This is a genomic window from Amycolatopsis viridis (assembly GCF_011758765.1).
GTDB lineage: Bacteria > Actinomycetota > Actinomycetes > Mycobacteriales > Pseudonocardiaceae > Amycolatopsis_E > Amycolatopsis_E viridis.
Window position 1 is genome coordinate 2,135,022 of the sequence record NZ_JAANOU010000001.1, and the last position, 111,692, is coordinate 2,246,713.

Sequence of the window (111,692 nt, forward strand, 5' to 3'; positions counted from 1 at the left end):
GCGGCGAAGGCGCACCCGTTCTCATCACCGAGGCTTCCCCCTCGTACGACGACGAGCACGCGGCCCGCAAGCGCAAGTACATGATCATGATGGGCATGCGCTTCCCGTGCCTGGTGCTGGCCGGCATCTTCTACCACACCTGGTGGCTGGCGCTGCTGTTCATCGTCATCTCGATCCCGCTGCCCTGGGTCGCGGTCCTGATCGCCAACGACCGGCCGCCGCGCAAGTCGGAGAAGGTCAGTCGCTTCCACCGCACCGCCAAGGCGATCGAAAACCGCGAACACCGCATCATCGACGGCTGACCCCCGCGCACCCCCGGCAACCTCACCGCCATCACCGGCAAACACGCCCGCCCGCACAGCCAACCCACCGCTGCAGGCGGCCAACACGCGGCGGCGCGCGGCCAACACGCGGCCGCGCGCCGCCAACACAACGCCGCGGGCGGCAAAGACGCGAGCCGGAGCGGCCAACGCCGCCGCAGCGGTCAACTCACCGCCGCCGGCGGCAAACACGTCACCGTGGGCGGCAAACACGCGCGCCGCGGGGGCAAACACGTCACCTCGAGCAGCCAACACGCCCGGCCGGAGCGGCCAACTCACCGCCGCGGGCGGCAAACACGCCGCGGCGGACGGCAAACACGCCCGCCACACGCCACCGGGTGCCAATCGCCGCCAACGCCGACCGGAGCGGCCAACACGCCGCCGTAGGCGCCAAACACCGCGCCGTCGGCGGCGAACACGTCACCGCGAGCCGCCAACACGCCCGACCGGAGCGGCCAACTCGCTGCCGCGGGCGGCCAACACGCCGCGGTGGGCGGCCAACTCGCCGCGGTGGGCGGCGAACACGTCACCGCGAGCCGCCAACACGACCGGCCGGAGCGGCCAACTCGCCGCCGCGGGCGGCCAACTCGCCGTCACGGGCGGCAAACACGACGGCGGGGCCTGTTGGCCCGTCCGGGCGGCGTGTTTGCCGCTCCGGGCGGTGAGTTGGCTGTCGGGGGCGGTGAGTTGGCCGTTCGCAGTGGGGAGTTGGCGGTTCCCGGACGGTCAGGGTTGCGCGCCGACCTTCGTGACAGCCCGCGCGCCCAGCCGGACCCCCGCCCGCAGGACGTCCACAGTGGACTGACCCGCGAGCCAGGCCGCCAGCACGCCCGCGTCGAAGGCGTCGCCTGCTCCGGTGGAGTCCACGCACTCGGCCTCCTCGGCGGGCACGCTGACCGCGCCCTCCGCGGACACCCACGTCGCGCCGTCCAGGCCGGACGTCACCACCACCGCGCCGACCGTGTCCAGCAGTGCCTTCGCCGCGGCCGGATCGGCTGACCCGGTCAGCGCCAGCAGCTCGGCGGTGTTGGGCATCAGCAGGTCGGTCCCGCGCACGTCCGCCAGGAACGCCTGCGCATCGGTGATCAGGGCCGCCGCCTGCGGGTCGACCGACGTGGTCAGCCCGGCCTCCTTCGCCGCCGCCAGCGCGGCCAGCCCGGCCGGCCGCGACGACGGGTCGAGCAGCACGTACCCGGACAGGTGCAGGTGGTCGGCACCGGCCAGCGCCGCCGGCGAGACGTCGGCGGGGGAGAAGCGCGCGTTCGCGCCCCGGTCGGGGAGCATGCTCCGCTGGCCGGAGCCGTCGACGAGCACCACGACGCAGCACGTCGGCGCCACCTCGTCCACCGCGAACGCGCAGACCACGCCGGCGGACTCCAGTTCGGCGCGCACCAGCCGCCCGCCGGCGTCGTCCCCGATCCGGGCGATCAGCGTCGTGTCGACACCGCTCGCCGCGAGCCACGCCGCGGTGTTGGCGCCGGCGCCGCCACTGGCCAGCCGCACCCGGGACCGCGAGTCGCCGCCGTGGACGATCGGCCCCTCGTGCCGGGCGACGACGTCCAGCCCGGCGTCGCCCACCACGACGACCTTCACGACAGCTCCACCGCGACCTCGGCCGCGACCCGCGCGTTGGACACCACCAGCTCCTCGTTGGCGTCCAGGCTCGCCCCGCCGCTGGCGGTGTGGAAGTGCTCCAGCAGCACCGGGGTCACGTCCTTGCCGTGCACCCCGCGTGAAGACAGCAGCTCCAGGCCCTCGGCGAGCAGCCGGTCGTGCAGCCCGGCGTCCATCTCCGCGTCGGCCGGGATCGGATTGGCCAGCAGCACCCCCGAGCTCGCGTACCGCCGGTGCGCGGCGACCACGGCCGCGGCTGCGGCGGGGTCGTCGACCCGCCACGGCACCGGAAAGCCGGAGGTGCGCCGGTAGAAGGCGGGGAACTCGCCGGTCCGGTACCCGAGCACCGGCACCGAGCTGGTCTCCAGCACCTCCAGGGTCGCGGCGATGTCCAGCACCGACTTCACCCCCGAGCACACCACGAGCACCGGCACCCGCGCGAGCACACCCAGATCCGCGGAGACGTCCCAGGACTCGGTCGCCCCGAGGTGCACACCGCCGAGGCCGCCGGTCGCGAACACGCCGATGCCGGCCGCGTGCGCGAGCGCCGAGGTGCTCGCCACGGTGGTCGCGCCCGAGCGGCCGAGTCCGATCGCGGGGCCCAGGTCACGCAGGGACAGCTTGTCCAGCCCGGCGTCGGCCGCGCACACCCGCTCCAGCTGGGCTCGGGACAGGCCGGCGTGGGCGACCCCGTCCAGCACCGCGATCGTGGCCGGCACCGCGCCGGCCTTGCGCACGGTCTCTTCCAGGCGGTTCGCGACGGCGAGGTTGCGGCCGGGCGGCAGGCCGTGGGACAGGATGGTGCTTTCGAGCGCGACGACCGCCCGGCCGCTGTGCACGGCGTCGGCGATCTCGTCGGAGAGGGTTATCGGCGGTGTTCCGGTCACGAGGGACCATCTTCACCGACGTGGCCCGGTGAAGTCCCAGCGGGTGGGCGACCCGCCGAAGTCGCGCCCGTCGAGGCCGAACACCCACCGGGGCCGCACCCGGACGGTCGCGTTGACCTCCGGATCGAGGAAGTCGGGGCCGTAGCCGGTCCGGTACTTCGCGTTCACCGCGTCCAGGAACGCCTGCCTGGACACGCTGTCCCGCACGACCCGAGCGGTCCCTTCGGCGACGACCGGGTTGAGCGGGTCGTCCGTCGAGATCGTCACCGCGGGGTTGGCCAGCAGGTTGCGCACCTTGCGCGCGGAGCGTGCGGAGGAGAACCACAGCGCCTCGTCGAGCCACACCGCCCACACCGGCATCAGGTGCGGGCGGCCGTCCGGCCACACCGTGGCCACCCAGTAGTCGCGGGAGTCGCGGAGCCGCTTCTCCGCCCACGACCAGGGCAGCAGGCCGGTGCCCTGGTCCGCGGGCAGGGTCCCGTACCCCGGCATGTGCGGGCGGGTGGTGCGGGGAAAGGTCATCGGCGGGCCCTCCCTTCACTCCAGATACTGCGCCACACCCTCGCCGAAAGACCAGTCCACCGGCTGGTTCTCGGTCACCGTGATCAGCACGTTGCGCGGTTCGATCCCGGCCCGTTCAGCGGCCAGCTCCGCGATGGCGGCGTAGAGCGCCTTTTTCTCCGCGTACGTGCGGCCGGCGCGCATGGTGAACACCACGCCGTCGTCCCGCGGGATGCCGGGGTAGGTGCTGTACCGCACCTGCCCCGCCGACGAGATGACCTGGAAGAGGTCGTCGTCGGGGAACCCGAGCGTCTCGGTCAGTGCCTGGTGGACGGCGTCGCCGAGGGCGGCCAGGGTCGCGTCGTCGTGGGTGGGCAGGGCGTCGATTCGTACCAGGGGCATGACCGCACTGTACATACCAGTAGGTACAGAAGGCCGCGGTGTCGTCGCACCGGGGTGCTGCGGCAAAATGGGGGCATGAGCACATCGACGCTGCCCGAGGTCGACACCCGTCCGGAGTCCACCGAGGAGACCGACAGCGATCAGCCGAAGGTCTTCCACTACGTGCGCAAGGACAAGATCGCCGAAAGCGCGGTCATGGGCACGCACGTGGTGGCGCTGTGCGGCGAGGTCTTCCCCGTCACCCGCTCGCCCAAGCCCGGGTCGCCCGTGTGCCCGGCCTGCAAGGAGATCTACGAGGGGTTGCGGCCCGGTCCCGAGGGCGACGACTGAGACGGTTGATCGGCGAGGGGGTCGCGCGCCGGGGCCTCCTCGTGCTTGCGCGGCCTGCGCAGCGGCTGGGCGGTGCGCTCCCACAGTGACGGCGAGTCGCCGCGCAGGCGGTCCTGGGCGCGTTCCATCTCCAGCCGCCGCCACTTGCGCCGCTGGCGGCGCGTCATCTTCGCCGGCCACAGCTCCTGGATCGCGGCGTTGAAGTACGCGCCGCTGACGATCGCCATGCCGATGAAGTAGGTGAACAGCAGGAACGCGATCGGCGTGGCCAGCGCGCCGTAGGTGTAGCCGGTGCTGGTGATCCAGGACAGGTAGATCCGCAGCCCGATACTGGCGAGCAGGAAGATCACCATCGCCAGCACCGCGCCGGGCAGGCCGCGGTGCCAGGGCAGGCGCCGCGGCAGGGCGAGCTTGTACAGCGTTGCCACGGCCAGGACCAGCAGCAGCCCGATCACCGGGTAGTACAGCCAGCTGATCCACGTGGTGATCGTCGGCGCCCAGCTGTCCGGCAGGAAGTCGATCAGGACGTCCGGTCCGATCGCGATGATCGGCAGTCCGACCACCAGCAGGACGAGGCTCGCCAGGTAGAGCAGCAGCGCGTAGATCCGCTGCCAGACCTCGTTGCGCACGCCGTACTGGTCGTGCGCCACCGTGATCGCGTCGACGAACGACGACATCGCCGACGAGCCCGCCCACAGCGAGATCAGGAATCCGACCGAGACGATCTCGCCCTTGCCGATGGTGAGGATGTCATCGACCGTGGGCGAGATGATCTGGTTGACCACGTTGCCGCTGAAGATCTTGTCCGCGAACGTGATGATCCGGTCGTGCACCGTCCGCACGAAGCCCGGGCCGAACCAGTCGCCCATGAAACCGAGACTGCCCAGCAGGCCCAGCAGCAGCGGTGGCAGGGACAGCGTCTGCCAGAACGCGGCCTCCGCCGACTCGGAGAAGATGTTGCTGTCCCACGCCTTGTTCAGCGTGCGGCTGAGCAGGCGCACCGGCCCCTTGCGGCGGGCGGTGCCTCCGGGCGTCTCGTCGGACGGTGCACTCATGTCAGCCCCAAGCATGGCGGACGTGGCTGGATTTGGCTTGTCAAGACCTGTGGTGTGTTCAACTCCGCCGTGCCGTTCGCCGCGACTGTCGGTGGGGGCGGGTAATCTCCGGTGAGCCGCCCTCACCCCCGTCCGGCGTCGCGGCCGGGCAGTTCCGTGGGGGCATTCGCATGTCGCGTTCCATCGTCGGCGAGAGGAGGGGGAGGAATCCCTTGTCGGACACGGCCCAGGGTAATCGGACCGATCAGGGCTTCGCCGCACCCGAGCCCCAGCACGACTCCACCGCCCGCCCGCTGCGGGCCTGGCAGCGCCGGGCGCTGACGAAGTACCTGAGCACCAAGCCGCAGGACTTCCTCGCCGTCGCGACGCCGGGCGCGGGTAAAACGGTGTTCGGCCTGCGCATCGCGGCGGAGCTGCTGTCCGACCGGACGGTCGAGGCGGTCACGATCGTGACCCCGACCGAGCACCTCAAGCACCAGTGGGCCGCCTCCGCGGCGATGGCCGGCATCCCGATCGACTCGAACTACCGCAACGGCCAGGGCGCGGTCGCGGCCGACTACCGCGGTGTGGCGCTGACGTACGCGCAGGTGGCGGCCCACCCGACGCTGCACCGGGTGCGCACCGAAGGCCGCAAGACGCTGGTCATCCTCGACGAGATCCACCACGGCGGTGACGCGAAGTCCTGGGGCGACGCGATCCGGGAGGCGTTCACGCCGGCGGTGCGGCGAGTGGCGCTGACCGGGACACCGTTCCGCAGCGATGATTCGCCCATCCCGTTCGTCACCTACGAGCCGGACGCCGACGGCTCGCTGCGCAGCAAGGCCGACCACTCCTACGGCTACGCCGACGCGCTCGCCGACGGCGTCGTCCGGCCGGTCGTGTTCCTCGCCTACAGCGGCGAGGCGTCCTGGCGCACCAGCGCGGGGGAGGAGTTCACCGCACGCCTGGGCGAGCCGCTGACGGCTGAGCAGACGGCCCGCGCGTGGCGCACGGCGCTGGATCCCGGGGGCGAGTGGATCCCGTCGGTCCTGCAGGCCGCCGACACGCGGCTGCAGCAGCTGCGCAGCGGTGGGATCCCGGACGCGGGCGGCCTGGTCATCGCCACCGACCAGGAGTCCGCGCGCGCCTACGCCAAGATCCTCGCCCGCATCACCGGCGAGGCACCCACCGTGGTGCTCTCCGACGACCCGAAGGCGACCGCCCGGATCAGCGAGTTCTCCGAGTCCACGGACCGGTGGCTGGTCGCGGTCCGGATGGTGTCCGAAGGTGTCGACGTGCCGCGCCTGGCGGTCGGCGTGTACGCGACGAGCGCGTCCACCCCGCTGTTCTTCGCGCAGGCCATCGGGCGGTTCGTGCGGGCGCGGCGCAAGGGCGAGACGGCGAGCGTGTTCCTGCCCAGCGTGCCGGTGCTGCTGGAGCTGGCCAGCGAGCTGGAGGCCCAGCGCGACCACGTGCTCGGCAAGCCGCACCGGGAGAAGGACGGCTGGGACGACGAGCTGCTGGCGCAGGCCAACCGCACCGAGGACGAGCCCGGCGAGGAGGAGAAGGCGTTCACCTCGCTCGGCGCGTCCGCGGAGCTGGATCAGGTGATCTACGACGGCAACTCGTTCGGCACGGCGGTGTTCTCCGGCAGCGAGGAGGAGCAGGAGTACCTCGGACTGCCCGGGTTGCTGGAGCCGGACCAGGTGCGGGCGCTGCTGCGCAAGCGGCAGGAGGAGCAGCTGGCCGACGCCGCCCGGCGGAAGCCGGCGACCGAGCAGGTTCCCGCGCCGGGGCCGAAGCCGCAGTCGGTCAACGAGCGCATCGCCGCCCTGCGCAAGGAGCTGAACACGCTGGTCGGCATGTACCACCACCGCACGCGCAAGCCGCACGGCGCGATCCACAGCGAGCTGCGCCGGGCCTGTGGCGGCCCGCCGACCGCGATGGCGACCATGGAGCAGCTCGAGGAGCGGATCGCGACCCTGCGTTCCTGGTGAGGCCCCGCACCGGCCGGGTTGCGAGCCTCACCGGACGGTCCCGGAAACCAGAACGGGCGCCCGGGAAGTCCCGGGCGCCCGCTGGTCGTCTGTGGTGCCTCAGCCGCGCTGGATCTCCGCAGCGATCTCCTTGAGCTTCGACTCGTACTCGCGGGCGTGGTGGCCGCAGAAGAGCAGCTCGCCACCGCTGGAGAGGATGGCTCGTACCTGTGCTGCGGCGCCGCACCGGTCACAACGGTCGGCTGCGGTCAACTCGGGGCGGGTGAGCGTCGGTGATGTCATTGGAGTCTCCCTCCGTCCCGGCATCGGTCGCCCGATGCCATCGATCCAGCGGCGACCACTTCGGCCCCTGCGGTTGCCCGTCGGCTCCGCGGTGTTCGCTGGCCTCCACTCTTGCAGACGCTGAGCGCCTGGCAAGTGTTCCCGGCTGTGTGGGATGTGTGTCACGCAGAATTACCCCGGATGCCGTAGATCAATCCCGCAGTCCGGGCAGTGCCGCACGCCGGGCACTCGTTTTCCGTGGTCAGCACCGTGCGGTGCAGCAGGGACCGGCGGGCCGGAACCGGTGTCAAGTGGCCACGCGGGCGGGCTTGTTCGTTCTCAGCAGAATTTTTCGCGCCGGTCCGAGGCGGGATCGTGATCAGTCCGTGCGCGAGACCATCCCCCGCCCGGGGCAGTGGTGGGACACTGCGGGCATGACGACAGTGGCGGCCGGGGCCGGCGGCGGCAGCCCGCGGCGGTTCCGGGCGGTGTCCCATCTGCGGCACGTCGGTGCGCCTCTCTTTGGCAGTGACGTGCGTCTCACCTTGACCTCCGGCCGGATCCCGTCCGCGCCGGACGGCGCGGTGGGCGCACCCGGCCGGCTCCCCGCCGCCCGCCGGTGGCGGTGCTAGTGGCACTGCTGGACGAGGTGCGCTGGCTCCCGGGCGCCGCACGCCTGATCGACCTCGCGCGCGCCGGGACGGCGCAGTGGAAGAGCGAATCGACCGCTCTCGTGACGCTGGTGTCGGTGCGTGCGCACGGCGTCACGGCGCCCGCCCAGGACGACGCCGCGGTGGCGGCGAGGTCGCCGGAGACGGTCGCGGACGCGGTCGCCAGGCTGTCCGAGGGGCGGCTGACGGCGGTGGCCGCCGACGGCGCGTGGACGGCCGCCGCACTCGAGGCGATCCTGTCCGGGGTGCCCGAGCTGGACGCGGCGGTGGTGGCCGTCGTGGACACCGCGGACCTGGGCGCGCCCGACACCCCGGACCGCGCCCTGCGCGACTACCTCGACGGCGGCCTGCCCCCGTTCTGGAGTTTCCCTTGCCGGGCCCGGAAATTCGTGTTCCTCGCCGGAACGATCACCGGTCCCGGTGGGACACTTCTGGCCATTGTGGACACCGAGCGCGGGGTTGGCCGCGACGGCGTGCACCTGCAACTCCTGGACCGGGTCGTGGCCGCGTTGCGCGGGCTGCTGCTGGTGGTCCCGGCCGGGGACGCGGCCGCGGCCCGGGCGCTGGTGGCCAGGGCCGGGTTCAGCGCCTGACCGCGAGCCGGGAATGCCGGCGGCCATAGGCGAAGTAGATGACCAGGCCGATCACAAGCCAGACGGCGAACCGGATCCAGGTCATGACGCTGAGGTTCAGCATCAGGTAAAGGCACGCCAGCGCGGCGACGACCGGCAGCACCGGGGACAGCGGAACCGTGAACGGCCGGGTGAGGTCCGGTCGCTTGCGGCGCAGCACGGGCACCGCGATCGCGACGATCACCATCGCGGACAGCGCGCCGATGCTGACCATGTCGGACAGCTCGGTGATCGGCACGAACGCCGCGAGCACGGCGATCAGCACCGCGCCGCCGATCGTCATCCGGTGCGGGGTGCCCCAGCGCGGATGCGTGGTGCCGATCGGCTTCGGCAGCAGCCCGTCCCGGCCCATCGCGAAGCCGATGCGGCCGATGGTGACCAGCTCGACCATCATCACCGAGGTCAGGCCGGTGATCGCGCCGAGCGAGATGAGGGCGCTGATCCAGTGCTGGCCGACCGAGTCGAACGCGGCGGCGAGCGGGGCGCCGGTGTCGATGTCGGTGAACGGCACCATCCCCGTCAGCACCAGCGAAACACCGATGTAGAGCAGCGCGCACAAGCCGAGCGCGCCCAGGATGCCGACGCGCAGGTCCTTGCGCGGGTTGCGGGTCTCCTCGCCGAGGTTGGCCAGCGCCTCGAACCCGGTGTAGGCGAAGAACACGATCGCCGCGGCGGACAGCACACCGCCGATGCCGTAGATGGACTGTTCGAGCCCGAGCCCGGCCTGCACCACCGGCTGGTGCAGCACGTTCGACTCGCCACCGCTGGACTGGACCGGCGGGACGAACGGGGTCAGGTTGGCCCCCTTGATGAAGAACACCCCGACGGCGACGATCAGGACGCACACCGCGACCTTGACCAGCACCAGCAGGTTCGTCACCCGGGCCGACTCGCGGATGCCGAGGACGGCGACGACGGTGAGGACCGCGATGATCACCACGGCACCGACGTTCACGGTCGCTTTTTCGCCGAACCAGTCCTGTGGCAGGCCGAGCAGGTTCGCCAGGTATCCCGACCAGCTGCGGGACACCACGGCCGCGCCCAGGGCGAACTCGAGGAGCAGGTCCCAGCCGATGATCCAGGCGAACACCTCGCCCAGGGTCGCGAAGGCGTAGGTGTAAGCGCTGCCCGCGGTCGGCACGCAGGACGCCAGCTCCGCGTAGCAGAGGGCGGCGAGCCCGGCGACCACGGCGCCGATCACGAACGACAGGGTCACGGCCGGGTCCGGCGTGCGTCTTGGCCTCCACCCCGGCGAGCGTGAAGATCCCGGTGCCGATGATGATGCCGACTCCGAAGCCCACCAGATCACGGGCGCGCAGACGGCGCTTCAGTTCACCGGACTCCTGCCGGGCGAGGATGTCGTTGACGTCGAGCGTTCGGGTGATGCCCATGCGGGAACGTTAGAAGATCACCGCGCGGGCCGCAGCACTGCGTTCCGCAGCTGTGCGGTGCGTGCCCTGGGGATCGCCGCGCCCACGTGCACGAGAAAGAGCCCGGGCCGCCGTGGTGGCGGCCCGGGCTCTGCCGGCTCGTCTCAGTCCAGGTAGTCCCGCAGGACCTGCGACCGCGAGGGGTGGCGCAGCTTGGACATGGTCTTCGATTCGATCTGACGGATGCGCTCGCGCGTCACGCCGTAGACCTGGCCGATTTCATCTAAAGTCCGCGGCTGGCCGTCGGTCAGACCGAAGCGCAGCCGGACCACGCCGGCTTCCCGCTCGGACAGCGTCTGCAGCACCGACTGGAGCTGGTCCTGCAGCAGCGTGAACGACACCGCGTCGACGGCGACGACCGCCTCGGAGTCCTCGATGAAGTCACCGAGCTGCGAGTCGCCCTCGTCGCCGATCGTCTGGTCCAGCGAGATCGGCTCGCGGGCGTACTGCTGGATCTCCAGGACCTTCTCCGGAGAGATGTCCATCTCCTTCGCGAGCTCCTCGGGGGTGGGCTCGCGGCCGAGGTCCTGCAGCAGCTCACGCTGGATGCGGCCGAGCTTGTTGATCACCTCGACCATGTGCACCGGGATGCGGATGGTGCGGGCCTGGTCGGCCATGGCGCGGGTGATCGCCTGCCGGATCCACCAGGTGGCGTAGGTGGAGAACTTGTAGCCCTTGGTGTAGTCGAACTTCTCGACGGCACGGATCAGGCCCAGGTTCCCCTCCTGGATCAGGTCCAGGAACGCCATGCCGCGGCCGGTGTAGCGCTTGGCCAGCGAGACGACCAGCCGGAGGTTCGCCTCCAGCAGGTGGTTCTTGGCGCGCTCCCCGTCCCGGATGATCCAGCGCAGGTCACGCCGCATCTGGGTGGCGAGCTTCTCGCCCTCCTCCTCGGCGATGCGCAACCGCTCCGCCGCGTACAGGCCGGCCTCGATCCGCTTGGCGAGCTCGACCTCCTCCTCGGCGTTGAGCAGCGCGACCTTGCCGATCTGCTTCAGGTAGGCGCGCACCGAGTCCGCGGAGGCGGTGAGCTCGGCGTCCTTGCGGGCCTGCCGCAGCGCCTCCGACTCCTCCTCGTCCCAGACGAAGTCGCGGTCGGTGGACTTGCCACCGGACTTGCTCGGCGCCTTCCCGTCGGGCTCTTCCTCGTCGAGGTCCTCGGCCTCGTCGGTGACGGTCGCGTCGACGACGTCGACCTCCACCTCGCTCTCCAGCTCGGCGAGATCGGCGTCGAGGTCGACGTCCTCCATGTCCTCGCCGCCAGGGCCGTCGGGCTCCCCGTCCTCGGTCTTGCCGGCCTTGCGCGCCGTGCGGCCCTTGGCCGGGGCCTTCTTCGGGCCCTTGCCCGCGGCCGGCTTGCGGCCGGTCGCCTTCTTCGTGGCGCCGGAGCCCTGAGCCTCGGCCTCGGTCACGTTCTCACGGCCCGCGTCGGGTTCCGCGCTCACGTCGGCGGCGCTCGTTGTCTTCGTGCCGCTTCGGGTAGCGGTTTTTGCGGCTGCCACGTACGCCCTTTCGCAGCGGTCGATCACGGCGAGCCGGGGGTGGTGCGTCCCGGCTGCCTCAGATTCGGGGAACGTCCCGCGGCCTGCGGTTTTGTCCTCCGCGACCGTGGGCCGTGTTCCATTGTAACGACGATACGCCGGTGCGTTGCGGCCGATCACCGTTCAATCCCGCGGCGGGTGCGCCGCTCAGTGCTCCAGGCCCTCGGCCGCCGCCAGCGCCGCGCCCACGATCCCGGCGTTGTTCTGCAGCGATGCCGCCAGGACCGGCGTCCTGATGTCCAGCAGCGGCACCCACTTCTCGGCCTTCTTGCTGACGCCGCCGCCCACGATGAACAGATCGGGCCAGATGAGGTTCTCCAGCACGGACAGGTAACGGTTCACGCGCTTGGCCCACTGCGGGTAGGACAGGCCCTCGTTGTCCTTGACCGAGGCGGCCGCCTTCTTCTCGGCGTCGTGCCCGTCGACCTCGACGTGACCGAACTCGGTGTTCGGCATCAGTGCGCCGTGCTGGAACAGGGCGCTGCCGATGCCGGTGCCGAACGTCAGCAGCGTGGTGACACCCCGGCGGGCCACCGGGTCGCCGTAGCGGATCTCGGCCATGCCGGCCGCATCGGCGTCGTTGAGCATCGCGATGTCGTCCTCGCGGCGGTCCAGCCGCTTGGCGAACAGCGCGTCCGCGTCGGTGCCGATCCAGCTGGGGTCGATGTTCGCCGCGGTGTGCGCGACACCCTTCTTGACCACCGCCGGCAGCGTGATGCCGACCGGGCCGTCCCAGCCGAAGTGGGCGACGATCCGGGTCACCACGTCGGCGACCGCGTCCGGGGTCGCCGGACGCGGCGTGTCGATCCGGAACCGGTCGCCGATCAGCGCGCCCTTCTCCAGGTCGACAAGGGCGCCCTTGATACCGCTGCCGCCGATGTCGATGCCGAAACCGCGGGTCGCCGTCATTGGCGCCGTCCCTTCTCGCTCGATTCAGAAACCTGTGCCGGAGACTTTAACCGGGTGTGGTCCCATGGTGGACGTGGGAGTTGCCGAAACGGAGTTGAAGGACGTCGCCGTCCAGGTCGCGGCCGAGGCCGCGGAGCTGGTCCGCCGGGCCCGTGAGGCCATGGTCGCAGGTGAGGCGGTCCGGGTCGAGACCAAGACGACGGACACGGACGTGGTCACCGCGGTCGACCACGCGGCCGAACGGCTGGTGCGGGACCGGCTGGCCGAGCTGCGGCCGGGGGACCACGTGCTGGGTGAGGAGGCCGGTGGCTCGCCCGGCGACGGCGTCACGTGGGTGGTCGACCCGATCGACGGCACCGTCAACTTCCTCTACGGCGCGCCCCTGTTCGCCGTGTCGCTGGCCGCGCAGGTGGACGGGGTATCCGTGGCCGGGGCGGTCGTGGAACCGGTCAGCGGGCGCCACTGGACGGCCGTGCGGGGCCAGGGCGCGTGGCTCGACGGGCGGCGGCTGGCGGTCTCGTCGCCGTCGCGGCTGGAGCTGAGCCTGGTCGGCACCGGGTTCGCCTACCGGGCCGACCGGCGTGCCCGGCAGGCCCGGTTCGTGTCCGGGCTGCTGACCCGGGTGCGGGACGTGCGGCGGGCGGGGGTGGCGTCGCTGGACCTGTGCGCCGTGGCGGCCGGCTGGCTGGACGCCTACGTCGAGCACGGTCTGCACCGGTGGGACTGGGCCGCGGGCGCGCTGGTCGCGGAAGAGGCGGGTGCGGTGGTGCACCTGCCCGGTGCGGACCCGGCCCTCGGCGCGGACGCCACCTTCGCGGCCGCCCCCTCGATCGCCGGGGCGCTCTACGACGCCGTGCTGGAGTGCGGCATCGGGGAGGTGTAGCGCGGGCGGCTCGCGGTCAGCAGGTGCCGGGACGGGCGGCGTGCAGCAAGGCGTCGTCGAGGAGCGGCGGGCTCGCGGTGGACTGTTCGCCACCGCTGTCGTCGTGCTGCGCCGACCACGTCTGCAGCTGGGTGAGGATCTGGCGCGCCGCCTGGGTCGGCACGACGTCGCCGAAGGCGCTGCCGATCGCCAGGTCCACGCTGGCGTCGTCCCGGTTGTCCCGCACCAGTTCGACGCACGGCACGACCAGACTGAGCGTGCGCGCCGCCGAGCTGCCGTTGTCGCCGAAGCGCAACTGGCCGCGGCAGCGCGCCTCACCGTCCGCGTAGGCGGGGTCGTTCTCCGGGGACGCGATCTGCGTGAAACCCAGCTGCCGCAGGCTTTCCGTGCTGATCGCCGCCTGCCCGCGCTTCCCGCTGGCGTTGAGCACCTTCACGGCGATGCGGTCGGGCGGGATCGGAGCGGTGCCGTCCAGCGCGGTGTAGCTCAGGTTCGTGTACGTCACCCCGGGCGGGGCCGTGGGCGGCGGATCGCACCGCAGTACCTGGTCGATGTCCTGTTTGCTGGTGATCGCGCGCACCCAGATGAACATCGCGACCAGGCCCAGCACCCCGATCACGATCAACGCGGGCAGCGGACGATGCTTGCGGTACGCCCGCGATCTCCGCGTGCCGTGACCGATCCCCGACGACACCTGCCCCACCCCTTCGATCGAAGACCCCGCTTGCCCGGACCGTCGTTCCTGATCAGCGTAGGCGTTACAGTGCACCAGCCTGATCACCCGGTCGAAGGCGGGGTCCGTGTCGCACGGTCCCACGAACCCTCCCCGGCCGCGTTCCCCCTGCTGGGTGACGTGCGTCCTGCTTCGAATGACACTCTGCGCGCCCGGGTAAGGCGTGAGCTACCCTCTGCGGGCTCCGCCCGTGGATCAGGTACCGACAACACGTTGCTGAAGAGAGACCTGGCTCACTACGGCGGCGGGCACAAACAGGGGCGCTGGAGCGTTGTCCAGCGGCACGACGGCATGCGAACAGCGTGCTTGAACAGTGATGACGAAGCTGATCGCAGGGGTGAGGGACAATGGCGACCGACTACGACGCTCCGCGCCGCAGCGAAGCCGACGAGCTCGCCGAGGACTCGTTGGAGGAGCTGAAGGCTCGCCGGAACGAGAACCAGTCCGGCGTGGTGGACGTGGACGAGGACGCGAGCGCGGAGAACTTCGAGCTTCCGGGCGCGGACCTGTCCGGACTGTCGGGTGAGGACCTGACGGTGAAGGTGGTGCCGAAGCAGGCGGACGAGTTCACCTGCTCCGTGTGCTTCCTCGTGCACCACCGCAGCAGGCTGGCGGAGGAGCACAACGGGCAGATGATCTGCCGCGATTGCGCGTGACACCGCGGACGGCCGGGCTACTTCGCTGAACGGAGCAGCTCGGCCAGCGCCTCCGGCCTGCGGGTGCTGAACACCCAGTAGGGGGTGGGATCCGCAGGATCGGCCAGGTGCACGCGCAGCAGCGAACCGACCCAGCCGCGATGCAACACGTGTGCGGCGGGGTCGAGTTCCGGCCCCATCGCCTTCCGCTTCCGATCCTTGCCGATGACCTCGACCGCACCGACGAACCGCAACGGCAGATGCGCGTCCCCGACCCACAGCTCGTCGCCGGTCACCCGGATCCGGGCCCGGCCCATCGCCACCAGCCACGCCGCCATCAGGGGGATCAGCACCGCGAACGGCAGCCACAACGGCACCACCGGGTAGCCGAGGTGGATCTCGTACGCCAGCAGCCCCGCGCCCACCAGGGGCGCCGGCCAGCCCCACCACGACACGTAGAGCCGTTCGGAATACCGCGTCCCGCCGGCGTCGGCAGCCGTCTCGCTCACCGCACCGGCCGTGCTCGCGTGGTCACCCATGCCCTAAGGGTAGTCTCGCCGCCCGTGTCCCCCGTACAGGTCCTGCTCTCCCGGCTCGATCCGGGCATCCCGTTACCCTCCTACGCCCGGGCCGGCGACGCCGGCGCCGACCTCGTGACGACCACCGACGTCGTCCTCGAGCCCGGTCGGCGCGTGCTGGTGGGGACCGGGATCGCGATCGCGCTGCCGCCGGGGTACGCCGGGTTCGTGCACCCGCGGTCCGGGCTGGCCGCGCGCACCGGGCTGTCCGTGGTGAACGCGCCGGGCACCATCGACGCGGGCTACCGCGGGGAGATCAAGGTGTGCCTGGTCAACCACGACCCGGACGAGCCGATCCGGCTCTCCCGCGGTGACCGGATCGCGCAGCTGGTGATCCAGCGCGTGGAGACGGCCGCGTTCGTGGAGGTCGCGGAGCTGCCGGCGAGCGAACGCGGGGCGGGTGGCTACGGCTCGACCGGCGGGCATGCGACGCTGAGCGGAAACACCGGGCAAGGAACGAGGAAGTAGTGGGCATCTTCGGACGCAAGAAGCGGGGCCGGCACGCGATGGCCGGGCCCGACGACTCCTGGGAAGAGGATGTCGCCGAGGAGCCGGAGGACGAGCCGGAGCCGGAGCCGGCCGCCACGGACGGACCGTTCGACATCGCGGACGCGCCCGAGGACGACCGGCCGCGGATCGACCTGGGCTCGGTGCGCGTCCCGGTGCCCGACGGCACCCAGGTGCAGGTCGAAATGGACCCGCAGGCCGGCGGTGTCCGGGCGGTGCACGTGGTGACCGCGCACGGGCAGGTCACCGTGAGCGCCTACGCCGCGCCGCGGTCCGGCGGCTTGTGGCGCGAGGTGGTCGCGGAGCTGACCGAGCAGCTGCGCAACGACGGCGCCCGGGTGGCGCCCGGCCAGGGTGAGTGGGGCCCCGAGCTGTCCGCCTTGATCGGGGACGTCGCGCTGCGGTTCGTCGGCATCGACGGCCCGCGCTGGATGCTGCGGGGCGTGATCGCGGGGCCGCAGTCGATGGCCGCGGAGGCGCCCGCGGTGCTGCGGGACATCGTGCGCGGCACGATCGTCGACCGCGGCGACGCGCCGATGCCGGTGCGCACCCCGCTGCCCATCACGCTGCCCGACGCCGTCGTCGAGCACATCGCGCAACAGCAGGCCCAGCAGTAGGTGGGGCCAGCCCCACGGTGAGCGCGGCGGCGCGCACCAGTGTGCGCGGTCCGGCGGTGCCGGAAGCTCTTGATCATGTTGCTGATCGAGCGCCCGGTGCGGCTGCACCGCCCCCTGATGGTCGTCACCGTCGCGATGACGGTTCTCGCCGCGGTCGCCGTGGTGGGCCTGTTCACCGATCCCCGCGAACTCGTCGGCGGTCCGATCTGGAGCAAGGCGGCGAAGTTCGCGGTCTCGATCGCCGTGTACACGGCCACGCTGGCCGGGATGCTGTCCCTGTTGCCGAAAGCCCGCCGCTGGGGCTGGTGGATGGGCACCGTGGTGGCGGCCTGCCTGGTGGTCGAGATGGCGCTGATCATCGGGCAGACGATCGTCCGCGGCAGGCGGCTGCACTTCAACTTCGCCACCGCGTCCGACCGGTTCATCCACAACCAGATGGCGACGGCGATCTACCTGCTGTGGGCGGCGACCCTCGTGGTGGCGGTGCTGCTGTCGTGCCAGCGCCTGCCGGACCGGCCGCAGGCGACGGCGGTGCGTGCCGGGCTCTTCCTGGCGCTGACCGGAATGGCGCTGGGCATGCTGATGTTCGCCCCGACTCCGGAGCAGCGGGCCGTGCTGGACGCCGGTGGCAAGCCCGCGGTCGTGGGTTCGCACAGCATCGGCGCGCCCGAGGACGGTCCGGGGCTGCCGCTGACCGGATGGAGCACGGCCGGCGGTGACCTGCGGATCGCGCATTTCGCCGGCCTGCACGCGCTGCAATTGCTGCCCTTGCTGGCCTTCGGTCTCGCAGCGCTGTCCCGGCGGGTGCCGGTGCTGCGCCCGCCGCTCGTGCGCCGGCGGCTGATCCGGATCGCGGCGCTCGAGTACCTCGGCCTGATCGCCGTGCTGACCTGGCAAGCCCTCCGGGGTCAGCCGCTGCTGCGGCCGGACGGTGCGACGCTGCTGGCGGTGGGCGCGCTGGTCGTCACCGCGGTGGGTGCCGGCGCCCTGGCGCTGCGCCGGTCACCCGGCCGCCCGCAGCCAAGCCAGTAGCGCGGCCCGGCCCAGGGACTCGCGGTCGGCGCCCAGGGCGGCGAGCGTCGTCTCGACCACCGCGGCGCGCGGCAGCGCGGCCGCCCACGCGTGCGCGACCCCGGCCGGGTGCACCGGATCGTCGGTGCAGGCCGCGATGCCGACCGGCACCTCGATCGAGGCCAGCTCGTCCGGCGTCGGCGCCGGGTGGGCGGCCGCGGCGCGCAGGCCGGCCGCCAGGCCGTCCCCGTGCCGCTGCCACGCCCGCGTCAGCTCGCCGGCGAGCCAGGGCGCGACCCCGGCCGTGGCGAGCCGCAGCGCGCCCGCCACACCGTGCCGGGTCACCAGATCGGCAGAGGCCCGCGCGGCGAGCGACGCCGGTGCGTCATCCGGATCCCCGCACCAGGCCGGCATCGCGAGCAGCAGCCCGGCGCACCGGCCGGGGTGGCGCACCGCCCACTCGGCCGCCAGGTGCGCACCCAGCGAGATGCCCCCGGCGAGCACCGGGCCACCGCTGGCCGCCGCGTCCAGCGCCGTGAGCAGACCCACGGTGACGGCCGCGCCGCGCGGCGGTGCGAGAGCATGTGTGCGTATGCCGAACGCATCCAGTGGACCTGCGAAAACACTCCGCACGAAGACCTCGTCCGACCCGGTTCCCGGTAGCAGGACGGCGGCCGGTTGCGGCATTGCGGACGTCACGTTGCGATCTTGCCGCAAAGCCGCTGTGCTGGCCCCCGCGAGGTTACGCTGGACGACGTACGGGCCGATCGAGTCGGGGGCCCCGGAACAGGAGCAGACGCCTATGTCCGCCAAAGACGGCGGCTATTTCAGCCGGCTGGTACGCAAGCTGACCAGCGATGTCGAAGAGCTCGACGCTGATGATCTGTCCGAGAAGTCCGAGGCGGGCGGGGCGCGCCGGGCCTGCGACTGCCGGTCGGGCGAAGAGGTGACCGTCCTGGGCCGGTTGCGCAGCGTGGAGCTGTGTCCCACGAAAGAGGCGGCGACACTGCGGGCCGAGTTGTTCGACGGCACGGAGGGCGTCACGCTAGTGTGGCTGGGACGGCGCCGCATCCCCGGTATCGAGCCGGGCCGGACCATCAAGGTCCGGGGCCGCCTGGCCGAGCGAGACGGCCAGAAGGTGCTGTACAACCCGTTCTACGAGCTGCAGACGACTTCCTGAATTGGTAACCGCGTGACTGAACCTGTCCGTCCAGGCGAGAAGACCGACGTGCGCCCCGGCGAGGCCGGCGCCGAGCCCGGGCGGGCGGGTGATCAACCCCAGCCCACGATGCTGGAGCAGATGGGCGGCGTCGCCGGGCTGGTCTACTCGTCGGTGCCGATCGTCGTGTTCGTGCTCGCGAACTCGGTCTTCGGGCTCACCGCCGGGATCTGGAGCGCGGTCGGCAGCGCCGCGCTGATCACCGTCGTGCGCCTGGTGCGCCGCGAGTCGCTGCAACCGGCGATCTCCGGCCTGTTCGGCGTCGCGATCGGGGCGTTCATCGCCTACCGCACCGGGTCGGCGAAGGGTTTCTTCCTGTTCGGGATCTGGGCGAGCCTGGTCTACTGCGGCGTGTTCGTGCTGTCGGTGGTGGTGCGCTGGCCGCTGTCCGGCGTCATCTGGAGCTTCCTCAACGGCACCGGCACCGCCTGGCGCCGGGACAAGCCGTCCCGCTTCGGCTACGACATCGCCACGCTCGCGCTGGCGGCGGTGTTCGGTGCGCGGTTCGTCGTGCAGCGGTGGCTCTACGACGCCAATCACACCGGCTGGCTCGCGTTCGCCAAGATCGCGATGGGCTGGCCGCTGTACGGACTGGCGCTGCTGGTCGTCGTGTGGGCCGTTCGCCGCTCCGACAAGCGCCTCAAGGCCCTCGAAGACGCCCGCGCCGCGGCGGAGGCGGACACCGAGGCCCGCCTCCGGATGAAGTACGACAGCCCGCCGCAGGAAGCCTAGGGGCGCTCCCCGGCCGTCTGCCGGATGCCGCTCACCAGCCAGTCCAGGCCCTGGCGGAAGTTGTCCCGCATCTGTGCGGTGCCCGGCCGTCGCTCGGTGCCGGTGCCCTCCGGCAGGTGGCTGGCGAACGCGGCGAAGCCGATCGTGTAGACGATCAGCACCCGCAACGCCTCGGGCACGGCCGGTTCCGCGACGTGCGCCCGGCGCAGCAGCGCTGCGGTGACCTCCCCGAGACGGTGTGCGTGGGGGCCGTGCGCGCCCTGCCGGCTGAGGTAGAGCGGCACGAGCCCGGGGTGGGCCAGGAGCACGGTGTAGGTCGAGGCCAGCAGTGCGTGCAGGCCGGCGGCCGGATCGGCGACGTCGTCCGGGGGTACCGCGACCTCGGCGAGCACGTCGTCGAGCAGTTCGTCGAGCAGGGCCGTCTTGTTCGCCACATGGCTGTAGAGAGCGTTCGGTGCCACGTCCAGCCGGGCGGCCAGCGCGCGCATCGACAGGCCGGGCAGGCCTCGCTCGGCGAGCAGATCCCGAGCGGCCCGCAGCACCGTCGCTCGGGTGAGGCCGGCCCGCTGGCCGGGAGCACGTCCACGTTCCACGCGCTTACTGTACGCTGTCCAGTATTGAACTGGACGGTGTACAGCTGAGGGGCGGACGATGGGCGGCATCCCTGGACTGGACGAGCGGACCGTGTCGGCCGCCGGAGTGGATGTGCACGTGGCAGAAGGCGGTGCCGGTCATCCGGTGCTGCTGCTCCACGGCTTCCCCCAGACCCACCTGGCGTGGCGGCACGTGGCCCCGTCACTGGCCGAGGACTTCCGGGTGGTGTGCGCGGATCTGCCCGGCTACGGCGCCAGCTCCCCGCCGGCGGGGGAGGACAGTCCCGCCGCCTACGCCAAGCGGGAGACGGCCGCGACGATGGTCGCACTGATGCGTGAACTCGGGCACGAACGCTTCAGCGTCGTCGGCCACGACCGGGGAGCCCTCGTCGCCTTCCGCGCCGCGCTCGACCACCCCGGGGTCGTCGAGAACCTCGCGGTGCTCGACGTGATCCCCACGGTCGACAACTGGGCCGCGCTGCACGGCGCCGGTGGCGTGTTCGCGTTCCACCTGTACCTGCTGGCCCAGCCCACCGACCTGCCGGAACGGATGGTCGGCGCGGACCCGGACGCGTTCTTCGGGCATTTCCTGGACGGCTGGACGTCCGAGCCGGACGCGATCCCCGCCGACGTCCGGTCCGCCTACCTGAGCGCCTCACGCGCACCCGGGAGCATCCACGCGATCTGCCAGGACTACCGCGCCAGCGCGTTCGTCGACGCCGCGCACGACGAGGCGGACCGCGACGCCGGACGACGGCTGACGATGCCCGTCCTGGCGATGTGGCAGGACCCCGGGGACTTCGTCCTGCCGTTCGATCCGCGGCAGGTGTGGGCGAGCTGGGCGCCGGATCTGCGCACCCGGGTGCTGCCCTCTGGCCACTTCCTGCCCGAGGAGCGCCCGGCCGAGGTCACCGCCGCGATCCGGGAACTCCTCGCCCGGTCCTAGTAGCCCAGGGCCTTGCGGATGTCGTTCTCCACCTCGGCGTTGGCCACGAACAGCAGCTCGTCACCCGGCTCCAGCGGGTCCTCCGGCTGCGGCACGATCACGCGGTCACCGCGCAGGATCGTCACCAGCGCGGCATCCCGCGGCAACGCCAGATCGCTCACCGGGCGGCCGGCCAGCGGCGTCTGCTCCGGGAGGGTCAGCTCGACCAGGTTGGCCTGCCCCTGCCGGAACGTCAGCAGCCGCACCAGGTCGCCGACGCTGACCGCCTCCTCGACCATCGCCGCGAGGATCCGCGGGGTGGACACCGCGACATCCACGCCCCACGCGTCGGTGTAGAGCCACTCGTTGGCCGGGTTGTTCACCCGCGCCACCACGCGGCGCACCGCGAACTCGGTCTTCGCCAGCAGCGACACGACCAGGTTCACCTTGTCGTCGCCCGTCGCGGCGATCACCACGTCGCAGCGCTCGATGCCGGATTCCTCCAGCGTGGAGACCTCGCACGCGTCGCCCAGCACCCAGTCGGCCTGCTCGACGCTGTCCGGCTCGAACTGCCCGGCCTGCCGCTCGATCAGCATGACCTGGTGGCCGCCGTCGATCAGCTCCTTGGCGATCGACCGGCCCACCGCGCCGGCCCCCGCGATCGCGACCCGCATCAGCTCTCCTCCTCCGGCGCGCGCGCCGCAATGCTCGTCACGTCGCCGACCGTGCCGGACTTCGCCGCCACGTACACCAGATCATCCGCCTGCAGCACCGTCTTGGAATCGGGCAGCACGGGCGTGCCGAAGCGCATCACGAACGCCACCCGCGCCCCGGTCGCCTCCTGCAGCTCGCTGACGCTGCGGCCGACCCAGTCCTCGTGCAACGGAAGTTGCAGCACCGCGACGTTGCCGCTGGGGTCCCGCCACGCCGACGCCACCCCGTCGGGCAGCAGCGTGCGCAGGAACCGGTCCGTCGTCCACGGCACGGTCGCCACGGTGGGGATGCCCAGCCGCTCGTAGACCGCCGCCCGCTTCGGGTCGTAGATGCGGGCCACGACGTGCTCGACGCCGAAGTTCTCCCGGGCCACCCGGGCGGAGATGATGTTCGAGTTGTCGCCGCTGGACACCGCGGCGAAGGCGCCGGCCCGCTCGATGCCCGCGTCGATCAGCACCTGCCGGTCGAAGCCCATACCCAGCACCTGCCGGCCCTGGAAATCGCTGCCGAGGCGCCGGAACGCCTCCTGCGCCTTGTCGATCACCGCGACCTCGTGACCGAGGCGCTCCAGGGCCGCGGCCAGGGACGCGCCCACCCGGCCGCACCCCATGATCACCACGTGCACGTCCTGCCTCCTGTGTGTCACCCGAACGGCGGCTACCCGGTAGATGCCGTCGCAGAACCTACCTTGTCCGGCCGCCTCGCGGACCCGCCCGTACCCTTCTGACGTGTCGAAGATTGCGACCGCCACCAAACGGCTGCTCGTTGGCCGTCCGTTCCGGAGCGACCGGCTGTCCCACACCCTGCTCCCGAAGCGGATCGCGCTGCCGATCTTCGCGTCGGATGCCCTCTCCAGCGTGGCGTACGCGCCCGAGGAGATCTTCCTGACGCTGAGCGTCGCGGGGTTGTCGGCCTACGCGTACTCGCCGTGGATCGGCATCGCCGTCGCGGTGGTCATGCTGGTCGTGGTGGCCTCCTACCGCCAGAACGTGCACGCCTACCCCAGCGGCGGCGGGGACTACGAGGTCGCCAGCACCAACCTCGGCGGCAGATTCGGCCTGACCGTGGCCAGCGCGCTGCTGGTCGACTACGTGCTGACCGTGGCCGTGTCCACCTCCTCCGGCGTGGCCAACATCGGCTCGGCCGTCCCGTTCGTCGCCGAGCACAAGGTGTTCAGCGCGATCCTGATCGTCATCGTGCTGACCTCGATCAACCTGCGCGGGGTGCGGGAGTCCGGCAAGGCGTTCGCGATCCCGACCTACGGGTTCATCATCGGCATCCTCGGCATGGTGCTGTGGGGCCTGTTCGAGGCGGTCCGCGGCACCCCGATGCGGGCGGAGAGCGCGGGGTTCCAGCTGCACGCCGAGGCGTCCTTCGCCGGGTTCGCGTTCGTGTTCCTCATCCTGCGCTCGTTCTCCTCCGGCGCCGCGGCGCTGACCGGGGTCGAGGCGATCAGCAACGGCGTGCCCGCGTTCCGCAAGCCGAAGTCGAAGAACGCGGCCACCACGCTGCTGATGATGGGGGTGCTCGCGGTGACGATGCTGCTCGGCATCATCACGCTGGCGATCCTCACCGACGTCAAGTTCGCGGAGGACCCGGCGACGCAGCTGAGCGGCACGCCGGCGGGTTACCAGCAGAAGACGATCGTCACCCAGATCGCGAAGGCCGTGTTCCCGCACTTCTCGCCGGCCTTCTACTACATCTCGTTCAGCACCGGCATCATCCTGCTGCTCGCCGCGAACACCGCGTTCAACGGCTTCCCGGTGCTCGCCTCGATCCTCGCGCAGGACCGGTACCTGCCGCGCCAGCTGCACACCCGCGGCGACCGGCTGACCTTCTCCAACGGCATCCTGTTCCTCGCCGCGTTCGCACTGGTCCTGATCATCGCGTTCGACGCCGAGGTCACCAAGCTGATCCAGCTCTACATCGTGGGCGTGTTCGTGTCGTTCACGGTGAGCCAGACCGGCATGCTGCGGCACTGGCACCGGCTGCTGTCCCGGGAGACCGACCCGGCTGCCCGGCGGCGCATGCGGCGGTCCCAGACGGTCAACGCGATCGGCCTGACCATGACCGGCGCCGTGCTGATCATCGTCCTGATCACCAAGTTCCTGCTCGGCGCGTGGATCGCCATCGCCGCCATGGTGGCGATCTACCTGCTGATGACCGCGATCCGCAAGCACTACGACCGGGTCTCGGAGGAACTGGCCACGCTCGACGACAGCAATCCCACCGTGCTGCCCTCGCGCAACCACGCGATCGTGCTGATCTCCAAACTGCACCTGCCGACCCTGCGCGCCCTCGCCTACGCGAAGGCGATGCGGCCGGACGTGCTGGAGGCGGTGACGGTGAACGTGGACGACGCCGAGACGCGCCAGCTCACCGCCGACTGGGAGGCCAAGGGGTTCAAGGTCCCGCTGAAGGTCGTCGAGTCGCCCTACCGCGAGATCACCCGGCCGGTGCTGGACTACGTCAAGCGCGTGCGCGGCGACAACCCGCGGGACGTGGTCACCGTGCTGATCCCGGAGTACGTGGTCGGGCGCTGGTGGGAGCAGCTGCTGCACAACCAGAGCGCCCTGCGCCTGAAGGGGCGGCTGCTGTTCCAGCCGGGTGTGATGGTCACCAGCGTGCCGTGGCAGCTGCGGTCCTCGGCCAAGGCGCTGCGGCGCGCGGCACGGGCGCGGCCGGTGGCCGGGGACGTCCGCCGCGGCTACTTCGGGGACGGTGCCCGCGCCGGTGCCGGCAAGGACGGCGGACGGTGAGCGGTCCCGACTGGACCGGCCGGGTTCTGGAGCTCGAGGTGGGACCCGTGGCCCACGGCGGGCACTGCGTGGCCCGCGCCGAGGGCCGGGTGGTGTTCGTCCGGCACGCGCTGCCCGGCGAGCGGGTGCGTGCCGCGGTGACCGAGGACAAGGGCGGCTCGTTCTGCCGGGCGGACGCCGTGGAGGTGCTGCTGGCCGCGCCGGAACGGGTGGAGCCACCGTGCCCGCTGGCGGTCCCGGGGCAGTGCGGCGGCTGCGACTGGCAGCACGCGGCGCCGGCGTTCCAGCGTGAGCTCAAGGCCCGGGTGGTGGCCGAGCAGCTGCAGCGGCTCGCTGGATTGGACTGGGCGGTCGAGGTCGAGGCGCTGCCCGGCGGCGTGCTCGGCTGGCGGTCCCGCGTCCGGCTGGTGGCCGGGCCGGACGGCCGGGCCGGGTTGCGCGCGCACCGCAGCCACCGCGTCGTCGCGGTCGGGAAGTGCCCGATCGCGGTGCCGGGAGCGGTGGAACAGGCGGTGGAGCGGCGGTGGCGGCCGGGCACCGAGATCGAGGTGACCAGCGACGGCGACGGACGGGTGCACACGCGTGAGCTGGCGACCGTGCGCGGCAAGCGGAGGGCGCGGCAGCTGACCGGCGGGGAGGCGGTGCAGCACGCCGCCGGGCGCGACTGGCGGTTGCAGGCGCACGGGTTCTGGCAGGTGCACCCGGCGGCGGCGGACACGTTCGCGGCGGTGGTGCGGGAGTGGGCGGCCGCGTCGCCCGGCGCGCTGGCGTGGGACCTGTATGCCGGGGTCGGGCTGTTCGCGTCCGTGCTCGCCGGACAGGTCGGCGCGACGGGGCACGTGGTCGCGGTGGAGTCCGGGCGGCGCGCGGTGCGCGACGGCGAGCGGAACCTCGCCGACCTGCCGCAGGTGAGCTGGCGCGCGGACCGCACCGAACGGGTGCTCCAGTCGCTGTCCGGGCAGCCGGAAGTCGTGGTGCTGGACCCGCCCCGGTCGGGTGCCGGGCGGGAGGTGGTCGAGGCGGTGGCCGCGGCGTCACCGGCGCGTGTCGTCTACGTGGCGTGCGACCCCGCGGCGCTGGCCCGGGACGTGGCCTTCTTCGGAGCCGCCGGTTACCGGCTGGAGCGGCTGCGCGCGTTCGACGCGTTCCCGATGACCCACCACGTGGAGTGCGTGGCGCTGCTCGAACCGGCCGGGAAGGGTGCCTGACCTGCGGTTTTGTCTGTTCGCTTGATGTGCGGTTGGGCGTTACGGGCAATATCTTGCGCTGAAATGACGCTCCTTCTGAGTGCGGCGTCTTGGCGTAAGAGCAGCTACAGCAACCAGGACGGCGGCGCGTGCATCGAGGTCTCCGACGACTTCGCCGCTGTCGCGCCGGTGTGCGACGGCAAGATCCCGTACGGGTCGGTGCTCGTCTTCCCGGCCGGTGGCTGGTCCCGGCCGGGGCGGATGAGCGGAACCTTCGGACAGGTACGCGGGGAGTGGAAAAGCCCATACCTGAGGTCACACCGAGCGGTCCCGCCCCAAGCGGTGCTCGGTGTAGTGGCGTGCGGCGCGGACGCGGTTGCCGCAGCGGTCCGAGCACCAGCGGCGGGCGCCGTGGTTGCGGATGAAGAGACGGGTGCAGCCGGGCGCTCCGCACGTGGACAGACGCGTGCTCGGCGGGCCTGTCAGCAGCTCCATGCCGTCCTCGGCCAGCACGGTGAGGGCCGCGCCGACGGGATCGCCGGCCGGGCGGCACGCCGCCGCCACCGGACCGGCCTCCGCCCAGCGGATCTCGCGGACGGCGGGGGCCGCCGCGAGCGTGCCGTTCAGTGTGGCCAGGGCCGCCGGCGCGGGAGAGCCGCCGTTGAGGTGTGCGTTGAGCAACTCCCGGAGAGAGCCGCGCAGTTCGCGCAGATGATCCAGTTCCCTTGAGCCGACCGGGACCCCTGCGGGGATCAGCCCCCGGTGGTGCAGCCAGGTGGTCGCGCTCTCGGTGTCGCGCAGTCCGTCGTACGGGCCGCTCGGCCGGCTGAACTCGGTGTTGACCAGTGCCAGAGCGCCGTGGCGGTCCTCCCCGGGAGCCTCCAGCAGGGTCGTCGCGGTGGAGGATTCGGCAGCGTCCATGACCTAACGCTAGCACTTGAGCTTTGCCGTGAGGCTGGGATAAGGTCGGTGAGTCCAACGGTGAATTACAAACTCTACCGTTAGACCAAGTGCTCCAGCTTCCGTTGTCGACGAGGGGGATCCCTGTGGGAAAGACAGACAAAGGCCTGACTCTGCGGTTCATCACGCTGGCCATCGGCATGTTCGCCATCGGTACGGACAGCTTTGTGGTGGCCGGCATCCTGCCCAGCGTGGCCAAGGACCTTGACGTCGACGTGCCCACCAGCGCGGAGCTCATCACGGCCTATGCGCTGTCCTACGCCATCCTCTCGCCCGTGGTCGCGGCGGTGGCCGCCCGTGTGCCCCGCCGGCTGCTGCTGATCATCGGCCTGGTGGTGTTCATCGTGGGCAACATCGGCACCGGGCTCGCGCCCGGGTTCGAGGCGGCCCTTGGTTTCCGGGTGGTGGCCGCGCTCGGCGGTGCCATGTTCACGCCGACCGCGGCCGGGGTCGTCGTCGCGCTCGCCGGGCCGGAGCGGCGGGGTACCGCCCTGAGCATCCTGTTCGGCGGATTGAGCGCGGCCACCGCCCTCGGTTCCCCCATCGGCACCGCGATCAGCGGATTCACCGACTGGCGCGGCACCATGGTGTTCGTCGCCGCGGTCGGTCTCCTGGCCGCGGTCGCCATCTCCGTGGCCCTGCCCTCGGTGCCCAGCCCGCCGGCGGTGACGCTGAAGCAGCGCCTGTCGCCTGTCACCGACCCGAGGATCGCCCTGGCGCTGCTGCTGGTCCTGGTCGCGTACAGCGGCTTGTTCATCCTGTACACCTACGTCAGCCAGATTTTCGCTCCGGCCACGGACGGCAGTGGCCGCGCCCTGGCCTGGCTGCTGTTCGCCTGGGGCATCGCGGCCGTCGTCGGCAACATGACCGCGGGGCGCCTGACCGACAAGCTGGGCAACCGCGTCGTGATCAACACGGCCGGCGTCATCGCGGTCGTCGTGTTCGCCACCACCCCGTGGACCAGCCCGCACCTGGCGACCGCCGTTGTCGCCGTGATGCTCTGGGGCGCCTGCGGATGGGCGATGCTCGTCCCGATCCAGCACCGGCTCGCCGGAGTGAACCCCGAGGTCGCGCAGATGTCCATCTCCCTGAGCTCCTCGGCGAACTACGTCGGTGTCTCCCTCGCCCCGGTGATCGGCCGCTTCTTCCTCGACCACGGCGTGGACATGCGCTACCTGGGCATGCCGTCCGCGGCGATCGTCGTTGCGGGCCTGCTGATCGGCGAGGCGGGTTACCTGCTGATCAAGCGGGGGATGCGCCGGGCGCAGGCGGGCGACGGCGACGCTCCGGCCGATGTCCGGGCCGTCACGGCGCGCTGACCGCGCGAACGCGCGGGGGCCCGCACGGACCGTGGCGGCGGTGCCGTGCGGAGCCCCGCGGGGAGCCTGCGGGCGGGAGGTCAGGTGATCCGGCCGCGCGGCGGGGTTCCAGCACTCCCATCAGCCGGCTCACCTCGGCCGTCGCGGACTTGACGGCCAGGACGCAACGGTCACGGGAGGTGAGCCGGTTTGAGCAGGGCGAGCGAGCCCAGCACGGTGCCGTCCCACAGCACGGGCGCGGCGACGGAGTCCCAGCCGCGTGCGCGTTCCTGGAAGCCGATCGCGTATCCCGTGGCCCGAATCTCCGCGGACTGACACCTTCCCGGTGCCGCACCACGTGGAGTGCGTGGCGCTGCTGACGCGGTGAGCGCCCCGGAATTGTCGGACCCCTCCGGCATGATGCCGGGCATGACTTCCTTGCCGAGTTTCGACCGCGCGGCCGCTGCGGTGTCCCGTGTCGTGTCCGCGGTACAGCCCGATCAGTGGGAGCTGCCCACGGCCTGCACGTCGTGGAACGTGCGGGCCGTGTTCGAGCACCTGGTGCACGGCAACCTGCGCACCGCGGCGTGGGCGCGCGGGGAGCCCCCGCCCGAGTCCCCGCCGCCGTGGGACGACGCGCCGGAGGTGTTCGCCCGTTCGCTGTCCGTTCTGCGGGAGGCGCTGGCCGATCCGGGACTGCCCGGGCGGACGGTGCACGTGCCGTTCGGTGACGTGCCGGGCGCGATGCTGGTGCCGATCCGCGTCAACGAGCTGCTGGTGCACGGCTGGGACATTGCCGACGCCACCGGTCAGTCGACTGATCTGGAGCCCGATCTGGCGGAGGAGGCGCTGTCGTCGTGGGCCGCCCGGTTCGGCGACGCGCCACGACCACCGGGCGGTCCGTTCGGGCCGCCGGTGCCGGCGCCCGCGGGAGCGTCCGCGGCCGACCGCCTGGCGGCCTTCCTCGGCCGGCGGTCGGTACGCGCCCCGGATGATGCGGAGACGTTCCGGTAGCGCACCGGCTGCTGTGTCCATTGTGGAGAGTTCCGGCCGTCCGGTGGATCACCGTGCGGGTACTGGGCGGGACGTAGGGGGGAGTGCGTGGGAAAGTCCACTGTGGAAACATTCGCCGTCCTGCTGCGCGATGCGGCGAGGCGCCGGCTGGGTGAGATCGCGGCCCGGGAGCTGGCCGGCCCGCGGTACGACAAGGAGGTGATCGACCGGGCGGCGGAGCTGGCGCTGCGCGAGGTGCTCGCCCGCTTGTGGCGCACCGGCTGGCAGCCGCGCGACGTGCACCAGGTCGCCCGGCGCCGTCTGGACCGGCGGGCGGTGTCCCTGGTCGTGGACGCCATCGCCGGATGCGCGGCGGCAGGGGAGCAGTTCGCCGGGATCGGGGCCGTCGTGTGGTGGGCGGGTGATCGGCCGCTGCTCGGCCAGTGGGCTGCGCGGCACGCGGTGGCGCGGGAGCCGGCGTTGCTGGCGGTCCTGGCGGTCCTGGCGGCGCTGTTGCCGTTGCCGCGGTTGCCGGATCTGCCGGTCGCCGCGGCGGCGCCGGGGGTGGATGAGCGGATGCCGGCCCGGATCCGGGCGTTGCTGGCGAAAGCCGAGTCGACGTCGTTCCCGGAGGAGGCGGAGGCGCTGTCGGCGAAGGCGCAGCAGCTGATGAGCCGGTACTCGTTCGAGCAGGCGCTACTGGATCCGCCGGCGCGGGCCGGTTCGGCGCGGCGGTTCTGGCTGGAGCAGCCGTACCTGGGGCCGAAGTCGTCGCTGGTGACGGCGGTGGCGTCCGCCAATCGGTGCCGGGCCGCGTTCTACGCGGGGCTCGGGTTCGTCGTCTTGGTCGGGCACGAGGTGGACCTCGACCTGGTGGAGCTGCTCTCGACGTCCCTGCTGGTGCAGGCGAACGAGGCGATGCTCGCCGCCGGGACGCGGTCGCGGACGCGGTCGTTCCGGCACGCGTTCCTGCTCGCCTACGCCGGCCGCGTGGGTGAACGGCTGACCGCGGCCGACCGCGCGGCCGGTGAGGAGTTCCCGGACGACCGCCTGCTCCCGATCCTGACCCGGCGCCGGCAGGAGGTGGACACGCTGTTCGGGGAGCTGTTCCCGCGCACCGTTACTCGCAGGACGACCATCAGCAACGGCGACGGCTGGGCAGCGGGCCGAGCGGCCGCGGACCGCGCCCGGCTGACCGTGGAGAGGACAGCCGTGGAGGGACAGTAGGAGAGCTGCGGCAACGCGTCCTTGCCGCCGCGGCAGCGGAAGTACCGGCGCCCCGCCCCGCGAGGCCGACCGCTCGCCGGCCACGTTGCAGACGCAGCACCGGCACCTCGCGACCGAACGCCGGCCACCACCCGGAGGGACCAACTCGCTGCCCGCCACGGCCAACACCCCGCCCGCCGCGGCCAACACGCTGCCTCAAGGGGCCAACACGCTGCCCGGAGCGGCCAACCCACTACCTGGAGCGGCCAACCCACCTGGACGGGCCAACGCGCTGCTGGGACGGGCCAACACGCTGCCGGAAGCGGCCAAAACGGTGTCCGCCGTGGCCAACCCACCAGCCGGAGGGGCGAATGCGTTGCCCGGCGGGGCGGGGCTAACACGCTGCCTGGAGCGACCGACCAACACGGCGCCGGGAGCGGCCAACACGCTGCCCGGAGCGGCCAACACGCTGCCCGGAGCGACCGACACGCTGCCCGGAGGGCGAACGCGGCGGTCGGGAGCGGCCGACACGCCGCCCGGGAGCGGCCAACACGATGCCGGGAGCGGCCAACACGATGCCGGGAGTCGTCAACACGCCGCCCGGAGGGGCCGACACGGCGCCAGCTGTGGCAAACACGCCGGCCGTTGGCGTGTTTGCCGCTCCCGGCGGCGTGTTTGCTGGGTGCGGGGCCGGCGGGGTGGGTGCGGGTCTGGTGGGGTGCGCCACCGCAGGATTCTGTCGGTCGCCGGTCCAGTCGGACGCGCTTCGAGAACCCGCTGCTGCCGGATCGCTGCCCGACCGGGCTGCCGGCCCGCTCCTCGCCGGGCTGCCGGGCCGCTGCCCGGCCGGGCCGCTCCCCGGCCGGGCTGCCGCATCGCCGTCGGGCCGCTGGCGGCCCCTTGACGAATCCGCCCGGGCGCGCCCCGGTACACCCGCAGCAGGCGCTGCGACTCTTGATCGGTACAGTAATCGCCTGGACCGGGTAACGCCACGTCCGGCGGGGGCCGATCTCACCTGATGTCACCGCGTACCCACCCGGTTGGGTCCGGCCGGTGAGACCCCGTTCACACGGTCGGCTGCGCCGGGACTGTACCGGGCCGGCGTCCCGCCGCCGGATCGGTGACCGGGGACGCGCGCGGCGGCCGGGGGACTACGGTTCTCCGTAGACTGACGGGACGCGCCCTGGCGGGCAGGGCGGGTATCGATGCGGGTGAGGTGGAAAGTGACGCTCCTGGAGTCCGTCCATGGGCCGGCCGACCTGAAGCGCATGGGACACGGCCAGCTCGAGCACCTCGCGGGGGAGATCCGCGACTTCCTGGTCGACAAGGTCCGCCGCTCGGGCGGTCACCTCGGCCCCAACCTCGGCGTGGTCGAGCTGACGCTGGCCCTGCACCGGGTCTTCGACTCGCCGAACGACGCGATCGTCTGGGACGTCGGTCACCAGTGCTACGTGCACAAGATCGTGACCGGCCGGCACGGCGAGTTCGACCTGCTGCGCCAGCAGGGCGGGCCGTCGGGCTACCCGTCCCGCGAGGAGAGCGAGCACGACCTGGTGGAGAACAGCCACGCCTCCACCGCGCTGTCCTATGTGGACGGATTGTCGAAGGCGTTCGAGCTCGCCGGGGGCGGGCGGCACGCGGTGGCGGTCGTCGGGGACGGTGCGCTGACCGGCGGGATGTGCTGGGAGGCGCTCAACAACATCGCCGCCGAACCGGGGCGTCCCGTGGTGATCGTGGTCAACGACAACGGCCGCTCCTACTCGCCGACGATCGGCGGCTTCGCCGAGCACCTCGCGTCGCTCCGGCTGCAGCCGGGCTACGAGCGCATGCTCGACGGCGGCCGCGAGCTGCTGCTCAACACACCGGTGGTGGGCAAGCCGATCTACGCGGCCCTGCACGCGGCCAAGGCCGGCATCAAGGACGCGCTGAGCCCGCAGGAGATGTTCTCCGACCTGAAGCTGAAGTACTTCGGACCGGTCGACGGCCACGACATCGCGGCACTGGAAAAGGCCTTCCAGGCGGCGAAGGCGTTCGGCGGCCCGGTGGTGGTGCACGCGGTCACCGAGAAGGGCCACGGTTACCCGCCCGCGGTGAACCATGAGGCCGACCAGATGCACCAGACCGACCCGATCGACCCGGAGACCGGCCTGCCCAAGCCCAAGGGCCTGAGCTGGACGTCGGTGTTCGGCGACGAGCTGGCGCGCATCGGTGAGGAACGCGAGGACGTGGTGGCGATCACCGCCGCGATGCTGCGTTCGACCGGCCTGCACGAGTTCGCCGAGCGGCACCCGGACCGCTGGTTCGACGTCGGCATCGCCGAGCAGCACGCCGTCACCTCGGCCGCCGGCCTCGCCATGGGCGGGTACCACCCGGTCGTCGCGGTCTACTCGACGTTCCTCAACCGCGCCTTCGACCAGGTGCTGATGGACGTGGCGCTGCACCGCCAGCCGGTGACGCTGGTCCTCGACCGGGCCGGCATCACCGGGCCGGACGGGCCGAGCCACCACGGCATGTGGGACCTGTCGCTGCTCGGTATGGTGCCCGGGATGCGCGTCGCCGCGCCGCGGGACGCGCGGACGATGCGCGAGGAGCTGCGTGAGGCGGTGGCCGTGTCGGACGGCCCGACCGCGTTGCGGTTCTCCAAGGGCAGCATCACCGAGTCGGTGCCGGCGGTCGACCGTGTCGGCGTGGTCGACGTGCTGCGTCGTCCGCGCGAGGGTGCGGGCGCCGACGTGCTGCTGGTCGCGGTGGGCGCGTTCGCGACGCTCGGGCTTGCCGCCGCAGAACGGCTGGCCGACCAGGGCATCGGCGTGACGGTCGTGGACCCGCGCTGGGTGCTGCCGGTGCCGGCCGAGCTGGTCGGCCTGGCGCGCGAGCACCGGTTGGTGGTGACGGTGGAGGACAGCGGCCGCCACGGCGGGTTCGGCAGCGCCTTCTCGGCCGTGCTGCGGGACGCCGAATGCGACGTGCCGCTGCGCGACCTGGCCGTGCCGCAGCGGTTCCTGGCGCACGGTTCGCGTGAGGAGGTGCTGGCGGGCGTCGGCCTGACCGCCCAGGACGTGGCGCGGCGCGTGACGGAGTGGGCCTCGAACCTGATCGGTGAGGCCCAGCCCGCGGACGCCCCGGCGGAGTAGCCCGGTGACGGGCGGCCACAGCAGTCAGCGGCCGCCCGGTCAGCCGGACCGGACCACCCGGAAGCCGACGTCGTCGCTGCGGAACCCGGGGTGGCTGCGGCGCCGCACCGAGGCGCGGCAGCTCCAGTGCTCGTCGAACCAGCCACCGCCGCGCAGGACGCGGTATCCGCCGTACACCTGCGGGTCGTAGACGTCCCAGCACCAGTCCCAGGCGTTGCCGAGCATGTCGTGCAATCCCCACGCGTTCGGTTGTTTGCCGCCGACCTCGTGGATCCGCTCCCCGGAATTGCCGCGATACCAGGCTATTTCGCCGAGCTCGCCGTAGCGGGGGCCGGTGGTGCCGGCGCGGCAGGCGTGTTCCCACTCCGCCTCGGTGGGCAGGCGGTAGCCGTCCGCGTCCCGGTCCCACCGGACCTCCTCGTCGACCGAATACACCGGCGACAGTCCTTCGTGGACGGACAGTGCGTTGCAGAACCGCACCGCGTCCGTCCACGACACGCTTTCCACCGGCAAACGCGGGCCCTCCGACGCGCTCGGCCGGTCCCCGGTCACCGCCGCGTACTGGGCCTGCGTGACCGGGTGGACCGCCATCCGGCAGGGCCCGACCTCGACGGTCCAGCTCCGCCGGGTCCGCCGGTCGGACACCGTCACGCTGCCCGCCGGCACGGCGATCATCTCCACGAACGGATGCTACTGGGCGAGCACCGCCGGGCGGAGGACCTCCTCACACCACTGCCGGAAGGTCGTCGGCGTGGACGCCTCGGGCGTGCGGGGCTGCGCGTTGTCCAGCCCGGCGTCCTTCGCCGCCATCATGTCGACCATCCCGCGCGTCATCGCTGCCGACCACCCCTGCCGCCGCAGGTCGGCCGTCAGCTCCTCGGCGGAGACCTCCTGGAAGCGGACGGGACGGCCCAGAACTTCGGCCATGATCGCGGCCAGGTCGTTGTGGGACAGGTCTTCCGGGCCGAGCACCGGGACCTCGCCCCGGCCGCTCCAGGTGTCGTCGAGCAGCAGCCGGGCGGCGGTGGCCGCGATGTCCTGGGTCGCGCAGATCGGCCGCTTGTGGTCCGGCTCGGCCATCGCGAAGAACACGCCGTCCTCGGCGATCGACCGGATCTGCCAGAGCAGGTTGTCCATGAACGTCGGCATGGTCAGCGCCCGGTAGGCGACGCCGGTGCTCGCGATCAGATCGTCCATCGCGATTGAGGCCGTCACCAGGCCCGCCTCGCCGGGCACTCCGCGGCCGAGGGCCGAGACGCCGACGACCCGGGAAACGCCCTGGCCGGCCAGCGCCGCGCAGGCCGGGCGGGTGAAGTCCAGGTAGGCGGTGTGCAGGTCGGTGGCCGCCGGGTTGGGCGGAACGAGCCAGAAGACCGCGCTGGCGCCGGCGAACGCCTTCTCCACGACGTCCGGGTCGCCGTGCGAGCCGGTGACGACCTCGGCCCGGTCGCGGACCCGGGGACTCAGGCGGGACGCGTCGCGCACGATGACGCGGACCGGTGCGCCGGCGTCGAGCAGGGTGTCGGCCAGGTGCCGGCCGATGCGGCCGGTGGGTGCGGTGATCACGATCATGGCTCCACTGTCCGCCCGCACGGCGGCGACCGTCCAATACCTCTTGAGCGGGATTGATACCCTAACGGTATGGACCTGGACCTGCGCAAACTGCGGTACTTCGCCGCGGTCGCCGAGCACGGGCACTTCGGCCGGGCCGCGGAACGGCTGCACATCGCGCAGCCCGTGCTGAGCCGCCAGATCCGCGCCCTGGAACGGGAACTGGGCTGCGAGCTGCTGGAGCGCACCACCCGGTCGGTGCGGCTGACCCCGGCGGGCGAGCAGCTCTACGCGGACGCGCCCGGAGTGCTGGCCACCGCGGTCGCCGCGACCCGCCGGGCCTACGGCGCGGCGCGCGGCTCCCGCCGCCTGGTGGTCGGGTTCGCGCCCGGACTGACCGTGTCGCCCGCGGTCCGGGCCTTCACCCAGGAGCACCCGCAGGTGGAGGTCGAGCTGCTGCACCTGCACTGGTTCGAACAGGCCGAGGCGCTGCGCGACGGCCGCGCCGACGTCGGCTACCTGCGGCGCCCGTTCGACCCGGCCGGGCTGCACACCCTGCGGGTGGGCAGCGAGCCGAAGGTGGTGTGCCTGCCCGCCGCGCACCCCCTCGCCGCGCGGCGCCGCGTGCGCTACGCCGACCTCGACGGCGTTCCGGTGATCGACGCGACCGACCGCCGGGTCACCACCATCGAGGAGAAGCTGGAGCTGGTCGCCGCAGGACGCGGTTGTGCGATGGTGCCGCGCAGCGTCGCGCGCTACTACTCGCGCCCGGACATCGTGCACCGGACCATCGGCGACGCCGGGGAGTACGAGATCTGCCTCGCCGTCGCGGAGGAGAACCGGCGTCCGCACCTGGCCGACTTCGTGGCGGTGGCTGCCCGCACGCTGCCCGGACGACGGCGCTGAGTCCCGTTGAGGTAACTCTCAGGAAACTGTGGCACCGTGGTGCCGTGCGAGTACTGGTAGTCGAGGACGAGGCGCCGCTGGCGGACGCGATCGCGCGCGGGCTGCGCCGGGAAGGCATGGCGGTCGACGTCGCCCTCACCGGCGACGAAGGACACGAGAAGGCCAGCATCACGCGGTACGACGTGGTGCTGCTGGACCGGGACCTGCCGGGGATGTCCGGCGACGACCTGTGCCAGGAGATCGTCGCTTCCGACGAGCTGACGCGCGTCCTCATGCTGACCGCCAGCGGCACGGTCTCCGACCGCGTCGAGGGGCTGTCCCTGGGCGCGGACGACTACCTGGCCAAGCCCTTCGCCTTCCCCGAGCTGGTCGCCCGGGTGCGTGCGCTGGGCCGCCGGGCCACCCCGGCCGCCCCGCCGCTGCTGACCGTCGGTGACGTCGAGCTCGACCCGGCCAAGCGCACCGTGCGCCGCGCGAGCGGGCCGATCGACCTGACCCGCAAGGAGTTCGGCGTCCTCGAGGTGCTGATGGCGGCCAAGGGCGCGGTGGTCAGCAGCGAGGAGCTGCTGGAGCGCGTGTGGGACGAGAACGCCGACCCCTTCACCACGACGGTCCGGGTCACGGTGATGACCCTGCGCAAGAAGCTGGGCGAACCTGGGATCATCGAGACCGTGGTGGGATCCGGGTACCGGGTACGCGACACCGGCCCCGCGAAGGGGTGAGCTCGCGCTCGGCACGCACGCCGGTCCGCAGCCTGCGTGCGCGCATCACGCTGCTCGCGACCGGGCTGGCGGCCGGGGTCAGCCTCGTGCTGCTGTGGCTGGCGTGGACGCTGGTCGGCGACGCCGTGTCCGCGGTGCCGCAGATGCCGCCGGGCACGGTGGTGCGCGTCGACGGGGTGGACGTGGACGCCGCCGCGCTGGCGGCGCACCTGCGCGACCACGCGCGCGACAAGATGCTCCTCGCCGGGAGCATCGCGTTCTGCTGCGTGGTGCTGGCGACCGCCGTCCTGGCCTGGACGTTCACCTCGCGGGTGCTGCGGCCGTTGCGGGACATCACCGGCACCGCGCGGCGGTTGTCGGTCGAGTCGCTGGGCGAGCGCATCGGCGAGGTGGACGCGCGCGGCGAGCTGGCCGAGCTCGCGCAGACCTTCGACGCGATGCTCGACCGGTTGCAGGCGGCGTTCGAGGCGCAGCGGCACTTCGTCGCCAACGCCAGCCACGAGCTGCGCACGCCGCTGTCGGTGATCCGCACCGAGCTGGACGTCACCCTCGCCGACGAGCAGGCCGACACGGACGAGCTGCGCCGCATGGCCGGCGTGGTGCGGGACGCGACCGAGCGGGCCAGCCAGCTGGTCGGGTCGCTGCTGCTGCTCGCCCGCACGGACGGCGCGGGGCTGGTGGTCAGCGAGCCGGTCGACCTGGCGGTGCTGGTGGACAGCGCGTGGCGGGCGGTGGCGGGCGAGGCCGACCAGCGCGGCCTGAAGACCACCTTCACCACCGAGCCGGCCTGGACGACGGGTGATCCGGCGCTGCTGGAGCGCATCGCGGGCAACTTGCTGGAGAATGCGGTGCGGCACAACGTCGACGGCGGCTGGATCGAGGTCACCACCCAGCCCGGTGACCGGTGGTCGACGCTGCGGGTGCGCTCCTCCGGGGGGCTGGTGGACCCGGCCGCGGTGGGGGAGCTGTTCGAGCCGTTCCGCCGGGCCGGGGTGGCGCGCACCGCCCGGCACGGGGCCGGGCTCGGGTTGTCGATCGTGCGTGCGGCGGTCGAGGCGCACGACGGGCTGGTGCAGGCGGAACCGGTGGTCGGCGGGGGGCTGGCGGTCACCGTGCGGCTACCCGCGGCGCGCTGAGTTACCGTGCTGCCATGGTGCCTTCGATCCGGTTGAACAACGACGTCGAGCTACCCGCGCTCGGGTTCGGGGTCTACAAGCTGGCCGACGGCGACGTCGAGGCCGCGATGCAGGTGGCGATCGAGGCCGGGTACCGCAGCTTCGACACGGCGACGTTGTACGGCAACGAGCGGGGTGTCGGCGCGGCGGTGCGCTCGTCGGGCCTGCCGCGGGAGGACCTGTTCGTCACCACCAAGCTGTGGAACACCGAGCACGGCTACGACTCGGCGCTGCGCGCGTTCGACGGCAGCCGGAAGCAGCTCGGGCTCGACTACGTCGACCTCTACCTGATCCACTGGCCGGTACCGCGGCAGGACAAGTACGTGGAGACCTGGCGCGCGCTGGAGAAGATCCTCGCCGACGGCGGCGCCCGGGCGATCGGGGTGTCGAACTTCCAGGTCCCGCACCTGCAACGGCTGATGGCCGAGACCGAGGTGGTGCCCGCGGTGAACCAGGTCGAGCTGCACCCCGGCCTGCAGCAGCCGGCGCTGCGCGCCTTCCACGCCGAGCACGGCATCGTGACCGAGGCGTGGAGCCCGCTGGCCCGCGGCCGTCAGCTGGACAGCGAGGTGGTCACCACGGTCGCCCGCAAGCACGGCAAGACCCCGGCGCAGGTGGTGTTGCGCTGGCACATCGAGATGGGTCACATGGTCATCCCCAAGTCGGCGACGCCCAGCCGCATCCGGGAGAACATCGACATCTTCGACTTCGAGCTGGACGCACAGGACATCGCCGGGTTCGCGACCCTGGAGAGCGGTGACCGCCACGGCCCGCATCCCGAGGCGTGACAGTTCGTGCCACGAACTTTTGGTGATAGTCTGGGGAAATGGGTGCTGGACCGGAGGGCGACCGGATGGGAATCGTGGCCGCGCTGGTGCGGTCGGCGTTCCTGGTCAACGCGGTGTATTCGGAATCGGCCCGGGAGTGCGGCCTGACGATGCCGCAGGGGCAGCTGTTGTGCGTGCTGATGGCCCGGCCGTACGGCATGACGGAGCTCGGCGCGGTCCTGGGGCTGGCGAAGTCGAGCCTGACCGGGCTGGTGGATCGCACCGAGCGCAACGGCCTGGTGCGGCGCGAGCCGGATCCGCGGGACACCCGTGCCGTGCGGGTCGCGCTCACCGGCGAGGGCAGCAGGGTGGCCGGTGAGTTCTACGCCGAGACGTGCCGCCGCATCGGTGGATTGCCCGCCGGGCTCGGCGCCGCGGAGCGGGACCAGCTCGCGGGCCTGCTCGGCCGCGTGGTGGTGGACAACGCGGTGCCCCCGGTCTTCCTGGAATCCGGCGCCTGATCCTTGCCGTTCGTATTACGAAACATTATAGTTCGCAGTACGAACTTCAAGGAGGCGTAAGTGTCCCGGCGCGATGTGGTTTTCGGAATCGGTGCCCACTCCACCGTGCAGGAGGCGGCGAGCCTGCGGCGCATGGTCGAGCGCGCGGATTCCGATGGGCTCGACCTGTTCTCGCTGTCCGACCACCCGTACCTCGGCAGCCGGCTGGACGCCTACGCGGCGATCGGTTTCCTGCTGGGGCGCACCGAACGGATCGCCGGGCTCGCGAACGTCACCAACCTGCCGCTGCGGCCGCCGCCGATGCTGGCGCGCACCGTGACCTCGCTGGCCGCGCTGTCCGCGGACCGGATCGTGCTCGGGTTGGGTGCGGGCGGGCTGCCGGACCGGATCGCGGACATGGGCGGGCCGCGGTTCTCCCCGGCGGAGTCCGTGGAGGCGTTCGAGGAAGCGATCGTGCTGGTCAAGTCGCTCGCGGGCGGCGGCGAGCGGGTCACCCACGAGGGCCGGTACTACCGGGTGCACCGGATCGAGCCCGCGCCGGTGGCGGCGCCACCGGTATGGACCGGGTCGGCCGGGCCGAAGTCGCTGGCGGCGACCGGCCGCGTCGCGGACGGCTGGATCCCGGGCCGCGCGGCGGACTGGCTGAGCGAGCGGTACCGGAGGTCCCGGCCGGTGATCGACGAGGCAGCCGCCGCGGTGGGCCGGGACCCGCGGGAGATCCGGACGGTGGTCAACTTCCCCGGGGCGATCACCGAGCGGCCCCTCGCCGCGACACGCGACGAGGAGGGCCGGTGGGTCGGCGGCAGCGTCGACCAGTGGATCGAGGAACTGACCGCCGCCGTGATCGAGCACGAGGTGTCGGGGTTCATCCTCTTCTCGCCGGGCCACGGTGCGCACGACGACGTGTCCCTCGGTCGCTGGGCACGGGAGATCGTCCCGGCCGTTCGCGAGGCGGTCGCCGAGGAGCTCGGCTAGCGCCGGAGGGCTGCGGCGAGAACTCGGCCAGCACCTCGGGAGCCTGGACGTGGGCGAGATGGCCCTGTGGTGTCCGGGTTCTCCGCCGAGTACGTGGCCGCGTTGCGGGAGAGCCCGGTGTGGCCGGTGCTGCGGCCGCTCGCGCACCCGCTCGCGACGGGACTCACGGCGATCAACGACGACACCCCAGGCGTTCGACCGGTACCGCGACCTCGACGTACGGTTCACGATCTCCACCGCGGTCGAGGTCGCCCTCGGCAGCGCGCAACGGTTCCAGCGCGTCCGTCCCGAACGGCCCGGACACCGGTTCGTAGGCGACCACCGAGCGCAGGTCCTGCCGTCCGGCCGCGGCGTCCAGCGCGATCAGCGCGCCATAGCTCCAGCCGAACAGGTCCACCTCGCCGCCCAGCGCGTCGAGGATGTGGTGCAGGTCGTCGACATGGCCGTCCGTTCAGAGTTGTTCGGCGATGGCCAGGAGGCGGTGCTCGGAGCCGGGCGGGCCGACGAGCTGCAGACCGACGGGCAGCTCGCCGGCCAGGCCGGCGGGTACGGACAGGGCGGGCAGCCCGAGGACACTCCACGGGCTGGCCAGGGACAGCAACGCGGCTCGCACGTCGCCGACGGCCGAGGTGCGCGCGTCCACCGGCGGGGCGGGCAGCGGAACCGTGGGCAGGGCGAGGAAACCGTGGCGCCGGAGCAGGCCGAGCACGTCGGCGCGCACCCGGTCACGCAGTTCGCGGGCGCGGACGTACTCCCAGCCGCGGACCTCGCTGCCGGCGCGCAGGCGTTCGCGGACCTCCTCGCCGAAGAGCTCGGGTGCGGCTGCGAAGCGTTCCGCGTGCACGGCGAACGCTTCGCTGCCTTGCAGGACCGGGTACGCTTCGCGCAGTTCCGCCACTCCCGGCACGGTGACCTCGGCGACTTCGGTGACTTCGGTGAGGTCACCCAGGCCGGCCCGGACCACCGCGGTGACTTCCGGCAGCGTGGGGTGGATCTGCTCCGGCGCCATCCAGGCCAGCGGAGTGGTCCCGGAAACGGGCCGGGTTCCGCTCAGCACCGTCCACAGCAGACGGCAGTCCGCCGCGGTGCGGGCCAGCGGGCCGACGGTGTCCAGTGACGGGGCCAGCGGGAGGACGCCGTGCAGGCTCAGCGCGCCGTGCGTGGGCTTGAGCCCCACAACGCCGCAGAGGGCGGCGGGGACCCGCACCGAGCCCCCGGTGTCGGTGCCGAGGGCGAGCGGCACCATGCCGGCCGCGACCGCGGCGGCCGATCCGCTGCTGGATCCGCCGGCCATGTGGCTGGGCAGGTGCGGGTTGCGGGTGGGGCCGCCGGCCGCCCGGTCACCAGTCGGGCCCAACGCGATCTCGTGCGTGGCGGTCTTGCCCAGCACGATCGCCCCAGCGGCACGCAGCCGCCGCACGCAGTCGGCGTCGTCGGCGGCCACCGCACCGGCGAAGTGGCGGGACCCGGCGGTGGTCGGCAGGCCGCGCACGTCGATCAGGTCCTTGACGGCGATCGGGATGCCGTGCAGCGGCCCGCGGTCCACTCCGTCCGCCAGCTCGCGATCCGCCTGCTCGGCGGCGCGCCGCGCGCCGGCTTCGTCGACCGTGACGAACGCGTTGACGACCGGGTCCCACCGCTCGATCTCGGCGAGTGCGGCGGCGACCAGGTCACACGCGGTGAGCCGCCCGGCTCGCAGGTCCGCGGCCAGTCCGGCGACGGATCTGTGTGCGAACCAGCCCGCACCCGCGGGTGGGGCCGTCCTGGTCGGCAGGGATGACGACACGCGGATTCCTTCCGTGACACAAACGATTGAGTGCGAGTTGTTCACGCGCCCAAACGTTTGGGGAAATCGTTTGGGTAGTATCACTGGATCCGGGAGCCGACGTCAAGGGGCGGCACCGGCGAAAGGTGGGAAGTGGGCCGAGAGGAGCGGAAGCGGCCGGCGACGCTGCGGACCGTCGCGCGAAGCGCCGGGGTCGACGTGTCGACCGTGTCCCGGGTGCTCAACGGGTCGCCGGAGGACGCGGCGCGCGCCGCGTCCCGGGAGACGGCCGAGGCGATCCGGGAGTGGGCGGCGCGGCTGGACTACCGGCCCAACCCGCACGCGAAGAGCCTGCGCACCCAGCGCAGCAACCTGGTGGGCGTCCTGGTGCCGCGGTTGTCCGACGTCGTCCTCGCCACCATCTACGAGGGCGTCGAGGACGCCGCCGCGGGGCACGGGCTGGCGACGTTCGTGATGAACAGCCACGACCGGCCGGCCGAGCAGCGTGCGCGGACCGAGCTGGCGCTGTCCCGCCGGGTGGACGGGCTCGTCCTGGGCGACGCCCACCACGACGGTGTCTTCGCCGGCGAACTGGCCGAGCGCGGTGTCCCGTTCGTCCTGGTCAGCCGTCACGCCGGCGAGCACCCGGCGGTCACCTGCGACGATTACCGCGGCGGGCGGCTGGTGGCCGAGCACTTCCTCGCGCTGGGTCACCGCCGCGCCGCGGTGATCGCCGGAGAGCCGTTCGCGAGCACCGGCATCGACCGGACGGCCGGGTTCGCCGACCGCTACCGCGAGGAAGGGCTCGACGTGGCGTCCGTCCACTCCGGATTCGACACCGTGGGCGGGCACCGGGCGGCCGAGCAGCTCCTCGCCGCGGATCCCCGGCCGACCGCCCTCTTCGCCGTCAACGACTTCGCCGCCATCGGTGCCCTCGGCGCCGTGCGCGACGCCGGTCTGCGGCCCGGTGCGGACGTCGCGGTCGCCGGGTTCAACGACATCCCGCTCGCCGCCGAACTGCCGGTGCCGCTGACCAGTGTCCGCTCCCCGATGCACGAGATGGGGCGGCGCGCGCTGGAACTGCTCGTGACAGTTCTCGACGGACAGCACCCGGAGTCGCAACGGCTGGAGCCGGAACTGCAGGTCCGGGCGTCCACCGCGGGTCAGGAGATCGTCACCAGGTAGGGGACGACCAGCAGCACGACCGCCAGCGGCCAGTACACCCGCTTCGTCACGCGGCACTTCCGCGTGACGAGCGCGTTGAGGCCGAGGAACAGCGGCAGCAGGAGCAGCCACGCCCCGGCGGTGATCATCGCGATCGCGGTGAGCCCGTCGTCGACCAGGGTCGGGTCGATCGAGGCCCAGCCGAGCCGGTCCAGCACCGCCCACCCCAGGATCACCAGCAACCCGAGCGGCCACACCGCGACCACACCGAGGCCCGTGTTCAGCACCGCACCGACCACCCAGCCCACGACTCACCCCGCATATTTGACAGGCCCTCTCGCGGTAGGACGCGCGAGAGGGCCTCCGGGTTGAGCTGTCTACGCGGGCACGGAAGCCACACCCGGCGCCAGGAACGGTTTTCCGGTCACCTTCGCCGACACGCCGGTCCGGTCCAGGTACGGTGTGATGCCGCCGAGCCAGAACGGCCAGCCGGCGCCCAGGATCAGGCAGAGGTCGATGTCCTGCGGCTCCGCGACCACGCCCTCGTCGAGCATGATCCGGATCTCCCCGGCGATCGCGGACAGCGCCCGCTCCCGCAGCTCCTCCGCCGTCGACGGCTTGTCGCCCTGCTGCCACAGCGCGGCGACCTCCGGGTCGACCGTCTGGTTGCCCCGGTCGTCCCACTGCCAGACCGCGGTCTTGCCGGACGCGACGAACTTCTTCAGGTTCTCGCTCACGCCGAAGCGGTCCGGGAACGCCGCGTGCAGCGTCTCGCCCACGTGCAGCGCGATCGCCGGGCCCACCAGCTGCATCAGCGTCAGCGGCGACATCGGCAGGCCGAGCGGCTCCAGCGCCCGGTCCGCCACGTCGAACGGCGTGCCCTCGTCGACCGCGGTCAGCACCTCGCCGAGGAAGCGGAGCAGCAGCCGGTTCACCACGAACGCCGGGGCGTCGGAGACCAGCACGCTGGACTTCTTGAGCTGCTTGCCGACCGCGAACGCCGTCGCCAGCGCCGCGTCGTCGGTCTTCTCGCCGCGCACGATCTCCAGCAGCGGCAGCACGGCCACCGGGTTGAAGAAGTGGAACCCGACGACCCGCTCCGGGTGCTGCAGCTTCGACGCCATCTCCGACACCGACAGCGACGAGGTGTTGGTCGCCAGGATCGCCTCGGGCCGGACGTAGTTCTCCAGATCGCCGAAGACCTGCTGCTTGACGCCCATCTCCTCGAACACGGCCTCGATCACGAAGTCGGCGTCGGCGAAGGCGGCCTTGTCCAGCGAACCGCTCACCAGCGCCTTGAGCCGGTTGGCCTCGTCCGGCGAGATCCGCTTCTTGCCGAGCAGTTTGTCGATCTCACCGTGCACATAGGACACACCCTTGTCGATGCGCGCCTGGTCCACGTCGGTCAGCACGACCGGCACCTTCAGCCGCCGGACGAACAGCAGCGCGAGCTGGCTCGCCATCAGGCCGGCGCCCACCACGCCGACCTTCGTCACCTTGCGCGCCAGCGACTTGTCCGGCGCGCCGGCGGGCCGCTTGGCGCGCTTGTTGACCAGGTTGAACGAGTACAGCCCGGCGCGCAGGGTGTCGTCCATCAGCAGCTGGGCCAGTGCCTGGGTCTCGGCCGCGTAGCCCGCGTCGAGGTCGTTGGCACGCGCCAGTTCCAGCAGCTCGACGGCCTTGGTGGCGCCGGGCGACGCGCCCTTGGTCCGGCCGTCCACAATGGCCTTGGCCCGGGCGATCGCGGCGTCCCAGCCGGCGCCGCGGTCGATCTCCGTGCGCTGCGGGGCGACCTCGCCGCGCACGACCCGCGCCAGCCACAGCAGGGACTGCTCGAGGAAGTCTGCGCTGCCCAGCACCTCGTCCACGATGCCCAGCTCGGCGGCCTGCTTCGGCTTGAGCATCTTGTTCTGGTTCAGCGCGTTCTCGATGATCACGGTGACCGCGGCGTCCGGCCCGATCAGGTTCGGCAGCAGCTGCGTGCCACCCCAGCCCGGGAACAGGCCGAGGAACACCTCGGGGAAGGCGATCGCGGCCGCCGATTCCGACAGCGTGCGGTAGTGGCAGGACAGGGCCAATTCGAGACCGCCGCCCATGACCGCACCGTTGACGAAGGCGAAGGTCGGGATCGCCGAGTCGGTCAGGCGGCGGAACACCGCGTGACCGGTCTCGGCGATCTCGTGCGCCAGAGCCGGGTCGGAGACCGCCTCGACGCCGGAGAGGTCCGCGCCGACGGCGAAGATGAACGGCTTGCCGGTGACCGCGATGGCCGCCGGCTCCGCGGCGAACGCCTCGTCCAGCGCGGCGTTCAGGCTCACCAGGCCCTGCGGGCCGAAGGTGGACGGGCGGGTGTGGTCGTGCCCGTTGTCCAGCGTGATCAGGGCGACCTGCTTGTCCAGACCGGGTACCGCGATCAGGCGCGTGGTCGCCCGCGTGACGACCTCGTCCGGGAACGCGGCCTTGGCCTGCTCGACCGTGAACGTCACTTGTCACTCCCGTCGTAGGCAGGGTTCTCCCAGATCACGGTGCCGCCCATGCCGAGGCCGATGCACATCGTGGTGATGCCGTAGCGGACCTCGGGGTGCTCGGCGAACTGGCGGGACAGCTGGGTCATCAGCCGCACGCCGGAGGAGGCCAGCGGGTGGCCGCAGGCGATCGCGCCGCCCCACGGGTTGACCCGCGGGTCGGTCTGCTCGATGCCGAAGTGGTCGAGGAAGGCCAGGACCTGCACCGCGAACGCCTCGTTGATCTCGAACAGGCCGATGTCGCCGATCGTCAGGCCGGTGCGCTTGAGCAGCTTCTCGGTGGCCGGCACCGGGCCGACGCCCATCACCTCGGGGTCGACGCCGGCGAAGGAGTAGCCGACCATCCGCATCGCGACGGGCAGGCCCAGTTCGCGGGCGGTCTCCTCGTCGGCGAGCAGGGCACCGGTCGCCCCGTCGTTCAAGCCGGCCGCGTTGCCCGCGGTGACCCGGCCGTGCGGGCGGAACGGGGTCTTGAGGTTCGCCAGGCTCTCCACGGTGGTGCCCGGCCGCGGCGGTTCGTCCTCGGTGGCCAGGCCCCAGCCCAGCTCCGAGCGGATCGCGACCGGCACCAGCTCGGGGCCGATCTTGCCGGCCTTGACCGCGTCCGCGTAGCGCTCCTGGCTCTGCGCGGCGTACTCGTCCGCGCGGCGCTTGGTGATCGCCGGGAAGCGGTCGTGCAGGTTCTCCGCGGTCTGGCCCATCACCAGCGCGGACGGGTCGACGAGCCGGTCGGCCACGATCCGCGGGTTCGGGTCGACGCCCTCGCCCATCGGGTGGCGGCCCATGTGCTCGACGCCGCCCGCGATGGCGATGTCGTAGGCGCCGAACCCGATCCCGCCGGCGACGGTGGTGACGGCGGTCATCGCACCGGCGCACATGCGGTCGATCGCGTAGCCCGGCACGGACCGCGGCAGGCCCGCGAGCAGGGCGGCCGTGCGGCCGATCGTCAGACCTTGGTCGCCGGTCTGGGTCGTGGCGGCGATGGCGACGTCGTCCACCCGCTCCGGTGGCAGTTCCGGATGGCGGCGCAGCAGCTCGCGGATGACCTTGACCACGAGGTCGTCGGCCCTGGTGCCGGCGTAGATGCCCTTGTCACCCGCCTTGCCGAACGGGGTGCGGACCCCCTCGACGAAGGCCACGGTGCGCACCGCCCGCGCGGTCGGCGCAAGGGGGGTTGCGGCCACGATGTGCTCCCTCTGTGAGTTCCGGGCCGCCGGTTACCCGGCGGTAATGCCGTCACTCTAGACCCGGTTACCCGTCGGTAACCAGGGCGTGGCCTGGTGGAGTGGGTGAGACCACCTTTTCGGGCGGCCGAACGGGAGAAGCGGCGGCACCGCCGGTTGCGGGGTGCGGTAGGGGGATCCGGCGCGACGGCTGACCAGCCCCGGTGCGCGGCGGCCAGCCGGGCCGGCAGCGATCAGGCCGTCGCCTGGAGCGCGTCCACCAGTACCGGTGCGGTGAGCTCGATCTGCCACGCCCGGGCGCCGCCCGCGGCGAGCGCCGCGGACACGCCGTCGACGCTCCGGTCCTCCGGCGGGCGCCAGCAGGTGCGGCGCAACAGGTCGGGCAGCAGCAGGTTCTCCACCGGCAGCTGGTGGTGCTCGGCGAGCTTCGCCAGACCGGCCCGCGCCGCGGCCAGCCGGGCTGCCGCGTCGGGGTCCTTGTCCGCCCAGCGGTTCGCCGGGGGCGGGCCGTCGGTGGGTTGTGCCGGGTTGGGCAGCTGGTCCCGCGGCAGCTGACGGGCCGCCTGCAGGTGCCGGAACCAGTTACCGGTGTACCGGCGCTGCACGCGGCCACCGAAAACCGGCAGCGCCTGCAGCTCGGCGACGGACTTCGGGTCGGCCAGCACCGCGTTGACGATCGCGCTGTCCGGGAGCACCCGGCTCGGCGCCCGGTCGCGCTTGCGGGCCAGCTCGTCCCGCGCCTCCCACAGCGCCCGCACGGCGGCGAGGCCCCGGGCGGTCCGCACCTTGTGAATTCCCGACGTGCGGCGCCACGGCTCGGTCCGCGGGGCGGGCTGCGGGGCGGTCCGCACGGCCTCGAACTCCTGACGCGCCCAGTCCAGCTTGCCCTGCGCGTCCAGCTCCGCCTCGAGCTTCTCCCGCAGCGGGATCAGCAGCTCGACGTCCAGCGCCGCGTAGTTGAGCCAGTCCACCGGCAACGGCCGTTTCGACCAGTCCGCGGCGCTGTGCCCCTTCTCGAGGTGGTAGCCGAGCAGCCGCTCGACCAGCGTGCCGAGCGCCACCCGGTCGTAGCCGGCCAGCCGTCCGGCCAGCTCGGTGTCGAACAGGCTGCCCGGGACCAGGCCCAGTTCGGCCAGGCACGGCAGGTCCTGCGAGGCGGCGTGCAGCACCCACTCCTGGCCGTTGAGGACGTCCTGGAGCGGTCCGAGCCGGCCCGGGAGGGCGATCGGGTCCACCAGGACGGTGCCCGAGCCCTCGCGGCGCAGCTGCACCAGGTAGGCCTTGGGCCAGTAGCGGTAGCCGGACGCGCGCTCGGTGTCCACCGCGATCGCGCCCGTACCGGCGGCGAGCCGATCGCAGGCGCGCGCCAGCGCCTGCTCGTCCGCCACCACGTCCGGCGTCCCTTCGGACGGCTCGGTGAGGGTGACCGGGACAGCCGGTTCGCTGGTGTCAGGCACGTGATCTGCGGTTTCCACGTCGGACAACCCTACGGGACGGGCGCACCGTCACCGGTACGCCCGTCCGTTGGGACCCTGTTCGGCTGAATCAGCGGATCACGCCGGCCCGCATCGCCAGCGCCACCATCTGCGCCCGGTCGCCGGTGCCGAGCTTGCGCCCGATCCGGGACAGGTGCGACTTGACGGTGAGCGCGGAGAGGCTGAGCTCCTCGCCGATTTCCTTGTTGGACTGGCCGTCGGCGACCAGCTGAAGCACCTCGACCTCGCGCGCGGACAGCTCCCGCGGCGTGTTGTCGGTGCCCGGCACCCGCGTGCCGGTCGCGAGGACCGGGGCCACACTCGGGTCCGCGTACACCCCGCCGTCCAGCACCCGGCGCACCCCGTCGGTCACTACCACGGGGGAGGCCGACTTCAGCAGGTACGCCTGGGCACCGGCCTGGAAGGCCGAGCGCACGGCATACGGATCGTCGGACGAGGCGAGCACCACGATGCGGGGCCAGCCCTGGCTACGGAGCTCCGTCACCAGGTCGATCCCGCTGCCGTCCGGCAGTCCGAGGTCGAGGATGGCCAGGTCGCACGGACCCGTCGCGGCAGCCCGCGCCCTCGCCTCGGCCACCGAGGCGGCCTCGTGTACGGTGCCCGCACCCATCTGTGCGAGTCGTGCGGCAATCGCCTCCCTCAGCAGCGGGTGGTCGTCGACCACCAGCACCGAAAACAGCTCTTCCCGCGGATGCGGAACCATGCTCGCCGGCAAAGCACCGGCTGGCGTGGATCTGACGGCCTGCGACAAGCCGACGGCAGCCACGTCACTACCTCCCTGGAGTCGGTCGTGCCCCCCGACCGGCACCGGGTACTTTCGGCCGATCAGCCGCGCCAGCTGTAGACCGAAAGTGGTGTCGTCGAAGGGCACTCTAGCCGTCGATCGCCGCCCGCGGGGGGATCGAACGGGTATCTATCCCGATCGGGTAGTTACTAGCTGGCATCGCTGTAGCACAATCGGACCAATGAACTCTTCGTGGCTAACAGATTGCCGAGCGCCAGCGATTTAACAAGGTTCGGCACGTAGAGATGCGCGTGCATACGGACCGTGCATCTGCTCGCTCCGCGGACCGCGCCGCGCTCCCTGGTCGAGCTAACTGCGTCGTCGGGTCGAGGTAACCGGGCCAACGCACAGCGTAGACGGCCGCCGACGGCTCCGGAACCGGGGCGCGAGGCACCGCGACCGGACCACCGGACATCCGGGAATGAGGTCTGCATCACAACCCGCCGTGTCCACGGGTCGCCACGGCCTCCACGGCCTCTCCGGTGCCGGCCGGGTCAGCCGCTCTGCCGGTGCCCGAACATCGAGACCCCCACCGGCGGCAGCCCGGCCACGCTCGACATCAGCTGGCAGAACGCCTCGCCGTGCGGACGGGCGTCCTCGTCCACCGGGGTCCAGGACGCCCGCAGTTCGAGATCGTCGGTGCGGGCCGGCCCGCTGATGTCGCCGAAGCGGGCGGAGGAGGTCTCGGTCACCGTGCCGCCGAGCGCGGTCCAGGACGCGCCCGAGTTCTCCAGCGCGTCGGTCAACCACGACCAGCCCACCGCGGGCAGGAACGGGTCGCTGGCCAGCTCCCGGTCGATCTCCGCGCGCACGTAGACCACCACGCGCAGCACGCCGTGCCAGGACTCCTGGCCCTCCGGGTCGTGCAGCAGCACCAGACGGCCGGTGGCCGTCACGTCCGCGGGGCCGGTCGCGTCGCAGCTGAGCGCGTAGGACCAGGGCGCGAGGCGCTGCGGTGCGCGGATCGGCTCGAGCGTCATCTCCGGCCGGGGCCGGAGGGCCTGCAGCGCCGCGACAGCTTGGCGGAACAACTCGGGCGCATGCGTCATCGCGGTCACAGCCCGACTGTAAGGCGACGCGGCGGCCCCGGGCGGCAGACGCGCCGAGGAAAGCCGACGTCCGGGCCCGTGGCACCATGGATGACGATGTCCACTACTGCACAATCGCGGCCGCGAGCGGCCCACGGCGAACTCCGTGCCCCCCGTGACCTCACCGCGTCGCCCTTCCTGGCCGCCGCGCGGGGCCGCCGTCCCGCGCGGCTGCCCGTCTGGTTCATGCGCCAGGCCGGCCGCTCGCTGCCCGAATACCGCGCGCTGCGCGAGGGCGTGCCGATGCTGAAGGCGCTGTTCGACCCGGAGATGATCGCCGAGATCACGCTCCAGCCGGTGCGCCGCCTCGGGGTGGACGCCGCCGTCTTCTTCAGCGACATCGTGGTGCCGCTGGTCGCCGCCGGCATCGACGTCGACATCGTGCCCGGCACCGGCCCCGTCGTGGCTGCCCCGGTGCGCGACGCGGATGCGATCGCCCGCATGCCCGAGCTGGACCCGGCACGGCTGGAACCGGTGATCGAGGGCACCCGCCTGGTGGTCGACCGCCTGGGCGAGACGCCGCTGATCGGGTTCGCCGGCGCGCCGTTCACGCTCGCCTCCTACTTGATCGAGGGCGGCCCCAGCCGCACCCACGAGCGCACCAAGGCCCTGATGCACTCCGAGCCCGCGTTGTGGCACGACCTGGCCGCACGGCTCGCCGGTATCGCGGTGACCTTCCTGCGCGGGCAGGTCGAGGCGGGCGCGGATGCGGTGCAGCTGTTCGACTCCTGGGCGGGCGCGCTCACCCTGCGGGAGTACCGCGAGTTCGTGCAGCCGCACTCCGCGCGCGTGCTGGCGGCGGTGGCCGACCTGGACGTGCCGCGCATCCACTTCGGCGTCGGCACCGGCGAGCTGCTGCCCGCCATGCGCGATGCCGGGGCCGACGTGGTCGGCGTGGACTGGCGGGTCCCGCTGGACGAGGCCGTGCGGCGGCTGACCGCGAACGGCGAGCCCACCCCGGTGGTGCAGGGCAACCTGGATCCGGCACTGCTGCAGGCGTCCTGGCCGGTGATCGAGGCCGAGGTCCGCCGCATCGCCGCGGAGGGCCGTGCCGCCGCCGCGCACATCTTCAACCTCGGCCACGGCGTGCCGCCGGGCGCCGACCCCGAGGTGCTGACCCGCATCGTCGAGCTCGTCCACAGCCTGGAGCCCTGATGCACGTCGCGGTCGTCGGCGGTGGCGTCTCGGGCGCGGCCGCGGCGTACCGGTTGCGGGCCGCGCTGGGTGACGGTCCGGCGATCACGCTGTTCGAGTCGGGCGACCGCCTCGGCGGCAAGCTGCGCACCGTTGAGGTTGCGGGCATGCGCTACGACACGGGCGCCGAAGCCTTCCTCGCGCGCCGCCCGGAAGGCGTCGGGCTCGCGGCGGAGCTGGGCCTGGATCTGGTCCATCCCAGCGGTGCCCGGTCGACGGTGCTGGCCGGCGGCCGGCTCGCGCCGCTGCCCGGCCGGACGATGATGGGCATCCCCGGCTCGCCGGACGCGGTCGCCGGGGTGCTGTCCGACGGTGCGCTGGCGAGGGTCGCCGCCGAGCCGGACCTGCCGCCGGTGCGGCTGGGCGCCGACGTCGCGCTCGGCGCACTGCTGCGCGAGCGCTTCGGCGACGAGCTGGTGGACCGGCTGGTCGACCCGCTCCTCGGCGGGGTTTATGCGGGCGGCGCGGACGGGCTGGGCTTGCGGGCCACGGTGCCCGCCCTGGCCGCCGCCCTCGACCGCGGCGCGCCGTCGCTGACCGCGGCCGCGGCCGGGCTGATCCCGGACCAGCCGAGCACCGCCCCGGTGTTCGGCACGCTGCCCGGTGGCCTGGGCACCCTCGTCGACCGGCTCGTCGAGCTCGCCAAGCCGGACGTGCGCCTGGGCCGACCGGTCACCGCGTTGCACCGCCGCCAGGACCGCTGGCAGCTGGTGGCCGGCGGCGAGGCCGTCGACGCCGACGCCGTGCTGCTCGCGGTGCCCGCGCCCGCCGCCCGCAGGCTGCTCGCCGGGGTCGCCCCGGCCGCGTCCGCCGCGCTCGGCGAGATCGAGCTGGCGTCGATGGCGGTCGTCGCGATGGCCCTGCCGCCCGGCACCGAGCTGCCGGACGCCTCGGGGGTGCTGATCGGCGCGCGGGAGCGCCGCGCCGACGGGACTCCGTTCGCCGCGAAGGCGTTCACCTTCTCCAGTCGCAAGTGGCCGCACCTGAACACCGGACCCGTGCTGGTGCGCGGGTCGGTCGGGCGCTTCGGCGAGCCCGGCGCGCTGCACCGCGACGACGACGAGGTGGTCTCCCTGGTGCGGGCCGACCTGGCGGAGCTGACCGGGATCACCGCGGAACCGATCGACGTCGTGGTGACCCGCTGGGGCGGGGGGCTGCCGCAGTACGGGCCGGGCCACCTCGACCTGGTCGACCGCGCCGAGCGCGCCGTCGCGGAGGTGCCGGGGCTGGCGCTGGCCGGAGCCGCGCTGCACGGCGTCGGGGTGCCCGCGTGCATCGCGACGGCCATCGCGGCAGCGGCGCGCATCACCTCACACGTGGTGCGCTAGCAGCGGCTTCGGCCGCGGTGGGAAGATGGGGGCATGGCGCGGCTGAACTACCAGGAGCTCAACGACACCATCCGCTACACCGCCTGGTCGGTGTTCCGGGTCGAGCCCGGGCGGCTCCCGGAGGATCGCGGCCAGGCCGCCGCGGAGACCACCGGGTACCTCGATGCCCTGGAGGGCAAGGGAGTCGTGGTGCGGGGGGTCTACGACGTCGCCGGCCTGCGCGCCGACGCCGACTTCATGATCTGGTGGCACGCCGAGACCGCGGAGCAGGTGCAGGCCGCCTACACCGGGTTCCGCCGCACCCCGCTGGGCCGCGTGTCGGCGCCGGTGTGGAGCCAGTTCGCGCTGCACCGGCCCGCCGAGTTCAACCGCAGCCACATCCCCGCCTTCCTGGCCGGTGAAGAGGCGCGCAAGTACATCTGCGTGTACCCGTTCGTGCGGTCCTACGAGTGGTACCTGCTGCCGGACGCCGAGCGCCGCAAGATGCTCGCCGACCACGGCAAGGAGGCCCGCGACTACCCGGACGTGCGCGCCAACACCGTGGCCTCGTTCGCGCTCGGCGACTACGAGTGGATCCTCGCCTTCGAGGCCAACGAGCTGCACCGCATCGTCGACCTGATGCGCCACCTGCGCGCCACCGAGGCGCGCCGCCACGTGCGCGAGGAGACCCCGTTCTACACCGGGACGCGGGTTCCGCCGGCCGAGCTGATCGCCAACCTGCCGTAGGTGCTCGGCCCACCCGCGTCGGCCTGGATCGGGACGACCGGCAGTGCTACCTCACCGGCCGAGCCGGAACCTCCGGCGTGGCCGGGGCAGTTCGCCGCGCTCGGTGAGCCAGGTGGCGAAGTTCGCGGCGTCCTGGCGGTAGCCGACGCCGTCCGTGCGGGGCGTGGCCGCCGCGTAGGCGTCGAACAGGGGACGGAACCGTTCGCCGAGCGCCTGGGGCAGGTCCGGACGCAGGTCGGCGACGATGGAGCCGCGCTTGGCGCGCAGGGCGCGGATTTCGGCGGCCACGCGCCCGGGGTCGAAACCGGTGGGAACCTGCTCGCCGGCCAGCAGGGCGCGCAGCAACGCGGCCTGGCGGGCGGCCAGCTCCGCGCGGCTCACAACCGGTCCCGGACCGCGGCGAGCTCGGCGGCCAGTTCGTCGTCGGGCGGGTAGGCGCCGTCCCGTTCCAGCAGGGCACCCGGCGGCTCGGCGCGGCGCCGCAGTTCGGTGAGCAGGTCCAGCACCTCCGGCCGCACGGGATGCGTGTGCGTGTCGTGGTAGATCCCGTCCACCTCGACCCCGCCCGCGACGTGCACGTACGCCAGACGCTCCAGCGGCACCTCGTCGAGGAAGGCCGCCGGGTCCGTGCCCAGGTTGCGCGCGTTCGCATACAGGTTCGCGACGTCCACGATCAGCAGGCAGCCGGTCCGCTCGGTCAGCTCGCGCAGGAACGCGGCCTCGTCCATCTCCGCGTCCGGCCACTCCAGCAGCGCGGCGATGTTCTCCAGCGCGAACGGCCGCCCGATGATCGACTGCGCCAGCCGCACGTTCCCGGCCAGCACGTCGAGCGCCTCCCGGGTGCGGGGGAGCGGCACCAGGTGCCCGGCGTCGAGACCGCCCGCGCGCACGAAACAGACGTGGTCGCTGGCGACCGGCGCGTCCAGCTCGTCGGCCACTGCCGCGAGGTGCTCGACCCGCCGCGTGTCCAGCGGTTCGGCGCCGCCGAGCGACAGCGACACCGCGTGCGGCAGCACCGGCAGACCCCGCGCGCGCAGCTCGGTCAGCGCGGCCGGCAGGTGCCCGGGGTGCAGGTTCTCCGCGATCACCTCGACCCACTCCACGCCCGGCATGCGGGCGATGGACAGATCGATCTCGGGGCGCCACCCGATCCCCACGCCCAGCCGGTCAGTCGCCACCGCCACCTCCGCACCCGCCGCCACCGCACGAGCTGCCGCCGCAGGAACTGCCGCCGCCGCACGAGTTCCCCCCGCACGAGCTGCTGCAGCTGCTCGACGACCCGCACGAGGAGGCACCGCGCGACGAGCGACGCGGCGCCCCGGCCGACCCGCGCGACTTCTGCGGCCGCGGGGCGGGCGCCCCGTCCAGCGCCTCGGCGATCTTCCGATCCGGGTACCGGGTCAGGCCGCCCAGCGCCACCGCCTGCGCCGCGCTCGTGCCCGACGCCGACCGGACGACCTCGTCGCCGGTCCTTGTGCGGGGCGGGCGGCGGCCCGGCAGGCCGGTGACCGCCCACAGGATCGCGGCGGGCGCCAGGGCGAGCAGGAAACCGCCGCCGGGGAAGCTCGTGAACGCCACGACCGCGACGGCGGCCATGAGGACCGCGGCCAGCCGCCGGATGTTCTTCAGCGGGCCCTGCTCGACCAGGAGCCCGGCCTCCGCGAGCCGTTCGCGCGCGACGTCGAGCACGGTGCCACCGCGCAGGGCCGCCCGCACGGTGTGCAGCGTCGCTGCGCCGCGTTCGTGGTGCACGCTCGTCCACACCGCCGCGCCCAGCTCGTCGGCCGGGGGACGGTCGCCGGTCGTGGTGAGCCGTCCCGCGTAGCTCACCCGGACCCGCTGGCGTTCCAGCAGGTCGGCCAGGGCCGCGTCGATCGCGCGCATCGGGCCGCCCGCCAGGAACCCCAGCTCGGCCGGACCGGGCGTCCGGTGCGGCGCGGCCGCACGTCCCTTCAGCAGCCGCGGGCCGACCAGGAGTACCAGGATCGGGAGCAGCACCAGCCCGACGCAGATCACGAGGAACGCCGGCAGCGGAAGTCCCCAGTACCCGGACCCGCCCACGTCCCTGACCGTCGCCTCAACCCCCAACGCCGGCACCTCCGCCTCAGCCCGTTCCACGGTGAGACGACCCGCGACGGCCGCCGGTTCCCTCACGGGGACGGTCGTCAGGATGCCGGGCGCCCAGGTCCAGCCGGCCCGCTACTCGGCGGGGACCAGGCGCAGCGAAATCGAGTTGATGCAGTACCGCTGGTCGGTGGGGGTGGCGTAGCCCTCGCCCTCGAACAGATGACCCAGGTGGCTGTGGCAGGTCGCGCACAGCACCTCGGTGCGCACCATGCCCAGTGACCGGTCCTCGCGCAGCAGCACGGCGTCGGAGGAGGCCGGGTCGAAGAACGACGGCCAGCCGCAGTGGCTGTCGAACTTCGTGTCGCTGCGGAAGAGCTCGGCGCCGCACGCGCGGCACTCGTAGACGCCGGTGGTCTTGGTGTCGGTGTATTCGCCGGTGAACGGCCGCTCGGTGCCGGCCTGGCGCAGCACGGCGTACTCCTCGGGGGAGAGCTGCTCGCGCCACTCGTGGTCCGGCTTGACGACCTTCGGGGTGGCTCCCACGACCGGTTCCATGCGGGGCTTCATACCGTTCAGGCTACTCGGACAGCCACTGCACGGCCTGCACCACGATGTCCCACGCGGCGACGATCACGCCCAGGACCAGCAGCACCACCACGGTCGCGGCGACCCACCAGCGCAGGCCGCCGGCCCGGGTGCTGGACTCGGCGAACTCGGCCACGTTGTGCAGGGTGGCCTCGACGGTGAACCCGGGCTCGGTCCGCTGCATCCGGTCCAGGTGCCGCGCGAACGCCTGCGCCTCCGGATCGTCGGGGTCCAGCCCGATCAGGTCGTCGTCGAACCGCGGGTCGCGGCCGCCTTCGGTCATACCGCCAGCGTAGGTCACAGGCGGGTGTCGTCGTCGATCTTGAGGCCCTGCTCGGTGTTGACGACCCGCCACGAGATGCGGCCGGCCCCGGAGATGGTGACGTACATGTCGGCGGAGCCGTCCGCGTTGAGGCCGTTGTCCGCCAGAATCGAGCTGTACTGCTCGATCCGGTGCTCGCTCCAGTACTGCTGGAACGCTTGCTGGCTACCGAACACCGCCTGCGCGGCGGGCGTGAGCACGGCCCACGCCGCGGCCGAGCCCTTGCCGTCGAGGTAGGTCTTCACAACCTGCCCGGCCTGACCGTAGTTGACCGAGCCGCCGGTGTTGGGTGTCTTGCCCAGCGCGGTCGCGGGTGCGCTGCTGGACGTGCTCGACGGTGCCGAGGTGGGCGTGGTGGGCTTGCTGCCGCCAGCGTTGGCCTGCGAGGAGCTGTCCGGCCCGTTGCCACGGTTGAGCGCGACCACGAGCACCACCACGAGCACGGCGATCACGGCCATCGCCGACCCGGTGAGCACCGCCTTGCGCTTGAGAAGCGGGGTCCCGGCGGGCTCGGCCGGTTTCGGCGACGGGACGAACGCCGCGGTCGGGTTGCGCGGGCCGTGCTGCGGCGGGGCGGGCGGCGCAGCCGTGGCGACACCGGTGCGCTGCCACGGCGGGCGCTCGGCCGGGGTGTCCACGGGCACGGCCACCGGCTGGCGACCGGAGGTGTGCAGCGGCGGCGACACCAGCGTGCCCCGGGCGTCCTTCTCGCCGTTGGCCAGCGCGGCCAGCCGGTCCCGGGCCTCCAGCATGGTCGGCCGCTCCTCCGGCTCGACCCGCAGGAGGCTCATCAGCAGCGCGGTCGCCATGCCGGACTGGCGCGGCGGGATGACCTGCCCGTTCGCCGCCGTGTACAGCAGCGCCAGCTGGTTGGAGCTGTTGCCGTAGGGCGGCTGGCCCTCCAGCGCGTGGTAGAGCGTCGCGCCGAGGGAGAAGACGTCGGAGGCCGGGGCCGGGTCCGAGCCGCGCGCCAGCTCGGGCGCCAGGTACGCCGGGGTACCGCCGATCAGCCCGGTCTGGGTGAGGGTGAGGTCGCCGGCGGCGCGGGAGATGCCGAAGTCGGTGATCTTCGCCGTGCCGTTCTCGTCGATCAGGATGTTCGCCGGCTTGATGTCGCGGTGCACGATGCCGGCGCGGTGGGCCACCACGAGCGCCGAGGCGACCTGGTGCCCGATGCGCGCCACCTCCGGCAGCGGCAGCGTGCCCTGCTCGGCGATCACCGCGGACAGGCTGCGCGAGGGCAGGTACTCCATCACCAGGCACGGATCACCGCCGTGTTCGGCGATGTCGAACACCACGATCGCGTTGGGGTGCTGGAAGCGCGCCGCGTTCTTCGCCTCGCGCATCGCCCGCTGGCGCATGTTGTTGCGCTCGGTCTCGGACATGCCCGGCTGGGCGAGGATCTGCTTCACCGCCACCGAACGCTCGAGGCGCTCGTCGACCGCGCGCCACACGACGCCCATGGCGCCGCTGCCGATGTGCTCAACGAGGCGATAGTGCCCTGCGATCAGCTGACCGGTGTCGATGGGACTACTCCTCGGAAACTCTCCGCATGTGCTGGCCTGGCTCCGCGCGAACGATCTCCTCGCGCACCGGGTCGAGTGTAGCGGGCTGCCCGGAACGCCCGCCGTAAGCTGTCCCGCGAGCGATTCGCACGAGGCCGACGGCACCGGCGAGCGCGAAGGCACCGTAGCAGGCGAGCAGCGCCGGCGGCGTACCGCCGGTGAGCGCGTCGCCCAGCACCACCACCGCGATCGTGCCGGGCAGGCTGCCGAGGACGGTACCGATCAGATACGGCCGGAATCCGACCGACAGGATGCCGCAGCAGTATCCCAGCGGGGCGAAGGGAACCACCGGGATCAGCCGCAGCGACGTCACCGCGAGAACCCCGCCGCCGGCGAGCCGTTCGTCGACCGCGCGCACCGCTTTCCGTTCCAGGTGGCGGGACACCAGGTCCCGGCCGGCCCAGCGGGCGAGGCCGAACCCGAGCGCGCCGGAGATCGCCGTCGCGGTGACGGCCACCAGGATGCCGAGCGCGTCGCCCAGCAGCAGCCCCGCGGCGAGGTTGAACACGGTGCGCGGAATCGGGGCGACGGTGAGTACCGAATAGGCGGCGAGGAACACCAGCGCGGTGACCGGCCCGGCGCCGGCGGCCCAGTCGCGCAGCTCCGCCGGGCTCGGCACGGGAAGCGTGAACGCCGCGAGGACCGCACCGGCGAACAGGACGAGCGCGATGATCAGTTTCCGGCGGCGGGACACGGCGTCCACGGTAGGGCACGCGCGGATGCGGTCGGGCACGGCTACCGGGTTCCGCCGGCAGTCGGGTACCGCGTCGGTACCCGCACCGTGCGGGTGTCCACTCCGGACAAGGTGCGTTTTCCGTGCGGGGCATCACGAAGCGGTGCACGTGCTGGCGCGGGTCCGGCCGACCGGGACTTCGGTCTGGGGCAGATGCCGTAGCCACCGCGTGCAGCCCGGCCGCGCGGGAGTGACGGCGGCCGCGCCGGGCGCGGAGCGCGGAACACCGTCGGCCGCCGGGGTGTTGACCTTGTCGTGAAGCTGTCTGTGCTCGACCGGTCCCGCACCCGCGAAGGGGGTACGCACGCCGCGGCGCTGCGGGAGACCGTGGCGTTCGCCCGTCAGGCGGAGGAGCTGGGATACCACCGGTTCTGGGTGTCCGAGCACCACAGCGTGCCGGGGGTGGCCGGATCTGCGCCCACCGTCCTGGCCGCGGCCGTCGCCGGCGCCACCTCCCGCATCCGCGTGGGCACCGGTGGCGTGATGCTGCCCAACCACCAGCCGCTCGTCGTGGCCGAACAGTTCGGGGTGCTCGAGGCGCTGCACCCCGGGCGGATCGACATGGGCCTGGGCCGTTCGGTCGGGTTCACCGGCGGCGTGCGGCGTGCTCTCGGCCACGGCAAGGACGACGCCGACCGTTTCGGTGAGCAGGTGCGGCTGCTGCTCGGCTACCTCGACGGCACCCAGCGCGAGCACCCGGGCGTGCACGCCTACCCCGCCGAGGGCGCGCCGGTCCCGGCGTTCCTGCTCGCCACCGGCGCCGGCGCGGACCTCGCCGCCGAGCTGGGCCTGCCCCTGGTGATCGGCGCGGTCCGCGGCGAGGCGGCCATGGTGGAGGCCATCGGCCGCTACCGCGAGCGGTTCGTGCCGTCGGCGCGCTGCCCGGTGCCGTACGTGGTGGTCTCGGCGACCGTGGCCGTCGCGGAGACGGCTGAGGCGGCGGAGCGGCTCCTCGTCCCGGAGGCGTGGTCGGCGGCCTGGTCCCGCACGCACGGCGTCTTCCCGCCGCTGCGGCCCGCCGGCGAGATCCTCACCGCTACGATGACCGGCCGCGAACGCGCGTTCTTCGACGAGGCCCGGCAGGGGCACCTCGCCGGCACGCCCCGGGACGTGGCCGGGAAGCTGGACGAGCTCGTGGCACGCACCGGGGCGGACGAGATCCTGGTGACGACGAGCACCTACGACCGTGCCGAGATGCTCGCCTCCTACCGGCTGCTGGCCGAATCGGTCCTGACGGCCGCGCGGTAGCCGAGCGCGACCGTGAGGAACACGCCGAACGTCAGCCAGAGGTAGGCGTTCTGGCACAGCCACCGCACCCCGGCCGCGGTGAAGTCGAACACCGAGTTCTCCTGCAGCCCGGCGAACGGCAGCACCCCGCCGGAGGTCACGAGGAGGGTGCCGGCCAGCGCGACCCAGGCCGGCACCGAGCCGCGGAAGGCGCGATCGGCCAGCCAGATCAGCAGCATCGCCAGCCACACCCAGTGGTGCACCCAGCTGTACGGGGAGACGGCCGTCATCGCGAGCCCGCACAGCGTCACCGCGCCCAGCTCCTCGCCGCGCGCGGACAGGCGGCGCACCAGCAGCAGGCACACCACCGCCGTCACCACGGCGGCCAGCAGCCACACGATCTGCATGCCCCCGGCGAGGCCGGTCGTGCGCGCGAAGAACCCGCGCAGCGACTCGTTCGACGGGTTCTCCGGCACCCCCACCCGGGCCGGGTCGGCGAACGCGCCGGACCAGAAGGTCACCGAGTCGTGCCCGAGGACGGCGAATCCGATCGCCACGGTCGCCGCGAACGCGCCGCCGGCGACCGCCGCGGCCCGGTAGCGGCGCGTGACCAGCAGGTACAGCACGAAGAACGCCGGCGTCAGCTTGATCCCGGTAGCGATCCCGATCAGCGCGCCCTTGACCTTCGACGAGTCGGGCAGCGCCACGTCGAGCAGCACCAGCGTCATCAGCAGGATGTTGACCTGACCGAACGCCATCGTCTCGCGCACCGGCTCGCACCACATCAGCACCGCCGCGACCGGCAGGCTGAACACCACCAGCCGCACGTCGCGCCGCAACCGCAGCAGCGACAGCGCTGCCCACACACCGGCCACCAGCATCGCGTAGTCACCGAGCGCGCCCACCCAGCGGAACCCCGCGCCCGTCACCGCGGCGAGCGGGACGAACAGCAGCGCCGCGAACGGGGTGTAGACGAACTCCCACACGCCGCGGACGTGGCCCACCAGCGGTGTGTCGTAGACGGACACGCCGTGCAGCACCCGCTGACCCGCGATCCGGTAGACGCCCAGGTCGAGCAGGTGCAGCAGTGCGGGCAGGTTGGCCAGGACCTCGCGCACGTACCAGAAACCGCACACCCCGCCCAGCACCAGCACCGGCCAGAAGACCGCCCAGGGCACCGGTCGCCGGCCGCCGTCCCGCGGTGCCGGCCCCGCGGCCGCCGTCTCGGCGGTGGACGAGGGCACCGGCACTCCCAGTGCTTGCTGGTCCGGGCGCATGGTGGACAAGCCTAAACGGGCCGGATGCGCTCCGCCTCCCGTCAGGCCGGGCAGAGCGTGCCGTCGGCGGGGACCTTGCCGTCGACGAGGAACGCCCGCACCGCCTCCGCCGCGCACGGCGAGGACAGCGCACCGTGCCCGGCGCCCTGCCACGCCACCCGCACCGCGCCGGGGATCTGCTGCGCGGCGCGCGCCGTGCCGATCTCGGGCGTGACCGGGTCGATCAGGGTGCTGGTGACCACGACCGGCGGGATTCCCGGAGTGCCCGGCGTGGGCAGCGGCTCGGTTCGCGCCGGCCACGGCAGGCACCACGCCAGCGTTTGCGTCACGAGCCCGCCGAAGAGCGGGTAGCGGCCGCGCAGCTGGTCGGTCAGCCCGGCGATCCGGTCGGCGGGCACCCGCGCGGTCGTGTCGTTGCATTCGGTGGCCAGCGTCCCGTCCAGGCTGGAGGGTGCGCTGTCGGAGCCGTTGAGCGCCGGTGCGACGAACGCCGCCAGCCCGCGGATGTCGCCGGTGCGGGCGGCGTCCAGCGCCCGGGCCAGCTCGGTCCAGCGGGTCCGGTCGGCGAGGCCGGCGACCACGGCCCGCAGCGCGATGCCCGGCCCGAACACCGCGCCACCCGAGGTGGCCTGGGGTGCGGTGCGCAACCGGTCCAGCACCGCGGTGACCGTCGCGGGCGCGTCCTGCCCGACGGCCCTGCCGTAGGTGTCCAGCGTCGCCTGCTGCGCGGCGGCCAGGTCGCCGAGCACGGTCGCCGTGTCCCCGGACGGGTCCGGCACGCCGTCCAGCACGAACCGCCCGACCCGGTCCGGGAACCGGGCCGCGTAGGAGAGGAGGACCTGCGAGCCCTCGCCGTGGCCGAGCGCGTGCAGCTTCGGCACTCCCAGCTCGCCGCGGATCTCCTCGAGGTCGCCCGCGGTGCGCCAGCTGTCGAACGCCTGCTGGGTCCCGCCGAGGTCGATGGCGCACTGCTGCCCGGCCTTGCGTGCGGCGTCCAGCAGGGGTTCCAGGTCGTGGCCGGCGGGGTCGGCGTCGAGCAGCTGGGCGCGGGTGTCCTCGGGCACGCAGGACAGCGGGTCGGATTCACCCGTGCCGCGCCGGTCGACGCCGATCAGCGAGAACCGCTGCAGCAGCGCGGGCGGCAGCGTCGACGCGAGGCGGGCCGCGTAGAGGGTGCCGGGCGAGCCGTCGACGTCGTTGACCACCACCAGGGGGACCGCGCCGTCGCCCGCCCTGAGCACGGACACGCGCGTCTGGATCCGGCCCGGCAGCGCTGGTGTGTCCAATGTGGACAGCACCGTGCCACAGCTGAACCGCAGGTAGCCCGGTGCCGCGGAGCCCAGGCGGCTGCGGGTCTGCTGGTCGCAGTCGGTCCAGTCCAGCGTCGGCGAGCGTGGTTCGGTCAGGGGCGGCAACGGCACCGCCGCGGCGGAACTGGACGGCGCGGAGGAGACCGGTTCGTCGTTCTCCACGACCGGTGGCCGCTTCGACGGTCCCGCCGTGCACCCCGCGACGAGGGCCGTCGACAGCACGGCGACCACCAGACCCACGAGACCCCGGCGTGGCACGACGTTTCCTCTTTCCGCTGTGGTGCTTGTCCGCTCCGAGGTTCGCACGACCCCCGTGTGCCCGGAGTCAGCGGGTGCGCTTCACCTCGCCGTGGAAGACCGCGTCGAGGTCGTAGCGGGCCGGCTCGTCGAGCTGGGCGTAGTCGCACGAGGCCGGGTCGCGGTCCGGGCGCCAGCGCACGAACTGCGCGGTGTGCCGGAACCGCGACGGGTAGCCGCCCTCGGTGTGCTCGTAGGCGACCTCGACGACCCGCTCGGGCCGCAGCGGCACCCACGGCTGCTCGGTGGCCCGCCACCGCGTGATGCCGCCCGGCAGGCGCTGCCCGTCGACGGTGCCGTCCAGCCACGGGTGCGGCGGCCCCTCGGTGATCAGGTCCGCGAGCTCCCCGGCCAGCTCCCGGCGCCGCGTCACCGGGAACGAGCCGACGACCCCGACGTGGTGCAGCACGCCGCGCTCGTCGTGCAGGCCGAGCAGCAGCGACCCGACCGCCTCGCCGGGGGTGGAGTCCTTGTGCCAGCGCAGCCCGGCCACCACGCAGTCGGCGGTGCGCGAGTGCTTGTACTTGATCATGATCCGCTTGCCCGGCTCGTACCCGGCGTCCAGCGGCTTGCCGATCACCCCGTCCAGCCCGGCGCCCTCGAACAGCTCGAACCAGTGCCGCGCGGTGGCCGGGTCGGTGGTGGCGGGGGTGATGTTCAGGCCGCCGCCGGCCAGCTCCGCCAGCCGGGCTCGCCGCGCCGCGGTCGGCTCGCCGAGGAACGGCTCGTCACCGAGCGCGAGCAGGTCAAACGCGACGAACGTGGCCGGAGTCTGCTCGGCGAGCAGCTTGATGCGCGACTCGGCGGGGTGGATGCGCTCGGTCAGCGCGTCGAAGTCGAGGTGGCCCGCGCGGCCGACGACCAGCTCGCCGTCCAGCACCACCCGGTCCGGCAGCAGCGGCGGCAGCTGCGCCAGGACCTCCGGGAAGTACCGGTTCAACGGCTTGCCGGCCCGCGACTGCAACGTCAGCTCGGCACCGTCGCGGAAGACGAGGCAGCGGAAGCCGTCCCACTTCGGTTCGAACAGCAGCTCGTCGGAGTCCGGGATCGCCTTCGCCGGTTTCGCCAGCATCGGCTGGATCGGCGGGGTCAGCGGCAGCATGGGCCCACCCTAGCCGCGGCGGCGGTACCGCAGCATCGCGAAACCGTCCTCGACCAGCACCGATGCCAGTTCCATCGCGCGGGCCCCGCTCGCCATCCGCCCGATCGCGATGCGGTCCGCGCCCCCGCCGGCCAGCAACGGCGCCACCGTCAGGCACAGCTGGTCGACCAGGTCCTCGGCGACCAGCTCGCCGAACAGGTGCGGCCCGCCCTCGCAGTTGATCCGTTTCAGGCCGCGGCCGGCCAGCTGCGCGAGCGCGCTGCGCAGGTCGATGGTCTCCACCCCGGCGAGGAGGATGTCGGCGCCCGCGTCCGCCAGCGCCGCCCGCCGCTCCGCCGGGGCGTGCTCGGTGGTGATCACGATCGGCGGCACCGTCGTATCGGTGAACAGCGGCGCCGCCGGGTCGAGACGGGCGCTGCCGGTGACCACCGCGATCGGCGGCACCTCGGCGAGGCCGAGCCGCGCCCGGCGTGCCCGGCGTTCCGGGCTGGTGCGGGCACCGCGGTAGTTCTCCGCGCGGACGGTGCCGGCGCCGGCCAGCACCACGTCGGCCAGCAGGCGGCCGAGGAAGAAGATCCGCTTGTCCGCCGGGCCGGACAGGCCCTCGGACCGGCCCTCCAGTGTCGAGGCGCCGTCCGCGGAGGAGGTGAAGTTGGCCTGCACCCAGGGCCCGTCGAGGGCCTCCGGGTATCCGTAGATCCGTTCCAGGTCGTCGTCGGAGAGGTCGTCGAGGAGGTCGGGCCACACGCTGCGCACGATCTCCATCACATCACGGCCGGAGGGCACCGGCTCGCCGCCGTGCTCCCGATACCCTGGGCGGATGCCCGCGCACCTCACCGACCGGCGTCCCGAGCTGGGGGCGGACGAGCTGATCGCCGCACTGGTGCCGCCGCCGCGCTTCGACGCCGTGCGGTTCGCCACCTACGTGCCGAACCCGGACGAGCCGAGCCAGGCGCAGGCCGTGCGGGACTGCTCGGCGTTCGCGGCGCGCATCGGCGCAGCGGCCCCGAAGAAGTCGAAGCTGCGGGCGCTGTTCGGCGGGGGATCGGCGCCCGACCCGGCGACCCTCGGCCTCTACCTCGACGGCGGGTTCGGCGTGGGCAAGACCCACCTGCTCGCCTCCACCTGGCACGACGCGCCCTCGCCCAAGGCCTACGGCACGTTCGTCGAGCTGACCCACCTGGTCGGCGCGCTCGGGTTCGGCGAGGCGGTGCGGCGGCTGTCGGAGCACCGGCTGCTCGCGATCGACGAGTTCGAGCTGGACGACCCTGGCGACACGATGCTGGTCACCCGCCTGCTGCGGGAGCTGACCGACGCCGGTGTGCACGTGGCGGCGACCTCGAACACGCTGCCGGACAAGCTGGGCGAGGGCCGGTTCGCGGCCGAGGACTTCCTGCGGGAGATCCAGTCGCTGTCGTCGCGGTTCTCCGTGGTGCGGGTGGACGGGCCGGACTACCGCCACCGCGGGCTGCCCGAGGCGCCGCCGCCGGTGGACGAGGAGACCCTGCTGACGTCGGCGGAGACCCGTGAGGGCGCGACGCTGGACGACTTCGACGCGCTGTGCGCCCACCTGGCGACGCTGCACCCGTCCCGCTACGGCCGTCTCGTCGACGGCGTGTCCGTCGTGCACGTCCGCGGTGTGCGGCCGGCGCCGGACCAGAACGTCGCGCTGCGGCTGGTCGCCTTCGCCGACCGGCTCTACGACCGGGCCATCCCGGTGGTCGTCTCCGGCGAGTCGCTCGCGGCCCTGTTCACCGAGGAGATGCTGCAGGGGGGCTACCGGAAGAAGTACCTGCGGGCGGTGAGCCGTCTGACGGCACTCGCGCGAGACGCCGCGTCGGTGAGCTGAGCGCGAGCACCGCGGCGACGGCGAAGCACGCGCCGCCCAGCACATCGGTGGGGTAGTGGTAACCCAGCCCGACCAGCCCGACACCGGCGACGACCAGCACGAACCCGCCGATCGAGGCGGTGATCGCGGTGGCCGCACCGGGGCGGGCGAGCAGCACGAGCACGGTGAGGGTGGCGGCCAGGCTGACGGTGTGCCCGCTGGGGTAGGCGAGGTCGCTTTCCTTCGTCCGGTCGAACAGCGGCTTGAGCACCCACGTGTTGAGCGCGATCGGCACCGCGACACCGGTGACCGCCAACGCCACGCCGTCCCAGCGGCGGCCGAGCGCGCAGGCGAGCACGACGATCCCGAGCAGCGGCAGCAGCACCACCGGTTCGGTGGGCAGCACGAACAGGTGCAGCAGCGCGGGCTGACCGGCCGCGGCGCCGTAGATCCACGCCGTGATCCGCGTGTCGATGCCGCCGGCGGTGGTGTCCCCGGCGAACGGAATCCCGACGGCGACCGTGACCACGGCGCAGGCCGCGGCCACGCCCCACCTCACCGGTCACCCCGTGCCACCGGGAGACGGCCCTGCTCGACCGCCCGGACCAGCTCGGCGTGGTCGGCCTCGGTCTGGTCGGCGTATCGCACCGCGAACCGGCCGATCGCCTCGTCGAGCCGGTCGTCGCCGTCGAGGTACCCCGCGAGCAGCCGCGGGTGGATCGACCGGATGTGCGCGCGGGCGAGCAGCGCACCGGCGAGGCGGCCGTAGTCGTCGAGATCCGTGCCGCTCAGCTCGGTGGGCTCGATGGAACCCTTGTGGTTGCGGAACTGCCGCACGATGAACGGCCTGCCCGCGATGGTCGTCCAGCCGAGCAGGATGTCGGACTCGGCCTGCACCAGACGCGTGCCGTGCACGATGCGTTGTCCCTCGTGCTCGGTGCGGTGCTCCGGAAGGTACGGCGTGAGCGCTGACGGCCGGGCCTCCTTGACCTGCAGCACCAGGTCCTCGTCGGTGTTGCCGTGCAGCAGCACCAGGTAGCTGCGCAACCCGACACTGCCGGTGCCGACCACGCGGAAGGCCACATCGGCGATCCGGTATCGGGCTATGAGGTTGCGGCGCGATTCGCGGAGGGTGTGCACATAGGACACCAGGCTGTCGGCGACCGCGCCGGCGGTGGCCTCGTCGACGCGCCGCAGCACGGGCGGGTCGACGAGGTCACTGACGAACCGGTGCCGGCTCAGGCCGGCCGGGTGGTCGTCGATGCGCTCGGTCCACTTGGCGGCGACGCGGGCGCTGGTGTTGCGGCGTGCCTTCTCCGCGGCCGCCCCGAACTCGTCGGCGAGGTCCTCGGCCCGCACGTCGGACGAGACGTCCTCGTCGCCGAGCGCGGTCCACGACCGCAGGAACGGTGCGGTACCGAGCCGGCGCACGACGCGCCGGTAGGACTTCACCGAGTCCTCGGCCGCGTCCTGGCAGTCCTTTTCGGACACACCGCCCGCGCGCCCGGCCAGGACCAGGCTGGCGGCGAGGCGCTTGAGGTCCCACTCCCACGGGCCGCGCACGGTTTCGTCGAAGTCGTTGACGTCCATCACGATCCGCCCGTCCGGCGTGCCGTACAGGCCGAAGTTCGCGGCGTGCGCGTCACCGCAGATCTGGGCGGAAAGCCCGCTGTGCGGTGTTCCGGCGAGGTCGGCGGCCATCAGCCCGGCCGCGCCGCGGAAGAACGCGAACGGCGACACGATCATGCGCCCGATCCGCAGCGGGATCAACTCGTCGAGGCGTCCGTCGTTGCCCGCGTCGACGAACTCGACGACGCCCGGCCGGTGCGCGCCCTTCGCGTCGTGGTCGTGCACCGCCGGCGGGGTGCGCGCGGCCAGTTCGCGTCCGCGCGCGTGGAGTTCCGCCGGGTCGCTCACCTCGCCCGGCACCAGGGCCCGTTCCATCCCCGCCTCCTCCCGCCGTCTGCACCGTCCGCACAGTCTGCACAACGTACGGCGGGTGCCGGAGGTTTCTGGGACTGGCTCACCGGGCGGTGACGCGCCCCGGTGCGTGCGGTCAGCGGGTCAGGACGCCGGCGAGGATGTCCAGGCCGCGGTCGAGGTCCGCCTCCGCGATCGTCAGCGGCGGGGCCAGGCGGAGGGTGGCGCCGTGGGTTTCCTTGGCCAGCAGGCCCTTCTCCGCGAGCGCCGCGCATGCCTCGCGGCCGCTCAGGCCGCCCGGGGTGATGTCGATGCCGGCCCACAGGCCGCGTCCGCGCACCTCGGCCAGGCCGTGGCCGACCAGTTCGCCGAGCCGGGCGTGCATCCGCGCCCCGAGCTCGGCGGACCGCTGCTGGAACTCGCCGGTCGACAACAACGTGATCACCGCCCGGCCGACCGCGCAGGCCAGCGGGTTCCCGCCGAACGTGGACCCGTGCTCGCCGGGCTTGAGGACCCCCAGCACGTCGCGGCGCCCCACCACCGCGGACAGCGGCACGATGCCGCCGCCCAGCGCCTTGCCCAGCGTGTACAGGTCGGCCCGCACGCCGGCGTGCTCCAGCGCCAGCAGCGCGCCGGTGCGGGCCAGCCCGGACTGGATCTCGTCGGCGATCAGCAGCACGCCGGCCTCGTCGCACAGCCGCCGCGCCTCCGCCAGGTAGCCCTCCGGCGGCACCAGCACCCCGGCCTCGCCCTGGATCGGCTCGAGCAGGACTGCCGCGGTGCGCTCGGTGATCGCGTCCCGCAACGCCGCCGCGTCGCCGTACTTCACCACGGTGAACCCCGGCGTGTAGGGCCCGAACCCGGCCCGCGCGGTCTCGTCCGTGGAGAACGAGATGATCGTGGTGGTGCGCCCGTGGAAGTTCGATCCGGCGACCACGATCTCCGCCCGGCCGTCCGGTACGCCCTTGACCTCGTAGGCCCACTTGCGGGCGATCTTCAGCGCAGACTCCACCGCCTCCGCACCGGAATTCATCGGCAGGACCATCTCGGTGCCGGTCAGCTCCGCCAGCTCGCGGCAGAACGAACCCAGCTGGTCGTGGTGGAACGCGCGCGAGGTCAGCGTGACCCGCCCCAGCTGCTCCTGCGCGGCGGCGATCAGCGCCGGATGGCGGTGCCCGAAGTTCAGCGCGGAGTAGGCGGACAGGAAGTCGAGGTAGCGGCGGCCCTCGACGTCGGTCACCCAGGCGCCCTCGGCCTCGGCGATCACGACGGGCAGCGGGTGGTAGTTGTGCGTGCTCCAGCGCTCGTCGAGCGCGATGAACTCGGCCGCGGAGGTCGTCATGCCACTCAGGTTAAGGGCAGCCGGAGGTGGGAATCATCCGTTGATCGTTGCTGGCACGAGCTGATCGTTGCGCAGTTACCCGCGATACCGGTGGTTCGTTGCGCCCGGAGCGAGGGCAGGGAGGCCCGCGTCAGTCGCGGCGTCTGCCAGGCGGTCGTCATAGGTGACGAAGCCGTCGAGTGGCTCCTCGCTGAGGAGTTCGATGGCCGGACGTGTCGCCGGGTTACGCGCTCAGCGCCGATCTTCGTCGCGTTCACGGAGGTCACGGAGAGCGTCGCCGAGCCGGTCGCTGCCGTCGCCCGCATGCATGCGCGGGCGGTACCCGGGACGGGTGGCGCGCTGCGCGCGGCCGGAAGTGAGCAACTTCGCCATGACCGGGCTCGTGTGGTGCCGCGGCTCCCGCAACTCCACGCGGTCGTCGTCTCGAGCCGTCATGCTACGAACGTATCGGAGAATTGTGGCCACTTCTCACGGCGTCAGGATCTCGTCCCACGCGCGGACGTACCAGTTCCGCACCACCCCGTGGCGCACGAAGGGATCCCCGCCGGCGAACTCCTCCGCGGCCTCCCGTGTCCGGAACACGCTGAGCGCACCGTTGCGCTCCGGATCTTCGAGCGGGCCGACGAGCAGCAGGTCGCCACGGGCGTGGAACTCACGGAGCCGCGCGGAGTGGCCGGCCATGTGCGGGGCGCCGCGTTCGACGACGTTGTCGGCGGGCTCGTAGAACAGCAGGTACTTCATGCCGCCCCCGCCGCTTCCGCCGCGAACCGGCCGAGGATGTGCGCCCAGCCCTCGGTGAACGCGCCGCCGGCGTAACCACCGTCGCGGGCGCAGGCGGCGCGGAGCTGGTCGTCGTCCAGGGCCTCCCAGCCGCGGTGCTCGACCGCGACCCGGGTCAACCCCGGCCCGAGCGCCCGGAAGGTCAGCTCCACCTCGGTCGGCGCCGGGGTGACCAGCCAGGTCATGGTGAACCGCTCGGGGGGCTCCCACGCCAGAACCTCGCCCCAGTCGTGCTCGGTGCCGTCCTCCCACGTCTCGTAGACCCGGCCGCCGGGCCGGCGTTCGAAGGTCACGTCCCGCACCCGGTCGCGGCCGCGCGAAAAGGGCTCGACCGGCCACCACACGCCGATCGTCCGGACGAACGTGTCGAAGGTGTGCGCGGCGTCGCTGCGCACCAGGGTCGCCTGCCGCACCGGCGGGCGGCTCAGGATCCCGGTCATGCCGATCCTCTCGCCGTGTCGTGTTCGCCGATCCCCCGCTCAGCTTCGACCAGCCGCCGGGCCGTGTCGAGGGATGAGGCCCACATGTCGTCGAGGAAGCGCCGCAGGCCGGCGAGCCCGTCCGGCCGCGCCCGGTAGAGCCGGCGCGTGCCGACGCGGCGCTCGTCGAGCAGGCCCGCGTTCTTCAGGATGGTGAGGTGCTGGCTGACCGCCGTGCGGCTCACGTCGAACGACTCCGCGATCTCGCCGGCGGCCAGCTCGTCGTGCGCGACCAGCCGGAGGATCGCCCGCCGTCTCGGCTCCGCGAGTGCCCGCAGCGCCTCGTCCGTCCGCTCGTCCTCCGTCATGCCCGCTCCTACGCCCAGAGTCCGACCGGGTTGCCGTCCGGGTCGGTGAAGATCGCGAACCGCCCGAAGTCGCCGGGCAGGTCGGTCGGCGGCACCAGCCGCTTCCCGCCCAGCTGCTCCGCCCGGTCCAGGTACGCGTCGAGGTCGTCGACCCGCAGGTAGATCTTGACTCCGGTGTCACCGGGTGCGGTCGACGGCCCGATGCCGCCGCCGATGCCGCCGCCCGTGTCGACGAGCGCGTAGCCGCCCATCGCGGGATCGGCGCTGACCTGCCAGTCGAACAGCTCGGCGTAGAACGTCCTGGCCCGTTCCGCGTTCGCGCTGATCACTTCGAAGAACGCCACCTGCTGACCCATGACTGCTCCCTTCTGTCAGGAAAAGCTAACGTTAGTGGTCGCTGACAGAAGAAGTCAACCAGCGCTCGCCAAGACGGGCCGCGGTTTGACAGAGTGCGAGGCGTGACCGACGAGCACTCCTTCCTGCGCATGCAAGCCCGCACCCAGCGCTTCACCCTGGGCACCCCGCGCGAGTTCCGCGTCGCCCCGGACGGGGGGCGGCTGCTGTTCCTGCGGTCGGAATCCGGCACCGACCGGCGCAACAGCCTGTGGGAACTGGACCTGACCGAGGGCACCGAGACCAAGATCGTGGATGCCGCCGAGCTGCTGCCCGGGGAGGAGGAGCTGCCCCCCGAGGAGCGCGCGCGCCGCGAGCGGATGCGGGAGAGCGCGGGCGGCGTGGTCGGCTACGCCGTCGACGACGAGTTCCGCGTGGCCGCGTTCTCGCTGTCCGGCAAGCTCTACACCGTCGACCTGGGCACGCGCGAGGTGCGGGAACTGGTCGGCGGCGCGGTCGTCGACCCCCGTCCCGACCCGACCGGCACGCACGTCGCCTACGTCCGGGACCGCGCGCTGCGGGTCGTCGACCTCACCACGGGCGAGGACACCGTGATCGCGGGCGAGAACGGCGACGACGGCGACGATGTCGCCTGGGGGCTCGCGGAGTTCATCGCCGCCGAGGAGCTCGGCCGTGCCCGGGGCTACTGGTGGTCGCCGGACGGCACCACCTTGCTCGTCGAACGCACCGACCGGGCGAACGTGCCGCGCTGGACGATCTCCGACCCCGCGCACCCCGAGGCCGGCGCGAACACCGTCGCCTACCCCGCGGCCGGCACCACGAACGTCGACGTCTCGCTGTCCTTCTTCGGCCTCGACGGCACCCGCGTGGACGTCGAGCGCGGCGACTGGGAGTACCTGGTCGCGGTGCACTGGTCGGCCGGCGGTCCGCCGCTGATCGCGGTGCAGCCCCGGGACCAGCGCGAACTCGCGATCCACGCGGTGGACCCGGCGGACGGCTCGACGAAGCTGCTGCACACCGAGACCGACCCGCACTGGGTCGAGATCGTCCCGGGCGTGCCGGCGTGGACCGCGGACGGACGGCTGGTGCACGTCAGCGCCGCCGACGGCAGCTACCGCCTGGTGATCGACGGCGACCCGGTGACCGAGCCCGGTCTGCAGGTCCGCTCGGTGCTGCACGTCGGCGCGGAGGTGCTGTTCAGCGCCTCGGCGGAGGACCCGACGCAGATCCACGTCTACCGCACCGGGCCGGACGGCGTGACCCGCCTGTCCGACGGCGACGGTGTGCACGTCGGCGCGGGCACCGCCGACATCACCGTGCTCTCGTCGTGGAGCCTGCGCCACAGCGGCCCGGAGGTCACGGTGCTGCGCAACGGCCGTCCGCTCGCGCAGGTGCGGTCCCACCCGGCCGATCCCGGCCTGGTGCCCGACCCGCGGTGGCTCACCGTGGGCGAGCGCGGGCTGCGTGCCGCGCTGCTGCTGCCCACCGGGTACCGGCCCGCGGACGGCAAGCTCCCGGTTCTGCTCGACCCCTACGGCGGACCGCACGCCCAGCGGGTGCTGCAGAGCCGCAACGCGTTCCTGACTTCGCAGTGGCTGGCCGACCAGGGCTTCGCGGTCCTGGTCGCGGACGGTCGCGGTACCCCGGGCCGCGGGCCGGCGTGGGAGAAGGAGATCGCGCGGGACCTGGCCGGGGTCACGCTCGCCGACCAGGTGGACGCGCTGCACGCGGTCGCCGCCGAGCACCCCGAGCTCGACCTGTCCCGGGTGGCCATCCGCGGCTGGTCCTACGGCGGTTACCTGTCCGCGCTGGCCGTGCTGCGCCGCCCGGACGTCTTCCACGCGGCCGTCGCGGGCGCCCCGGTCACCGACTGGTCCCTCTACGACACCCACTACACCGAGCGCTACCTGGGCCTGCCGGAGCAGGACGCGGACTGCTACGAGCGCAACTCGCTGATCGCGGACGCACCGGGCCTGCGCCGCGCGCTGCTGATCGTGCACGGTCTCGCCGACGACAACGTGTTCGTCGCGCACGCGCTGCGGCTGTCCGCGGCGCTGCTGGCCGCCGGCCGGCCGCACGTCTTCCTGCCGCTGGTCGGTGCCACGCACATGACGCCGCAGGCCGAAGAGGTCGCGGAGAACCTGATGCGGGTCCAGGTCGACTGGATCCGCCGAGAGCTGGAGGCTGCTGCGCGATGAAGCGCTGGGGTATCACGATTCCGCTGACCGGGGTGCCGCTGGCCGCGCACCGTGAGCTGATCGAGCGGCTGCCCGCGCTCGGCTACACCGACGCCTGGTCCGCCGAAACCGCGGGGACGGACGCGTTCTCGCCGCTGCTGCTGGCCGCGCAGTGGGCGCCGGAGCTGCGGCTGGGCACGGCGATCGTGCCGGTGTACACGCGCGGCCCCGGCCTGCTGGCGATGTCCGCGGCGACGCTGGCCGAGGCCGCGCCCGGCCGGTTCGTGCTCGGCATCGGCGCGTCCTCGCCGGTCATCGTGCAGAACTGGAACGCCACCGAGTTCGCCAAGCCGTTCGCCCGCACCCGCGACACCCTGCGGTTCCTGCGTGCGGCGCTGGCGGGGGAGAAGGTGACGGCGGAGTACGAGACCTTCTCGGTGAGCCGGTTCCGGCTGGAACGGGCACCGGAACCGGCGCCGCCGATCATGCTCGCCGCGTTGCGGCCGGGGATGCTGAAGCTGGCCGCCACGGAGGCCGACGGCGCCATCACGAACTGGCTCTCGCCGTCGGACGTGCGGCAGGTGCGGGCCGAGGTCGGGCCGGACACCGAACTCGCGGCCCGGATCTTCGTCTGTCCCACCACCGATCGCGATGCGGCGCGCGGGCTCGGCCGGATGATGATCAGCAGCTACCTGACCGTGCCGGTGTACGCCGCGTTCCACGAGTGGCTGGGCCGCGGCGAGGTGCTCGCGCCGATGCACGAGGCGTGGCGCGCGGGCGACCGCAAGCGGGCGAACGAGGTCATCCCGGACGAGGTGGTCGACGATCTGATCGTGCACGGCAGCCCCGCGGAGTGCCGGGAAAAAGTGCAGTCCTATGTGGACAACGGGCTGACCACCCCGGTGATCGCGCTGCTGCCCACCGGCGAGGACCCGGTGCGGCAGGTCGAGGCGCTCGCCCCGGCCCGGGGATGACCCCGTTGGCGGCATGACGTGCGCTCCGCGGCCGGGCACTGTAGGAGGAACGTGCCTGCCCGGGGTGTGCCCGCGCGCACCGTGTCCGTATGGTGGCTTAGCGTAGGCATACCTAAGGAGTGGTGAGTGGGCGAGACGATGCCGGAAAGCGTCGCGCTGGCCGGCGGCCCGGAGGGGCACCGGCGACTGGCCGAGCTGATCCCGTTGGTCCTCGACGGGCTGGCCGCGGGAACCGCCGAGCGCGGCGGAGCGGCCCCGGCCGGCGGCCCGGCCGCCGTAGCGGCGGGGCTGGCGGCGCTGACCGGGGCGCGACCCCTGGCCGGGGCCACCGGGGTCGGCGCGGCGCAAGCGCTTACCGAGCTGTCCCGGCTCCTGGCTGCCGGCTCGGTCGACCCCGCGGACCCGGCGTGCGCGGCGCACCTGCACTGCCCGCCCCTCGCCGTCGCGGTGGCCGCCGACGTCGTGGCGAGCGCGCTGAACCCGTCGATGGACTCGTGGGACCAGGCGCCGGTGGCGAGCGAGATCGAACGCGAACTGACGGCGCTCGTCGCCCGGCTCTGCTACCCGGACGCGGCCGCACCGGACGCGCTCGTCACCACCGGCGGCACCGAGTCGAACCTGCTCGGGCTGCTGCTCGCCCGCGAGCAGGACCCGGCCGTCCGGCCCGTGTGCGGGCGCAACGCCCACCACAGCGCGTCGCGGGCGGCGTGGCTGCTCGGGCTGCCCGCGCCGATCCTGATCGACTGCGACGGCGAGCGCATGCGGCCCGGCGCCCTCGCCGACGCCCTGCGCGACCTGGATGGCCGCGCGGTGGTGGTCGCTACCGCGGGCACCACGGACACCGGCGCGATCGACCCGCTGCGTGCCCTCGCCCAGGTGTGCCGCCGCCACGGCGCCCGCCTGCACGTCGACGCCTCCTACGGCGGGCTCGCGCTGTGCAGCGCGAAACTGAAGACCCGGCTGGACGGCCTGGCGGAGGCCGATTCGGTCGCGCTCGACGCCCACAAGTTCGGCTGGCAGCCCATCTCCGCGGGCCTGCTCGCGGTGCGCGAGGCCGCCGACCTCGCGGCGCTGTCGGTGCGCGCCGAGTACCTCAACGCCGACGACGACACCGAAGCCGGGCTGCCCGACCTGCTCGGCCGCTCCCTGCGCACGTCCCGCCGTCCGGACGCGTTCCGGATGGCCGTCACCCTGCGGGCCCTGGGCATCGAGGGCATGGGCGCGCTGGTCGAGCACTGCTGCACCACCGCGGCCGGCGTCGCCGCGATGATCGAGGCGCACCCCGCGTTGCGGCTGTGGGGCGCGCCGACGCTGTCCACCGTGCTGTTCCGGCCCGCCGGCGCGGACGACGAGCTGGTCACGCGCGTGCGGCGGACCCTGCTGGAGGCCGGGACCGCCGTCGTCGGCCGTGCCACGATGCCCGACGGCGTGTGGCTCAAGCTGACCCTGCTGCACCCGCGGGCCAGCGCCGAGGACTACCGGCCGGTGCTGGAGTCGGTGGTCGCGACCGCGGCGGAGCTGGCCGGAAGCGTGGTCCTGCGGTGAACCCGGTCGATCTGGCCGGGGTCGGGATCGGCCCGGCCAACCTGTCGCTGGCCGCGCTCGCCGCACCGGTCGCGGACCTCACGGTCGCGCTGTACGAGCGCAGCCCGCAGTTCCGCTGGCACCCCGGCCTGCTGCTGGACGGGGTGACGCTGCAGGTGCCCTTCCTCGCCGACCTGGTCTCCCTGGCCGACCCGACGAGCGAACTGTCCTTCCTGAACTACCTGCGCGAGCGGGACCGGCTCTTCCCGTTCTACTTCGCCGAGCGGTTCCACGTTCCCCGTGCCGAATACGACGACTACTGCCGGTGGGTCAGCGAGCGGCTGGACAGCTGCCGCTTCGGCGTCGAGATCAACGCGATCGAGTGGCGCGACGGGACGTTCCGGCTGCGCTCCACGGCCGGTGAGCTCAGGGCACGCCACGTCGTGCTCGGCATCGGCACCGAACCCTGGATGCCGGCACCGCTGCGTGACCTCGCCGCGGTCCCCGGCGCCCCGGTGATCCACTCGGCGGAGTACCTCGCCGAACGCGAACGGCTGCTCGCGCTGCCCGCGGTCACGGTCGTCGGTTCCGGCCAGTCCGGCGCCGAGGTGTTCCTCGACCTGCTGCGGCACCGCAAACAGCCGGCGGGCCTGCGGTGGGTGACGCGCACGGTGTCGTTCGCGCCGATGGAGTACTCCAAGCTCGGGCTGGAGCAGTTCACGCCCGACTACACGCGGTTCTTCCACCGGTTGCCGGAGGCCGAGCGCGACCGGCTGCTGCCCGCGCAATGGCAGCTGTACAAGGGCATCGACGACGCCACGATCGCCGACATCCACGACGAGCTGTACCGCCGCACCGTCGGCGGCGGGTGGCCGGGAGTCACCCTCACGCCGGGCGTGGAGGTCGTGTCCGCGGCGCGGGACGGCGAGCGGATCGCGCTCGGCCTGCGGCACCGGCAGCAGGGCAGTACCGCGACCTGGGTGACCGACGCGGTGGTCGCCGCCACCGGCTACCGCGAGCGGCCCCTCGACGGCCTGCTCGGACCGCTGGCGGACGCGGTCGCCCGCGACGGCCGCGGCCGTCCGGTCGTCGAGCACGACTACCGGTTGCGGCTCGCACCGGAGATCGGTGGCGCGATCTTCGTGCAGAACGCCGAGCGGCACACGCACGGCGTGGGCGCGCCGGACCTCGGCCTGGCCGCCTGGCGGGCCGCCTCGATCGTCAACGCGGTCTGCGGCCGCACCGTCTACCGGCTGCCGTCGCGCACGGCGTTCACCCGGTTCGGGCTGGAGGAGTGAGCGTGGAACCTGCTCAGGCGTGGCGCGCGGCCGGCACCCTGATCGTGCACAAGATGCTCGGCGAGCTGTCCTACGAGGGCCTGTTCGCCCCTTCGCCGGTGGGCGGTGAGGAGCCCGGGCAGCACCGGCCCTGGCGTCTCGCGCTGCCCGGCGTGACCTACGAGTTCCGGGCGCGCCGGGGAGCGTTCCAGTCCTGGACGGTGCAACCGGATTCGGCCACCCGCGACGGCGCACCGGCGACCGATCCGCGCGTACTGGTCGTGGACGCGCGCAAGGAACTGGGGTTGTCCGGCGCGCGGCTGGCGGACGTGCTGGCCGAGCTGACCGCCACGGTCACCAACGAGGCCGCCCGGCTGCGCCGCGCACCGACCGCCGCGGAACTGTCCACGATGGACTACAACCTGGCGGACGGGCACCTGACCGGGCATCCGCGGCTGGTGCTGAACAAGGGCCGCGTCGGGTTCTCCGCGGCCGACCGCGCCCGCTACGCGCCGGAGGCCGGGACCGACGTGCGGCTGCGGTGGTTCGCGGTGCACCGCGACCACGCGCGCTTTCGGAGCGTGGCCGGGTTGTCGGCCGAGCAGCTGTTCGCCGGTGAGCTGGACGACGACCAGCGTGCGGAGTTCACGCGCCGCGCCGACCCGGCGGACTACGTCTGGGTCCCGGTGCACCCGTGGCAGGCGGACGAAATCCTGGGCACCCTGTACGCCGGTGAGCTCGCCACCGGGGTGATGATCGAGCTGGGCGAGTCCCGGGACGCCTACCGTCCACACCAGACGGTGCGCACCCTCGCGAACACGACCCGCCCCGACCGCCGCGACGTCAAGACCGCGGTCTCGGTGCGCAACACCCTGGTCTACCGCGGCCTGGCGGCCGGGGCGACCCTCGCCGGCCCGGCGGTGACCAGCTGGCTCAAGCAGGTCGGCGCGGCGGACCCGCTGCTCACCGGTGAGTACCGGTTCGAACTGCTCGGGGAGGTGGCGAGCGTCTCGGTCGAGCACCCGCTGTTCGGCACCCTCGAGGAGCTGCCCTACCGGTTCCACGAAACGCTCGGGGCGCTGTGGCGCGAACCGCTGCGGTCGCGCCTGGCCGAAGGTGAGCAGGCGATCTCGTTCGCCGCGCTGCCCTACCGCGACCCGTCAGGCGCCGCGGTCATCACCGGCCTGATCGAGCGGTCCGGCTGGGACGCAGAACGCTGGTGCGCCACGGTGTTCGACCTGCTGCTCACCCCGCTGCTCCAGTGGCTGCTGCGCTACGGCGTGGGGTTCTGCCCGCACGGCCAGAACCTGATCCTGATCGCCGACGAGCGCGGCCGGCCGCTGCGGGTGGCGATCAAGGATTTCGCGCAAGGCGTCGACCTGCTCGACGAGGACCTCGACTGCTACCGGCTGCTCCCGCCGGAGGCCGCCGACGAGATGCTCCGGTGGCCGCCGCACCTGCTCGCGCAATCGCTGTTCAGCTCGGTGTTCTCCGGGCAGCTGCGGTTCTGGGCGGAGATCCTGCTCGACGACCTGGGCTTCCCGCGGGCCCGGTTCTGGGAGCTGGTCCGGGAGGTCGTGGGCCGCTACCGCGCGGACAACCCGGACGTCGCCGCGCGGTTCGACGGCTGCCTGCTGTTCGCGCCGGACGTCGAACGGGTCACGCTGAACCGGGAACACCTGGCCGGGCAGGGCTTCGACAAGGTCGACCGGGACGACGAGTTCGACGTGCGCTGGGGCCGGGTGCCCAACCCGCTGCACGCCGCGGATCCGGCGGGGGCGTGGTGAAATCGCCCCGCCCGGTCGGGCCGCGCACGCTCGCCGAACGCGCCGCCGCCGCCCGCGGCATGCGGGCCGCGCTGGCCCGGGGCGACTCGTCCCGGGTGCTGCTGCTGGTGCCCGACCCGCACGCGCGGTTCGCCGCGGTCGAGCTGTCCGGGCGGTTCGTGGCCGAGGAGGTGCTGGCCGGCGGCTACGGGCTCTGCACCTACGTGTTCGTGTGGGACGTGGACCGCGAACCGCTGCCGCTGGGGCCGGACCACCTCCTGGCGCGGTACCTCGGCGGCTACGGCGACCTGCGGATGCGGCCCGACCCGGCGACGATCACCGCGCTGCCGGACGGGTTGTGCGGCATCGTGTGCGACGTCGAATGGCCGGACGGGCAGCCGGTCCGGGCCGCGCCGCGGCACGCGCTGACCGAACAGCTGACCGCTCTGGAAGCACTGGGGTACGTGCCCTCGGCGGGGCTCGAGCACGAGGTGGTGTTCCGGGACGCGGACGGACCGCTGAGCCCGCACGGCGTGGACTACGCGGTCGGCGGGACCGAGCGGATGCGACCGCTGCTGCGCGACCTCCGCGTGGCGCTGGACCGCTCCGGGCTCGGGGTGGAGTCCGCCCGCGCGGAATGCCACCCCGGGCAGTACGAGATCGTGCTGCGGCACCGGGACGCGCTCGCCGCGTGCGACGACGCCCTGCTGCAGCAGCTCGTGGTGCGGTCGGTGGCCGCCGAGCACGGGGTGACGGCGAGCTATCTGGCCGCCCCGGAGCCGGGACAGGGCAGCTCGTGCCACGTGCACCTGTCGCTGGCCACGGTCGCCGGTGAACCCGCCGCCGGGAGCGGCACCGGGTTGCCCCCGGTGATGGCGTCGTTCCTCGCCGGGGTGCTGCGGGACGCGGCGGCGCTCACACCGATCTGGGCGCCGACGTGGAACAGCTACGTGCGATTGCGGACCGCGCCGTTCTCGCCCCGCGAGCTGCGCTGGGGCGTGGACGACCGGACCGCCGCGGTGCGGGTCGCGGGACGGGACGGGTCGCTGCGGCTGGAGTTCCGCTTCGCCGGTGCCGACGCGCAACCCCACCTGGTGCTCGCGGCGCTGCTGGCCGCGGGCCGGGCGGGCATCGAGGAGCGGCTTCCGGCGCCGCCGCCCGATGCCGTGCTCGGTGCGCTGCCCGGCACGCCGTGGGAGGCGCTCACCGGGCTCGACCGGGTTGCGAAACTGCTCGGGGACGAGGTCGCGGCCCAGCAGGAGGCGCTGCTGCGGGCGGAAGTCGACGCGGGCTGCGCGGCGGTCACGGACTGGCAGCGCCGGCGGGGCGCCGCGCGGGGGTGACCGGCTCGTCCAGGGGCTGCGGCCGCTTCCGCCGGAGGATCGCGAAGGCGAGCAGCAGCGCGACGCCCAGCAGCACGTAGGTGGCGGCGGAAAGCTGCTCGAGGAGGCTCCAGTCGCGGTGCACCACGGGAAAGTCGGTCTGCGGCAGGTGGTGGAACGGCGCCAGGATGAAGAGCACCGTCGTCAGCACGCCCCACGCGACCCAGGCGGCCGCGAGCCACGACCGTTCCGCGGCGCGGCGGGCGGCGAAGGCCAGCATCACCACCAGCGCCGGCACCACCCACACGTAGTAGTGCGACCACGAGGTGGGGGACACGAGCAGCGCCAGACCAGCGTTGGCCAGCAGCGCGAGCACCGGCTCGGCCCGCCGCATCGCGCTCGCCACCACGGCCAGCAGCGCGAGCACCAGCACGATCCACACGGCCTTCTCCGCCACCCCGGACAGCCCGGTGCGGACGATCACCGCCTCGATGGCCTGGTTGGTACTGAACGCGGTGCCGCTGACCCCGCCGCCGCTCAGACCACCCCGGAACCAGTAGGTGATCGAGCCGCCGAAGTCGGCGGCGAAGCCGATCGCGGTCGCCACGCCGAACGTGATCGCCGAAACGATCGCCGACCGGTAGTCGCGGCGGATCAGGAAGAACAACACGAACGCCGCGGGGGTCAGCTTCAGCGCCGCCGCCAGGCCGATGCCGAACCCGCGCGGCCAGACCGTGCGCCCGGCGAGGCAGTCGACCGCCACCAGGGCCATCATGATGATGCTGACCTGCCCGAAGCCGAACGTATCGCGCACCGGTTCGAGGAAAACCGTCAGCGGCAGCACGACCGAGGCCACCGCGACCCCGCCGTCCCGGCCCAGCGACGGCCGCACCGCGCGGACCACCAGGTAGACGGTGCCGAACACGCAGAGCCAGTTGAGGATGTACAGCGTCGTCACCGCGGCGTTCCACGGCAGCATCGCCAGCGGCGACAACAGCAGCGCGGCGAACGGCGGGTACACGAACGGCAGATGCGCGCCGTTCGCCACCGCCGGCAGCGGGCCGTACATGTCCTTGCCGTCCCACCAGGCCTGCACGCCGAAGCGGTAGACTTCCAGGTCGAGCTGGGGACGCGCGGGCAGAGCGTGCATCATGCCCAGCGTCGCGAAGAACAGCCAGACCGCACACGGCACCGGCAGCAGCCACAGGTATTTGCGCATCGCGATACACTGTAGCGATTCAATAACCGCTGCTCACGCCGCCCTGCGGTGTACCCGCCGGTAAGCCGACGGAGGTGTCCCGCACAGCTCCACGAATGCCTGTCGCAACGTCTCGGCCGAGCTGAAGCCGCAGCGCCGCGCGACGGCGGTGAGCGGCAGGTCCGTGGTGGCGAGCAGCTGCGACGCGGCTTCGGTGCGGGCGCGCCGGACGAACCGCCCCGGTGGGGTGCCCAGGTGCTGCTGGAACAGCCTCGTCAGCTGCCGTGTGCTCAAACCCGCCCGCGCCGCCAGCGCGCCGGTCGACAAGTCGCCGTCCGGATGTCCGGTGATCTGGGCAACGAGGTCGGCCACCTGGCGGTGCCCGGGCGGGGGAGCGGCGAGGAACATGCTGACCTGTGCCTGGTTGCCCGGCCGCTGCAGGTAGGTGACCAGTGAGCGGGCCACCTCGCGGGCCATCGTGGGGCCGTGGTCGGCCTCGACGAACGACAACGTGAGGTCCAGCCCGCTGGTGACCCCGGCGGCCGTGTGGACGTTGCCGTCCTGGACGAACAGCGGTGCCGGGTCGACGGTGACCGCGGGGTAGTCGGTCGCCAGCTTGCCCGCCCACCTCCAGTGGGTGGTCGCCGTGCGGCCGGTGAGCAGGCCCGCCGCCGCGAGCACGCTGGCCCCCGTGCAGACCGACGCGACCCGCCTCGCCCGGGCAGCCACCCGGCGGACGTGCCTGATGAGGTTGACGTCCGCCGCGGCCCGCTCGTGCCCGAACCCGCCCGCGATGATCAGGGTGTCGACGGGGCCGCGGAGCTGGTCGAGCCGGCCCTGGGCGGCGAGCTGGATGCCGGCTTGGCAGCGGATGGGGCGGCCGTCGAGGCTGACCACGCGGATGTCGTAGGGCGGCGTGGCGCCGTGGTGGTTGGCGGCGTCGAGGACGTCGTGGGGGCAGGCGATGTCGAGCAGTGCGGACTCCGCGTATCCGACGATCACCATGCGGCGCACAGCGCAAGGGTAGCCGTCCGTGCGACGACGATCCCAGGCTTCCGGACATCCGTCCGCCACAGCACGGTCGCGGGCGGCATCGTGACCGGCATGAAGACGATTGCTTTCGTGCTGTACCCGGGGCTGACGCCGCTGGATCTCGTCGGTCCGCTCCAGGTGTTGTCCGCGCTGCCGATCGCCGACCCGTCCTTCGAGACGGCGGTCGTCGCCGCGTCCCTGAACCCCGTCCCGAGCGACACCCCGTCCGCCTGACGGCCGACCGCACCTTCGACGAGGTGCCCGCCCCGTACGCCCTGGTGGTGCCCGGCGGGCTGGCCGGCACCATGCGCGCCCTGGCCGATCAGCGGCTGGTGGACTACGTGCGCTCCGCGGCTGCGACGGCGGAGGTGACCGCGTCGGTGTGCACCGGTTCCCTGATCCTCGGCGCGGCCGGCCTGCTGAAGGACCGCGAAGCGACCACACACTGGTCGTTCCTGGAGACACTGCGCGAATTCGGCGCCCTGCCCGTCCGGCGCCGCTGGGTGGCCGACGGGGCGGTGCTGACCGCGGCGGGGGTCGCCGCCGGCATCGACATGGCCCTTCACCTGGCGGCGCGGTTCGCCGGCGAGGACGCCGCGCGCGTACTGCAGTTCGCCATCGAGTACGACCCGGAGCCGCCCTTCGGCGGCCTCGACTGGAGCGCCGCCCCGCGAGAACTGTTCCACGGGCTCGGGAGGAGTGCCCTGGCCGAGGGGCTGGCGGACGAACCCGCGCTGCGGGCCCGCCTGACCGCGCGGCTCTGATCGGACGCTTCGAACGCGGTCCCGCCGTTTCCCCAGGTGGAGCGGATGAGGGACCCCGCTACCGGGGCGAGTGCCGTCCGTAATAAGCTAGTCCCCGTCGCCGCCGCTGCGGTGGGGACGGCCGGGCTGTGGCGCAGTTTGGTAGCGCACTTGACTGGGGGTCAAGGGGTCGCAGGTTCAAATCCTGTCAGCCCGACGGTCTGTGGGAGCCCGCTGGCTCTGGGTGGAAGCCCAGGTCGGCGGGCTTTCTTCGTGTTTACCTCACGTTCGCTCAGCCTCGTCGATGGTCCATGCTGCTGATGCACGCTCGCGACGGCGTCGTGCCAGCGGCGTTCCAGGCTGTCCAGCAGGCGGGTCTCGACTTCAGCGGCGAGGTGGGAATAGACGTCACGGATCTCGTCGGAGATCCGGTGCCCCAGCCGCCGCGACTGGGCGACTTCGGGAATGCCGTCGGCGATCATCCAGGTCTTGTCACTGTGCCGGAGATCGTGGAAGCGCAGTCCAGGCAGGATTGGCTGCACCCGCACCTCGGGTCGCACCCGCTGAAGATTCCCGTCGGCCGCGGGCCGCATCGCGCGGCGGGAAAAGTTCGACCGCCGCAACAGCTGGTGCTCGGCACTGACGAACACATGCGGATGGTCATGACTGTCGAGATAGGCCCGCGGCGGCGGAATGAGGAACGGCGGCAGGGAGATGGTGCGCGCGGAACACGCCGTCTTGGGCGGGCCGAGTTCGAGCTGCCCGTTGACTTCGTGCAGCGCGCCGAGGTGGGGATCGATGACGATCTCACCCGTCGTCGAGATGGGTGTTGGGGCGGTGGAGGCCGATCAGCTCGCCCCAGCGGGCGCCGGTCCAGGCCGCGGTGATGATGAGCAGTCCGGCCCACAGGCCGACCAACGCGCTGGCCTGCGCCGCGATCGCGACGACCTGCTCCGGCGTTGCCCACAACTGCTCGGTCCGGAGCTGATGCCGTCGGCGGCCGTGCCGCCGACGGCTGGATCGGGTTGACCGGGATGAGGCGCTCGTCGGCGGCGTCGGCCAGCATCATGGTCATCAGCCCCGCCCCTCTGCGTCAATCCCCGCCTGGAGCCAGGTCGCTCCCGGGGTGACGCTTCTCCATGATGAGCGATTGTCTCGACCACCGACGAGCCCCGAAAACGAGTACGGGGAATGTGCCCCCGAGGGCGGCTCCACCCAGACGCACACCGGCTTCGGCGCTGCTGACGCGCGTGGCGTTGCCGGATCGCGCCGATGGTGATGGAGCGCCGGAAGCGTCTGGCGGAAGGGACACCGCCAGACGTCTCGCCGGATAGCTCGGGGCAGTCGCCTTCCGGTGTTGTCGCAACCTACCGGCGGAATCTGGAGGAGGAGTTCGCAGGTTAGCCGCGGTCGCCGGGAGCCGGTCTGGCCCGGGGACGACACCTGCCCTGGTCCACTTTCCGGCACCCGTGTCCTCAGCGGTGGCGACCGGAAGACCTGCGGGCAGGCGTTCCCGCTGTTCGCGAGTCCCTCGGCCCGCACCGTCGACGCGATCGAGTCCGTGGACTTTAACCCTCGGCTCCGACCTCCGGCTGTACTCCAACGTGAACCACGCCAACTGCTCGCGATGCCAAACGGGTGCCACGACGACCCGCCGCCAGCGCGGCGCTAAAAGGGTCCCGTGGCTTGACGCCTGTGAGGACTGCTGCTGCAGCGCGAGGCCCCTCGCGGCCGTTGTATCCGGGGACTGAGCCGCGATGGCCCCAGATCTGTCGGCCCGACATCGAACTTGCATACGTGGTCGCAAACCCGAACGGGATAAGAAAGGTTGTCGTCGCGACTCAATTCACTCGTACGGGCGCGTAACGGCGAGGGGGAGTCAACTTGAGTAACCGGCGATTGCGGCCGAATGGATGATCTTGTCGTGCTCCGGGCAGAGTTGCGTCAGCAGGGGTTGGAAGAGCGAAGGTCGACGCTATCATCTCGCCAATGAGCTCTGGGGAGGGGACGCTTCCGTTCGTCCAAACTGTGGCCTGGCCACTTCTCTTTCTGCTCGTGGCCGTCATTGCCGCGGTGGTCCTGCTTCGGTGGCGGCAAGGGGAAAGTCGCCGAATGCGGCCAATTTTTCCAAGTTCGTCTCGGTCACGTGACGGAGGCGAATTGTCGGCGACGGTGTCGCAGGCTGCTGCGGAGGCGGAGGAGTCGGCCTCGGCGGTCGCGGTGCAACCGCCTGACTCGGTAGTTCATTTGCAGCAAGCGATCCGTGTCGCCCCGGTCGTATTCGCTGAGGACAGTCGTCAGATCACCCAGTACTACCGCGCTGGGCGTGTCGTTCTCGTGGACCTCTCGGCGAGCGCGCCTGGCGTGGCTGTCCGAATCGTCGATTTCTGCAGTGGATTGACGATCGGGAGTGCGGGTGTCTTGTTCCCGGTCGCGGGGACAGTGTTGCTGCTGACGCCGCCCTGAGCACGAATGCCCCTTTGAATACGTGCCGCTGCGACAGTAAGGGTGTTCTGTTGTGCCTGGACAGATGAGGAAGAGGTCCTCGCAGGACGACGGTGAGCCGAGGGAGATGACTCCCGAGGAGTTCGTCGAGGCTCAAGAACGGGCACGAGCGGCGAACGTGCAGTTGCTCGAGATCGACAGTCAGATCCGTCAGTTCGAGTTCGAGGTCCGCTATGCGCGGCGGCGTCGCCGGCGGGCCGTGCTGTCCTGCGTCTTCGGGCCCGCACTCCTGCTCGTCTTCTACGTCATGTACTGGCTCCCCTTGAGCTCATCTCTGCTGAGCGCCATTCTGATCCCCGGGATTCCCGTCAGCCTCGGGTGCTGCTGCGCGGCCTATCACCTGCTGAAGAATCCAGGCGGCCTACCTGTAGGGGACTCTAAGATGCGTCGAAGCGCCGAGGAATCGGAACTGGAGATCGCCAAGCTGCGCGACACGCGCAAGCTCAAGATCGCCGACGGAACGTTCCCCCAGAAAACCAGAAGGATCATCTATAAGGACGACGCATTCAAGGAGATCGAGAAGCTTCGGGCGGACAGCAACCGTTATCGGCGGATCAACAACGCGTTTCAGGGAATCCTCATTGTCGGGTCACTTGCGGCGACGGCCGCGTCCGGTGTCGCTTCCGGTGAGCAGGGCGTGCGCTGGGCTGTGCTCGGCGTCTCGCTCGCGGTCGGCATCGCCAGCGGCTTCATGGGCTACTACAAGTACAAGGAGCGCTCCTTCTACCTCCAGCAGACGGCCGACTCGATCGAACATGAGTGGGAGGCATTCGAGGTAGGCGTCGGTCGCTACAAGTACTGCGACACGGAAGAAATCGCGCTCCGGGAGTTCGTCGAGGAGGTCCATCGGCTCAAGTCGGAGCAGCGGAAGCGCGAGCAGAATCTGGAGCAACCGCCGGAGGCTCGCGATGCACATGAACGTTGAGAGTTTCATTTGACCCAAGGACCGCCCGGGGCGGCTCAGTCGCGGGCTTGTCTCGCAGGGAGGAAGTGTCGTTAGGGGAGGCCACCGTGCCGAGCGCGCCGTCATCGCAGCGTTTGGGGCGATCCTAGAACTCCGAACGGGGTGGCAGCTCGCACGACGGCGTGCCGCTCAACCGGGCGCAATGCTCGCCGGGCGCTGGGACCAGGTGAACGCGCTCGACACGGTGTCCGGAGCTGGTCCTCGCGCCTCCGCAGGCACGCTGCGTGGCACGACCGCTAGATGTGGCTGGCGAACTCAGTCGGCACCCAGCTCGAGGGGTCGATCTGTCAGCAGTGGATCCTGCGCCGTGATCCGTCCGCAACGGGTAGCTGGCTCCGGGAATGGAGAGTGCTGGCGGCGTCGAGAGGGCGGTGGTGCTGCCTATGCCGACGTCGACCTTCGTGGTGACGGTGATGCCGTCGACTCAGTCCCCGTACTAAATCGCTATCGAAGTCGCCGTGCCCGGAACCGCTCCTGACGACCTCAGCCGAGGATGCTTGCGGGAGTTGTGATGGGCCGGCCGCAGACGGCGAAGGCTGTCCAGCGAGGCAGGCGTGGATGCCAGCGGCGGGATAGTCGATCAGGCCCAGGGGGAGGTTGTCGAGGGGAACCAGTCGATGGCGGAGCATTTGTCGGGTTCGCGGTTGGCTGGCGTTCCGGCCCAGCGGGTGGCGAGGAAGAACAGCCCGAGGCGGGGCTCGACGCCGGATTCGTTGACGTCGAGGGTGTGGACGTGCTGGAGGTCGGAGGGGTCGATGAGGACGCCGACTTCCTCTTGGGCTTCTCGTACTGCCGCGTGGAGGACGGATTCGCCAGCGTCGAGTTTGCCGGAGGGCTGGTGCTAGCGGCCGTTGAAGGTGGGGTTCGTGTCGCGGCGGCGGGTGAGCAGGAGGTTGCCGTTGTTGACGAGGAGGATGTGTACGTCGATGAGGTGTCGGTCGGCCGTCGCGTTGAGGGCGTCGACGAAGGCGGGTGGCACGTCGTCCATGGTTTGCAGCACGTGCGGTGCGGTGCACGGGCTGATCCAGCGAGCCACGTGCACCGCGCCCGGGTGCACGTGCTGCACCTGTCCTCGGCGGCGGCCCTGGACCGGCGTGCCGCCGCTCGTCGCGCCGGCACGCCGATCACCGCCGAGACCTGCCCGCACTACCTGACGCTGGCGGCCGAGGCGATCCCGGCCGGGGCGACCGAGTTCAAGTGCTGCCCGCCGATCCGGGACGCGGCGAACCGGGACCGGCTCTGGCCGGGGCTGGCCGAGGGCGTGGTGGACTGCGTCGTGTCCGGCCATGCTTCCGGCTCGGCGCGCAGCGCCCGGTGACGCGGGTGCGGATCGCCATCCACCCGGACGGCGGTCTCGGCCGGTTCCGCCTCTACGGGCAGCCGACCGAGGCGGCACGGGAGGCCCTGGCGCGCCGCTGGTTCACGCTGCTGCCGGAACCGCAGGCGCTCGCCGTGCTGGCCGAGGCTGGGGTGGGTGGTGCGGAGGCCGGATGCCTGGTCACCGACCGCTTGCACGCGCCGCTGGACGTGCTGCTGGGGAAGGGGTGGGATGTCGGTCCGGATCGCGTGGCGCCCGGTGCGGCCGCGGAACCGCGGGGTGTGGACCCGGCTGGTGCGGGTCTGGTGGCGTATGACGGATCGTTGACGGTTGTAGCGTCCGCGTGCTACCCATCCGGGATGGGTTACCGGCTGGACCCGATCGAGCCCGGGCGCACCGCGCTGATCGTGGTCGACATGCAGCACGATTTCCTCGCGCCCGGCGCGCCGCTGGAGTCGCCGGACGGGCGGGCCATGGTGCCGCGGCTCAACGAGACGCTGGAGCTGTGCCGGCGGGTGGGGGTGTTCGTGGTGTTCACCGCGCACGTGCACCGCGCCGACGGTTCGGACATGGGCCGTTTCGCCGACCTCTACCCGCCCATCGCCGAGCGGGTGGCGTTGATCGATGGCACGCCCGGCGCCGAGCTGTACGCGGAGGTGGACCGGCGGCCGGACGAGCCGGTGGTCCGCAAGCACCGCTACAGCGCGTTCTTCGGCACCGATCTGGAGATGATTCTCCGCGGGCGCGGGATCGACACCGTGGTGGCCACCGGCGTCACCACGGAGGACTGCGTCCACGCCACCATCCGCGACGCGATGTTCCGCGACTTCCGGCCCGCCGTGCTGTCCGACCTGTGCGCGACCTACGACCACCCGGACCTCGGCCACGGCGCGATGAAGGCCGCCGAGGTCCACACCGCCACCCTCGTGGTGCTCGCGCAGTCCACAGCGGACGTCCTGACGAGCGAGGAGTTCCGGACGCGCCTGTCCGGCTGAGCTCGGGTGCCGCCGGAGGCAGGCGCGTTCGGTTTCGTTCCCGGTGCGGGTGAGCGCCACCCGGTGAGCGTCCGCCGCTTCACCGGTGCGGGGCAGGCGGCGAGGCAGGTGGCTGTGGGTCAGGTCCCCGGAGCTGCCGAGGTCGTCCATCCACGCGTGGAACTGCGTCTCGTCGGCGTCGGTGGGCGCCGCGCCGTCCCTGATGCGGAGGATCCCGCCTCCGCTCGTCGGCGGAAGCGAACGTTCACGGCACGCGGAGCTAAGGCCTGTCCGTAACGACTGGTTCAGCCAGGGCGGGGGATGCGACAGCCCGGGAGCAATGTGGGGAGCAGCCCTGTGCTCGCAACGAGCCGAAACGTGACTCAATTGTCCTGAGCGATCCACTCTGACCTGCAGAAGTCACGCTTCCGCAAGTCAGCGCGGTGCCGCGTACGCGGCTCACACCGAAATTCCGAGTTCCCGTCTGGCTGGACCGGTTGAAGGCGGAACAGGCAACGAAGGTGCGGGAGTATATTGGGCCCTTCCAACCTCGTGTGTTCATCCTGGAGTGAAAACATTGTCTTACGACCTCATCATTGGTAGCGGGCGCGAAGACGAGACGCAGCACGACGTGATCTGGAATGCCTCCTCCGGTGTCGCGGTATGGGTTCTCAACGAGATCAGCGAGCGTGTCACTGACAGTGAACTGAAGGCTAGCCTCCGGAAATTCGCTGAGGGCAGGTACGGCTACATTCCGCTCACGGTGTTCAGCGAGCGGCAAGTATCCCAGGTGCTCACGGTAATCCTCAGCTCGCTACTGCAGGCGGCACGCGATGAGTGGACGCCCGAAAACGACTTGTACAATATTCCGGAGATTATCGAAGAACTCGTCCAAAAAACTGCCGAAATGGTGGAAGCGATCAACGGTCGGCGGCGCTCGGAAGGTCGGCCGGAACTGCGGCTGCACCTCGGCGTCGACTCGCCTTCGCGCCAGTGAACGGTGTGTTGAGTGACTCAGAATGATCTTCGATTGCAGCTCGAATCTATCCGAAAGTTCAGGTAGCCGACCCGGCTCCACATGGTCACTCGAGGAAATTGGCAATCATGTTGCGGGCACGAGGCGGCGCGAACTGCGTCCGGCCTTCGGTGGAAGCTGACCGGACCGAGGCCGGAGCGGCGGGCAAGGGGTCCCGCCAGCGGTGAGGATCCCCTTGCCCGGCCGGGCGGTCCGGCATCAGCCCTGCGTGCGGGCGATCACCTCGCGCGCGAGGTGCGCGAAGTCGTCGACGACGAGCGTCGGCGGGTAGTACTCGTTGCCGAACGGGCGCTTGCGACGGTCGACGAACGCCGTGCGCATGCCCGCGGCCTTCGCGCCGACGCAGTCGAACGCGTGGTTGGCGACGAACAGCACCTCGGACGGGTCCAGGCCGACGGCCTTGGCCCCGGTGGCGTAGGTGGCGAAGTGCGGCTTGAAGGCGCCGGCCTCGGCGACCGACACCACCCGGGTCCAGAGGTCCTCGGTGCCGGAGTACTTCACCCCGGATTCGAGCATGTCCGGGTCGCCGTTGGACAGAATGACGAGCTTGAAACCGGCCTCCTTCAACGTCCCCAGCGCCTCGACCACGTCCGGGAACGGCTCCAGCCGCTCGATCTCCGAGACGAGTTCGCGCACCTCGTCCATCGTGTGCGGGATACCCGCCCGGGTCAGCGTGTAGTCCACCGTCTGCCGCCCGATCTCCCGGTAGGGGATGTGCTCACGCCCGAGCAGGCCGTCGATCATCGAGTTCTCGAAGTGTGTCCGGCGCCACCACGTCACCACCCGGTTCGGCGGTTGTGCCGTGTAGTTCTTCGAGCGCAGGTACGGCGTGATCGCCTTGGTCAGGCCGCTCTGCATGTCGACGACGGTGCCGTAGAAGTCGAACATCAGCGCCTTGACGCCGGTCAGGGACTCGGTCTGCTCAGTCACTTCGCGTACTCCAGTGGAATGAGGTGCGGATGGGACGCGGTGAACGCTAACGACGCCGGAGTTCCTTGGCATCGGAGGAACGCCCGACACCGGAAGCCCGTGATTGGTGGGTGGCACCTCGCTCCGGCCGGAAATGCCCGCAATAGTGGTGGCGTGACCTTCGAACCGGCCTCGCCGGGCAGCTCGGAGTGGCTGCGCCAGGCGCTCGCGTTCTCCCGCGCGACGGGTGCGCCAGCCCTGGCCTGTGCGGCCGGCCTGCGCCACGCGTCGTCCTCCCCGTTCACGCTGGGTTTCGCGCCCCCGCCCGCACCGCAACGCCTCGGCCTCGTGGAGGTGGCGATGCTGGCGGACTTCGCGCTCGGTGGCGCGCTCCGCCAGCGGCTCGGGCGGACCCGGCCGCTGCCGACCCTGAGCCTCACGCTCGACCTGACCGGGTTGCCCGATGTCGCCGGGGCGCGGACGCTCGCCGAAGCACGTGACGTCGCGGTGGCCGCGGACGGCATCGGGACCGCGGCCGGCGCGATCCGGAGCGGGAACGCCGTACTGGGGCACTGCAGTGCGACCTTCGCTGTTCCGTCCGGGGGATCACAAGCGGAACTTCCGTGGGACAGACCGGATCCGCCCAGCCAGGACAATCACCGATCGGTCGACCTGGGCGAGCTCACCCCCGCGGAACGAGCACTGTTCGCGGCTGCGCGGTCGGCGGAGGCGGTCGGCCGGTCGTGGTGCGACCAGGTGGTGGGCACTGCGATGGCCGATGAGGACGGGACCAGCGTGCTGGTGCCCAGCGAGGTGATGACCAACCGGGCGGGCGCCGTGCAGGGCGGCGTGCTGTTCGCCGCGGCCGCCCGATGCGGCGCACCCCGCGACGGCGCCCGCTCGAGGCTGGTCTCCGGGACGATGCGATTCCTGGCCGGGGCGAGCGCGGCGAAGCCCATCGTGCTCGAACCGGCGGTCGAGCACACCACCCGCCGGACCCTGTTCACCCAGGTACGGCTGTGGCAGGACGGCACCGTCCGCGCGGTCGCGGGTTTGGTGCACCGTCGCTGAACGGAACTGCCTCGACAGCATCGGAAGATCGCGCAACGCCCGTCCTGCCACGTTGGACAAGTGCACCTCGCTTCAGCCGCCCCCGGAACGCGAGACTGCCTGGTACGGGCTCGCACAAACCCGGTGGACGGCCGGCGGACCGGGCCCGCGTGTCACCTGTTCCGTTGCGCGGCAGGGGAGTCCTGCCCGCAGCCGCGGAGAGTTTCATCGTCGATGAGGAGCCGGCATGACCAAGACCGACGCCGCTGGGTTCAGCGGCCGACCGCTCACCGGGCTGCGCGTCGTGGCGTTGGAGCACGCGGTGGCGGCCCCCCTGTGCAGCCGCCACCTGGCTGACCTCGGCGCCGACGTCGTCAAGGTGGAGAAGCCCGAAGGCGGCGACCTCGCCCGCGGCTACGACTCGGTCGTGAAGGGCCAGTCCGCGTACTTCGTCTGGGCCAACCGCGGCAAGCGCAGCGTCGCCCTGGACTTGAAGACCGAAGACGGACGTGCCGTCCTCGCCGAGCTGCTGGACCGGGCCGACGTGTTCGTGCACAACCTCGGCCCCGGCGCGGTCGACCGCATGGGCTTCGGCGCCGAAGTCGTCGCACGCCGGTGGCCCCGGCTGATCGCCTGCGCGATCTCTGGTTACGGTGCGGACGGGCCGTATCGCGACCACAAGGCGTTCGACCTGCTGATCCAGGGTGAGGCCGGGCTGCTGTCGGTGACCGGAACCCCGGACCAGCCCGCGAAGGTCGGCATCTCCGTCGCGGACATGTGCGCCGGCGTGTACGCGCTGTCGACGATCCTCGCCGCGGTCGTGGAGCGCGAGCGCACCGGTCGCGGGCGCACGATCGACATCTCCATGCTCGACTGCCTGGCCGAGTGGATGATGGCACCGGTGTACCACCAGCTCTACAGCGGCCGGCAGCCGTCGCGGGAAGGTGCCCGGCATAACATGATGGTGCCGTACGGCGTCTATCGCGTCGGCGACGACGGGCACGTCAACTTCGCCGTCCAGACCTCCGCACAGTGGCGGGCCCTGTGCGACCAGGTGCTGCACCGGCCGGACCTCGCCGACCACCCCGACTACCGCACCAACGAGCTGCGCGTCCGGAACAGGGACAGCCTGGAGCGGCTGATCGAGCGCGAGTTCGCGTCCAGCGCGGGAGTGTCCGATGTGGTCGGCCGGCTGATGGCCGCCGGTATTCCCACCGGCAACGTCAACGACCTGGCCGGTCTCCTCGACCACCCGCAACTCGGCGACCGGTGGTTCGACACCGGCTCACCCGGCGGCCCGGTCCGCGCACTGCGTCCGCCGTTCAACCTCGGGGACGAGCCCGCCCGCAGCCGGGGCGTGCCGGGCCTCGGTGAGCACACCGCGGAGGTGCTGGCCGAACTCCGCGGCAGCGCACCGGATCCTCTGGTGTGAGTCATCGTTCCGTGGTGGACCGCGCGGCTTCTCGTCGGCGCGGTCCGTCGGCGGCTACTTCCCGGTACCGCGCGAGCCGGGTGCAGCACCCCAGGCCAGAGCGCGGAGCTGGATCATGACGGCCAGTCGTTGCGCCGGATCGGAGAGGTCCAGTCCGGCGATCTCGACGAGGCGGTCGAGCCGGTGCCGCACCGAGTTGGGATGCAGCACGAGCCGTTCGGACGTCCGGGACACCGACCCGAACTCGTCGAGGAACACCCGCAGGGTCCTGATGTAGTCGGTGTTCTGGAGTTCGTCGTGCTCGCGCAGGCTGCGCAGCTGGGCGCAGGGCGTCGTGCCGGCGAGCGCTCGTTCGACCGGCAGCAACGCCAGGTCCGGCCACCGGCTTTCGGCGGTCACCACCGTGGGGGTGGCCGGCCAGCCGGGACGGCGCAGGATGTACAGGAGATCGTCCACGACCTGGCGCGCGGCCGGCACGTCACCAGGCCCGGGCGACCACGGGCCGATCGCCGCGTGTCCCGTGATGCCCATCCGCTCGATGTGGCGCAACGCCGGTTCCACGATCCGGGTCACCCGGTCGCCCTCGCCGGCCGGCACCAGTGCGTAGTAGACGGATCCCGCGGGCAGTACGCCGACAGCGGGACCGATGCTGCTCATCTGAAGCGACAGCAGGTGCCAGACCCGTTCCCCGGCGAGGCTCCCGTCGTCGCCCGGTGGGAGGTCGGCGCCGGCGAAACCGATCACCACGAGCCCGGTCTTGCCGCCCAGGCCCAAGTCCGCCGCCGGTGAGACGTCTCCGTACAGGAGCCCGCGGAGCAGCCGCATCCTGGTTGCGCGGTCGGCATCCTCGACCAGCCGGTGCCGCAGCATGTGCGGCACGGCGAGACGTGCGGCGCGGACCAACGCGGCTTCGGCTTCCGGGCCCAGCGGCTGGTTGCCTTCGGCGACGGAGATCTCGCCGAGAACCTCACCTTCGGAGCAGATCGCGATGCGCAGCCGGGTGGACAGACCTTCGTAACCGTCCACCCGCACGACCCTGCCGGGCTCGCGGAAAGTCTCGTACGCGCTGTTGTCGGTCGTGAACCGCTCGATCCACTGGTCCGGTGTGCGCCTGCCGAGGATGGTGTCCCGCCGTACCTCGTCGATCTCGAACCCCTGGACCGAGTAGGCGACGACCCGATGGGCGCGGTCGTAGAGCACCACTGAACCACCGACGGTGACGGCGATCGCGTCCGCGAGACCGTAGACGGTACTGGGACTGGTTCGGTCCTGGGGCGATTCGGGGTCGGCCGTGGTCGCGGTGAGCAACGTGCGGACCAGCGTGACCAGTCTCGTCCAGCTGATGCTCGGCTTGGCCCGCAGGAGCGAGATCCCGTGTTCGCGGGCGAGGCCGGCGGGACCCGGTCGACCCGTCGCCCGGAAGACGACCGCCGCGGCGCCGGCTTTCGCCGCGCCGGCGACGACCTCGCCGGCTCGTGGATCACCTGCATCGATACCGACAGCGAGCACGAGCTGACCCCGATCCACCTGTTCCGGTGGGTCGAGGATGGCCACGTCGGTCACCACGGCCGTGCCGTCCCGCTGGAGCACCTCGACCTCGAGCTGCTCCGCTCCGAGCACCGCAAGGAGATCACCGAGTCGCACCACCACCTCCTCGTCGACGGAGCTTCGGCACAGGATAGCTGCCCCGCGCCCGCCGGCCGTTGGCGTTTCCTCCGATTGCCGGCCCCTGGCGTCGTGTGGAACTCCAACGCCGACCGCTTGCGCGATCGCTCACGCAGCCCGCCGATACCGACCGGTGACCGGGTGGGCCCGAGCGGTACGCGCGGTTGGAGATTGGACCAACGCCGGGCGGCCCGGATCATGCGACTACCCGAAGCGGTATCAGCTGGGCGCCGCCTACAGTTGCCGGACCCGCCGCGGTCCCCTACCGGTTCGACGAGGAGAAGTAAATGGCCCTCAACGACGAGGAAACCAAGACTCACGTTCCCACCGATACCGGCCCGTGGTATCGCGACGTCACCGCCGCGAACTGGCGATCGTTGTTCGCGGCGTTTCTCGGCTGGGGTTTCGACGGCTACGAAACCTATGCGCTGACCGTGGTGCTGACGCCGATGCTGAACCAGCTCCTCGATCCAGGTCAGCGCGCGAACCTGCCGCTGTGGGGCGGAATCGCGGTGGGCGTCACCCTCCTGGGATGGGCGATCGGCGGCGTGATCGGTGGAATGGTCGCCGACCGCATCGGACGCAAACGCGTCATGCTTTTCTCGATCGCGGCCTATTCGGCGTTCGCCGGTCTCACCGCCTTTTCCCAGAACCTCGAAATGCTGATCGTCCTGCGCTTCCTGACCGGCCTTTCGCTGGGGAGCGAATGGGGCACCGGGACGGCGCTCATCGCCGAAACGTGGCCCACCCGGGCGCGCGCGAAGGCCGCGGGAACCATGCAGGCCGGCTTCGGGTTCGGCGCACTGCTCGCCTCCGCGGTGTGGCTCGTCCTCAGCGAGTTCGGCCCCGGGATGTGGCGGGTCGTGTTCGTCATCGGTGTCGTACCGGCCCTGTTCACCCTGTACATCCGGCGGAACGTCACCGAGTCGAAGGTGTGGCAGCAATCCGCCGGTCGCGAGACCGCGGAGAAGAGCAGCCGGTTCACCCTCGCCCAGGTGTTCCGCGACCGGGTCGGCCGTCGACGCGTGCTGCTCACGCTCGTGCTGTCGTTGTTCTCGATCGGCGCCTACTACACCGTGTCGACCTCCTTGCCGCTCTTCGTCAAGCAGCTCGCCGGCGGTCAGGGCCAAGCGGTGGTCAACCACCTGACCAGCCTGGCCGGGATCACCTACAACGTGGGATCGATCCTCGGGTACATCGCCGGCGGATTCATCGCCGATGCCCTCGGTCGGCGCCGGTACATTGCGCTGTACCTGGTGGGCGCCGTGGCCACCACGGCGGTGCTCTACCTCACCGCGGATTCGGCCACCACGGTCGTCTGGCTGGCCGCGGTGAACGGGTTCTTCACCCTGGGGATGTTCGCGGCCTTCGCGATCTACCTGCCCGAGCTGTTCCGGTCCCGGGTGCGCGCGACGGCGATCAGTTTCGTGTTCAACTCCACCCGCCTGATCGCGGCGGCCGGCCCCATCGTGTTCGGCAACCTCGTGCTCGCTTTCGGTGGTGTCACGAAGGCGGCGGTCATCCTCGGTTCCCTGTACATCGTCGGGCTGGTCGTGCTGCCGTTCCTCCCGGAGACCCGCGCCCTCTCGCTCCAGGAGAAGTGAATGGCTGGGCGATCACCCCCGCGTGATCGCCCAGCCATCCTGCCCGGAACGGTTACCGGCCCGTGGTGAACCGCACCGGCAGCTCGAGCAGACCGCGGAACGGGGAGGCCGGCGGCAGCCGGCGCAGCTCGTCCACCGGGACCGCCAGCCGGAGCCCGGGCAAGCGGTCGATCAGCGCGCCGATGCCGATCAGCGCCTCCATCCTGGCCAGCGAGACGCCGAGGCAATGGTGCACGCCGTAGCCGAAACCCAGGTGCGGGCCCGTCCGGCGCACGTCCAGCCGGTCCGGATCGTCGAACCGCCGCGGGTCGTGGTTCGCCGCGTTCAGCACCACACCGACGATCGACCCGCGCGGGATCCGCATGCCGTCGTACTCGACGTCCTCGGTGGCCACCCGGGGACTGGCCACCGGGAGCGGGCCGTCGTAGCGGAGCAGCTCCTCGACGGCGTTCGGCAGCAGCTCCGGCCGCTCACGCAGCAGGTCCAGCTGCCCGGGATGGCACAGCAGCGCCAGCACGGCGTTGCCGAGGAAGTCCGCGGTGGTCTGGTGCCCGGCGAACAGCAGCAGGAACGTCGTCGACACCAGCTCCCGTTCGGACAGCCTGCCGTCCTGGTCGCACGCGTCGATGAGGGCGCTGATCAGATCGTCGCCCGGCTCGGTCCGCTTGCGCTGCACCAGATCCGCCAGGTAGTCGTGCAGTTGCAGCTGGGCCTGCTGCACCGCGGCCCGCTCCTCCTCGGGACTGCGCTTGATGGACCCGGACGTGCGGATCACCTGCGTCCAGCCGATGAACCGGTCGTGGTCGATCTCCGGGACGCCGAGCAGCTCGCAGATCACCACCATCGGCAGCGGGATGGCGAACTCCCGCATCAGGTCGCACTCGCCGGACGGGACGATCTTGTCCAGCAGCCCGTCGACCACCTCCGCGATCCGCGGCCGCAGCGCCTCGATCCGGCGCGGCGCGAACGCCTGGGACACCAGGTGCCGCAACCGGGTGTGTTCCGGCGGGTCCGAGTTGAGCATGTTCTTGTTCAGCTCCGCCGAGTTCGGCCCGAAGATCCGCAGGTAGTGCTCGCCCGGGCCGTAGAGGTCCTTGGACAGCCGCGGATCGGTCAGCGCGTCCCTGGCGTCGTCGAACCTGGTGATCAGGTACGAGTCGAACCGGGGCGAGCTGACCGGGCACACCGGGGCCTGTTCCCGCAGCCGCGCCCAGACCGGGTAGGGGTCGGCGGCGAACGACTCCGTGTACAGCTCGGACGCCGGGACGGTGTGCTCGGTCATCGCGCCTCCTCGCTTCGCAGGCTGTACAGGACCTGGTAGGTCTGCCGCCGGGCGGACTCCCGCAGCTCGCGGACCACCCGCATCATGCGGTCCCGGTGCTCGCTGCGGCCAAACGCATCCAGCAGCTCCCGGTCGGCCCAGTCGCTGATGATCAGGTAGCTGCGCGGGTCGTCGGTGTCGCGCACCAGGTCCTGCCGCAGGCACCCGTCCAGCCGGCCGATCTCCTCGGCAGCGCTGAGCCAGGCCGCTTCGAACTGCTGCTCGCACCCGGCCCGGGCCCGCATGGCGAGCACCGTGCGCACCGTGCCCGCTGCGCCTGCCGTGCGCACCGTGGCCCCCGGGCCCGCCGCGTCCGCCGCGGTCACCGGGTGCTCCCGAAGACCCCGCGCAGGTGCGCGGCCAGCGCGTCACCGTCCGCGGGACGGCTGCGGAACCCCACGTGGCCGTCCGGGCGCACCAGGTACAGCGCGGTCCCGGCGACGGCGTACGTCCCGCGGAACTCCTCGCGCTGATCGCGCAGCACCGGCGGGTCCAGCATCACCGGTGCCGGTGCGGTCGGGCTGAGCAGCAGGTACACGTCGAGTTCGCCGCAGGATCGCGCACGCGCGTCGGCGCACAGCTTCTCCGCGACGAGCACGTCGGCCTCGGCCGCCGAATCGTCTGCGTAGATCAGCAGCGTGTGCCGCGTGCCGCGCGTCAGGTCGTGCAGCCGCAGCGGGTGACCGACGCCGCGGCGCCGGAGCCCGCCCACGTCCGGGGCCCGCTCGCCCGGTCCCGGTCCGCCGTCGAACCCGCCCGACTCGCCGACCCACTGACTGTCCGCATAGGACACCAGCATCGACATCTCCTGCAGGAACTGGCGTTTCAGGTCCTCGCGGTCCAGTTCGTCGGTGCCCGCCAGCCGCACCGCGCGCCCGACGACCTCCTCGCCCTGCGGCCGCCGCTCCGCCTCGTAGGAATCCAGCAGTCCCGGCGCGGCAACGCCTTTCACCGCCAGGGCGATCTTCCAGGCCAGGTTGTAGGCGTCCTGGATCCCGGTGTTCATGCCCTGCCCGCCGGCCGGCGGGTGCAGGTGCGCCGCGTCACCGGCCACGAACACCCGGCCCTCCCGGTACCGGTCCACGATCCCGTGGCTGATCCGGAACACCGACGACCAGCGCAGGTTCGACACCCGGGACCCGGCCGGGGCGAGCTGGTCGAACGCCGCCTGCACATCGGCCAGCGCCGGCTCGGCCAGCTCGGCGGAGAACCCCGGCGGGGCGTCCTGCCCGCCGGTCTGCGCGAAGAACCGCGGCGGCGCCACCGTCGCGACCCGGTAGCGGGACTCGCCGCGCAACGGGACGCAGACGAGCATGTTGTCCATCTTCCCGTCGGTCTGGTGCAGGAACCGGAGCAGGTGCCCGTCCGGCATGTCCCAGGCCACGTCCACGTCGGCCAGCATGAACAGCTGCGGGAACCGGCCGAGCCCACCGGTGAAGGTCAGGCCGAGCCGCTCCCGCACCGTGGAGTGCGCGCCGTCGCAGCCCACCAGGTACCGGGCGTGCACCGTTTCGGTGCCGCCGTCCACCGCGAGCGTGGCCACCACGCCGTCGGCGTCCTGGGTGAAGCCGGTCAGCTCCGCGCCGCGCCGGGGGTGGACGCCGAGTGCGGCGAGGCGCTGGGTGAGGATGCGCTCGGTCTCGTACTGCGGCAGACCGAGGTGCGCGTACGGCAGTTCCGGCAGCTCCCAGCTCATCCGGTGGATCTCGGTGCCGTTGACGAACACCGCCTGCCCGGTCAGCCAGATCCCGCTGTCCATGGCATCGCGCACGATGCCCTGGTCCTCCCAGATCTCCATGGTGCGGCAGTGCACGCCGATCGCCTTGTCGGCGTGCGCCGGCGGTTCGGCGCGCTGTTCCACGACGCGGCAGTCGATTCCGCGCCGGGCGAGCTCGACGGCCGTGGTCAGCCCGGCCGGACCGGCACCGACGACGAGTACATCGGTTGTGGTGCTCATGTGGTTCTCCTTGCCGGCGACCGTTTCCGGACGCGCAGTGATGTGCAGGATGCGGCGGCGGAAGTCCGCGGTGAACGGCAGGATCGGACCGGTCCGCCGGGTGTGGTCCGGGTCGTCGACCCAGGCGCGGAACGCCTCCTCGCTGCTCCATTCCGCGAAGATGTGGTAGGTGCTGGTGCCGGGATCGCGGAGCAGCTCCTCACCGACGTACCCGGGCACGCCGGCCATGCGGGTGGCGACCTCGGCGTAGCCGCGCTCGAAGTCGGTGCGCCGGTCCTCCGGCACGGTCACGGTGAACTCGACCCGGATCGGCGGCCCGTGCCCGGCGACGGTGTCCAGCACGTGGAACGCCTCGTCGCCACACATCTGCCGCAGCGGGCGGAACGCCGCCGCCAGGTCCGCGGCGACCGGGCCGCCCCGGTAGTCGCGCAGCGCCCGCTCGTCGGCCCACTCGGTGACCACCACGAACGAGCGCGGATCGTCGGCGTCCCGCAGCAGTTCGCGCCTGCGGTTGCCGGCCAGCGCGCCGATCCGCGCCGACACCGTCCGCCACGCGGCCTCGATCGCGCCCTCGGCTCCCGGGCGGGCGCGCAACCGGTACATGGCCCGGATCATCAGCTCTCCCCGGCCGGCTTGCGCAGGACGACGGTGCTGTTGAACCCGCCGTACCCGCGGCCGTTGACGAGGACGACGTCGACCGGCATCCGGCGGAGCTCGCGCACGAAGTCCAGGCCGTACCCGGGGACCGGGTCGTCCAGGTTGCCGACGGCGGGCACCAGGCCGTCGCGCATGGCGAGCATCCCGGCCGCGAGGTTGAGCGCCGATCCGCCCGCGCACAGCCGGCCGATGTAGCCCTGCGGCGCGGTGACCGGGACCTCGCCGGCGTAGTCGCCGAAGGTGTCGCGGATCGCCCGCACCTCGAGCTCGTCCAGCTCCCGGCTGCCCGCGCCGTCGGCGATCACCAGGTCGACGTCCTGCGGCTCGATCCTGGCGTCCTCGATCGCCCGCCGCATGCACCGGGTCAGCTGGGTGGCGTCGGTGGCGGGGCGGTGGTGGTGGTGCGCGTCGTGCGTCGCCGCGTACCCGGCGACCTCGGCGTACATCCGCTCGGCGTGCCTGCGGCGGGCCTGCTCGATGTCCTCGACGACCAGCACCGCGCCGCCCTCGCCCGGGGCGTAGCCATTGGCCGCCACGTCGAACGGCTTGTAGCCGTACCGGGGGTCGGGGTTGGTCGTCAGCCGGCCGCTCGCCGACTGGCAGGCCAGCGAGTACGGGCACAGCGGCGCCTCGGTGCCACCGGCGATGACGGTCGGCGTGCCCCGGCGGATCGTCCGGCGCGCGTAACCGATGCTGTCCAGGCCGCCGGCCCCCTCGGTCACGACCACACTGGAGGGTCCCTTCGTACCGTGCCGGATGGACACCTGGCCGGTGTTCGCGGCGTAGAACCACGCGATGGACTGGTAGGCGCTGACCGCGCGCCGGCCCTGCGACCACAGCGCCTGGATCTCCCGCTGGCCGAACTCCACACCGCCGGAGCCGCTGCCGAACGCCACCCCGGTGTGGTAGCGGTCCCGGCCGCCGACGTCGTAGCCGGCGTCCTCGAGCGCGAACCCCGCGGCGGCCAGTGCCATCCAGGTCCACCGGTCGGTCTGCACGGTCAGCCGGTCGTCGATGTAGTCCTCCGCCCGGAACCCGGGCACCTGACCGGCGATCGTCGTGTCGTAGCCGCTGGCGTCGAACGCCTCGATCGGCCGCACGTGCAGCTCACCGTCCGTGGTGGACCGCCAATACGGCTCGGTGCCGACGCCGCTGGGGGCGACGATGCCGATTCCGGTGATCACGACCGCGTTCACGGCAACCTCCCCGGTCCGGTGAGCAGCATCGCCGACTGGAACCCGCCGAACCCGCTGCCCACCGACAGCACCACGTCGAGCGCCTGGTCCCGGGCCGTCACCGGCACATAATCCAGGTCGCACAACGGATCCCGGCGTTCGTAGTTCGCCGTCGGCGGCACCACGCCGTGCGTGATCGCCAGCGCGCACGCGGCCAGTTCGATCGACCCGATGGCGCCGAGCGAGTGCCCGATCATCGACTTGATCGAGCTGACCGGCACCCGGTAGGCGTGCTCGCCCAGCGCCCGCCGGAACGCCGCGGTCTCGTGCACGTCGTTCTGCTTGGTGCCCGACCCGTGCGCGTTGACGTAGTCGATGGCCTCCGCGGGCAGCTGCGCCTGGCGGAGCGTCTCGTCGATCGCCGCGGCCATCTCCACCCCGTCCGGGCGCAGCCCCGTCATGTGGAAGGCGTTGCAGCGGTTGGCGTATCCGGCGACCTGGCAGTAGAGGTGCGCGCCGCGGCGCCGGGCGTGCCCGGCCTCCTCCACGACCAGGACCGCCGCACCCTCGCCCATCACGAACCCGTCCCGGCTCGCGTCGAACGGGCGGGAGGCGTGCTCCGGGTCGTCGTTGCGGGCCGAGGTCGCCCGGATGGCGTCGAAGCACGCCATCGTGATCGGCGAGATCGGCGCGTCGGTGGCACCGGCGATCACCACGTCGGCGTCGCCGTCCTCGATCAGCTGGTGTGCGTAGCCGACCGCGTCGATCCCGGACGTGCATCCGGTGGAGATCACCGCGGCCGGGCCGTTGGCACCGAACCGGACCGCCACCTCGGCCGCCATGCTGCTCGGCACCAGCGCCTCGTACAGGAACCGGGTGCCGTAGCGCGGATCGACCAGCCAGTGGCGCCCGCCGTCGGAGAGCACCACGAACTCGTCCTCCAGCCGCGTGGTGGCCCCGACCGCGCTGCCCATGGCGACGGCGAGCCGGTCGTGGTTGAGCGCGTCGAGCTCCAGCCCCGAGTCGGCGACCGCCTCGTCCGCCGCGACCAGCGCGAACTGGGCGAACCGGTCGCTGCGCTCGACCTCCTGCGGGGTCAGCCCGGCGGCCAGCGGGTCGAAGTCGCACTCGGCGGCCATCTGGGAGCGGAACTGGTCCGGGTCGAAGAACGAGATCCGCCGGGTGGCGGTCCGGCCGCTGGTGATGCGGTGCCAGAACTCCTTGCGCCCGTTGCCACCGGGCGCCACCACGCCGATCCCGGTGATCACCGACGTGCGCGCGCTCATCCGGGCTGCCCTTCGGTGTCGACGTGGCCGAGCTCGGGGCGCGGCGCGAGGGGGCTGAGGCTGAACACCGCCAGCGCCTCGTCCGCGGCCTCGTTCATCAGCCGGTGCCGGACCCCGATGGGGATGTGCACGCCGTGGTTCGCCGGCACCGTGACCGGTTCCCCGTCCAGGCGCACCGTGATCGTGCCGCGCACGCAGAACAGGTACTCCTCGGAGTACGGGTGCCAGTGCTCGGTCACCACCTCGCCGGGACCCAGGGTCACGGTGCCGAGGAAGCCCGTGGTGGTGCCGACCGTCGCCGGGGACAGCACGGTGCGGATGTCGCCGCCCCGGCGGCGGTTGGGTGCGACGTCGTTCGCGCCGACGACCCGGGCCGAGTTCGCGGTGGCGGTCATGGCGTGTGCTCCACGACCTGCTCGACCTTGCGCGCGATGATCTCCATCTGGACCTTGGAGTTGTTGTTGATCCGCTCGGTCATCGCGTCGTCGTCGACCGGCGCGTCGGTCCGCATCGCGAAGTCCTGCACCCAGCGCATCCGGGTGCCGGTGCCTTCCTCGTGGTAGGTCCACTCGATGTCCATGTACTCGAACGGGCCCTTCTCCACCCGGTGGGCCAGGACCCTGCGCTGCTGCGGGTAGAGGGTGCGTTCGGAGATCCAGCTCCAGCTGGTGCCGTCCGCGTCGGGGTGCATGGTCAGCCGGAACGTCACCGTGTTGCCGTGGCGGCCGAGGATCTCCGCGCTCGCGTACTCGGTGAACAGGTCCGGCCAGGAGGCCACGTCGTTGGTCATCTCCCAGACCTTGTCGATCGGCGCGTCGATGTAGATCGTGTTTTCGGTGTGCCCGCTCATGCCGCGTGCTCCTCCAGCTGCCGGTTGACCGCGGCGACGACCTCCGCGAACGAGCCGCGTTCCAGGCCCTCGTCGGGGAGCTCGAAGCCGTACCGGGCTTCGAGCGCGGCCTGCACGGCGAGGAACGCCAGTGAATCCAGACCGACGGCGTCGAGCGTGAGGTTCCCGTCGGTCGTCCGGTCCTGGGCCGGAAGGCCCGCCTTTTCCTCGAGGATGTCCATCAGGTCCGACAAGCGGAACTCCTGCGTGATCATGATTGACCGTCTCCTTTCTCCTCGTTCAGGAATTCGTCGACGAAGTGGATCGTGTGCTCGCCGGCGCGGAACGCCGGGTGGTTCAGCACGGCCCGGTGGAAACCCGCGGTCGTGCGGATCCCCTCGCCGTGCACGTCGAGTTCGGCCAGTGCCCGGTCCATCCGCGCCAGCGCGACCGGGCGTTCGGGACCCCAGGCGATGACCTTCGCGAGCAGCGAGTCGTAGTGCGGCGGCACCCGGTCACCGGTGCGGTATCCGGCGTCCACCCGGATCCAGGGACCGGCCGGTGGCTCCCACCGGTCCAGCACGCCCGGTGCCGGGGCGAAGGAGCGGTCGGGGTCCTCGGCGTTGATGCGGCATTCGATCGCGGCGCCGGCGAACCGCACGTCGTCCTGGGCCAGCCTGAGCGGCTCACCCGCGGCGACCCGGATCTGCTCGACGACCAGGTCGATCCCGGTGACCGCCTCGGTGACCGGGTGCTCGACCTGGATCCGCGCGTTGAGCTCCAGGAAGTAGTACCGGCCGTCCTCGCCGACCAGGAACTCCATGGTTCCCACGCCGGTGTAGCCGATGGACCGCACCCCGCGGACCGCGGCCTGTCCCATCTCCGCGCGCAGCCGGTCGTCCAGCCGGGTGGACGGCGCTTCCTCGACGAGCTTCTGGTGCCGCCGTTGCACCGAACAGTCCCGTTCGCCGAGGTGCACCGCGTGGCCGTGCTGGTCGCACAGCACCTGGATCTCGACGTGCCGCGCGCCGACGAGGAACCGTTCCAGGTACACCGCGCTGTCCCGGAACACGGCGTGCGCGGCGGTGCGGGTGGCGAGGTAGGCCGACCGGAACTCGCGGCTGTCCGCCACCACGGTCATGCCCCGCCCGCCACCGCCGGCCGCCGCCTTGATGATCACCGGGTAGCCGATCCCGGCGGCCACCCGCTCGCCGTCCTCCACGGTGTCCACCGGGGTGTCGGTGCCGGGCAGCAGCGGGAGCCCGGCCTTGGCCATCAGCGCCTTGACCGCGGCCTTGTCGCCGAGTTCGGCCATCACCCCGGGCGGGGGGCCGACGAAGGTGAGCCCCTCGGCGGCGCAGACCTCGGCGAAGTCCGGGTCCTCGGACAGGAAGCCGTAGCCGGGGTGGACCGCGTCCGCGCCGGTCTGCCGGGCCGCCTCGATCAGGTTGGGGATGTTGAGGTAGCTGTCCTTCGGGGCGGCGGACCCGACGCACACCGCGGTATCGGCGACCGCGACGTGCCGGGCTTCGCGATCGGCGGTGGAGTACACCGCCACCACCTCGATGCCCAGCTCGCGGCAGGCGCGGGCGACCCGCACCGCGATCTCACCGCGGTTGGCGACCAGCATCCGGCGGATCATCCGGGCGTCCCCGGTGCCAGGATGACGAGCGGCTGGTCGAACTCCACGGGCTCGCCGTTGCCGACCAGAACGTCGACGACGGTGCCGGTGTACTCGGCGAGTACCGGGTTCATCAGTTTCATCGCCTCCACGATCGCCAGCGTCTGGCCCTTCTCCACGGCGTCGCCCGGGGTGACGAACGCGGGGGCACCCGGCTGCGGCGCGGTGAAGAACGTCCCGACCAGCGGCGCCCGCACCACCACGCCGTCCACTGCTTCGGTCACCGCTTCGGCCTCCGCGGCGACCGGATCCGCGGACGGCCGCGGCGGGGCGTCCACCGGTTCCGGGTCCGTCCACTCCACCTCGAGGCTGTGCCCGGCGGCGTGCACCGCGATCCGCCGCACCGTGCCCGGCAGCCGCGTCACCGCGGCGACCTCGGCGGCCAGCGCGTGCAGGATGGTGCAGTGCTCGTCGGGCTGCCCGGTGCCGGTCATGCCGACCTCACCTCACTCGCCCGCCGCTCACCGAAGGAGCGGAACCGCCGGTACCGCAGGGAGAGCAGTTCACGCGCCGGGATTCCGGCCAGCTCGTCGAGCTGATCGAGGACGGCCCGCCGCAGGTTGGCGGCGGCGACGTCCGGTGCCAGCTGCGCACCGCCCGCCGGTTCGGGCACGACGGCGTCCACGATGCCGAGGTCGAGCAGTTCCGGCGCGGTGATCCGCAGCGCCCGGGCCGCCTCCGGGGCGGCGTCCGCGGACCGCCACAGGATCGCCGCGCATCCCTCCGGGCTGATCACCGAGTAGAAGCCGTTCTCCAGCATCAGCACCCGGTCGGCGGTGGCCAGGGCGAGCGCGCCCCCGCTGCCGCCTTCGCCGGTGATCACGGACACGATCGGGACCGGGAGCGTGCTCGCCCGCGCGATGCACTCGGCGATGGCGGTGGCCTGTCCGCGCTCCTCCGCCTCGATACCCGGGTACGCGCCGGGTGTGTCCACCAGGCAGACCACCGGCAGCCGCAGCGAGGCCGCGTACTCCATCAGCCGCCGGGCCTTCCGGTAGCCCTCCGGGTGGGCCATGCCGAAGTTGCGGTCCACCCGCTCCGACGTGGTGTGCCCCTTCTGGTGACCGATCAGCATCACCGGCCGGTCGCCGATCCGGGCCGGGCCGCCGATCACCGCCGGGTCGTCGCCGAAGCAGCGGTCCCCGCGCAGCTCGCAGAACTCGTCGAACGCGGTCGCCAGGTAGTCGGCGGTGGACGGCCGGTCGGCGTCCCGGGCCCGGCGAACCGTCTCCCACGGGTCCGCGGTGGTGAGCGCGGCGGCGCGGCGGATCGGCGGTGCCCCGCCGCCGCCGGGACCGGACCGGGTGCGGGCACCCGGCGCGTGGATGCGCAGCAGCCGGCGCACCAGCGGGCGCACCTCGGCACGGGGCACCACCGCGTCGACCATCCCGTGGTCGGCGAGGAAACCGGCGGTCTGGAACCCGGCCGGCAGCTCCTGCCCGACGGTCTCGCTGATCACCCTCGGACCAGCGAACCCGACGAGCGCCCCGGCCTCCGCGAGCACCACGTGACCGAGCGTCGCGAACGACGCACTGACCCCGCCGAACGTCGGGTCCGCGAGCAGGCAGACGGAGAGCACCCCGTCCTCCCGCAGCCGGGCCATGGCCTGCGCGGTCTTGGCCATCTGCATCAGGGACAGGCAGCCCTCCTGCATCCGCGCGCCACCGGAGGAGGTGACCAGCAGCAACGGGGTGCGGGTGCGCCGCGCGCGCTCGGCGGCCGCGGTGACGCATTCGCCGACGGCGGTCCCCATGCTCCCGCCGAGGAACCGGAAGTCCAGCACGGCGACCACCAGCGGGAACCCGCCGACTTCGGCCGTGCCGAACACGACGGCCTCCGGTTCGCCGGACTCCCGGCCGGCGGCGGCGAGCCGCTCCCGGTACGGCTGCTGGTCGTGGAACCCGAGTGGGTCCCGGTGCCGGTCGGCGGTCGGCGGCAGCGCGTCCGCGGTCCGTTCGACGAACGTGCCGACGTCGACGAGCTGGGCGATCCGCTCCCAGGGGGACAACCGGGTGTGGTGGCCGCATTCGGCGCACACGCCGAGGTCACGTGCCAGCCGTTTGCGGTACAGCAGCGTCCGGCAGCCGGGACAGCTCACCCAGCCGGCCGCGTCGTCCGCGGACACGGAGGAGAGCTTGCCCGGCGCCGGCGCGCTCAGTCGTCGGCTCGCCACCGGTAGAACTCCTTCGCGACCGCGTCCGCCGGCGTGCGCCAGTTGTCGGGGTCGTAGGGGCTGATGTAGGGGTTGAGGTCTTCCATGATCTTCGCGAAGGCCGGCCGGCCGTGGTTCTCCTGCATCGCGGTGAAGATCGGGGCGTCGGCCCGTTCGAGGATGTGCAGGTAGACGTCGTCCAGGGAGTACAGGTAACGGGCGGTGATACCCATCTGCGCCGGGAGCGGGCCCGCGTCCGACTCGGCGAAGATGCGCGCCACTTCCGGTTCGGTGCCGGGCTTGATGTGCGCCGCGATCACCGCCTGGTAGTTCGCCGGCCGGGACTCGTTCCCGTTCGGGGTCCAGTGGTAGAACTCCTTGGCGACGGCGTCTGCGGGGACCTTCCAGTTCTTCGAGTACGGCGTCACGTACGGGTCGATGTCCTCGCAGATCTGCTGGAACGTGGGCAGTCCGCGGGCCTTGCTCAGCGACACCTTGGGATCCACGTTGCGTTCGATGACGTGGATGTAGAGGTCCTTCAACGAGTACAGGGTCCGGCCGATCACGCCGAAGTCCTGGGGTCTCGTGGTCTCGTCGTTGCGCGCGAAGATGTCGGCGACCTTCTCCTCCGAGTCCGGGCGGATACGGGCGACGATCACACTTCGGTAGGTCATGGCAGTTCCTCCTCACTGCAACTGGCCGCGGCCGGGCGGTGTCGTGCCGCTCGTGACCGCGAGGGTGCAGCGAACCACTGCCGCCGTGCCCCCGGCGTGCGCGTGACGTGGCGGCCGCGGGGCGGGGGCGCCGATGCGCCGTGACCGCGCGATCGCCGGGTGGTGGCCCGGTCGTGACGACGGCGTCACCGGAGCGTGGCCGGGCCGTGGTTACCCGGGAGGATCTCCACCGGAAATGACCAACATCAAAATGTGGCGAATTCACTGCGTACCGCGCAATTTCGCGACGTCCGCGATCTATCGGCCGGGTGACGATTCCGGAGCGTGGCGGCAGTCGTCACGGACCGTCCGCGTGGGATCGTCTTGCGGGGTAACACCTGTTGCGGTGCAACAAGAATCCCCTCGTCCACCTGGCCGTCGCGGGCTAAACGCTCGATGGATCGATCCCCGCCACTCGATCGGGTTCTATTTCGGATCGGGCCTCTGCTCGAAATTGGAATCCGGCGCTGCTACAATTTCGTTAATGATGTTCAATCCGGCTGGCCCGGGTATCCGGTCATGGCCATCGGGGGGCCACCGGGTGGGCCGGCCCGGCAGGCGCCCCTGCTTCGGCCTCGGATGGTTCGATCGCGCCGTGACGCACGAAGCGGGCACTCGTTCCCACACGAGAGGAGCCCCGGTTGTGCCGACCTGGTCCCGTCCCCAGTCAGAACCGAGAACCGGCGCGGTCGCGCAGGCCGGCACCGGGTACGGCGGTCCCGCCGACCTGGACGCCGTTCCGCCGCGGCCGCGCGTTGCCGTGCCGGTGCGCCGCTCGGCGGAGCGGACGATCGGCGCGCGAACCGAGCACCCACCGGTACCGCGCCCCGAGTTCGCGGTGCGCCTGCTGCCGTCCTGGCGGCTCACCCGCAACCAGGTCGACGTCGACGTGCCGGGGCCCGCGCAGCGGCTCATCGCGCTCCTCGCGCTGAACGGCCCGCACAACCGCTCCTACCTGGCCGGCACCCTGTGGCCGGAACGATCCGACGCGCAGGCCTACGCCAACCTGCGGTCCGCGCTGTCCCGGCTCGCGACCCGCGACCTGGGCGTCATCCAGGTCAGCAGGCAGATGCTCGCGCTGGCGCCGTCGGTGTCGGTGGACGTGCACGACCTCGTCCAGGCCGCCGAGTCGATCCTCTACGGCGGGTCGGACGAGCCGCCGGACACCGGCGAGATCCTGCGCCTGCTGCACGTCGGTGACCTGCTCTGCGGCTGGTACGAGGACTGGGTGCTGACCGCGCGGGAACGCCTCCGCCAGCTGCGGCTGCACGCGCTCGAGGCGGCGTCCGGACGGCTGGCCGACGCCGGCCGGTACGTGGAGGCGCTGGACACCGCCATGGTGTGCGCGCACATCGATCCGCTGCGGGAGAGCGCGCACCGGTCGATCATCCGGGTGCACCTGCTCGAACGGAACCACACCGAGGCCATCCGGCAGTTCCGCCGCTACCGCGACCTGCTGCGGGCCGAGCTGGACATCGAACCGTCCCCCGAGATCCGGCGGCTGCTGCGCACCGTCGACGACTGACCACGGCCGCTCGGCGGAGGCCGCCCCCGCGTTCAGCCCGCCTGCGGGGTGCCGCGGAGCGTGGAGGCCCGCGCGTTCAGCCGGACGGGAATCTCGATGCGCCGGGTGGTGCGGCGCGGCCCGTCGTCGATGAGGTCCATCAGCGCGATCGCGGCCTGGCGCCCGACCTCGCGGGGGTACACGAACATCCCCGTGACCTGCGGCGACGTCAGCTGCAGGGCACCGCTGTCGACCGCGCTGCAGATGCCGAGGCCGGCGGGCACCGCCAGGCCGCGTCGCTGTGCTTCGTGCAGCACGCCGAGCGCGAGGTTCTCCGACGTCGTGAAGATCGCATCCGGCGGGGTGCGCTGGTCGAGCAGCCGGCCCAGCGCCGTGGCCGCGCCCTCGGTGGTGGGCGGCTCGTCCAGCTCGACCACCTGCGGGGTGACCGCGTGGCCGGTGCACCACTCGCGGTAGCCCGCCACCAGGTCGGCGGTGTAGGAGCGGGACGTGTCGGTCGTGATCAGCGCCGGGCGCCGGTACCCGTTGCCCGCCAGGTGGTCCAGCATCAGCCGCGCCGCGGCCATCAGGTCGTTGTCTACGACCACCGGTACCCGCCGCTTGCGGGCCAGCGGACGGCCGGTGGTCACCAGCGGCCGGTTCCGGCTCCAGCCGGTGGCGAAGAACGGTTCGTCGCCGCGCGGGTCGACCAGGATCGCGCCGTCCACCGCGAACGCGTCGAGCGCTTCGAGGTCGGCGTCGGGCGGTGTGAGCAGCAGCGCGTAGGACCGCCCGGTGGCGGCTTCGGCTGCTCCGTTGAGCACCTCGAGGAAGTAGTCGGAATTCGGCACCAGCGCACTGCTCGTCGTGGCCTCCACCGAGTTCGCCAGCTGGATCGCCAGCGTCCGGCTCCGCCGCGTCACCAGCTGCTGGGCGTGGATGTTGGCCTGGTAACCCAGATCCGCCGCGGCTTTTGCCACGCGGCGGCGGGTGGCCTCGGAGATGCGTCCCTGACCGCTGAGCACATGGGACACCGTGGTGATCGAGACTCCCGCCGCCGCGGCCACGTCACGGATGGTCGGCGGCACGGCACTCCTCACGCGGGCTCGACGTCCTACCCGGTCAGGTTAGCGCACACCGGCCACCGTGACGGGGCACGGCTCAGCTCGGTCCGTACACCTCGGCCGGCTCCGGGAACACCCGCACGACCAGGGGATACAGCAGCGCCGCGAGACACCCTGCGACGAGGAACCCGAGATCGGCTCCGCCGAACAGGTGAGCACCCGGGCCGGTGAACCACTCGTTCGCCGAGAACAGCAGACCGACGGTGGTCGCCACGATCCAGACACCGAGCCCGCACAGGTTGAACCCGTGCCGGAACCAGTAGATGCCGCCGCGTTCACCGCGGTTGAACACCTGCAGCGCGTCGGGATCGTAGTAGCCCCGGCGACGCACGTGCCCGATGGTGACGATGATGATCCAGGGGATCGAGAAACACGCGAGCAACTGCAGGAACACGGTGACGGCCGCGGACACCGCATGGCTGAAGTGACCGACGTAGACCAGTCCGGTGGCCAGGACGCAGGCAACGAGTGTCGCCTGGACCCGGCTCAGGCGGGGGATGATCGCCGAGGTGTCCAGCCCGGTGCCGTAGGTGTTGATGACGGCCTGGGCCGTGCCGGACGCCAGGCCCAGGTAGATCAGCGCGGGGACGAACCACAGTGGTGCGTTGTCGACCAGCCCGAGCACGTAGGGCGCGGCGAACCCGCCGTTGTTGAACACCGCGGTGGCGGTGAACGTGCCCCACATGAACGGCCCGCCGAGCCCGAACAGGCCGCCGAGGAACATCGCGCGCATCACCGACCCGTCGGTGTGCAGCTTGCGCGAGATGTGCCGCGTCCAGTCACCCGCGTACGCCCCGTAGGAGGCGACCGTGGAGGCGCACAGCAGTGCCGAGGCCACCCAGGTCGGGAACAACGAGCCCAGGGCGTAGTGCCCGGTGCCGCCGTAGGAGGCGTCGAAGTGCCGGGCGTACACCCCGATACCGACCAGCAGGCACAGCCCGGCGGTGGGGATCATGAACTTCTGCGCGGCCACCATGTTCGCGTGGCCGAGCACGGACACCAGCGTGACGATCACGCTGAGCACCGCGTAGGCGACCAGCCGGGCGACCGTGGCGTCGGTCATCCCGAAGAACCGGCTCAGCGCACCGGCCAGCGCGTCACCGCCGGTCCAGATGCTCAGCGCGGCGAAGGCCAGTGACGCGGTCGCCTCCAGCAACGAGCCGATGAGCCGGCCGGCCACGCCGAAGAACGCCCCGCTGGAGACCGGGTTGTTGGTGCCGGTCCGCGGCCCGAACAGGCCGGT

At 72.2% G+C, this 111,692-nt stretch carries 112 protein-coding genes, 1 tRNA gene and 3 pseudogenes (2 of these 116 cut by a window edge); 49 read left to right on the top strand and 67 right to left on the bottom strand.

The features are described from left to right. Window positions 1-302, top strand: partial view of a DUF3099 domain-containing protein gene (locus FHX46_RS10495; protein WP_167112865.1) — the 3' portion only. Its footprint begins 52 nt before the window's first position; 302 of the gene's 354 nt are visible here — the last part of the coding sequence; its start codon lies off the left edge, out of view; its stop codon occupies window positions 300-302. Window positions 303-1,046: 744 nt separating this feature from the next. On the opposite strand, the gene FHX46_RS10500 is transcribed toward FHX46_RS10495, so the two are convergent. Genes FHX46_RS10500 through FHX46_RS10515 form a run of 4 tightly spaced genes read right to left on the bottom strand, consistent with a single transcriptional unit; the run spans window position 1,047 to window position 3,724 of the window. Further along, window positions 1,047-1,913, bottom strand: coding sequence for a carbohydrate kinase family protein (locus FHX46_RS10500; RefSeq protein WP_167112867.1), 867 nt, complete (start codon window positions 1,911-1,913; stop codon window positions 1,047-1,049). After that, window positions 1,910-2,821, bottom strand: a complete 912-nt coding sequence (locus tag FHX46_RS10505) for a pseudouridine-5'-phosphate glycosidase (RefSeq protein ID WP_167112869.1) — start codon at window positions 2,819-2,821, stop codon at window positions 1,910-1,912. Before FHX46_RS10505 ends, FHX46_RS10500 begins: the two co-directional genes overlap by 4 nt. A gap of 12 nt (window positions 2,822-2,833) precedes the next feature. After that, window positions 2,834-3,343 carry a pyridoxamine 5'-phosphate oxidase family protein gene (locus FHX46_RS10510; RefSeq protein ID WP_167112871.1) on the bottom strand — a complete coding sequence of 170 codons (510 nt, stop codon included), beginning with the start codon at window positions 3,341-3,343 and terminating at the stop codon, window positions 2,834-2,836. Between the two features lie 15 nt (window positions 3,344-3,358). Beyond that, complete coding sequence (locus tag FHX46_RS10515) at window positions 3,359-3,724, bottom strand: tautomerase family protein (RefSeq protein WP_167112873.1); 366 nt, start codon at window positions 3,722-3,724, stop codon at window positions 3,359-3,361. A gap of 75 nt (window positions 3,725-3,799) precedes the next feature. Here FHX46_RS10515 and FHX46_RS10520 point away from each other — a divergent pair, with 75 nt between their 5' ends. Next, window positions 3,800-4,054 (top strand): DUF3039 domain-containing protein, encoded by a 255-nt coding sequence (locus FHX46_RS10520; protein WP_167106935.1) that lies wholly within the window; start codon window positions 3,800-3,802, stop codon window positions 4,052-4,054. Here the strand turns inward: FHX46_RS10520 and FHX46_RS10525 are convergent. Beyond that, window positions 4,015-5,109: a YihY/virulence factor BrkB family protein gene (locus FHX46_RS10525; RefSeq protein ID WP_167112875.1), complete on the bottom strand. Its 1,095-nt coding sequence runs from the start codon at window positions 5,107-5,109 to the stop codon at window positions 4,015-4,017. The genes FHX46_RS10520 and FHX46_RS10525 overlap by 40 nt on opposite strands. A 212-nt stretch (window positions 5,110-5,321) precedes the next feature. Between FHX46_RS10525 and FHX46_RS10530 the strand changes: the two genes are divergently transcribed. Next, the gene (locus FHX46_RS10530) at window positions 5,322-7,085 is read left to right on the top strand and encodes a DEAD/DEAH box helicase (RefSeq protein WP_167112877.1); all 1,764 of its coding nucleotides are present in this window, start codon (window positions 5,322-5,324) and stop codon (window positions 7,083-7,085) included. A gap of 99 nt (window positions 7,086-7,184) precedes the next feature. Here FHX46_RS10530 and FHX46_RS10535 read toward each other — a convergent pair whose 3' ends face one another. Next, the gene (locus FHX46_RS10535) at window positions 7,185-7,367 is read right to left on the bottom strand and encodes a DUF7455 domain-containing protein (protein WP_017983718.1); all 183 of its coding nucleotides are present in this window, start codon (window positions 7,365-7,367) and stop codon (window positions 7,185-7,187) included. Between the two features lie 598 nt (window positions 7,368-7,965). On the opposite strand from FHX46_RS10535, the gene FHX46_RS10540 reads away from it, so the two are divergent. Beyond that, window positions 7,966-8,610, top strand: a complete 645-nt coding sequence (locus FHX46_RS10540) for a DUF6885 family protein (RefSeq protein ID WP_313886081.1) — start codon at window positions 7,966-7,968, stop codon at window positions 8,608-8,610. On the opposite strand, the pseudogene FHX46_RS10545 reads toward FHX46_RS10540, so the two are convergent. The 3 genes and pseudogenes from FHX46_RS10545 to ppgK form a co-directional block, all read right to left on the bottom strand. Further along, window positions 8,600-10,040, bottom strand: a pseudogene (locus tag FHX46_RS10545) (amino acid permease). The gene FHX46_RS10540 and the pseudogene FHX46_RS10545 sit on opposite strands and share 11 nt — an antisense overlap. Before the next feature lie 143 nt (window positions 10,041-10,183). After that, window positions 10,184-11,608, bottom strand: a complete 1,425-nt coding sequence (locus tag FHX46_RS10550) for an RNA polymerase sigma factor (RefSeq protein ID WP_390622604.1) — start codon at window positions 11,606-11,608, stop codon at window positions 10,184-10,186. Window positions 11,609-11,767: 159 nt separating this feature from the next. Then, window positions 11,768-12,529 (bottom strand): polyphosphate--glucose phosphotransferase, encoded by a 762-nt coding sequence (ppgK, locus tag FHX46_RS10555; RefSeq protein ID WP_167112881.1) that lies wholly within the window; start codon window positions 12,527-12,529, stop codon window positions 11,768-11,770. Between the two features lie 64 nt (window positions 12,530-12,593). Here ppgK and FHX46_RS10560 point away from each other — a divergent pair, with 64 nt between their 5' ends. Then, window positions 12,594-13,412: an inositol monophosphatase family protein gene (locus FHX46_RS10560; protein ID WP_167112882.1), complete on the top strand. Its 819-nt coding sequence runs from the start codon at window positions 12,594-12,596 to the stop codon at window positions 13,410-13,412. 16 nt (window positions 13,413-13,428) lie between these two features. Here FHX46_RS10560 and cei read toward each other — a convergent pair whose 3' ends face one another. Beyond that, complete coding sequence (gene cei / locus FHX46_RS10565; protein WP_167112884.1) at window positions 13,429-14,106, bottom strand: envelope integrity protein Cei; 678 nt, start codon at window positions 14,104-14,106, stop codon at window positions 13,429-13,431. Window positions 14,107-14,492: 386 nt separating this feature from the next. On the opposite strand from cei, the gene FHX46_RS10570 reads away from it, so the two are divergent. Beyond that, a complete protein-coding gene (locus FHX46_RS10570; RefSeq protein ID WP_144593259.1) occupies window positions 14,493-14,801 on the top strand; it encodes a DUF4193 domain-containing protein in 309 nt (102 codons plus the stop codon). Window positions 14,802-14,818: 17 nt separating this feature from the next. On the opposite strand, the gene FHX46_RS10575 is transcribed toward FHX46_RS10570, so the two are convergent. Then, entirely contained in the window at window positions 14,819-15,319 is a 501-nt protein-coding gene (locus FHX46_RS10575) for a DUF3093 domain-containing protein (protein ID WP_167112886.1), read from the bottom strand. A gap of 24 nt (window positions 15,320-15,343) precedes the next feature. Between FHX46_RS10575 and dut the strand changes: the two genes are divergently transcribed. From dut to FHX46_RS10590, 3 genes are all read left to right on the top strand, one after another. After that, a complete protein-coding gene (gene dut, locus FHX46_RS10580) occupies window positions 15,344-15,826 on the top strand; it encodes a dUTP diphosphatase (protein ID WP_167112888.1) in 483 nt (160 codons plus the stop codon). Beyond that, the gene (locus FHX46_RS10585) at window positions 15,826-16,482 is read left to right on the top strand and encodes a DUF3710 domain-containing protein (RefSeq protein WP_167112889.1); all 657 of its coding nucleotides are present in this window, start codon (window positions 15,826-15,828) and stop codon (window positions 16,480-16,482) included. The genes dut and FHX46_RS10585 overlap by 1 nt, the downstream gene beginning before the upstream one ends. Window positions 16,483-16,557: 75 nt before the next feature. Continuing rightward, window positions 16,558-17,514: a hypothetical protein gene (locus FHX46_RS10590; RefSeq protein ID WP_208400094.1), complete on the top strand. Its 957-nt coding sequence runs from the start codon at window positions 16,558-16,560 to the stop codon at window positions 17,512-17,514. On the opposite strand, the gene FHX46_RS10595 is transcribed toward FHX46_RS10590, so the two are convergent. Then, window positions 17,485-18,180: an alpha/beta hydrolase gene (locus FHX46_RS10595; protein ID WP_167121346.1), complete on the bottom strand. Its 696-nt coding sequence runs from the start codon at window positions 18,178-18,180 to the stop codon at window positions 17,485-17,487. The two genes, FHX46_RS10590 and FHX46_RS10595, sit on opposite strands and share 30 nt — an antisense overlap. Window positions 18,181-18,295: 115 nt before the next feature. Between FHX46_RS10595 and FHX46_RS10600 the strand changes: the two genes are divergently transcribed. Together FHX46_RS10600 and FHX46_RS10605 are read left to right on the top strand one after the other, a co-directional pair. Beyond that, window positions 18,296-18,673 carry an OB-fold nucleic acid binding domain-containing protein gene (locus tag FHX46_RS10600; RefSeq protein ID WP_167112891.1) on the top strand — a complete coding sequence of 126 codons (378 nt, stop codon included), beginning with the start codon at window positions 18,296-18,298 and terminating at the stop codon, window positions 18,671-18,673. Between the two features lie 12 nt (window positions 18,674-18,685). Next, window positions 18,686-19,444, top strand: a complete 759-nt coding sequence (locus FHX46_RS10605) for a DUF3159 domain-containing protein (RefSeq protein WP_390622605.1) — start codon at window positions 18,686-18,688, stop codon at window positions 19,442-19,444. On the opposite strand, the gene FHX46_RS10610 is transcribed toward FHX46_RS10605, so the two are convergent. After that, a complete protein-coding gene (locus FHX46_RS10610; RefSeq protein ID WP_167112893.1) occupies window positions 19,441-20,037 on the bottom strand; it encodes a TetR/AcrR family transcriptional regulator in 597 nt (198 codons plus the stop codon). The two genes, FHX46_RS10605 and FHX46_RS10610, sit on opposite strands and share 4 nt — an antisense overlap. A gap of 58 nt (window positions 20,038-20,095) precedes the next feature. On the opposite strand from FHX46_RS10610, the gene FHX46_RS10615 reads away from it, so the two are divergent. Continuing rightward, the gene (locus tag FHX46_RS10615) at window positions 20,096-20,983 is read left to right on the top strand and encodes an alpha/beta fold hydrolase (RefSeq protein ID WP_167112895.1); all 888 of its coding nucleotides are present in this window, start codon (window positions 20,096-20,098) and stop codon (window positions 20,981-20,983) included. On the opposite strand, the gene FHX46_RS10620 is transcribed toward FHX46_RS10615, so the two are convergent. Both FHX46_RS10620 and FHX46_RS10625 read right to left on the bottom strand, forming a co-directional pair. After that, window positions 20,980-21,636 (bottom strand): potassium channel family protein, encoded by a 657-nt coding sequence (locus tag FHX46_RS10620; RefSeq protein ID WP_167112897.1) that lies wholly within the window; start codon window positions 21,634-21,636, stop codon window positions 20,980-20,982. The genes FHX46_RS10615 and FHX46_RS10620 overlap by 4 nt on opposite strands. Continuing rightward, window positions 21,636-22,301, bottom strand: coding sequence for a potassium channel family protein (locus tag FHX46_RS10625; RefSeq protein ID WP_167112899.1), 666 nt, complete (start codon window positions 22,299-22,301; stop codon window positions 21,636-21,638). The genes FHX46_RS10620 and FHX46_RS10625 overlap by 1 nt, the downstream gene beginning before the upstream one ends. Window positions 22,302-22,404: 103 nt before the next feature. Here FHX46_RS10625 and FHX46_RS10630 point away from each other — a divergent pair, with 103 nt between their 5' ends. From FHX46_RS10630 to FHX46_RS28445, 3 genes and pseudogenes are all read left to right on the top strand, one after another. Further along, the gene (locus FHX46_RS10630; protein ID WP_167112901.1) at window positions 22,405-24,435 is read left to right on the top strand and encodes an APC family permease; all 2,031 of its coding nucleotides are present in this window, start codon (window positions 22,405-22,407) and stop codon (window positions 24,433-24,435) included. After that, window positions 24,432-25,643 carry a class I SAM-dependent RNA methyltransferase gene (locus tag FHX46_RS10635; RefSeq protein ID WP_167112903.1) on the top strand — a complete coding sequence of 404 codons (1,212 nt, stop codon included), beginning with the start codon at window positions 24,432-24,434 and terminating at the stop codon, window positions 25,641-25,643. The genes FHX46_RS10630 and FHX46_RS10635 overlap by 4 nt, the downstream gene beginning before the upstream one ends. 63 nt (window positions 25,644-25,706) lie before the next feature. Beyond that, window positions 25,707-25,859, top strand: a pseudogene (locus tag FHX46_RS28445) (DUF397 domain-containing protein); the annotation flags it as partial. Between the two features lie 78 nt (window positions 25,860-25,937). Here FHX46_RS28445 and FHX46_RS10645 read toward each other — a convergent pair. Beyond that, complete coding sequence (locus FHX46_RS10645; protein WP_167112905.1) at window positions 25,938-26,543, bottom strand: CGNR zinc finger domain-containing protein; 606 nt, start codon at window positions 26,541-26,543, stop codon at window positions 25,938-25,940. Between the two features lie 125 nt (window positions 26,544-26,668). Between FHX46_RS10645 and FHX46_RS10650 the strand changes: the two genes are divergently transcribed. From FHX46_RS10650 to dxs, 4 genes are all read left to right on the top strand, one after another. After that, on the top strand, window positions 26,669-27,901 hold the full coding sequence (locus tag FHX46_RS10650) for an MFS transporter (protein ID WP_208400096.1): 1,233 nt from the start codon (window positions 26,669-26,671) through the stop codon (window positions 27,899-27,901). Between the two features lie 408 nt (window positions 27,902-28,309). Next, window positions 28,310-28,894: a TIGR03086 family metal-binding protein gene (locus FHX46_RS10655; protein WP_167112907.1), complete on the top strand. Its 585-nt coding sequence runs from the start codon at window positions 28,310-28,312 to the stop codon at window positions 28,892-28,894. A gap of 87 nt (window positions 28,895-28,981) precedes the next feature. After that, complete coding sequence (locus FHX46_RS10660) at window positions 28,982-30,100, top strand: DUF2786 domain-containing protein (protein WP_167112909.1); 1,119 nt, start codon at window positions 28,982-28,984, stop codon at window positions 30,098-30,100. A 1,202-nt stretch (window positions 30,101-31,302) separates the two neighbouring features. Next, entirely contained in the window at window positions 31,303-33,213 is a 1,911-nt protein-coding gene (gene dxs / locus FHX46_RS10665; protein WP_167112911.1) for a 1-deoxy-D-xylulose-5-phosphate synthase, read from the top strand. Window positions 33,214-33,252: 39 nt separating this feature from the next. Here the strand turns inward: dxs and FHX46_RS10670 are convergent, their stop codons facing one another. Beyond that, entirely contained in the window at window positions 33,253-33,894 is a 642-nt protein-coding gene (locus FHX46_RS10670) for a formylglycine-generating enzyme family protein (RefSeq protein ID WP_313886082.1), read from the bottom strand. Between the two features lie 9 nt (window positions 33,895-33,903). After that, a complete protein-coding gene (locus FHX46_RS10675; protein WP_167112913.1) occupies window positions 33,904-34,785 on the bottom strand; it encodes an NAD(P)H-binding protein in 882 nt (293 codons plus the stop codon). Window positions 34,786-34,854: 69 nt separating this feature from the next. Here FHX46_RS10675 and FHX46_RS10680 point away from each other — a divergent pair, with 69 nt between their 5' ends. The 6 genes from FHX46_RS10680 (at window position 34,855) to FHX46_RS10705 (ending at window position 39,830) form a co-directional block, all read left to right on the top strand. Further along, the gene (locus tag FHX46_RS10680; protein ID WP_167112914.1) at window positions 34,855-35,670 is read left to right on the top strand and encodes a LysR family transcriptional regulator; all 816 of its coding nucleotides are present in this window, start codon (window positions 34,855-34,857) and stop codon (window positions 35,668-35,670) included. Window positions 35,671-35,714: 44 nt separating this feature from the next. After that, window positions 35,715-36,392, top strand: coding sequence for a response regulator transcription factor (locus FHX46_RS10685; RefSeq protein WP_167112916.1), 678 nt, complete (start codon window positions 35,715-35,717; stop codon window positions 36,390-36,392). Next, window positions 36,389-37,528, top strand: coding sequence for a sensor histidine kinase (locus FHX46_RS10690; protein WP_167112918.1), 1,140 nt, complete (start codon window positions 36,389-36,391; stop codon window positions 37,526-37,528). Before FHX46_RS10685 ends, FHX46_RS10690 begins: the two co-directional genes overlap by 4 nt. Before the next feature lie 14 nt (window positions 37,529-37,542). Further along, window positions 37,543-38,355: an aldo/keto reductase gene (locus FHX46_RS10695; RefSeq protein WP_167112921.1), complete on the top strand. Its 813-nt coding sequence runs from the start codon at window positions 37,543-37,545 to the stop codon at window positions 38,353-38,355. A gap of 65 nt (window positions 38,356-38,420) precedes the next feature. Then, window positions 38,421-38,855: a MarR family winged helix-turn-helix transcriptional regulator gene (locus tag FHX46_RS10700; RefSeq protein ID WP_167121354.1), complete on the top strand. Its 435-nt coding sequence runs from the start codon at window positions 38,421-38,423 to the stop codon at window positions 38,853-38,855. Between the two features lie 60 nt (window positions 38,856-38,915). Then, window positions 38,916-39,830 carry an LLM class flavin-dependent oxidoreductase gene (locus FHX46_RS10705; RefSeq protein WP_167112923.1) on the top strand — a complete coding sequence of 305 codons (915 nt, stop codon included), beginning with the start codon at window positions 38,916-38,918 and terminating at the stop codon, window positions 39,828-39,830. Between the two features lie 172 nt (window positions 39,831-40,002). Here the strand turns inward: FHX46_RS10705 and FHX46_RS10710 are convergent, their stop codons facing one another. Continuing rightward, window positions 40,003-40,227, bottom strand: coding sequence for a hypothetical protein (locus tag FHX46_RS10710; RefSeq protein ID WP_313886083.1), 225 nt, complete (start codon window positions 40,225-40,227; stop codon window positions 40,003-40,005). Window positions 40,228-40,281: 54 nt separating this feature from the next. Further along, the gene (locus tag FHX46_RS10715; protein ID WP_167112925.1) at window positions 40,282-41,616 is read right to left on the bottom strand and encodes an amidase; all 1,335 of its coding nucleotides are present in this window, start codon (window positions 41,614-41,616) and stop codon (window positions 40,282-40,284) included. 132 nt (window positions 41,617-41,748) lie between these two features. Between FHX46_RS10715 and FHX46_RS10720 the strand changes: the two genes are divergently transcribed. Beyond that, entirely contained in the window at window positions 41,749-42,780 is a 1,032-nt protein-coding gene (locus FHX46_RS10720; protein ID WP_167112927.1) for a LacI family DNA-binding transcriptional regulator, read from the top strand. On the opposite strand, the gene FHX46_RS10725 is transcribed toward FHX46_RS10720, so the two are convergent. From FHX46_RS10725 to FHX46_RS10750, 6 genes are all read right to left on the bottom strand, one after another. Beyond that, window positions 42,759-43,067, bottom strand: coding sequence for a hypothetical protein (locus FHX46_RS10725; protein WP_167112928.1), 309 nt, complete (start codon window positions 43,065-43,067; stop codon window positions 42,759-42,761). The genes FHX46_RS10720 and FHX46_RS10725 overlap by 22 nt on opposite strands. 69 nt (window positions 43,068-43,136) lie before the next feature. Continuing rightward, window positions 43,137-45,245: a 3-hydroxyacyl-CoA dehydrogenase NAD-binding domain-containing protein gene (locus FHX46_RS10730; protein ID WP_167112930.1), complete on the bottom strand. Its 2,109-nt coding sequence runs from the start codon at window positions 45,243-45,245 to the stop codon at window positions 43,137-43,139. After that, window positions 45,242-46,432, bottom strand: a complete 1,191-nt coding sequence (locus FHX46_RS10735) for a thiolase family protein (RefSeq protein WP_167121356.1) — start codon at window positions 46,430-46,432, stop codon at window positions 45,242-45,244. Before FHX46_RS10735 ends, FHX46_RS10730 begins: the two co-directional genes overlap by 4 nt. A 269-nt stretch (window positions 46,433-46,701) precedes the next feature. Then, on the bottom strand, window positions 46,702-47,925 hold the full coding sequence (locus FHX46_RS10740; RefSeq protein ID WP_167121358.1) for a ribonuclease D: 1,224 nt from the start codon (window positions 47,923-47,925) through the stop codon (window positions 46,702-46,704). Between the two features lie 88 nt (window positions 47,926-48,013). After that, window positions 48,014-48,667 carry a response regulator gene (locus tag FHX46_RS10745; RefSeq protein ID WP_208400099.1) on the bottom strand — a complete coding sequence of 218 codons (654 nt, stop codon included), beginning with the start codon at window positions 48,665-48,667 and terminating at the stop codon, window positions 48,014-48,016. Window positions 48,668-49,242: 575 nt separating this feature from the next. Then, window positions 49,243-49,806, bottom strand: coding sequence for a DUF3000 domain-containing protein (locus FHX46_RS10750; RefSeq protein WP_167112932.1), 564 nt, complete (start codon window positions 49,804-49,806; stop codon window positions 49,243-49,245). Window positions 49,807-49,893: 87 nt separating this feature from the next. On the opposite strand from FHX46_RS10750, the gene hemE reads away from it, so the two are divergent. Genes hemE through hemQ form a run of 3 tightly spaced genes read left to right on the top strand, consistent with a single transcriptional unit; the run spans window position 49,894 to window position 53,084 of the window. Then, entirely contained in the window at window positions 49,894-50,991 is a 1,098-nt protein-coding gene (gene hemE, locus FHX46_RS10755) for a uroporphyrinogen decarboxylase (RefSeq protein ID WP_167112934.1), read from the top strand. Next, window positions 50,991-52,358 carry a protoporphyrinogen oxidase gene (gene hemG, locus FHX46_RS10760; protein WP_167112936.1) on the top strand — a complete coding sequence of 456 codons (1,368 nt, stop codon included), beginning with the start codon at window positions 50,991-50,993 and terminating at the stop codon, window positions 52,356-52,358. The genes hemE and hemG overlap by 1 nt, the downstream gene beginning before the upstream one ends. 33 nt (window positions 52,359-52,391) lie before the next feature. Then, on the top strand, window positions 52,392-53,084 hold the full coding sequence (hemQ, locus tag FHX46_RS10765) for a hydrogen peroxide-dependent heme synthase (RefSeq protein ID WP_167112938.1): 693 nt from the start codon (window positions 52,392-52,394) through the stop codon (window positions 53,082-53,084). 51 nt (window positions 53,085-53,135) lie between these two features. Here the strand turns inward: hemQ and FHX46_RS10770 are convergent, their stop codons facing one another. The 7 genes from FHX46_RS10770 to FHX46_RS10800 all read right to left on the bottom strand — a co-directional run bounded on the left by FHX46_RS10770 (window position 53,136) and on the right by FHX46_RS10800 (window position 58,317). Beyond that, on the bottom strand, window positions 53,136-53,465 hold the full coding sequence (locus FHX46_RS10770) for a hypothetical protein (RefSeq protein ID WP_167112940.1): 330 nt from the start codon (window positions 53,463-53,465) through the stop codon (window positions 53,136-53,138). Further along, window positions 53,462-54,268: a DUF692 domain-containing protein gene (locus FHX46_RS10775; protein WP_167112942.1), complete on the bottom strand. Its 807-nt coding sequence runs from the start codon at window positions 54,266-54,268 to the stop codon at window positions 53,462-53,464. Before FHX46_RS10775 ends, FHX46_RS10770 begins: the two co-directional genes overlap by 4 nt. After that, entirely contained in the window at window positions 54,252-55,172 is a 921-nt protein-coding gene (locus tag FHX46_RS10780) for a TIGR04222 domain-containing membrane protein (protein ID WP_208400100.1), read from the bottom strand. The genes FHX46_RS10775 and FHX46_RS10780 overlap by 17 nt, the downstream gene beginning before the upstream one ends. A gap of 111 nt (window positions 55,173-55,283) precedes the next feature. Further along, entirely contained in the window at window positions 55,284-55,706 is a 423-nt protein-coding gene (msrB, locus tag FHX46_RS10785; protein ID WP_167121362.1) for a peptide-methionine (R)-S-oxide reductase MsrB, read from the bottom strand. Between the two features lie 22 nt (window positions 55,707-55,728). Further along, a complete protein-coding gene (locus FHX46_RS10790; protein WP_167112944.1) occupies window positions 55,729-56,019 on the bottom strand; it encodes a hypothetical protein in 291 nt (96 codons plus the stop codon). A gap of 14 nt (window positions 56,020-56,033) precedes the next feature. Then, the gene (locus FHX46_RS10795) at window positions 56,034-57,569 is read right to left on the bottom strand and encodes a serine/threonine-protein kinase (RefSeq protein ID WP_167121364.1); all 1,536 of its coding nucleotides are present in this window, start codon (window positions 57,567-57,569) and stop codon (window positions 56,034-56,036) included. 19 nt (window positions 57,570-57,588) lie between these two features. Next, window positions 57,589-58,317, bottom strand: coding sequence for a TVP38/TMEM64 family protein (locus tag FHX46_RS10800; RefSeq protein ID WP_167112946.1), 729 nt, complete (start codon window positions 58,315-58,317; stop codon window positions 57,589-57,591). 294 nt (window positions 58,318-58,611) lie between these two features. On the opposite strand from FHX46_RS10800, the gene FHX46_RS10805 reads away from it, so the two are divergent. Then, entirely contained in the window at window positions 58,612-59,604 is a 993-nt protein-coding gene (locus FHX46_RS10805) for an LLM class flavin-dependent oxidoreductase (protein ID WP_167112948.1), read from the top strand. Here the strand turns inward: FHX46_RS10805 and FHX46_RS10810 are convergent. From FHX46_RS10810 to FHX46_RS10825, 4 genes are all read right to left on the bottom strand, one after another. Then, the gene (locus tag FHX46_RS10810; protein WP_208400101.1) at window positions 59,562-60,860 is read right to left on the bottom strand and encodes a glycosyltransferase 87 family protein; all 1,299 of its coding nucleotides are present in this window, start codon (window positions 60,858-60,860) and stop codon (window positions 59,562-59,564) included. The two genes, FHX46_RS10805 and FHX46_RS10810, sit on opposite strands and share 43 nt — an antisense overlap. 41 nt (window positions 60,861-60,901) lie before the next feature. Continuing rightward, entirely contained in the window at window positions 60,902-62,428 is a 1,527-nt protein-coding gene (locus FHX46_RS10815; protein ID WP_313886084.1) for an alpha/beta hydrolase, read from the bottom strand. A 67-nt stretch (window positions 62,429-62,495) separates the two neighbouring features. Next, a complete protein-coding gene (locus FHX46_RS10820) occupies window positions 62,496-63,569 on the bottom strand; it encodes an ATP-dependent DNA ligase (RefSeq protein WP_167112949.1) in 1,074 nt (357 codons plus the stop codon). 9 nt (window positions 63,570-63,578) lie between these two features. Further along, window positions 63,579-64,334, bottom strand: coding sequence for a pyrimidine reductase family protein (locus tag FHX46_RS10825; RefSeq protein ID WP_208400102.1), 756 nt, complete (start codon window positions 64,332-64,334; stop codon window positions 63,579-63,581). 55 nt (window positions 64,335-64,389) lie between these two features. Between FHX46_RS10825 and zapE the strand changes: the two genes are divergently transcribed. After that, window positions 64,390-65,418 carry a cell division protein ZapE gene (zapE, locus tag FHX46_RS10830; protein ID WP_167112951.1) on the top strand — a complete coding sequence of 343 codons (1,029 nt, stop codon included), beginning with the start codon at window positions 64,390-64,392 and terminating at the stop codon, window positions 65,416-65,418. On the opposite strand, the gene FHX46_RS28990 is transcribed toward zapE, so the two are convergent. From FHX46_RS28990 to FHX46_RS10870, 8 genes are all read right to left on the bottom strand, one after another. After that, complete coding sequence (locus tag FHX46_RS28990) at window positions 65,321-65,956, bottom strand: phosphatase PAP2 family protein (protein WP_313886085.1); 636 nt, start codon at window positions 65,954-65,956, stop codon at window positions 65,321-65,323. The genes zapE and FHX46_RS28990 overlap by 98 nt on opposite strands. Then, window positions 65,953-67,341, bottom strand: coding sequence for a DUF2252 domain-containing protein (locus FHX46_RS10840; protein WP_167112953.1), 1,389 nt, complete (start codon window positions 67,339-67,341; stop codon window positions 65,953-65,955). The genes FHX46_RS28990 and FHX46_RS10840 overlap by 4 nt, the downstream gene beginning before the upstream one ends. Window positions 67,342-67,453: 112 nt before the next feature. After that, a complete protein-coding gene (gene rocD, locus FHX46_RS10845; protein ID WP_167112974.1) occupies window positions 67,454-68,659 on the bottom strand; it encodes an ornithine--oxo-acid transaminase in 1,206 nt (401 codons plus the stop codon). Window positions 68,660-68,890: 231 nt separating this feature from the next. Beyond that, the gene (locus FHX46_RS10850; protein ID WP_167112976.1) at window positions 68,891-69,094 is read right to left on the bottom strand and encodes a hypothetical protein; all 204 of its coding nucleotides are present in this window, start codon (window positions 69,092-69,094) and stop codon (window positions 68,891-68,893) included. A 33-nt stretch (window positions 69,095-69,127) separates the two neighbouring features. Then, entirely contained in the window at window positions 69,128-69,400 is a 273-nt protein-coding gene (locus FHX46_RS10855) for a YciI family protein (RefSeq protein ID WP_167112978.1), read from the bottom strand. Then, entirely contained in the window at window positions 69,397-69,879 is a 483-nt protein-coding gene (locus FHX46_RS10860; RefSeq protein WP_167112980.1) for an SRPBCC domain-containing protein, read from the bottom strand. The genes FHX46_RS10855 and FHX46_RS10860 overlap by 4 nt, the downstream gene beginning before the upstream one ends. Next, a complete protein-coding gene (locus FHX46_RS10865) occupies window positions 69,876-70,226 on the bottom strand; it encodes an ArsR/SmtB family transcription factor (RefSeq protein WP_167112982.1) in 351 nt (116 codons plus the stop codon). Before FHX46_RS10865 ends, FHX46_RS10860 begins: the two co-directional genes overlap by 4 nt. A gap of 8 nt (window positions 70,227-70,234) precedes the next feature. Continuing rightward, window positions 70,235-70,582: a VOC family protein gene (locus FHX46_RS10870; RefSeq protein WP_167112984.1), complete on the bottom strand. Its 348-nt coding sequence runs from the start codon at window positions 70,580-70,582 to the stop codon at window positions 70,235-70,237. Window positions 70,583-70,684: 102 nt separating this feature from the next. On the opposite strand from FHX46_RS10870, the gene FHX46_RS10875 reads away from it, so the two are divergent. The 6 genes from FHX46_RS10875 (at window position 70,685) to FHX46_RS10900 (ending at window position 79,641) form a co-directional block, all read left to right on the top strand. Beyond that, window positions 70,685-72,778, top strand: a complete 2,094-nt coding sequence (locus tag FHX46_RS10875; protein ID WP_167112986.1) for a S9 family peptidase — start codon at window positions 70,685-70,687, stop codon at window positions 72,776-72,778. Next, window positions 72,775-73,731, top strand: coding sequence for an LLM class F420-dependent oxidoreductase (locus tag FHX46_RS10880; RefSeq protein WP_167112988.1), 957 nt, complete (start codon window positions 72,775-72,777; stop codon window positions 73,729-73,731). The genes FHX46_RS10875 and FHX46_RS10880 overlap by 4 nt, the downstream gene beginning before the upstream one ends. Window positions 73,732-73,869: 138 nt before the next feature. Continuing rightward, on the top strand, window positions 73,870-75,276 hold the full coding sequence (locus tag FHX46_RS10885) for a pyridoxal phosphate-dependent decarboxylase family protein (protein ID WP_167121373.1): 1,407 nt from the start codon (window positions 73,870-73,872) through the stop codon (window positions 75,274-75,276). After that, window positions 75,273-76,553 (top strand): lysine N(6)-hydroxylase/L-ornithine N(5)-oxygenase family protein, encoded by a 1,281-nt coding sequence (locus tag FHX46_RS10890; protein ID WP_167112990.1) that lies wholly within the window; start codon window positions 75,273-75,275, stop codon window positions 76,551-76,553. The genes FHX46_RS10885 and FHX46_RS10890 overlap by 4 nt, the downstream gene beginning before the upstream one ends. A gap of 53 nt (window positions 76,554-76,606) precedes the next feature. Continuing rightward, window positions 76,607-78,319, top strand: a complete 1,713-nt coding sequence (locus tag FHX46_RS10895) for an IucA/IucC family protein (RefSeq protein ID WP_208401098.1) — start codon at window positions 76,607-76,609, stop codon at window positions 78,317-78,319. After that, entirely contained in the window at window positions 78,313-79,641 is a 1,329-nt protein-coding gene (locus FHX46_RS10900) for a glutamine synthetase (RefSeq protein ID WP_390622607.1), read from the top strand. Before FHX46_RS10895 ends, FHX46_RS10900 begins: the two co-directional genes overlap by 7 nt. Here FHX46_RS10900 and FHX46_RS10905 read toward each other — a convergent pair. Together FHX46_RS10905 and FHX46_RS10910 are read right to left on the bottom strand one after the other, a co-directional pair. Further along, a complete protein-coding gene (locus FHX46_RS10905; protein WP_167112994.1) occupies window positions 79,601-80,839 on the bottom strand; it encodes a glycosyltransferase family 87 protein in 1,239 nt (412 codons plus the stop codon). The two genes, FHX46_RS10900 and FHX46_RS10905, sit on opposite strands and share 41 nt — an antisense overlap. 33 nt (window positions 80,840-80,872) lie before the next feature. Further along, window positions 80,873-81,823, bottom strand: coding sequence for a GlxA family transcriptional regulator (locus tag FHX46_RS10910; protein WP_167121377.1), 951 nt, complete (start codon window positions 81,821-81,823; stop codon window positions 80,873-80,875). A 99-nt stretch (window positions 81,824-81,922) separates the two neighbouring features. On the opposite strand from FHX46_RS10910, the gene FHX46_RS28995 reads away from it, so the two are divergent. The 3 genes from FHX46_RS28995 to FHX46_RS10920 all read left to right on the top strand — a co-directional run bounded on the left by FHX46_RS28995 (window position 81,923) and on the right by FHX46_RS10920 (window position 82,810). After that, window positions 81,923-82,084 carry a hypothetical protein gene (locus FHX46_RS28995; RefSeq protein ID WP_313886086.1) on the top strand — a complete coding sequence of 54 codons (162 nt, stop codon included), beginning with the start codon at window positions 81,923-81,925 and terminating at the stop codon, window positions 82,082-82,084. Window positions 82,085-82,107: 23 nt separating this feature from the next. Further along, entirely contained in the window at window positions 82,108-82,614 is a 507-nt protein-coding gene (locus FHX46_RS10915) for a DJ-1/PfpI family protein (protein ID WP_313886087.1), read from the top strand. Window positions 82,615-82,736: 122 nt separating this feature from the next. Then, window positions 82,737-82,810 (top strand) — tRNA-Pro (locus FHX46_RS10920). Here the strand turns inward: FHX46_RS10920 and FHX46_RS10925 are convergent. Next, window positions 82,776-83,243: a hypothetical protein gene (locus tag FHX46_RS10925; RefSeq protein ID WP_167112995.1), complete on the bottom strand. Its 468-nt coding sequence runs from the start codon at window positions 83,241-83,243 to the stop codon at window positions 82,776-82,778. The two genes, FHX46_RS10920 and FHX46_RS10925, sit on opposite strands and share 35 nt — an antisense overlap. A gap of 157 nt (window positions 83,244-83,400) precedes the next feature. After that, on the bottom strand, window positions 83,401-83,562 hold the full coding sequence (locus FHX46_RS10930) for a hypothetical protein (protein WP_167112997.1): 162 nt from the start codon (window positions 83,560-83,562) through the stop codon (window positions 83,401-83,403). A 1,143-nt stretch (window positions 83,563-84,705) separates the two neighbouring features. Between FHX46_RS10930 and FHX46_RS29120 the strand changes: the two genes are divergently transcribed. Further along, window positions 84,706-85,059: a cell division protein SepF gene (locus FHX46_RS29120; RefSeq protein ID WP_390622650.1), complete on the top strand. Its 354-nt coding sequence runs from the start codon at window positions 84,706-84,708 to the stop codon at window positions 85,057-85,059. Between the two features lie 106 nt (window positions 85,060-85,165). Continuing rightward, on the top strand, window positions 85,166-86,023 hold the full coding sequence (locus FHX46_RS28245; RefSeq protein ID WP_208400103.1) for a DUF4231 domain-containing protein: 858 nt from the start codon (window positions 85,166-85,168) through the stop codon (window positions 86,021-86,023). 619 nt (window positions 86,024-86,642) lie between these two features. Here the strand turns inward: FHX46_RS28245 and FHX46_RS29000 are convergent. Both FHX46_RS29000 and FHX46_RS29005 read right to left on the bottom strand, forming a co-directional pair. After that, a pseudogene (locus FHX46_RS29000) lies at window positions 86,643-86,837 on the bottom strand (DNA mismatch repair protein MutT); the annotation flags it as partial. A gap of 66 nt (window positions 86,838-86,903) precedes the next feature. Beyond that, window positions 86,904-87,119: a hypothetical protein gene (locus FHX46_RS29005; protein ID WP_313886088.1), complete on the bottom strand. Its 216-nt coding sequence runs from the start codon at window positions 87,117-87,119 to the stop codon at window positions 86,904-86,906. Between FHX46_RS29005 and FHX46_RS10950 the strand changes: the two genes are divergently transcribed. From FHX46_RS10950 to FHX46_RS10960, 3 genes are all read left to right on the top strand, one after another. Further along, complete coding sequence (locus FHX46_RS10950) at window positions 87,114-87,380, top strand: hypothetical protein (protein ID WP_313886089.1); 267 nt, start codon at window positions 87,114-87,116, stop codon at window positions 87,378-87,380. The two genes, FHX46_RS29005 and FHX46_RS10950, sit on opposite strands and share 6 nt — an antisense overlap. Next, on the top strand, window positions 87,377-88,375 hold the full coding sequence (locus FHX46_RS28460) for a cysteine hydrolase family protein (protein ID WP_313886090.1): 999 nt from the start codon (window positions 87,377-87,379) through the stop codon (window positions 88,373-88,375). The genes FHX46_RS10950 and FHX46_RS28460 overlap by 4 nt, the downstream gene beginning before the upstream one ends. A 556-nt stretch (window positions 88,376-88,931) precedes the next feature. Further along, the gene (locus tag FHX46_RS10960; RefSeq protein WP_167113002.1) at window positions 88,932-89,351 is read left to right on the top strand and encodes a hypothetical protein; all 420 of its coding nucleotides are present in this window, start codon (window positions 88,932-88,934) and stop codon (window positions 89,349-89,351) included. Between the two features lie 237 nt (window positions 89,352-89,588). On the opposite strand, the gene FHX46_RS10965 is transcribed toward FHX46_RS10960, so the two are convergent. Continuing rightward, window positions 89,589-90,320 (bottom strand): haloacid dehalogenase type II, encoded by a 732-nt coding sequence (locus FHX46_RS10965; RefSeq protein WP_208400105.1) that lies wholly within the window; start codon window positions 90,318-90,320, stop codon window positions 89,589-89,591. Between the two features lie 153 nt (window positions 90,321-90,473). On the opposite strand from FHX46_RS10965, the gene FHX46_RS10970 reads away from it, so the two are divergent. Beyond that, window positions 90,474-91,370 (top strand): PaaI family thioesterase, encoded by an 897-nt coding sequence (locus tag FHX46_RS10970; RefSeq protein ID WP_167113006.1) that lies wholly within the window; start codon window positions 90,474-90,476, stop codon window positions 91,368-91,370. Window positions 91,371-91,596: 226 nt separating this feature from the next. Beyond that, the gene (locus FHX46_RS10975) at window positions 91,597-92,781 is read left to right on the top strand and encodes a CaiB/BaiF CoA transferase family protein (RefSeq protein WP_167113008.1); all 1,185 of its coding nucleotides are present in this window, start codon (window positions 91,597-91,599) and stop codon (window positions 92,779-92,781) included. Between the two features lie 54 nt (window positions 92,782-92,835). Here FHX46_RS10975 and FHX46_RS29010 read toward each other — a convergent pair whose 3' ends face one another. Then, window positions 92,836-94,425 carry a PucR family transcriptional regulator gene (locus FHX46_RS29010; RefSeq protein WP_167113010.1) on the bottom strand — a complete coding sequence of 530 codons (1,590 nt, stop codon included), beginning with the start codon at window positions 94,423-94,425 and terminating at the stop codon, window positions 92,836-92,838. Window positions 94,426-94,733: 308 nt separating this feature from the next. On the opposite strand from FHX46_RS29010, the gene FHX46_RS10985 reads away from it, so the two are divergent. Further along, window positions 94,734-96,050 (top strand): MFS transporter, encoded by a 1,317-nt coding sequence (locus FHX46_RS10985; RefSeq protein WP_167113012.1) that lies wholly within the window; start codon window positions 94,734-94,736, stop codon window positions 96,048-96,050. Between the two features lie 52 nt (window positions 96,051-96,102). On the opposite strand, the gene FHX46_RS10990 is transcribed toward FHX46_RS10985, so the two are convergent. Genes FHX46_RS10990 through FHX46_RS11045 form a run of 12 tightly spaced genes read right to left on the bottom strand, consistent with a single transcriptional unit; the run spans window position 96,103 to window position 107,782 of the window. After that, window positions 96,103-97,332: a cytochrome P450 family protein gene (locus FHX46_RS10990; RefSeq protein ID WP_167113014.1), complete on the bottom strand. Its 1,230-nt coding sequence runs from the start codon at window positions 97,330-97,332 to the stop codon at window positions 96,103-96,105. Continuing rightward, window positions 97,329-97,697: a putative quinol monooxygenase gene (locus FHX46_RS10995; RefSeq protein ID WP_208400106.1), complete on the bottom strand. Its 369-nt coding sequence runs from the start codon at window positions 97,695-97,697 to the stop codon at window positions 97,329-97,331. Before FHX46_RS10995 ends, FHX46_RS10990 begins: the two co-directional genes overlap by 4 nt. After that, window positions 97,694-99,943, bottom strand: coding sequence for an FAD-dependent oxidoreductase (locus tag FHX46_RS11000; RefSeq protein ID WP_167113015.1), 2,250 nt, complete (start codon window positions 99,941-99,943; stop codon window positions 97,694-97,696). The genes FHX46_RS10995 and FHX46_RS11000 overlap by 4 nt, the downstream gene beginning before the upstream one ends. Then, complete coding sequence (locus FHX46_RS11005; RefSeq protein WP_167113017.1) at window positions 99,943-101,181, bottom strand: beta-ketoacyl synthase N-terminal-like domain-containing protein; 1,239 nt, start codon at window positions 101,179-101,181, stop codon at window positions 99,943-99,945. The genes FHX46_RS11000 and FHX46_RS11005 overlap by 1 nt, the downstream gene beginning before the upstream one ends. Continuing rightward, a complete protein-coding gene (locus FHX46_RS11010) occupies window positions 101,178-102,446 on the bottom strand; it encodes a beta-ketoacyl-[acyl-carrier-protein] synthase family protein (protein WP_167113019.1) in 1,269 nt (422 codons plus the stop codon). Before FHX46_RS11010 ends, FHX46_RS11005 begins: the two co-directional genes overlap by 4 nt. Next, window positions 102,443-102,841, bottom strand: a complete 399-nt coding sequence (locus FHX46_RS11015) for a cupin domain-containing protein (protein WP_167113021.1) — start codon at window positions 102,839-102,841, stop codon at window positions 102,443-102,445. Before FHX46_RS11015 ends, FHX46_RS11010 begins: the two co-directional genes overlap by 4 nt. Continuing rightward, window positions 102,838-103,296: an SRPBCC family protein gene (locus tag FHX46_RS11020; RefSeq protein ID WP_167113023.1), complete on the bottom strand. Its 459-nt coding sequence runs from the start codon at window positions 103,294-103,296 to the stop codon at window positions 102,838-102,840. Before FHX46_RS11020 ends, FHX46_RS11015 begins: the two co-directional genes overlap by 4 nt. Beyond that, window positions 103,293-103,550, bottom strand: a complete 258-nt coding sequence (locus FHX46_RS11025; protein ID WP_167113025.1) for an acyl carrier protein — start codon at window positions 103,548-103,550, stop codon at window positions 103,293-103,295. Before FHX46_RS11025 ends, FHX46_RS11020 begins: the two co-directional genes overlap by 4 nt. Next, the gene (accC, locus tag FHX46_RS11030; protein WP_167113026.1) at window positions 103,547-104,917 is read right to left on the bottom strand and encodes an acetyl-CoA carboxylase biotin carboxylase subunit; all 1,371 of its coding nucleotides are present in this window, start codon (window positions 104,915-104,917) and stop codon (window positions 103,547-103,549) included. Before accC ends, FHX46_RS11025 begins: the two co-directional genes overlap by 4 nt. After that, window positions 104,914-105,390 carry an acetyl-CoA carboxylase biotin carboxyl carrier protein gene (locus FHX46_RS11035; protein WP_167113028.1) on the bottom strand — a complete coding sequence of 159 codons (477 nt, stop codon included), beginning with the start codon at window positions 105,388-105,390 and terminating at the stop codon, window positions 104,914-104,916. The genes accC and FHX46_RS11035 overlap by 4 nt, the downstream gene beginning before the upstream one ends. Continuing rightward, complete coding sequence (locus FHX46_RS11040) at window positions 105,387-107,114, bottom strand: acetyl-CoA carboxylase carboxyltransferase subunit alpha (RefSeq protein ID WP_208401099.1); 1,728 nt, start codon at window positions 107,112-107,114, stop codon at window positions 105,387-105,389. The genes FHX46_RS11035 and FHX46_RS11040 overlap by 4 nt, the downstream gene beginning before the upstream one ends. Beyond that, the gene (locus tag FHX46_RS11045) at window positions 107,111-107,782 is read right to left on the bottom strand and encodes a TcmI family type II polyketide cyclase (protein WP_167113030.1); all 672 of its coding nucleotides are present in this window, start codon (window positions 107,780-107,782) and stop codon (window positions 107,111-107,113) included. The genes FHX46_RS11040 and FHX46_RS11045 overlap by 4 nt, the downstream gene beginning before the upstream one ends. Window positions 107,783-108,464: 682 nt before the next feature. On the opposite strand from FHX46_RS11045, the gene FHX46_RS29015 reads away from it, so the two are divergent. After that, window positions 108,465-109,346 (top strand): AfsR/SARP family transcriptional regulator, encoded by an 882-nt coding sequence (locus tag FHX46_RS29015; protein WP_167113036.1) that lies wholly within the window; start codon window positions 108,465-108,467, stop codon window positions 109,344-109,346. A 32-nt stretch (window positions 109,347-109,378) separates the two neighbouring features. Here the strand turns inward: FHX46_RS29015 and FHX46_RS11055 are convergent, their stop codons facing one another. Both FHX46_RS11055 and FHX46_RS11060 read right to left on the bottom strand, forming a co-directional pair. Then, on the bottom strand, window positions 109,379-110,413 hold the full coding sequence (locus FHX46_RS11055; protein WP_167113038.1) for a LacI family DNA-binding transcriptional regulator: 1,035 nt from the start codon (window positions 110,411-110,413) through the stop codon (window positions 109,379-109,381). Between the two features lie 73 nt (window positions 110,414-110,486). Continuing rightward, window positions 110,487-111,692, bottom strand: partial view of a purine-cytosine permease family protein gene (locus FHX46_RS11060; RefSeq protein WP_167113040.1) — the 3' portion only. The gene runs 264 nt beyond the window's last position; 1,206 of the gene's 1,470 nt are visible here — the last part of the coding sequence; its start codon lies off the right edge, out of view — the gene reads right to left on this strand; it ends in the stop codon at window positions 110,487-110,489.

What these genes read in the sequence shown, in the direction of transcription:
- FHX46_RS10655 (WP_167112907.1), top strand. Translation starts at nt 28,310, where the DNA reads ATGACTTCCTTGCCGAGTTTCGACCGCGCGGCCGCTGCGGTGTCCCGT.
- rocD (WP_167112974.1), bottom strand. Translation starts at nt 68,659, where the DNA reads ATGACGACCTCCGCGGCCGAGTTCATCGCGCTCGACGAGCGCTGGAGC.
- FHX46_RS10880 (WP_167112988.1), top strand. Translation starts at nt 72,775, where the DNA reads ATGAAGCGCTGGGGTATCACGATTCCGCTGACCGGGGTGCCGCTGGCC.
- FHX46_RS10620 (WP_167112897.1), bottom strand. Translation starts at nt 21,636, where the DNA reads ATGCGGGTCGCGATCGCGGGGGCCGGCGCGGTGGGCCGGTCGATCGCC.
- hemE (WP_167112934.1), top strand. Translation starts at nt 49,894, where the DNA reads ATGTCCACTACTGCACAATCGCGGCCGCGAGCGGCCCACGGCGAACTC.
- FHX46_RS10810 (WP_208400101.1), bottom strand. Translation starts at nt 60,860, where the DNA reads ATGCGCCCGGACCAGCAAGCACTGGGAGTGCCGGTGCCCTCGTCCACC.
- FHX46_RS10790 (WP_167112944.1), bottom strand. Translation starts at nt 56,019, where the DNA reads ATGACCGAAGGCGGCCGCGACCCGCGGTTCGACGACGACCTGATCGGG.
- hemG (WP_167112936.1), top strand. Translation starts at nt 50,991, where the DNA reads ATGCACGTCGCGGTCGTCGGCGGTGGCGTCTCGGGCGCGGCCGCGGCG.
- msrB (WP_167121362.1), bottom strand. Translation starts at nt 55,706, where the DNA reads ATGGAACCGGTCGTGGGAGCCACCCCGAAGGTCGTCAAGCCGGACCAC.
- accC (WP_167113026.1), bottom strand. Translation starts at nt 104,917, where the DNA reads ATGATCCGCCGGATGCTGGTCGCCAACCGCGGTGAGATCGCGGTGCGG.
- FHX46_RS10520 (WP_167106935.1), top strand. Translation starts at nt 3,800, where the DNA reads ATGAGCACATCGACGCTGCCCGAGGTCGACACCCGTCCGGAGTCCACC.
- zapE (WP_167112951.1), top strand. Translation starts at nt 64,390, where the DNA reads ATGCCCGCGCACCTCACCGACCGGCGTCCCGAGCTGGGGGCGGACGAG.
- FHX46_RS10680 (WP_167112914.1), top strand. Translation starts at nt 34,855, where the DNA reads ATGGACCTGGACCTGCGCAAACTGCGGTACTTCGCCGCGGTCGCCGAG.
- hemQ (WP_167112938.1), top strand. Translation starts at nt 52,392, where the DNA reads ATGGCGCGGCTGAACTACCAGGAGCTCAACGACACCATCCGCTACACC.
- FHX46_RS10510 (WP_167112871.1), bottom strand. Translation starts at nt 3,343, where the DNA reads ATGACCTTTCCCCGCACCACCCGCCCGCACATGCCGGGGTACGGGACC.
- FHX46_RS10905 (WP_167112994.1), bottom strand. Translation starts at nt 80,839, where the DNA reads ATGCGCAAATACCTGTGGCTGCTGCCGGTGCCGTGTGCGGTCTGGCTG.
- FHX46_RS10840 (WP_167112953.1), bottom strand. Translation starts at nt 67,341, where the DNA reads ATGGAACGGGCCCTGGTGCCGGGCGAGGTGAGCGACCCGGCGGAACTC.
- FHX46_RS10910 (WP_167121377.1), bottom strand. Translation starts at nt 81,823, where the DNA reads ATGGTGATCGTCGGATACGCGGAGTCCGCACTGCTCGACATCGCCTGC.
- FHX46_RS10745 (WP_208400099.1), bottom strand. Translation starts at nt 48,667, where the DNA reads ATGGTTCCGCATCCGCGGGAAGAGCTGTTTTCGGTGCTGGTGGTCGAC.
- FHX46_RS10700 (WP_167121354.1), top strand. Translation starts at nt 38,421, where the DNA reads ATGGGAATCGTGGCCGCGCTGGTGCGGTCGGCGTTCCTGGTCAACGCG.
- FHX46_RS10865 (WP_167112982.1), bottom strand. Translation starts at nt 70,226, where the DNA reads ATGACGGAGGACGAGCGGACGGACGAGGCGCTGCGGGCACTCGCGGAG.
- FHX46_RS11015 (WP_167113021.1), bottom strand. Translation starts at nt 102,841, where the DNA reads ATGACCGCCACCGCGAACTCGGCCCGGGTCGTCGGCGCGAACGACGTC.
- FHX46_RS10590 (WP_208400094.1), top strand. Translation starts at nt 16,558, where the DNA reads ATGTTGCTGATCGAGCGCCCGGTGCGGCTGCACCGCCCCCTGATGGTC.
- FHX46_RS11035 (WP_167113028.1), bottom strand. Translation starts at nt 105,390, where the DNA reads ATGACCGGCACCGGGCAGCCCGACGAGCACTGCACCATCCTGCACGCG.
- FHX46_RS10595 (WP_167121346.1), bottom strand. Translation starts at nt 18,180, where the DNA reads ATGCCGCAACCGGCCGCCGTCCTGCTACCGGGAACCGGGTCGGACGAG.
- FHX46_RS10515 (WP_167112873.1), bottom strand. Translation starts at nt 3,724, where the DNA reads ATGCCCCTGGTACGAATCGACGCCCTGCCCACCCACGACGACGCGACC.
- FHX46_RS10885 (WP_167121373.1), top strand. Translation starts at nt 73,870, where the DNA reads ATGCCGGAAAGCGTCGCGCTGGCCGGCGGCCCGGAGGGGCACCGGCGA.
- FHX46_RS29120 (WP_390622650.1), top strand. Translation starts at nt 84,706, where the DNA reads ATGCGGCCAATTTTTCCAAGTTCGTCTCGGTCACGTGACGGAGGCGAA.
- FHX46_RS10645 (WP_167112905.1), bottom strand. Translation starts at nt 26,543, where the DNA reads ATGGACGCTGCCGAATCCTCCACCGCGACGACCCTGCTGGAGGCTCCC.
- FHX46_RS10675 (WP_167112913.1), bottom strand. Translation starts at nt 34,785, where the DNA reads ATGATCGTGATCACCGCACCCACCGGCCGCATCGGCCGGCACCTGGCC.
- FHX46_RS10860 (WP_167112980.1), bottom strand. Translation starts at nt 69,879, where the DNA reads ATGACCGGGATCCTGAGCCGCCCGCCGGTGCGGCAGGCGACCCTGGTG.
- FHX46_RS10575 (WP_167112886.1), bottom strand. Translation starts at nt 15,319, where the DNA reads ATGGGTGACCACGCGAGCACGGCCGGTGCGGTGAGCGAGACGGCTGCC.
- ppgK (WP_167112881.1), bottom strand. Translation starts at nt 12,529, where the DNA reads ATGACGGCGACCCGCGGTTTCGGCATCGACATCGGCGGCAGCGGTATC.
- FHX46_RS11010 (WP_167113019.1), bottom strand. Translation starts at nt 102,446, where the DNA reads ATGAGCGCGCGCACGTCGGTGATCACCGGGATCGGCGTGGTGGCGCCC.
- FHX46_RS10560 (WP_167112882.1), top strand. Translation starts at nt 12,594, where the DNA reads ATGGTGGACGTGGGAGTTGCCGAAACGGAGTTGAAGGACGTCGCCGTC.
- FHX46_RS28995 (WP_313886086.1), top strand. Translation starts at nt 81,923, where the DNA reads ATGAAGACGATTGCTTTCGTGCTGTACCCGGGGCTGACGCCGCTGGAT.
- FHX46_RS10615 (WP_167112895.1), top strand. Translation starts at nt 20,096, where the DNA reads ATGGGCGGCATCCCTGGACTGGACGAGCGGACCGTGTCGGCCGCCGGA.
- FHX46_RS10870 (WP_167112984.1), bottom strand. Translation starts at nt 70,582, where the DNA reads ATGGGTCAGCAGGTGGCGTTCTTCGAAGTGATCAGCGCGAACGCGGAA.
- FHX46_RS10825 (WP_208400102.1), bottom strand. Translation starts at nt 64,334, where the DNA reads ATGGAGATCGTGCGCAGCGTGTGGCCCGACCTCCTCGACGACCTCTCC.
- FHX46_RS10535 (WP_017983718.1), bottom strand. Translation starts at nt 7,367, where the DNA reads ATGACATCACCGACGCTCACCCGCCCCGAGTTGACCGCAGCCGACCGT.
- FHX46_RS11000 (WP_167113015.1), bottom strand. Translation starts at nt 99,943, where the DNA reads ATGATCCGGGCCATGTACCGGTTGCGCGCCCGCCCGGGAGCCGAGGGC.
- FHX46_RS10600 (WP_167112891.1), top strand. Translation starts at nt 18,296, where the DNA reads ATGTCCGCCAAAGACGGCGGCTATTTCAGCCGGCTGGTACGCAAGCTG.
- FHX46_RS10990 (WP_167113014.1), bottom strand. Translation starts at nt 97,332, where the DNA reads ATGACCGAGCACACCGTCCCGGCGTCCGAGCTGTACACGGAGTCGTTC.
- FHX46_RS28245 (WP_208400103.1), top strand. Translation starts at nt 85,166, where the DNA reads ATGACTCCCGAGGAGTTCGTCGAGGCTCAAGAACGGGCACGAGCGGCG.
- FHX46_RS10570 (WP_144593259.1), top strand. Translation starts at nt 14,493, where the DNA reads ATGGCGACCGACTACGACGCTCCGCGCCGCAGCGAAGCCGACGAGCTC.
- FHX46_RS11020 (WP_167113023.1), bottom strand. Translation starts at nt 103,296, where the DNA reads ATGAGCGGGCACACCGAAAACACGATCTACATCGACGCGCCGATCGAC.
- FHX46_RS10820 (WP_167112949.1), bottom strand. Translation starts at nt 63,569, where the DNA reads ATGCTGCCGCTGACCCCGCCGATCCAGCCGATGCTGGCGAAACCGGCG.
- FHX46_RS11025 (WP_167113025.1), bottom strand. Translation starts at nt 103,550, where the DNA reads ATGATCACGCAGGAGTTCCGCTTGTCGGACCTGATGGACATCCTCGAG.
- FHX46_RS10695 (WP_167112921.1), top strand. Translation starts at nt 37,543, where the DNA reads ATGGTGCCTTCGATCCGGTTGAACAACGACGTCGAGCTACCCGCGCTC.
- FHX46_RS10850 (WP_167112976.1), bottom strand. Translation starts at nt 69,094, where the DNA reads ATGACGGCTCGAGACGACGACCGCGTGGAGTTGCGGGAGCCGCGGCAC.
- FHX46_RS10895 (WP_208401098.1), top strand. Translation starts at nt 76,607, where the DNA reads ATGCTCGGCGAGCTGTCCTACGAGGGCCTGTTCGCCCCTTCGCCGGTG.
- FHX46_RS11045 (WP_167113030.1), bottom strand. Translation starts at nt 107,782, where the DNA reads ATGACCTACCGAAGTGTGATCGTCGCCCGTATCCGCCCGGACTCGGAG.
- FHX46_RS10985 (WP_167113012.1), top strand. Translation starts at nt 94,734, where the DNA reads ATGGCCCTCAACGACGAGGAAACCAAGACTCACGTTCCCACCGATACC.
- FHX46_RS10975 (WP_167113008.1), top strand. Translation starts at nt 91,597, where the DNA reads ATGACCAAGACCGACGCCGCTGGGTTCAGCGGCCGACCGCTCACCGGG.
- FHX46_RS10855 (WP_167112978.1), bottom strand. Translation starts at nt 69,400, where the DNA reads ATGAAGTACCTGCTGTTCTACGAGCCCGCCGACAACGTCGTCGAACGC.
- FHX46_RS10525 (WP_167112875.1), bottom strand. Translation starts at nt 5,109, where the DNA reads ATGAGTGCACCGTCCGACGAGACGCCCGGAGGCACCGCCCGCCGCAAG.